This window comes from Nonomuraea glycinis (genome assembly GCF_014646515.1).
Classification (GTDB): Bacteria; Actinomycetota; Actinomycetes; order Streptosporangiales; family Streptosporangiaceae; genus Nonomuraea; species Nonomuraea glycinis.
The window spans coordinates 169,954-283,038 of the sequence record NZ_BMNK01000008.1 but is presented as its reverse complement, the minus strand read 5'-3'; the positions used below and the strand labels follow the sequence as shown (position 1 = coordinate 283,038).

Sequence of the window (113,085 nt, the reverse complement as noted above, 5' to 3'; positions counted from 1 at the left end):
TGGTGACCGGCCGACCCGGCGCTGACATAATCGGGGCAGTCCCCCCGAAGGAGATCAGATGAGCTGGGTGGAGATCGAATCCGAGTCCGAGCTGCGCGCATTACTGGGCGAGGTGATGCCCCGGGCGGCCACCAAGGACCGGGTGCGCCTGCACGAGCGTGACCGGCAGTGGCTGGCGGCCTCGCCGTTCTGCCTGATCGCGACCGCGGACGCCGACGGCACGTGCGACGTCTCGCCCAAGGGCGACCCCGCCGGTTTCACGTACGTCATCGACGACAGCACGATCGCCATCCCGGACCGCCCCGGCAACCGCAGGGCCGACGGCTTCCTCAACATCCTGGCCAACCCGCGGGTCGGCCTGATCTTCGTGGTCCCCGGCCGCAACGAGACCCTGCGGATCAACGGCCGTGCCCGGCTGGTCAGGGAGGCGCCGTTCTTCGACGAGATGATCGTCAAGGGCAACCGGCCGGCCCTGGCGCTCGTCGTGGAGATCGAGCAGATCTTCCTGCACTGTGGCAAGGCGTTCATGCGCAGCAAGCTCTGGAAGTCCGACACGTGGGCCCCCGACGCGCTGCCCTCGCACGCCACCCTCGTCAAGGACGTGCAGGCGACCGAGGAATCCCTGGCCGAGCTGGAGGCTTACTACGCCGACGCCTCCTACAGCATGAAGCTCTACGGCTGAGGCCGGGCGCCCGCAGCCTGGGGCGCCGACCGGCCTGGAACGTTCCTATGCGGCGGGCGTGGGACCGCCGGGAAAGCGGATGACGTTACGGCCGCTGTAGGCGCGCAGGTCGACGACCTTCGGATCGGTGGCGGTCCTGCGCCGGTCCGCCGAGCCGATGTCGCGGACCTTGTGCCTGACAACGCGCGGTGCGACCGCGACCAGCCTGTTCATGTGAGCCCCCCGTGATAATCCTGTTACCTATGTTATCTACAGATACCCCTGTATGTTCGGTGTAAGGATCAGATCAGTAGGGAAGTCGTCGGCCCGACGGAGATCGCAGGTCCACGTCCGTGTTCCGGTCCGGACGCCGCTTGCTCGTCGTCTTGACGGTTCTCACGCGTCTCATGGCCTGCCCCCTCTGGCGCTCGCCCTGGGGCCTACTTTGCGCCGCGCCGGTTGACAACGACTTGGCGACGGGTTGCCCTGGGCGACAACCTAACCGGCGGCACGCGGACGCTCAACGCATTTGTACGTCTTCGTACGGTGTCGGCGGGCGTGCGGGCGTGCGGGCGTGCGGGCGTGCGGGCGTGCGGGCGTGCGGGCGGCACCAGGGCCGCCCGCTGTCCGTCACACGGTGCCGGGAGGGGTCCTGGTCGTGACCGCGATCCGGTTCCACGCGTTGATCATCGCGATCGCGACCACCAGCGACGCGAGCTGCTGCTCGTTATAGTGCTCGGCCGCCTCCTGCCATACCGCGTCGGGCACGGCCGCGCGGTCGGCCATCCTGGTCGCCTCCTCGGTGAGCGCCAGCGCGGCCCGCTCCGCCGGGGTGTAGACGGTGGCCTCCCGCCAGGCGGCCACCGACCAGAGCCGCTCGTCGCTCTCGCCGGCCTTCTTCAGGTCACGGCTGTGCATGTCGACGCAGAACGCGCAGCCGTTGATCTGGCTGGCGCGCAGCTTCATCAGCTCCAGCGTGCCGAGCGGCACCCCGCAGTTGTGCAGGTACGCCTCCACGGCGCCGAACGATTTGTAGGCTTCCGGGGCGAGCGCCGCCACATTGAGCCGCTGAGTCATGGGAATCTCCTTGGTGTGGTGCTTACTCAAGGAGGACGGGACAGGGCTGCTCGTTGTGACGGCTTCGGCGGAAAATCTTTCAGCCCGCGCAGTTGCCCCACGAGGTGCGGCCGCCCCACGCCTCCACCTTGCCGCGCGGGTCCTTGGTCCAGCCGGCGTACTTCACGCACTTCCACGCCCCGGTGAGGTGACCGGTCTCGGCGTAGTAGCGGTACTCGTTCACGTCCACCGACTTGGCGCCGCGGCGGATGCTGAGCGCGGCGCCGGTGGTCGTACGGGCTCCCCGGAAGGCCGTCTTGATGGCGGCGACGCAGTTCTTGCCGCTGCGCTTGTTGTACATGAGGTACACGTGCCCGAACACCGCGCCGCGGCGGGTCTTCATCGGGCGGTGACCGTCGGCGACCCGCTTGAATCCGGGGCCGCAGATGCTCTCCGGGGACTCGACCGCGGAGGCGGCGTAGGCGGGTGCGGGGGCGGCGGCGATCCCGGCGGCGACCAGGGTGGCCGCGATGACCGTTCTCGTAAGCACGAGCTTCCCTTCATAAGGGGACGTTCAGGACAACAATGGACTTTACTGTGGCCTGACCGATTTATGGGGTGTTCGTGAAGATTCATGCCGTGCCCCTCATCGCCGTCTGCGCTGCTTGGGGCGTTTTCTGGGGGTCCTGGTCGGCGCTGCTGCCCGCCGTCAAGGAGCAGCTCGGGGCCTCCACGGCGGAGTTCGGGCTGGCGCTGATCGGCACGCCGGTGGGCGCGATCCCGGTGATGGCCCTGGCCGGGCGGCTGGCCTCCGGCCGGGAACGTCCCGCGCTGCTCACCGCCACGGTGGTCTTCGCGCTGAGCATCGCGGCCGTCGGGCAGGTCACCTCACCCGCGCAGCTCGCCGTGGCGCTGCTGGTCGTCGGCGCCACCAGCGGGGCGCTCGACGTCACGCTCAACATGGCCACCGGGCGGGCCGAGCGGGAGAGCGGGCGCCGGCTGTTCCAGCCGGTGCACGCCGCCTTCCCCGTCGCGGTCATCATCGCCGCGCCCGCCACCGGCCTGGCCCGCGAGCAGGGCGCCGGGACGCAGGCGGTGTTGCTGGCGATCGGCGTGCTCATCGTGGCCGCGGCAGTTTCGCTGACGCTCCTGCCCATGGGCCGCGGCCTGCCGCCCGCGCCGGGCGAGGGCGCCGGGCCGCGCCGGTGGACCGCCGCGCTGCTGCTCGGCGGGCTGCTGGCGGGCGTGCTCGCCATCGAGAACGCCGTCGAGCAGTGGTCGGTGCTGCTGCTCGAAGACCACCAGGGCGCTTCGGTCCTGCTGGCGAGCGCCGCGCCCGCCGCCTACATGACCGCGCTCACCGTCGGCCGCCTCATCGCCCAGGCCCTGCCCCTGCTCACGCCGCGCACCCTCTATCTGGTGGCGGGGGTGGGCGGCTGCGGCGGCATCGCCCTGGCGGGCCTCGCCGGCTCGCCGGTGCCCTCCCTGGCCGGATTCGCCCTCACCGGGCTCACCCTCGGCCCGCTGGTGCCCGCCCTGCTCAGCCGGGCCGCCGCCGACGACGCCACCGGAGCGCTCGTGTCCGGCGTGTCCGCCATCTCCTACACCGGCTTCGTGGTCTCCCCGCTGCTCGTCGCGGCGCTGGCGGCCTGGCTCGGCCTGCCCGCCGCCCTCGCCTGTCTGGGCCTGCTCGCCCTCCCGCTGCTGGCGATGGCCGCGTTCGTACGGCCTGAATATGGCCGTTCGTTGAGGAGATGAAGGCCCGCCACCGGGTAGCCCATCCGCGAGGCGACAAAAGAGGGGAACATCATGGCTGTCTGCGAGACCTGCGGCAACGACTACGACATGGCCTTCGAGGTGCACGCGCAGGGGTCCGTGCACACCTTCGACTCCTTCCAGTGCGCGATCCAGGCGATGGCGCCGATCTGCGAGCACTGCGGCACCAAGGTCATCGGGCACGGGGTCCAGTCGGGCGAGCACTGGTACTGCTGCGCGCACTGCGCCCGCCAGGAGGGAACCCGGGGTATCGTCGACCGGATCATGGCCGGCGCGTCCGCCCGAGGTTAAACCACCCTTTCCTACCAAAAATGTGGGAGACTAGGGTGGTGAGCCTGGACAGTATTCGACCGTCGAGCGTGCGCGCGGACTCGCCACTGACCGCTGCCATCCTGGCAGGGCGGTGGATCCGAGCCGCGGCCGTCGACGATGAGCGCGGCCGGCGCTGGCTGGCCAACCCTGATCCGCACGGCACCTCGGCCGTCACCCCGCAGGCCTGGTCGCTGCATTCCGGCGCGGCCGGGATCGTGCTGTTCTTCCTGGAGCTCGCGGCCGCCACCGGCCACGACGCCTACCTGGAGGACGCGCGCGCCGGAGCCCGGCGGCTGGCCGCCACCTGGCGGGAGCAGGGCGGCGATCTCACCCTCTATCACGGGCTGACCGGCACGATGGTCGCGCTCATGGAGGCCGGCTGGGTGCTCGGGGACGAGGTCTTCGAGCGCGAGTCCCGGGCCATCGCCGACCTGATCGTCCAGCGCGGGCGCACCTCCGGCGACGGCGTCGGCTGGTCGAGCGAGTCGGCCCAGCGGGGCGACGGCGGCATCGTGCTGGGCCTGCTGCGCGCGGCTACCCGCCTCGGCGAGCCCGCCTACGAGGAGGCCGCCGTCGAGGCGGGCCTGCGCATCGCCCGGCTGCCCGTCCCCGGGCATCGCTTCGGCAACCACGCCGACCTGCCGCTGGACGCGGTCACGCCCGGCTTCCTCGCCGGTACGGCGGGCACGGCGTTCCTGCTGGCCCGGCTCTACGGCGTGACGGGTGACCAGCGCTTCCTGCGGGCGGCGCGCAGCGGCGCCGACTTCGTCCGCGAGGTGAGCCACGTGGAGGGCCGGTGGGCGGTGGTGCCGCATCATGTGCCGCAGGCCCGCGAGCTGCACTATCTGGGGTTCTGCTCAGGCTCGGCGGGGGTGGCCCGGATGTTCTACGAGCTGCACCGGGTGGGCGGCGAGCCGGGCGACCTGGACTGGGTGGAGCGGCTGGCCCAGGGCATCGCGCGCAGCGGCGTCCCCAGCCGCAGGACCGAGGGCTACTGGAACGTGGCCTGCCAGTGCTGTGGCACGGCGGGGCTGGTGGAGCTGTTCGTCGGGCTGTGGGCGGCGACGGGGCGGGAGTCGCACCTGGAGTTCGCGCGCGGGCTCGCCACGGACCTGATCGGGCGCGCCACCGACCACGACGGCCGGGGCTATCGGTGGTATCAGGCTTACCGGAGGCTGCGGCCCGGCGAGGTGAGCGCCGACACCGGCTACATGGTGGGGGCGGCCGGCATCGGCGCGGCGCTGCTGCACCTGGACGCGGCGGGCCAGCCGGACCAGGCGCGCCGGGCCATCCTCCTGCCGGACAACCCGTTCCCCGCCATCCCGGTCCCTACCTCCGCCCTACGCCGCCAGGACTGACCGGCCCCCTGCATGGCCCGGCGCCAGGACTGACCGGCCCCAACCCCTCCTGCGCAGCCCGGCGCCGGGGCTGACCGGCCCCGATCACCTTCACGGCCCGCGAGACGACGTCTCGCGGGCCGTACTCATGCGGGAGCGCAGGTGGCGGATCTTGCCCAATCTGACGCTCGACGGCAGTTGGCGGGCCTGGCGCGTGGCCGCCTGGGTGGCGCAATCTCCCCGTTATCCCTATATTCCTACCTGATTGATAGGTTGAGCATCAGCGCAGGTGAGAGTGGAGGCAAGCATGGTACGGGTGGTCGCGCGGCGGCGCCGGGCCGATCGTGCCCGGCAGGTGGCGGATCTGCTGCGCAGGCAGATCGTGCTCGGGCAGTTCCCGCACGGCCAGTTGCCGCTGGAGGCGGCGCTGGCCCGCGAGTTCGCCACCTCGCGCAACACCGTGCGCGAGGCGCTGCACCTGCTGCGCGAGGAGGGACTCGTCGAGCGGTGCCCCGGGGTGGGCACCACGGTGGCGGCGGAGAAGTATCCGCACGGCCTGCACCGGCTGCTCGGCCTGGCCGAGACCCTGCACGAGCACGGCGAGGTCACCAACCAGGTCAGGACGATGACCCTGATCGAGCCGCCCGCCACGGTCGGCCACCGGCTCGGCCTGGCCCCCGGCGAACACGTCATCTACCTCGAACGGCTCCGGCTGCTCAACGGCCTGCCGCTCTCGCTGGACCTGACGTACCTGCTCCGTGAGGTCGGCGAGCCCCTGTTCGACGCGGATCTGGCGCACAACGACATCTTCGTGCTGCTCGAAGGGATCGCCGGCCAGCCGCTCGGCATGGCGGAGCTGACCCTCGAAGCGGTGAACGCCGATCCCCACACCGCAGCCGCGCTCGACGTGCCGCGCGGCGCCGCGCTGCTCATGGTCGAGCGGCTCACCCACCTGGCCGACGGCCGGCCGGTCGACCTGGAGTTCATCCGCTTCAGAGGCGACCGGCTGACCATGCGCGGCCACCTGAACCGCGAACCGGAGGAGTAGTCATGGCACTGATCTCGCAGCGGGTCGAGGTCCCCGTCACCATCGACGAGGCGCTCTGCATCGACGGCTGCACGCTCTGCGTCGAGGCCTGCCCGCTCGACTCGCTCGCGATCAGCGACGAGACGGGCAAGGCGTACATGCACGTCGACGAGTGCTGGTACTGCGGCCCGTGCGCCGCCAGGTGCCCCGTCGACGCCGTCACCATCAACATCCCCTTTCTGCTGCGATGAAGGAATCCCCCATGCGCAAGGCCCTGGCGGCTCTCGCCCTGCTGGCCGCGGCCGGCTGCTCCGTCTCAGGCACCACGGGCGGCGCCGGCAAGACGACGGTCGTCGTCGGCTACCAGTCCAAGACCATCAACACCGTGACCGCCGGCACCCTCCTGCGCTCGCTCGGCTACCTGGAGAAGCGGCTCGGCGACAAGTACGCCGTCGAGTGGCAGGACTTCGAGACCGGCGCCCCCATCACCGCCAAGATGGTCGCCGGCAAGATCGACATCGGCTCGATGGGCGACTACCCGCTGCTGATCAACGCCTCCCGCACCCAGGCCATCCCGGCGGCCCGTACGGAGCTGGTCTCCATCACGGGCTACAACCTGCGCGGCGGCCTCAACATGGTCGTCGTCCCGCCCGGCGCGAAGGCGAAGACCCTCAAGGACCTGAAGGGCGCCAAGATCTCCGCCAGCGTCGGCTCCGCCGGCCACGGCACGCTCGTCCAGGCGCTGGAGAAGGCGGGCCTCGACCCGGCCACCGACACCGAGATCGTCAACCACCAGCCGGCGGTCGGCTCCTCCCAGCTCGAATCCGGCGGCGTCCAAGGCTACGCGCAGTTCGTGGCCTGGCCGGGCCTGCTGGTCTTCCAGGACAAGGGCCGCCTGATCTACGACGGCTCCGCGCTGGACGTGCCCACCTTCCACGGCGTGGTGCAGCGCGAGGCGTACGCCAAGGAGCACCCCGAGGTGGTGGACGCCTTCCTCAAGGCGCAGATGGACGCCACCCGCTACCTGCACGAGCACCCCCTGGAGGCCGCCGAGTCGGTGGCGAAGTCCACCGGCCTGCCGGCCGAGGTCGTCTACCTCTACAACGGGCGGGGCGGCATCTCCACCTTCGACGTCACCCTCAAGCCGCAGCTCAAGGCCGCGCACGAGCACGACGTGCCGTTCCTCAAGCGGATCGGCACCGACTTCCCCGGGGTGGACGTCTCGGCCTTCGTCAACGACTCCTACCTGCGCAAGGCGTACGGCGCGGCCTACGACACGGACGTGGCCCGGCTGACGAACCCGGCCGCGATCACCGGCACCAACCCGGTGTGCGGCGAGCCGGTCGACGACCCGAAGACGGCCTCCGAGCTCTGGCTGACCGGCGCCACCGAGACCCAGCCCGCCGCCACGCCCACCTGCCTGCTGCGCCAGATCGCCAAGGCGGGCGACACCGTACGGGCCGCGTACATCCCGGACACGACCACCGGCACCAAGTGGTTCGCCGGCGACTCCGTCTGGCTGCGCGACCCCGAGGCCGCCGCGAACGCCCGGTTCCTGCCCTTCACCACGCAGGACGGCGCCGACGCCTACCGCGAGGAGCACCCGAAGGCCGAGCCCGTCACCTACGAGGCCGCGCTCAAGGCCGCCGAGCAGGGCGGGGACACCTGATGGGCGCCCGGCGGTGGAGCGGGGTGGTCAAGGTGGCCTCGCTGCTGGCGGCGGCGGGACTGTGGCAACTGCTCACGGTCACCGACGCGCGCCTGTGGCTGACCTTCGACCGGCTGCCGACGCTCGACGAGATCGCCGGTGAGGCCGCGCGCCGGCTCGCCACCTCGGTCTTCTACCTGGACCTGCTGCAGAGCCTGGTGCGCATCCTCACCGGGTTCGGCCTGGCCGCGGTGGCGGGCCTGGCCGTGGGCATCGCCGTCGCCCGCTCGCCGCACACCCGCGACGTGGTGCTGCCGCTGCTCGAAGCGCTGCGCCCGATCCCGGCGATCGCGCTGGTCCCGGTGGCGATCCTGCTCTTCCCCACCGACGAGCAGGGCATCGTGTTCATCACCTTCGTCGCCGCGTTCTTCCCGATCATGGTCAGCACCCGGCACGCCGTGCGGGCCCTGCCCACCCTGTGGGAGGACGCCGTCAAGACGCTCGGCGGCGGCCGTCGCCACGTGCTCTGGAACGTCGTGCTGCCCGGCATCCTGCCCGGCCTGTTCGGCGGGCTGTCCGTCGGCATGGGCGTGGCGTGGATCTGCGTCATCTCCGCGGAGATGATCTCCGGCGAGTTCGGCGTCGGCTACCGCACCTGGCAGTCCTACACCCTCGTCGACTACCCGGCGGTGATCGTCGGCATGATCACCATCGGCCTGCTCGGCTGGCTCACCTCGGCCGCCATCGAACTCATCGGGCGCAAGGCCACCCGCTGGCTGCCCCGCGCGGAAGGGAGCACCGCATGACGACGCTCGCGCAACGCACGACGACCGCCGAGGCGCAGGCCGGGCTGGGGTTCCACCTGGAGGCGCTGTCCCTGGGCTACAGCCGCGACCTGGTCCTGCGGGAGATCGAGCTGGAGGTGGTGCCCGGCGAGGTGCTGGTCATCGTCGGCTCCTCGGGGTCGGGCAAGTCCACGCTGCTCCGGTCACTGGCCGGGCTGCTCAGGCCGTACAGCGGGAGAGTGCTGGCGGGCGGCGCGGAGGTCGCGGCCACGTCGGGGGACCGCGCGATGGTCTTCCAGGACGACGGCCTGCTGCCGTGGCGGACCGTCCGGCGCAACGTCGAGCTGCCGCTGCGCATCCGCAGGATCCCGCGGCGCGAGCGCGCGGCGGCGGCGCACGCCTGGATCGGCCGGGTGGGGCTGGCCGGGTCGGAGGACAAGCTGCCCCGCGAGCTGTCCGGCGGCATGCGGCAGCGCGTCCAGCTCGCCCGGGCCCTCGTCGGCGCGCCCCGCGCCGTGCTGATGGACGAGCCGTTCGGCGCGCTCGACGCCCAGACCCGCGCCCAGATGCAGCGCCTGCTGCTCGACGTGCTGCGCGACACCCGGGCGACCGTGGTCTTCGTGACCCATGACGTGGACGAGGCCCTGCTGCTCGCCGACCGGGTGGTGGTGCTCGAACGGCAGGGCATCCGCTCGGTGATCGAGGTGCCGGGGCCGCGTGACCCCGACGCCGACAGGGGCGAACTGCGCGCCAGGATTCTGGAGGAGCTTTAGATGGACATCCCCTCGATCGAGGACCGCCTGCACCTGGAGTGCGAGGTGCTCGTCGTCGGCGGCGGCACCGCGGGCACGATGGCCGCGATCACCGCGGCCGAGCAGGGCGCCGACGTCCTGCTGCTGGAGAAGGCGCACGTACGGCACAGCGGCGCGCTGGCCATGGGCATGGACGGCGTCAACAACGCCGTCATCCCCGGCAAGGCCACGCCCGAGGACTACGTCGCCGAGATCACCCGGGCCAACGACGGGATCGTCAACCAGAAGACGATCTACCAGACGGCCACCCGGGGCCACGAGATGGTCAAGCGCCTCGAACGCTACGGCGTGAAGTTCGAGAAGGACGAGTACGGCGAGTACGCCGTGCGCAGGGTGCACCGCTCGGGCAGCTACGTCCTGCCGATGCCCGAGGGCAAGGACGTCAAGAAGGTCCTCTACCGGGTGCTGCGCCGCCGCGACATCAGGGAGAAGGTGCGCATCGAGAACCGGGTCATGCCGGTCCGGGTGCTCACCGTCGACGGCCGGGCGACCGGGATCGCCGGATTCGACACCCGTACCGGGCAGTTCGTCACCGTCTCGGCCGGTGCGGTCATCCTGGCCACCGGCGCGTGCGGCCGCCTCGGCCTGCCCGCCAGCGGCTACCTCTACGGCACCTACGAGAACCCCACCAACGCCGGCGACGGCTACGCCATGGCCTACCACGCGGGCGCGGAGCTCAGCGGCATCGAGTGCTTCCAGATCAACCCGCTGATCAAGGACTACAACGGCCCGGCCTGCGCGTACGTGGCCAACCCGTTCGGCGGCTACCAGGTCAACAGCAAGGGGGAGCGGTTCGTCGACTCCGACTACTGGTCGGGGCAGATGATGGCGGAGGTGGCCGCGGAGATCGACTCGGCCCGCGGGCCCATCTACCTCAAGCTCACCCACCTGCCCGAGGAGACCATCAGCGCGGTCGAGAACATCCTGCACTTCACCGAGCGGCCCACCCGCGGCACCTTCCACGCCGGGCGCGGCCACGACTACCGCACCCACGACGTGGAGATGCACATCTCCGAGATCGGCCTGTGCGGCGGCCACTCCGCCTCCGGGGTGTGGGTGGACGAGCACGGCGCGACCACCGTGCCCGGCCTGTACGCGGCCGGTGACCTGGCCTGCGTGCCGCACAACTACATGATCGGCGCCTTCGTGTTCGGCGACCTCGCCGGCACGCACGCCGCCGCGCACAACCGCGCCGCCGAGGCGCTGCCCGAGGACCAGATCGCCGCCGCGCACGAGCTGATCTACCGGCCGCTGCGCCACCCGGACGGGCCGCCGCAGCAGCAGGTGGAGTACAAACTGCGGCGCTTCGTCAACGACTACATCGCCCCGCCCAAGACCGGCGCCAAGCTGGAGATCGCGCTGGAGTCCTTCGAGCGGATGCGCGACGAGATCGCCTCGATGGGGGCGCGCACCCCGCACGAGCTCATGCGCTGCGCGGAGGTCGACTTCATCCGCGACTGCGCCGAGATGGCCGCCCGCGCCTCGCTCACCCGTACCGAGAGCCGGTGGGGTCTCTACCATGAGCGCGCCGACCTGCCCGCCCGGGACGACGCCGAGTGGCTCTACCACCTGAACCTGCGCAGGCGCGCCGACGGCGCGATGGAGTTCGTGAAGCGGCCGGTGGAGCCCTACCTCGTGCCCGTCCCGGAGTTCACGCCCACCGGAGGCGCGCCGGTGCACCTCGGCGCCCAGGTCGCCACGGTCGTCCGGCGCGTCACCACCGACCGCGCCGAGCGGACCGCGGTCGGGCGCTCGCCCCGGATCCTGGAGCTGAACGAGCTGGCCGACGGGCAGCCCACGGTGGACCGGCTCGCCCCCTATCTCGCCGACGCCGACCCCAAGGTCCGGCGCGCGGCCATCGCCACCCTCACCGAGACCGTCCCGGAGGGCGCGGGCGCGGCGCTGGTCGCCGCGCTCGCCGACGAGCACGGCACGGTACGCCGCGCCGCCGCCGCCGGGCTGCGGGAGCTGGTCGAGGTCCTGCCCGCCACCCCCGCCTTCGGCGCCGCCCTGGCCGAACGCCTGACCAGCGCCGACGCCCTGGTCCGGGCCACCGGCCTGGACGTCCTGCGCGCCCTGCGGCTCGGCGACCGGCACACCTTCGGTACGGGGATGGACGACCCCGACCGCCGGGTGCGCATCGAGGCGATCCGCGGGCTGGTCTCACTCGACGAGTCCGACCTGGTGGCGGCGGCCGCCGCCGACCCGTCCCGGGAGGTCCGGGTCTGGGCCGCGAAGGGCCTGGGCATCGTCGGCAAGCCGTCCCCCGTGCTGGCGCAGCTGGCCGACGACGCCGACCCGCTGGTCCGGGCCGCCGCCCTGGAGGCGTCGGGGGCCGTCGGCGCCCCGCTGGAGGAGCAGGCGCTGCGCGGGCTGCGGGCCTCCGACTGGGAGGTGCGCGTCGGCGCGGCCCGCTGCCTGGCGGCCGCCGACCGGGAGACCGCGGTGGAACCGCTCGCCGCCGCGCTCGCCGACGCCAACCTCGACGTACGCAAGGCGGTCGTGCTCGCGCTCACCCGCTGGGCGGCGACCCCGCACGCGGCCACCGCGCTGCGCACCGCCCTGGCGGACCCGGACGCCGACGTCCGCGCCTACGCCCGCAGAGCGCTCGACGACCGGACGGCGAACACCGGGGCTCAGGGCTTTTCGTGATCGTTCCCAGCCAGCACACTGGCGGTGTGGCCGATTTCGATGTGGTTGTCATAGGTACGGGTCCAGGCGGGCAGAAAGCGGCCATCGCCGCGGCGAAGCTCGGCAAACGGGTGGCGGTGGTCGAGAAACGCAACATGATCGGCGGGGTGTGCATCAACACCGGCACGATCCCGTCCAAGACGCTCCGGGAGGCGGTCCTCTATCTGACCGGCCTCAACCAGCGTGAGCTGTACGGCGCGAGCTACCGGGTCAAGGACGAGATCACGGTCGCCGACCTCGGGATGCGCACCCAGCACGTGATCGGCCGGGAGATCCAGGTCATCCGCAGCCAGCTGGGCCGCAACCACGTCACCCTCCTGCAGGGGACCGGCCGGTTCCTGGACCCGCACACCATCGGCGTCATCGACGACGAGGAGGAGAAGAAGGTCACGGCCGACAAGATCGTGATCGCCACCGGCACCTCGCCGGCCCGGCCGGACAGCGTGCAGTTCGACGACAAGACCGTCATCGACTCCGACGCGATCCTGCATCTGGAGAAGGTGCCCGAGACGCTCGTCGTGGTGGGCGCCGGGGTCATCGGCATCGAGTACGCCTCCATGTTCGCGGCGCTCGGCACCAAGGTCACCGTCGTGGAGCGGCGTGAGCGGATGCTCGACTTCTGCGACCTGGAGATCGTCGAGGCGCTGAAGTACCACCTGCGCGACCTCGCGGTGACCTTCCGGTTCGGCGAGACCGTGGCCGCGGTCGAGCGGCGCTCCCGGGGAGCGCTGACCGTGCTGGAGAGCGGCAAGCGCATCCCCGCCGACTGCGTGATGTACTCCGCCGGCCGCCAGGGCCGCACGACCGAGCTCTGCCTGGAGGCCGCCGGGCTGTCCGCCGACGACCGGGGCCGGATCGCGGTGGACGAGAACTTCGCCACCTCGGTCCCGCACATCTACGCGGTGGGCGACGTGATCGGCTTCCCGGCGCTCGCCGCCACCTCGATGGAGCAGGGCAGACTCGCCGCTCACCACGCGTGCGGCGAACCGGCCGGCGAGATGCACCAGGAGTCGCCGATCGGGATCTACACCATCCCGGAGATCAGCTTCGTCGGGAAGTCCGAGGACGAGCTCACCCGGGACAAGATCCCGTTCGAGGTCGGCATCTCACGCTACCGCGAGCTGGCCAGAGGACAGATCATCGGCGACTCGTACGGCATGCTCAAGCTGCTGGTCTCCACCGAGGACCGGCGGCTGCTCGGCGTGCACGTGTTCGGCACCGGGGCCACCGAGCTGGTGCACATCGGGCAGACGGTCATGGGTTGCGGCGCGACGGTCGACTACCTGGTCAACGCCGTGTTCAACTATCCGACCCTGGCGGAGTCGTACAAGGTGGCGGCGCTGGACGCGACGAACAAGATGCGGGTGATCGCCCGGCTGACCGCCGAACTGTGAGCTCAGTCGCCGCCGGTGGTGGTGCGCCGGCCGCGGGCCGGCGGCTTCTTGCGCCCCGCCACCAGCGTGTCGCCCGGCGCGGGCTCGTCGGAAGGAGCGGATTCGGTACGGCGCGGCCTGGCGTGCGGTGCGGTGTCCTCCAGCGAGACGTCGGACTCGGCCGCCTTGCCGGGCTCCTCCTTCTTGGCGGCGTCCTTCCTGGCGGCGGGCCCGGAGCCCTTCACGTCGGAGCTCTTCGCCACGGGGTCGGCAGGAGGTTTCGCCGGGTCGCGTAAGGACGCGATCACCGCGTCGGCCTCATGGTCGGCGGCGAACTCGTTGGCCGCCTCCGTCTCCCTGCGCCTGATCACCACCATGTGGTCCACGGAGATCCGCCCCGCGCCCACCACGGCCAGCAGCAGCGAGGCCGCGCCCAGCAGGATCAGCTCGTTGAGGGTGATGGGATTGAGCGGCGGCGCCACCCACAGGACCGCGACCGCCTCGGCGAAGAGGATCAGCCCGGTCACCGACACCATCAGCCCGGCGATCAGCAGCGCGCCGCCGATCAGCTCGGTCAGCATGGTGACCGTGGCCCAGGCACGGGGAGCGGGCGCGCCCTGCCCCTGGAATTGCACTCCGGTCTGCGCCAGGCCGATCTCGAGCTTGCGCCAGCCGTTGGCGAAGAAGATGCCGCCGACGCCTACACGGGCGACGATCGCGGCGATGTCACGGAGGGACTCTCTCACGGTTGTTGTCTGCCCTGATCGGGACATCACACACCTCTATCGCGACGGAGCAGCGTGGCCACGGCCAGGGCGGTCAGGCTGAGCAGGATGGCGCTCACGACCACGGTCGTGTGCAGGGCGTGGACGAAGGCCCAGCGGGCCGCGTCGAGTAGTGCGCTGCCGGGGCCGCCGCCCACCTGGTCCGCCACATGGGCGGCGCCGGCGAGCGACTGCCTGGCCAGGTCCATGCCCGGCTCCGGCACCCCCGGCACCGTGCGCAGGGCGGGGGCGTACACGATCGTGGTGATCGTGCCGAGCACGGCGACGCCGAGACCGGCGCCCAGTTCGTAGGCCGTCTCCTCGATGGCGGCGGCGCCACCGGCGTGGGACTCGGTGGCCGACGACATGATCGTGTCGGAGGCGGCGAGCAGGGAGACCTGGACGCCGAAGCCGATGCCCACGAAGCAGCACGCGAGCATCACGGGGTGGCCTTCGACGCCCCAGGTCAGCGTGGGCAGGAGGGCGAGCGCGACGAGGCCGAGGCCGCCGCTCATGGTGGCCCGCATGCCGATCCTGGGCAGCAGGTGCGCCGCGGCCAGTCCGCCGGCGATGGCCGACAGCACCAGCGGGAGCATCCGGAGCGCGGCGCGTACGGGACTGTCGCCGAGCACGAGCTGCAGATACTGCGCCAGCATCAGCTGCAGGCCGACCAGCGCGAACACGCCGAACAGCACGCCGGCCACGCCGGTGGAGAACTCGCGGCGCCGGAACAGGCCCACCTCCAGCAGCGGTGCGCTCAGCCGCGTCTGCCGTCTGACGAACCAGACCAGCAGCGCCACCCCGGCCGCGAAGACGGCGACGGAGGCGCCCAGGGGCATCAGGCTGCCCGAGCCCGCCTCCTTGAGCCCGAAGGCGAGGGCCAGGATGCCGAGCACGGACAGGACGGCGCTCAGCCCGTCCCACGGCCGATCGCTCCGCTCGCGCGAGTTCGGCAGCAGGCGCACGGCGGCGGGCAGCAGCACGAGCAGGATCGGCACGTTGATCAGGAAGACGGCGCCCCACCACCAGCCGACGAGCAGGCCGCCGACGAGCGGTCCGAGCGCGGCCCCCGCGGCGGCGACCCCGCTCCAGACGCCCAGGGCGATGGCCCGCTCGCGACGGTCGGTGAACACCTGCCGGATCATCGACAACGTGGCCGGCATGATCATCGCGCCGCCCACGCCGAGCAGCGCCCTGGACAGGATCAGGGCCAGGGGGGTGGTCGAGGCGGCGGCCGCCGCCGAGGCGACGCCGAACAGGACGAACCCCGCGAGGACCAGGCGTTTGCGCCCGTAGCGGTCGCCGAGCGTGCCGAACATGATCAGCAGCGGCGCCACGACCAGCGAGTAGACGTCCACGATCCACAGCAACTGGACCGCCGACGGCTCCAGGGCGGCGGTGAGCGCGGGGACCGCTATGTGCAGCACAGTGGCGTCGACCGTGATGAGCAGCAGGCTCAAGCTGAGCAGGGCCAGGATGGCCCAGCGGTTGTGCCGCGGCTCGGGATCGGGGCGCCGTGCGAAGGGAGCGGCCTGTGTGACGGTCATGGACCTCCTTGCAGGCCGATCAGTCCACAGCAGGCCCACATGAACTTGCGTGGCAGCTTAGGCCATGTCACACCATGGGTGTAGCGGTATCGAATCATCCGGGGCCGGTCGATACCTCTCTAGAGAGATACAGCCATATGTCGGGATCTATTCAGCATCCACCAGCCGACCGATCATGGCTCTCGTGGGGACCGACGGCGCGGATGAAATGAGCGACACGTCCGACCGGTCACCACGTGACTGGTGCGCCCGAGCCGTCACCATGTTATCCGCCGATCGCCCCGACAGCGCCCTGGCCGCCGCGGGCGCCGCCGCCCACCTCGATCCCGCGAGCGAATGGGCCTATCGCCTGGTCAGCCTCGCGCAGGAGCGGATCGGGCGGCTCCCGGAAGCCGTCGACGCCGCCGAACGGGCGGTGCTGCTCGCGCCCGGCTCGTGGGCGGCCCGCCTGCGCCTGGCCGCCGTGCTGCGCCACGTCCCCGGCCGCTGGGACGAGGCCGCCGAGCAGGCCGCGCTCGCCGCCAGGTTCGCCCCGGAAGAGCCGGACACGCACGTCCTGGTCGCCGACCTCGACCTGCTCCGCGCCGAGCACGCCGAGGCGGCCCGCGCCTACCGCGAGGCGCTGCGCCTGGACCCCCGGCACGCCCAGGCCCGCGTCAACCTCGGCCTGACCCTGCTGCGCTGGGAGCGGTCCAGGACCCACCACGATCCGGCCTGGCCGATCGACCCGCGCGGCACCGGCCAAGCCAGGAGGGCCCTGGAGGTGTGGTCGCGCCAGACCCGCCTGCTGGTCGCCGTGGCGACCGCCGCCGTCGCGGTGGCCGCCCTCGCCTTCGACCGGGGGCCGCAGGCCGTGCTGGGCGGCCTGGCCGTGCTCGTCCTCATGGCAGGGCTCACGGTACGGCAGGCCCGCCGGGTCCGGGCGTGGGCCTATGTGCCGGCCATGCTGGTGCGCGACCCGTGGTTCGGGGCGGCGGTCGCAGGCGGGATCGTCGCGGTCGCCGCCTTCGCCGGCTGGCTGGCGCTCGGTTCGGCGCCGGCCGGGATCGCCGTGGTGCCCGGCCTGCGCAGCGGCGGCCTGCCGTGGGTGGGCCTGCTCTGGGCCGGGCTGGGCGGTCTCGCGGTGCTCGGCTGGCCGGTGCTGGCCGCCGTCCGCTCCCTGGCGGAAACCTGGCGCGGCCACCCCCTGCGAGCCCTGACCCACTTCCGCCAGGCCACGCATGAGCACACGGCCCTGCGGAACGTGGGTGAGCGGGCGGCCTTCGAGGAGAGCGAGCGGGACCTGGCTGCGGGCGAGCGTGCGGCCCTGCGGAACGCGGGGGTGACCTTGTGGGTTCTGCTCGGGCGTACCTGGTCGGTGCTGGTGCCGTTGGCCTGTGCGGCTCTCGTGGTGGAGCCGCTGGCCGCCGTCGCGACGCTGGCGGTGCCGTACCCGATGCTGCGCGCCTGGCGGGCGAGCCGGTACGGCCACGATCGGTGGCTCGCGGTCGCGGCCGGGCTGGTGGGGGCGGCGGCGGTGGGGAGCGCGGCCGGGGGCGGGTTCGGGCTGGTCTGGGGCTGGCGGCTGGGGTTCGGCGCGCTCGGCGCGGTGGTGGTGGTGTTCGCGCTGCGGGCCGCGCGGTCCTGGTGGAAAGGGGTGCCAGGACCGTGGCGCGCCTCGCTGATCATGTGCGAGCTGCCCATGGGAGCCGAGCCGACCGTCGTGCTGACCGCCCAGGTGCGCCAGGCGTTCGGCTATGCCAGGACCGTCGTGCTGGCCTACGGCGACGCCCTGGGGCCGGGGGTGGCGGGCGCGGTGGCCACGATCACCGCCTCGGGCGAGCTCAAGGTGATCGCCGGGGCCCAGGCGTGGGAGGCGATCGAGGCCGACCCGAGGGTGGCGGTGTTCGCCGCCGACCCGCTGCAGCGCAGGTTCTGGGTGGAGGTGCGGGGCGTCGCGCTGGCCGGCTCGGACGTCCTGCGCGTCACCCCCAAGCAGGTGCTGGTCGGGGAGTTCCCTGGGCGGCACCAGCGCCGCTAGTTAGAATCTTGTTCTCTGCGAGTTCCGCGCCCCCTCGCCACGCCCGGCAACCGGGCCGCGCCGCCTGGCAGACCGAACCCGGGCGGCACGTAGCGGCTTTCGTGACCTCCGCCTAGCGTGTCAGGTCCGCCCGATCGACGGTGCGGTGCGGTATAACCAGGGGCGGACCGGGGAGGCGTGATGCAGGAGTCCAGCAGGACCCGAACCGCGGGACGGGCCGCGATGCGGGATCTGTTCGAACAGGTGCGGCAGCGTTACTTCCGGCTTCCACCGGCGGTCCGGCGGGTGCTGTTCGTGGTGGTCCTGGTCGCCGCGCTGGGCGTGACCGCAGCGCTCGGCGGACGGCTGGACACGACGTTCGTCCTGACGGTCATCGTGCTCTGCTTCGTCGCGCTGACCTTGCACTTCCCGCGTGCCGCCGCCACTTCCCTGGTCATCGCGGGCTGGCTGGCGTTGCACCCGGCCTTCACGGTGATCTTCCCGCTGCCCTCCATGACCCCGACCCTGCTGGCGTTGTTGACCGTGCCGGTCGTCGCCGCGGCCCATCTGATCCGCTGGGTGACACCGTGGGTGTCCGCGCTGCTCGCCCTCGTGGCCGCCGGGGCGCTCGCCGCCGCGCTCTCGTTCATCCCGGGCACCCTCGCGGTCTGGGTCGCCTATGGCGCCGCCGCCGCCGTCCTCGGCTACCGCTACCTGCTCGCCCGCAAGGCCAGATCCGAGATGAGCGCCGAGGAGCAGGTACGCGTACGAGCCCGCGAGGGCAGACCGGAGCCACAGTCCGACAAGCAGCCGGCGCTGCCCCAGATCTCGGTCGAGGAGGCGCTCGCCGAGCTCGACAGCATGATCGGCCTGGCTCCGGTCAAGGAGCAGGTCCGCTCGATCGCCGCCTCCATCGAGGCGTCCCGGCTGCGCGCCGAGGCCGGCTACACCGCGGGCCGGCCCACCAGGCACTTCGTCTTCCTCGGCCCGCCCGGCACCGGCAAGACCAGCGTGGCGCGCACCCTAGCGAAGATCTTCTACGCGTTCGGCCTGCTGGAGACCCCCTACGTGGTCGAGGGCCAGCGGGCCGACCTGGTCGGCGAGTTCCTCGGCGCGACCGCGATCAAGACCAACGAGCTGGTCGACAAGGCGCTGGGCGGCGTGCTGTTCATCGACGAGGCCTACGGTCTGGTCAACTCCGGGGACGGCCAGCCCGACCGGTTCGGCGCCGAGGCCGTGCAGACGCTGCTCAAGCGGGCCGAGGACGACCGCGACCGGCTGATCATCATCCTGGCCGGCTACGAGCAGGAGATGACCTCGTTCTTGTCCAGCAACCCCGGCCTGGCCAGCAGGTTCGCCACCAGGGTGCGCTTTCCCACCTACTCGGCGGACGAGCTGGCCGAGATCACCGCGCTGCTCCAGCGCCGCCGCGGTGACGCGATGGGCCCCGAGGCCAAGGTCAAGCTGCTCGCCCGGTTCGAGGACGTACACCGGCGGGAGCTCGTCGACGAGCTCGGCAACGCCCGGTTCGCGCGCAGCCTCGTCGAGGCGGCCGCCCAGGCCCGCGACGTGCGGGTGGTGGGCGCGGGCGGCACGCCGACCACCGAGGACCTGGTGACGACCACGACCGCCGACGTGACCAAGGCGTTCGACGAGCTGACCGCCCGCTTCCGCGGCTACGTGGCCACGCCCACGCTGGAGGAGGCGCTGGCCGACCTCGACAGGATGGCCGGGCTCGCGCCGGTCAAGCGGCAGGTGCACGCCATCGCCGCGCAGCTCCAGGTGGCCCGGATGCGGCAGGAGCGCGGGCTGCCCACGCCCGCGCAGACCCGCCACTTCGTGTTCGTCGGCCCGCCCGGCACCGGCAAGACCACCGTCGCCAGGGTCGTCGGCCGCGTCTTCGCCGCGCTCGGCCTGCTGGCCAGGCCCGACGTGGTGGAGGCGCACCGGGCCGACCTGGTCGGCCAGCACCTCGGCGCGACCGCGATCAAGACCAACGAGCTGGTGGACCGGGCGCTGGGCGGCGTGCTGTTCATCGACGAGGCGTACAGCCTGGTCAACCCCGGCTACTCCGGCGGCGACGCGTTCGGCGCGGAGGCCGTGCAGACGCTGCTCAAGCGGGCCGAGGACGACCGCGACCGGCTGGTCATCGTGCTGGCCGGCTACCAGCGCGAGATGGACGCCTTCCTCGCCACCAACCCCGGCCTGGCCAGCCGGTTCAGCCAGCGGGTGACGTTCCCCAGCTACTCGCCGGCCGAGCTGTCGGAGATCGCCGTGCTGCTGGCGGAGGAGGCCGGCGACCGTTTCGACGACGACGCGCTCAACGATCTCGACGAGGTCTTCGCCTGGGTGTGCGACGAGCGGCTGATCGACGGCCTCGGCAACGGCAGGTTCGCCAGGTCGCTGTTCGAGCGCGCGGCCATGCGCCGCGACGTGCGCCTGGCCGCGCTGGCCTCGACCGGCGAGTCCACCAGCTCCGCCGAGCTGACCACCATCACCAGCGACGACGTCCGCACCGCCGTGGACGAACTTTCCGGACGCTGAGCAGACCCCTCCTTGGCACATGCGTGCGCCCGCACGCTCACGTGGTGTAGCAATATGGCGACACAGAGTGCGCGCGTGAGGGGGGACGATGGCGGGGTTCCTGGCCCGCAGGCTGCTCGGCTCCGTGCTGCTGGTGGCCGTGGCCGCCAGCCTCGCCTATCTGCTGGCGGCCGGCGCGCTCGACCCGCGCGCCAACTACGCCGACCGCACCCCGAAGCCGCCGCCCGCCGTCGTCGACGCCCGGCTCACCGAGCTCAACCTCAACGACCGCACCCCTCTGCTGCGGCGCTACCTCACCTGGGCGGGCGGGGTGCTGCACGGCGACTTCGGCAGGAGCGTGACCGGCACGCCGGTCGGCGAGGACCTCGCCCGGCGGGCCGGCGTCACCTTCCGGCTGGTCCTGCTCGGGCTGGTCTGCGGGAGCGTGCTCGGCGTGCTCTGCGGCGCGTACGCCGCGGTCAGGCAGTACGGCTGGTTCGACCGGCTGTCGACGGCCGCGGCCTTCGTGCTGCTCGCGGTGCCCGTGGTGGTGCTGGCCAACGGGGCGATCCTGGCCGGGACCTGGGCCAACGACCAGGTCTTCGGCCACCGGGTGCTCCTGGTCGGCGGTGAGTACACCGCGGGGCTCGACGCCGGGTTCTGGGGCTCGCTGCTGGACCGGCTGCGGCATCTCGCGCTGCCGACGATCACCCTGTCGCTCGGGCTGATCGCGGTCTTCAGCCGCTACCAGCGCACCATGATGCTCGACGTGCTCGGCGCCGACTTCATCCGCACCGCCATGGCCAAGGGGCTGAGCAGGCGCCGGGCGCTCATCCGGCACGGGCTGCGCACGGCGCTGATCCCCGTGGTGACCTACTTCGCCTTCACCACCGGCGCGCTGCTCACCGGAGCCACCTTCACCGAGAAGATCTTCGGCTGGCACGGGCTGGGTGAGCGCCTGATCAGCTCGATCTTCACCAACGACGTCAACACCGTGGCGGCGATCGCCTGCCTCGCCGCGGTCGCGGTGCTCTGCGCCTCGTTCGCCGCCGACGCGTTGCACGCCCTGCTGGATCCCCGGGTGCTCGATGCCCGGGTGCGGGGCGCCGGATGACGCTGTCGGAGGAAGAGCTCGCCGAGGAGCGCACCGGACCCGGCCCGGCTCGGGCCGCCCCGCCGTCCAGGCTCAGGGTGGTGACCGGCCGGTTCTTCGCCTCCCGGCAGGGACGGCTCGGGTTCGCGGTGCTCGCCGTGCTGGTCGCGCTCGCGTGCGCCGGGCCGCTGTTCAGCCCGTGGGCCTACACCGACAAGGACTTCCTGGCGTTCCTGCGCCCGCCGTCGGCCGCCCACTGGTTCGGCACCTCGCAGACGGGCGCCGACGTCTACGCGATGACGCTGCGCGGCATGCGGCGCTCGCTGCTCGTCGGCCTGCTCGCGGCGCTGGTGTCCACCGCGCTGGCCGCCCTGGTGGGCGCCTTCGCCGGCTACTTCCTCGGCTGGACCGACCGGGTGCTGAGCCGGCTCACCGACCTGCTACTGGTGCTGCCCGCCTTCCTCATCCTGGCGATCATGTCGCCGCTGTTCGGCGCCGGGCAGTGGCCGCTGTTCGTGCTCATGCTGGCGCTGTTCCTGTGGATGGTCACCTCGAAGATCACCCGGGGGATGACGATCTCGCTGAAGCAGCGGGAGTTCGTCCAGGCGGCCCGCTATATGGGCGTGCCACCCATGAAGATCATCTTTTCCCATGTGCTGCCCAACCTGTCGTCGCTGCTGATCGTCGACGCCACCCTGAACGTCAGCGCCGCCATCCTCACCGAGACCTCCCTGTCCTACTTCGGCTTCGGCATCCAGCCGCCCGACGTCTCGCTCGGCACGCTCATCGCCGACGGCTCCAGGACCGCCGTCTACGCGCCGTGGACGTTCTGGTTCGCCGCCGGGCTGCTGGTGATCACCGTGCTCGCGGTCAACCTCGTCGGCGACGCGCTGCGCGACGCGTTCGACCCCACCGCCAGGAGGTCCCGATGAGCCCGGTCCTGGAGGTCGAGCGCCTGGAGGTCTCCTTCGGCGACGTGCACGCCGTACGCGGGCTGAGCTACACCGTGCGGCCCGGCGAAGTGCTCGGCATCGTCGGCGAGTCCGGCTCCGGCAAGTCCGTGGCCGCCGCCGCCGTCATGGGGCTGCTGCCGCCGGGGGCCAGGGCCTCCGGCTCGGTCCGGCTGCACGGCAGGCAGTTGCTCGGCGCCCCCGAGCGGGAGCTGCGGGCCGTTCGCGGCAGGACCGTCTCGATGGTGTTCCAGGACCCGCTGTCCGCGCTCACCCCCGTCTACCGGGTCGGCGACCAGATCGCCGAGGCCGTGCGCGTGCACCAGAAGGTCAGCAGGGAGCAGGCCCTGGCCAAGGCCGTCGACCTGCTCGACCTGGTCGGCATCCCGGACCCGCGCGGCAGGGCGCTGGCCTTCCCGCACGAGTTCTCCGGCGGCATGCGGCAGCGCGTGGTGATCGCGATGGCCATCGCCAACGACCCGGACGTCATCATCTGCGACGAGCCCACCACCGCGCTCGACGTCACCGTCCAGGCGCAGGTGCTGGAGGTCCTCAAGACGGCGCAGCGCGCGACGGGCGCGGCCATCGTCATGATCACGCACGACCTCGGGGTGGTGGCCGGCTTCGCCGACCGCGTGCTCGTGATGTACGCGGGCCGCCCGGTCGAGGTGGGGGACGTGGACGACGTCTACTACCGCACGCGCATGCCGTACACCGTGGGGTTGCTCGGCTCGGTGCCGCGCGTCGACGCCGGCGGGCGGCGGGCGCTGGTGCCGATCGACGGCCACCCGCCCGCGCCCGCCGCGCGCCCGCCCGGCTGCCCGTTCGCGCCGCGCTGCCCGATGCGGATCGAGGCGTGCGAGGACCGGGAACCACCGCTGTTCGAGGTCGGGGCGGGACACCAGGCGGCCTGCATCCGCTGGGACGAGGTGCGGCCGTGGGCGGCCGGGGACGGCGCGGTGCGGCCGTGGGCGGCCGGGGACGGCGCGGTGCGGCCGTGGGCGGCCGGGGACGGCGCGGTGCGGCCGTGGGCGCACGACGACGGCGCGGTGCGGCCTTCGGCGGGCGGCGGTGGCGGGGACGGGCCGGGGTGGCCGGTGGTGCGCGGGGCGCGGCGGGTGCTGGAGGTCGACGGGCTGGTCAAGCACTATCCGGTGCGGAAGGGCGCGATCTTCAAGCGCCGGGTCGGCACCGTGCACGCGGTGGCGGGCGTCAGCTTCGACATCCGCGAGGGCGAGACCCTGGGCCTGGTCGGCGAGTCCGGATCCGGCAAGACCACGGCGCTGACGCAGATCCTGGAGCTGGCCGAGCCGCAGGAGGGGCGGGTCGTGGTGCTCGGCAGGGACACCGCCCGGCTCACCCGCGAGCAGCGCGCCGCGATCCGGCGCGACATGCAGGTGGTCTTCCAGGACCCGCTGGCCGCCCTCGACCCCCGCATGACGATCTACGACATCCTGGCCGAGCCGCTGCGCACCCACCCGCGCGCCCCCCTGCGCGCCCACGGTGGGCGGGCGCCGGGAGCACGGGTGGCCGAGCTGCTCGACCTGGTCGGCCTGGACCCCTCGCACGCCGCCCGCTACCCGCAGGACTTCTCCGGCGGCCAGCGGCAGCGGATCGGCATCGCCCGCGCGCTGGCGCTGGAGCCCAGGCTGCTGGTGCTGGACGAGCCCGTCTCCGCGCTCGACGTGTCCATCCGGGCGGGCGTGATCAACCTGCTCGACTCGCTGCGGACGAGGCTGGGCCTGTCCTACCTGTTCGTCGCGCACGACCTGGCCGTGGTGCGCTACCTCGCCGACCGGGTCGCCGTGATGTACCTCGGCAGGATCGCCGAGATCGGCCGGGTCGAGGCCGTCTACGGGACGCCCGCCCACCCGTACACGCAGGCGCTGCTGTCGGCGATCCCGCTGCCCGACCCGGTCCGCGAGCGGGCCCGCGAGCGGACCCTGCTCGACGGCGACCTGCCCGACCCGGCCGACCCGCCGTCGGGCTGCCGCTTCCGCACCCGGTGCCCGAAGTTCGCCGGGGTGCTGACCGGCGCGGAGCGGAGCCTGTGCGTGGACACCGAGCCCGAGATCCGCACCCTTGGCGAGGACCAGGGCGCGGCCTGCCACTACGCCGAGAAGCTCGCAGTCGTCTAGTCCTTGAGGAGTCCGCCCATGAAAGCACCTCGTCTGGCCGTCGCCGTGAGCGTCGCGCTGTCCCTGACGGCATGCGGCGCGAGCGGCCCGGGAGGGGGCGGCGGCGGGCAGGGGAGCGGCGATGACACGATCAAGGCGTCCGACATCAACCCGCAGCCGCGCCCCCTGGTCAAGGACGGCGGGACGCTGCGCTGGGGCATCGGCGAATTCCCCGCCCAGTGGAACCGCAACCACATCGACGGCAACCTCGCGATGGCCGCGGTGATCAGCAACGCGCTGCTGCCGTCGCCGTTCGTCTCCGACGACAAGGCGCAGATCACCGTCAACCGCGACTACCTGCTCGACGCCAGAGTCACCCGGCAGGCCCCCAAGCAGGTCGTCACCCTCAGGCTCAACCCGCGCGCCAGGTGGTCCGACGGGCAGCCCATCACCTGGGCCGACTACCAGGCCCAGTGGCACGCGCTCAAAGGCGACGATCCGGACTTCCACCTCGTCTCCGCCACCGGCTACCAGGACATCGCGAAGGTGCGGCGGGGCAGGGACGACCATGAGGTCGTGGTGACGTTCGCCAGGCCCTTCGGCGACTGGAAGGCGCTGTTCAGCCCGCTGCTGCCCGCCTCGACCAACAGGACGCCCGAGGCGTTCGACACCGCCTGGCTGAACAAGATCCCCGTGACGGCCGGGCCGTTCAGGTTCGGCGGCTTCGACCAGACCGCCAAGACCATCACGATCCTGCGTGACGACAACTGGTGGGGCGAGCGGGCCAAGCTCGACCGGATCATCTACCGCGCCGCCGAGCAGGACTCGCTGATCGGCATGTTCGGCAACGGCGAGCTCGACATCATCGACGTCGGCACCTCGGCGCCCGACTACGCCCGCGCCCAGGCCACCCCCGGCGCGCGGGTACGGCAGGCCGCCGGCCCCGACTTCCGCCACCTCACCTTCAACGCCGCCGGCGACCCGCTGCGGGACGTACGCGTCCGGCAGGCCGTCCAGCTCGGCATCGACCGGCAGGCCATCGCCCGCTCCGACCTGCAGGGCCTCGACTGGCCGAGCACGCCGCTGAACAACCACTTCTTCATGAACACCCAGACGGGCTACCAGGACAACGCCGGCGACCTCGGCGCCTACGACCCCGAACGGGCCGGGCGCCTGCTCGACCAGGCGGGCTGGAAGCTGGACGGCGCCGTGCGGAAGAAGGACGGCCGCCCGCTCGACCTGCGCTTCGTCGTCCCGTCGGGGGTGCAGCTGAGCAAGGCCGAGGGCGAGCTGACGCAGAGCATGCTCACCCGGATCGGGGTGCGGCTCTCCCTCCAGGTGGTGCCGAGCGACGACTTCTTCACCAAGTACGTGATCCCCGGCAACTTCGACATCACCCCGTTCGCCTACATCGGCACCCCGTTCCCCGTCTCCAGCAGCCACGGCGTCTACGCGAACGCGCCCGACGGCACGACGTGGAACGCCAACTTCGGTCGCGTCGGGTCCGCGGCCATCGACGCGGCGATGGACCGCGCGAGCCAGAACCTCGACCCGGAAGGGGCACGGGCCGACGTCAACGCGGCCGACAAGCTCATCTGGAAGCAGGCGAGCGTCCTGCCGCTCTACCAGCGCCCGCAACTGGTGGCGGTACGGGAGACGCTGGCCAACGTGGGCGCCCGCGGCTTCCACGAACTCCGCTACCAGGACATCGGCTTCGTCCGGTAGCCCGTGGGACACTGGGCCGTATGTTGCGCTCGTTCCGACAGGTCGACGTGTTCGCTGAGACGCCCTACCACGGCAACCCCCTCGCCGTCGTGCTCGACGCCGACGGCCTGAGCACCGAGGAGATGGCGCGGTTCGCCAACTGGACCAACCTGTCCGAGACCACGTTCCTGCTCCCGCCCACCACGCCCGAGGCGGACTACCGGGTCCGCATCTTCACCCCCGCCGGGGAGCTGCCCTTCGCCGGGCATCCCACGCTCGGCACCTGCCACGTCTGGCGGGAGGCCGGCGGCGTCCCCCGCGACCCGGGGACGGTCGTCCAGGAGTGCGGCGCCGGGCTGATCCGCATCCGTGACGAGGGCGCCTGGTGGGCGTTCGCCGCGCCGCCGCTGCTGCGGTCGGGCCCGGTGGAGGAGACCTTCCTCAAGGAGGTCGCCCAGGCACTCGGCATCGGCCGCGACGAGATCGTCGACGCCGAGTGGGCCGACAACGGCCCCGGCTGGGTGGCGCTCCTGCTCAGGGACGCCGAGGCGGTGCTCGCCCTGAAGCCGCGGCTGGTCCCGGCGGACATCGGCGTCGTCGGGCTCCACCCGCCGGGATCGCCCCACGTCTACGAGGTGCGCGCGTTCTTCCCCCTCGGGGGCAGCACGGCGGAGGACCCGGTCACCGGCAGCCTGAACGCCTCCGTCGCTCAGTGGCTCCTGCGCACCGGCCGCGTCACCGCCCCCTACGCCGCCCGTCAGGGCACGGCGCTCGGCCGTACCGGACAGATCCGCATCACCGCGGAGGGTCCGGACGTCTGGGTGGGCGGCCACGTCATCACCTGCGTCAGCGGCCACGTGGAGATCTGACCCGTCACCGGGGAAGGAGAGCCTTGAACCTGACCTCGTCGCCCGGCCTGAGCTGGGCGGCGACGGCCAGGTCCGCCTCCGCCAGCACCGCGATCACCGGGTAGCCGCCCGTGGGCGGGTGATCGGTGAGGAAGACGATCGGCTGCCCGCTCGGCGGCACCTGCACGGCCCCGGTGACCATCCCCTCACTCGGCAGCTCGCCCTCCTTCGCCCGCGCCAGCTCGGGGCCGCGCAGCCGCACCCCCACGCGGTTGCTGTCCTGGCTCACCTCGTACGGCCCCCCGCACAAAGCCGCGAGCGCGCCGGGCACGAACCAGTCCGCCCGTGGCCCCGCCAGCACCCGCAGCACGGCCGGCCGGGGCGGCCGCGGCGGCGCCAGATCCACCTGGATGTCGCCCAGACCGTCCACCACCCCCACCGGCAGCACCGTGCCGGGCCGCAGCGGCGGCGGCCCGAGCCCGGACAGCGAGTCGGTGGAGCGGCTGCCCAGCACCGGCTCGACCGCGATCCCCCCGCGAACGGCCAGATAGGTGCGCAGCCCCAACGACGGCGACCCCAGCCGCACCTCACCACCCTCGGGCACCCAGAACGGCGCCCCCATCCCCGGATCGCGGGCCGTGCTCCCCACCGGGCACGGCGCGCCGGCCAGCGCCACCCACGCCCCGGCCGCGAACCGCAGCCGCGCCAGCCCGAACGTCAGCTCGATCCCCGCCAGCCCCTCGGGGTTGCCGACGAGCCGGTTGGCCAGCCGCAGACTCGCCGCGTCCGCGGCTCCGGAGCTCGGCACCCCCAGGTGGGCGTAACCCTGCCGCCCCAGATCCTGGACGGTCGCGTACGGCCCGGGCGCGAGCACCTCGATCATGCGGCCTCGAACCGCACCCGCGTGCCGGGCCTGAACGGCGTCGGCGGCTCGGCCGCGACGTCCCACACCTTCAGTCCGGTACGGCCCAGCAGCCGCCATCCACCGGGGGAGGCCGTCGGGTAGACGGCCGAGTAGGGGCCGGCGACCGCCACCGACCCGGCGGGCACCGACGTGCGCGGCGTCTCCAGCCGGGGCGCGTGCAGCACCGGGTCCAGCCCGATCAGATAGGCGAACCCGGGGGCGAACCCCAGCCACCCCACCACCAGTTCGCGGCCGGTGTGCCGGGCGATCACCTCCCCGGTGGAGATCCCGGCCATCCGGGCCACCGCCTGAAGATCCTCGCCGTCGTAGACCACCGGGATCGTCACCACGTCCTGCGGCTCGCCGGGTGCGGCGGGCTCGCCGCCCTCCGCACAGGAGGCCAGCAGCTCGGCCAGCCGGGGCAGCAACCGTCCCTGATCGGCCCCCGGAGCCACCACGAGGACCGTCTCGGGGCCGGGCACCACCTCCACGACCCCCTGCGGCCGATCGGCCCGCAGCGCGGCGTCCAGCCGGTGCGACACGTCCAGCGCCCCGGTCTCCACGAGCAGCCCGTGCTCGCCGGCCCGCCGGATCACCTCGGCACCGCCCGATCCCGGCCGGCGACCTGGGCGCGAGCCGGATCCCGCCTCCGGCCCTGGCGCTGCCGGGCGGTCATGCGAAGGCCTGCAGCACCACTCCGGCCCTGACGCGGTCGGGTGGTCATGCGAAGGCCTGCAGCACCACTCCGGCCTCCAGCAGCCCGTCGCGTACGGCCCTGGCCAGGCTCACCGCGTCCGGGGTGTCGCCGTGCACGCAGATCGAGCGGGCCGGCACCGGAACCTGCCGGCCGTCGGCGGAGGTCACCGTCCGCTCGACCGCCATCCGCACGGCGCGGGCGGAGACCTCCTCGACATCGTGGATCACCGCGCCGGGCTCGCGCCGCGGCACCAGCGCGCCGGCCGAGGTGTAGGCGCGGTCGGCGAACGCCTCGCTGACGGTGGGAATCCCCTCGGCCGCCGCCACCTCGTGCACGACCGACCCGGGCAGCGTCAGCACCGGCAGCGACGGGTCGTAGTCGGCGACCGCGTCGATCACCGCGGCGGCCTGCTCCCGGTCGCGGCAGATCCGGTTGTACAGGGCGCCGTGCGGTTTCACGTACGAGACCCGGCCGCCCATCGCCCGCGCGATGCCGTCGACGGCGGCGAGCTGGTAGAGCACCTCGGCGCAGAGCTCCTCCGGCTCCACCTCCATCTCCCTGCGCCCGAAGTGCGCCAGGTCGCGGTAGGACACCTGCGCGCCGATCGTCACGCCCCGGTCGACGGCGGCCGCGCAGGTGCGTCTGATCGTCACCGGATCGCCGGCGTGGAATCCGCACGCGACGTTGGCGCTCGTGACGATGTCGAGCAGGGCCATGTCGTCGCCGAGCCGCCAGATGCCGAAGCCCTCGCCGAGGTCCGCGTTGAGGTCGATCACCATGGACTCCATCATGGCGGTAGGACTACCTCGGTGTGACGAAGAGGGTAGGCACCGTTGCTTGATTCGGGTAGCCGAAGAGCTACTTAGCGTTATGATCTCTGTATGGCTCTGTTGCGATTGTCTCCGGCGGCGAAGCGTCCGGGGTTCGCCCGATGGCGTTGTGTTGGTGGGCGGTTGAGAGGCGTGTTCGGTTTCGGGTGGTGGGCGATCAGCGGCCGGAGCGCCGATTCGGGGTCGGCTGGATAAAGATGCTGCTCGCCGAGCGGGGTGTCACCGTGGAGGTTGTCCACGGCAAGGGCGGGGCCGGGGGTGTGGAGGAACTCCTCGCGGATTTCAGGTCGCTGGTGGCGACGTTCGCGGGAGGGATGTACGGGATCCGGTCGAGACAAGCGCGGCAGCGGCTGCTGGAGACGGTGTCCGCGAACACCATCGGGGACGGGGACACCTCCGGGAGTGCCGGCGGGGATGCCGGTGGGTAAACAGACCGCGACGGCGTCGTGTACCGCTTACCGGGCGATCGAGGAGAAGACTGGTGTGGTCGTGCCGGCCGGGGTGGTGGTGGCGCGGGTGGGCTGGCTGACCACGCTCACCCAGACACTGGCCTCAGCCGTGATCGCGGAACGCTGGACGGAGGAGGCGCTTGATGAGCTCGCGGGCGGGGTGGGCCCGGACGGGCGGGATCTGCCCGCCAAAGGCTACAAGGCGCTGCGCCGGTTGGGCTGGGGCAGCCGCAGCGAGCCGGGCGTGTACGTTTCGGATCGGGTGAGGTGCTGCGCGGATGAGGAGGCGGCCCGCGCGTTGCGGCTGGCCCTGCACCGCCGAACGATCATCGAAGCGATCCTGAAGACCTGGCCAGAGAACTCACGTAAACGCACCGACGCAGAATGGGCGGCACTACGTGAGGCGCTCCCGGCCGGTGTGCCGGTGGCGGAGATCCGCCACCGGACCCGGCAGGTTCAGGCGATCATCGACGGCGGGGGCGCGTTCCCATTAGGGATCATCGAGGCAGAAGACGCGCCGTTCAACGCGGCGCAGATCCTACTGGCCGCCGCGGACAAGCAGTTGGTCACAGTGACGCGGACAGGGGAGCGCACGGTTGAGTTGCGGGTTCAGCTTCCTTCGGTCGAGCGCCCGGCCTCGAGGAGGGATTGGGCGTGGCATGTCCTGCCGGTCAACCTGCCTCGCAACGTGCCCGGTGACGTGGTGAAGATCTGTGTCCCGTCGTTGCGGGTGAAGGACGGTCGGGTGCGGGTGGATCTGCCGTTCGAGGTCGAGGTCCCGTTCGCTCCGGCGTCCGGGCATGTCATCGCCGCCGGGTTCGACTGGGGTCTCAACACACTCCTCGCCGCGACGATCGGGCGGCTCACCCCGCACGGCCGGGTGGAGAGCGACGGGCGGCCGCTGTCCTATGACGCGAGCGTGGTCTCGGCGAAGCTGCATCGCCTGCGTGGTCACCGGGAGGACCTGGCCGCCAAACGACGCCACTACGACAACCTCCTCACCGGACTCGCCGGGCAGGCCGACGGTGATGTACGCGGGCCGGAACTCCTTGCCTCGCGTGAGCGTACCGATGTTGAGCATCGGCGGGTGTGCGCGCGGATCCGGCACCTGAACGACGCGCTGGCCTGGAACGCCGCCCGCTGGGCGGTGGATCAGGCCGGCGCGGCCGGCGCGACCGTCATCTACCTGGAAGACCTCGCCACGTTGGAGGCACGCGGCCGTCGCCAGGGGAACGCGAGGTTGTCGGGGCAGGTGCGCGGCAGGGTGGTGGACGCGATTCGGCATCTTGCCGCGAAGACGCGGATCGCGGTCGTGACAGTGCCCGCGCGCGGGACGTCGAGGTTCTGCCCCCGCTGCGGGGACGGCGCAAGCGAGCTTATGCACGTGCTCGCCCCCGACCGGCTCACCCAGCGCGGCTGGAAGTGGGCGTACTGCTCGGCCTGCGGGCTCTCATGTGATCGGGACCGGGCCGCCGCCGAACGTATCGTCTCCCGGGGCCTGCTCGGCCAGCAGACCACCTTCACCGACCGTACGACCGGCAAGCGGGCCATCCGGGCCGGTGTGGACGGCAACGTCACCCGTGTCCGCCGGCCCAAGAAGGCGACCCGGGCCATCCGCCGCGCCCGCAGATCGGGCACCGACCTGCACCCCAGACCCGAAAACCGCACCAGCAGGGCCGACAGGAGCAAGACCGGTCCCACCCGCAAACGTCAGACCCGCATGCGGAAGATGACCTCCAGCCGGATGCCCGATCGGCGTCCGGTGCCCGCCCTCACCTTCGCGGTGGGAAACCGTCCGGCGGGCCAAGCACCCCAGACGAACCGGCGAAAGCCGGGACGTACAGGTCTTGTACGGGATTTCCACCACCGGACCGGCTTCCACAAAGCGAGAGCCAGCCCCGTACTCCCACTCACCGAGTACGGAACCGGCTCCCGCCACGCTACGCCACCCGCAACACCCAATCCACACGGGCTTGGGTAAGCACAGGAAATCTCAGACGGTCTGAGTCGCGGTGTGTCAGGCCGCGGCCTGACGGGCCGGTGACCGTCTCGGCGTCCAGGCAGATCCACTCCCCGGCCGGTGACGACATGCGGTCGAATCTAGAGCTCGTCGGGAATGTCGGCGATGTCGTCGAGGGCCGCGGCCAGCTCGTCCGGATGGTCCCCGATCCGCTCGGCGATCTCCATGAGCACGTGCAGCACGTCGTGCCGGTCGTGGCCCAGGTCGAGCAGGCGCTGGGCGGCCTCCCAGAGCTGCGGCGGGTCGCCCTCCCACATCCGGGTGGCGATCTCCTCGTGCCAGGCCAGGTGTTCCTCGTCGAGCGAGCCCCCGTGGTCGATCTCCAGCAGCACCCGCCGGTCGGCCTCGTCGGCCGGGTTGAGCCGGTCCAGGTCGACGCCGTTGTGCGTGCCCTGCAGGAACGGGAACGCGAACGCCCGCCTGGCCAGCGCGGACAGGTCGCCGTCCGGCAGCAGCCGCTCCAGCAGCGGGCGGTCCAGGCCGAACGACGTCGGATCCCGGTAAGCCGCCGGGAACTTGCCGATGGCCTCCCACACCGCGTCCAGCGTGGCCTTCAGCCCGGTCTCGGGCAGCCCGGTGCGGTGGGCGGCGAAGCGCACCCAGGCCGCCAGCACGTGCGGCATGGCCTCCTGCTCGGCCACCGACAGCATCACCTTGCGGGGCAGCCAGTCCAGCAGGAACGTCTCGCACTTGGTCGGGCTGACCCGCAGCGGCCTGCTGAAGTCCTGTTCGCAGCCGTAGTCGATGATGTGGTCGGCGCACCGGGAGGCCGCCGACGGGTCCGACAGGTGCTCGGCCGCGTCGGAGGCGAGGAACTCGGCCGCTAGCATGGCCCGCCGCTCGCGGCTGTAAGGGGCCTCGATGTGCAGCGGCGCCGGGCGCTTGCGGCCCGGCGGCAGCGCCTTCAGCCGGGCGCGGGCGAAGGCGTGGTAGGCGCTGTAGCTGTCGCTGACGGGCGGCGGCGTCTTGGGCTCCTTGGTGGCCTTCATGGCCGACTCGAGCAGCGCCCTAGCCTGCTGGGGCTCGATCTCCTCGAACAGCAGCATCGGGTTGCCGACCGTCTCCGCCCTGGCCTGCTCCAACAGCTTGTCGACCTGCGAGGAGACCCAGGCGTCGCGCGCCATGCCGGACATGTTGTGGTCGACGACCATGACGAGCGCGTGGCGGTCCTGACCGTGCCTGGGGGTCTGGTCCTCGTTCCAGCGGTAGGCGAAGGTGCAGATCACCGTGTCCTGGTCGCCGTAGGCGTCGCGGGAGACGTAGCAGCCGGTGTGCTTGACCGCGCCGACCCGGTCCGCCCAGCCGGGCCTGGCCACGCCCGACTCCATCATCGCCAGCGCCGCGCCCTCCGCCTTGGCGCCCTGCCGGGACGTGCCCAGATAGGCCAGGCAGATCAGCAGCGTCAGCGACGCCGGGGTGCCGGCCTTGGCGGCGTAGTCGACGAGCCCCTCGCCGAGGACCTGTTCGACGTCACCGCCCCGCACCGGTCTGCGCCACCAGGCGCCGACCATGTCGGAGACCATCAGCTCCGCGTCGAGCGGGCTGCGGACGGCCAGCAGCTCGCGGGCCGCCTGCACCATCTCCTTGAACACATCGTCGGGCGGGGTGCTCTCCCGGGGGTCTCGTCGGTGTCGGCGCACGCCCTCACTCTCTCGCATTCCAGGCGTAAACGGCGCGTACAACGCGGCCTGGTGACTTCGATGTTATCGAGGGCTCCGCGGCGGTGGCGCGGAGTTGACGATCGCGAGCAGATGTTCGCGGGCGATCCGTTCGACGATCTCGGGCGTAGCCGTGATGCCGAGGTGCTGCGCGCAGGCGCACACATCGTCGACACACCTGTCGATCGTGTCCACGGGCACGGTCAGGAACTCCTCGGCCAGTCTGTGACTGACCGGTTCCTTGAGCAAGCGTGTGGCCAGAGCGAGCATAGATGTGAGATTCCTCCGTATGCCCGGGGGCAAACCCCCAGGAATGGACGCAGGCGACTTGCGCTCCCATTTCATCTTTTCTCGGGCCGGTGTCAAGCCTCCACAACGGCTTTGTTCGCTTCTCGGGAACCGCTTTCGTGCGAAGCTGTTCCCATGCGCATCCAGCTCGCCCAGCGTGCCGAGGCCGACGACCTGCTCGGCCGCAGCCCGCTCGCCCTGCTCGTCGGCATGCTGCTCGATCAGCAGGTGTCGATGGAGTGGGCGTTCACGGGGCCTTACACCATTTCTGAGCGGCTCGGGCACGAACTGACCGCTGAAGAGATAGCCTCCTATGACCCCGAGGCGTTCGTGGCGCTGCTGGCGGCCAAGCCGGCGGTCCACCGCTACCCCAAGTCGATGGCGGCGCGCGTGCAGCAACTCGCCGCTTACCTGGTCGAGCACTATGACGGCGAGGCCGAGCGGCTCTGGGAAGATGTGGCGGACGGCAAAGGGTTGCTGAAGCGACTGCAGGAGTTGCCGGGTTACGGCAAGCAGAAGGCCCAGATCTTTCTGGCATTGCTGGGCAAACAGCTGGGGGTCCAACCGCCAGGATGGCGGGAGGCCGCCGGTCTCTACGGCGAGGAGGGCGCTTTCCGGTCGGTCGCCGATGTGGTCGACGCCGACACGCTGGTCAGAGTCCGAGCCGCCAAACAGGAGGCCAAGCAGGCGGCGAAGGCCAAGTAGCCTGATCTTGCTGCGCAACGTGGAGCGATTTTGACAGGATGCGTTGACCGTATGGCGGCCGGGGCTTCCGTCCGCGCATGCCCATCGCCGATGATGTACTGCAGAATCCGGTCGCCCGGAGCTGCGCTACGCCGATACACGATTATGGAGATGTGCCGCGTGGGAGACCCTGGCACGCGACGGAGGTGCCGACCATGAGCGCCGAGACCTCCGTTCCCCGTCCCCGGGAGTCGGATGTGGACATCTCAGACTCCGCCCTCCTCAAGGGCCTGCTGTCCGAGGCAGAGTTCGCCTTTGCCTTCTTCGACGTCGACGGCCGCATCCAGCGGGTCAACGACGTGTTCACCGACGTCGTCGGTGTCCCGGCCGAGCGGCTGGTGGGCCGCGCCTCGGCCGAGGCGCTGACGGCCGATATCGGCCAGGTCGTCGCACAAGGCTTCCAGTCCGTCACCGACAGCGACGCGCCGGTCACCGAGAGACGCGTGCGGGTGCGTTCACCGGAGGGCGAGACGCGCTACTGGTCGATGTCGTTCTCGCCGGTGCACGACGAGTCCGGCGCCCTGCTGGCCGTCGCGATGCTCGGGCTCGACGTGACCGAGAGCCGCCAGGTCGAGGAGGACCTGCGCCGCAGCGAGGAGCGCTATCGCTCGCTGGTCGAGGCGCAGTCCCAGCTCGTCTGGATCACCTCGCCCACCGGCACGGTGGTCGAGGACGCGCCGCAGTGGCGTGCCATCACCGGCCAGGGCCTGGAGGAATACCTCGCCTACGGCTGGCTGGAGGCCGTGCACCAGGACGAGCGCCAGCAGACCGAAGAGGCCTGGAAGGAGGCGCTGCGCGGCCGGACCATGTTCGAGTGGAACTACCGCGTGCGCACCAGGGCCAGCGGCTTCCGCCACTTCGAGGTGCGCGCCGTGCCGATCATCCGGCACGGCCGGATCGTGGAGTGGGTGGGCGCCAACACCGACGTGACGCCGCAGCGTGAGGCCGAGGAGATGCGGGGCAGGCTGACCGACCAGCTCGGCGCCGCCGCCCTGCGCACGGCCCGGCTGCAGGGCGCCACCGCCCAGCTCGCCGAGGCGCTCACGGTCGAGCAGGTGGTGCAGGTCATCATCGACGTCGGCCGCACCGCGCTGGCCGCGGATCGGTCCGCGGTGGCGCTGCTGGACACCGACCGGGCGGCGCTCAAGCTGATCAACGGCGAGGGCGTCCCCGAGGCGTCCGGCTCGGCCGGCGAGGAGATCCCGCTGTCGCACACCAGCGTGATGACCATGGCCGTCAACAGCCGCAGGCCGTTCTTCGCCGAGTCGCCCGTCAGCCTGAAGCTCCAGCTTCTCGAGGCGGGCGGCGACAAGGAAGTGCTCAGCACCTATCTGGCCAACAGCGACGAGCGGGCCTGGGTGGGGCTGCCGCTGCTCGCCGCCGGCCGGGCGCTGGGAGCGCTGCGCTTCTCGTTCACCAGGCCGCAGAAGATCTCCCAGGAGGACGGCGTCTTCCTGGAGGCGCTGGCCGGGCAGTGCGCGCTGGCTGTGGAGCGCGCCACCTTGTTCGAGCGTGAGCACAAAACCGCCGAGACGCTGCAGCGCAGCCTGCTGCCTGACCGCCTGCCGGTCATCAAGGGCCTGGAGCTGGCCCAGCGCTTCCGCTCGGGCAGTCGCCACGTGCAGGTCGGCGGCGACTGGTACGACGCGTTCGTGCTGCAGGACGGCCGGGTAGCGGCCGTCGTCGGCGATGTCATGGGCAAGGGCGTCAAGGCGGCGGCCGGCATGGGCCGCATCCGCAACGCCATGCGAGCGCTGGCGCTGACCAACCCGCCGCCCGCGGCCGTGCTGACGGGGCTCGACCGGGTCTTCGACGCCACCGAAGAGGAGGAGCAGGTCACCACCCTCGCCTACATGGTGGTCGAGCCGGTCACCGGTGAGGGCACGCTCGCGCTCGCGGGCCATCCGCCACCCGTCCTGGTATCTCCGCAGGGCACGGCGATTCTCTGCGACGCCGAGCCGGGCACTCCGCTAGGCTGGCCGACCAGCCGAAGGCAGTTCCGCTTCGTAGTGCCGCCCGGCCATACGGCCGTGCTCTACTCCGACGGACTGGTGGAGAACCGCAAACGCGGGCTGGATGCCGGACTCGCAGAGATTTGCAGTGTTGTGACCGAAGCGCCGCCTGAGGTGGTGGGAAGTCCGCACATGCTGCTGGACTTCCTGGTTGACCGGATGTTGTCGGGATATGAACAGGATGATGACGTTACCGCCCTGGCCATTCACGTGCCGCCTGCCACGAAGAGTGACTGAATGAATCAGTCATAAGGGTTGCTTTCGGGTATCGGTGCCGCCCTTACGTACGCACTACTACTTTGGTCGGCCTAGGGTGGAGGTCAACCGCCGGGAGGTGGCCGTATGGATCGCAAGGTCGTGCCAGAATGCTGGGCAGGTCCGTAGCGGTCCGCACGGCCTCCGATCTCTGAGAGAGGCAACAGCCCCCCAGCGGGCATCTGGGTCCATTGTCGCCACGCGTTCGTTCGAGAGGTGTTCGTGTCGCCTGCAAGTTCGACTCGCTCGAAGCCACAAGAGCTGAACGAGCCCGTCATTCAGCGACTGCTCGAGCGTGGGCGCTCGCAGGGTTTCCTCGAGTCTGAGGATGTCCGCCAGGCCTTCGAGGAGGCCGACATCCCCATGTCGCACGCCGCCGCGTTCTTGCGGAACCTCAGCAAAGAGGGCGTGACCGTGGTGGTGACCGCCGCGGATTCGGCAGCGCCGAAGAAGTCGCGTCCAGCAAAGCGCCGCACAGCCGCCCCCGTCAAGACCAAAGCGGCAGCAGCCGCCAAGGAGCAGCAGCCCGAGACCGTCACCGCGGTCGTGGGCACCGCCGAAGCAGAGCCGGCGGCCAAGAAGCCGACTCCTGCCAAGAAGGCCGCGCCGGCCGCCAAGAAGGCCAAGGCAGACAGTGCCGGACAGGCCAAGAAGGCCAAGCCGGACAGCGCCGGGCCTGCCGAGATCAAGCCCAAGTCGTCCGACGGTGTCGACGACGAGGACATCGAGCTCGACGCTGACGTGGAGCTGGTCGACCTCGAGGACATCGACGTCGACGATGTGGAGATCGCGGCGAGCGACTCCGACACCGAGGGCGACTCCGATGAGGAGCCAGAAGAGCCCAAGGTCGCGGAGGTGGCCGCCGCGGCGGTCGTCGAGAAGAGCGAGGACGAGGTCCTCATCCTGACCGACGACGACGATGACGCCCCGATCGCGCAGGTCGCGGCCGCGGGTGCCACCGCCGACCCCGTCAAGGACTACCTCAAGCAGATCGGCAAGGTCCCCCTGCTCAACGCCGAGCAGGAGGTCGAGCTGGCCAAGCGGATCGAGGCCGGTCTGTTCGCCGAGGAGCAACTCGGCGGCGGCGAGATCGACAACCTGCCGGTCGACGTCAGGGCCGAGCTGGAGTGGATCGCCGAGGACGGCCGCCGGGCCAAGAACCACCTGCTGGAGGCCAACCTCCGGCTCGTGGTCTCGCTGGCCAAGCGCTACACCGGCCGCGGCATGCTGTTCCTGGACCTGATCCAGGAGGGCAACCTCGGTCTGATCCGCGCGGTGGAGAAGTTCGACTACACCAAGGGCTACAAGTTCTCCACCTACGCCACCTGGTGGATCCGGCAGGCGATCACCCGTGCCATGGCGGACCAGGCGCGGACCATCCGCATCCCGGTTCACATGGTCGAAGTGATCAACAAGCTGGCCCGCGTCCAGCGGCAGATGCTGCAGGACCTGGGCCGCGAGCCCACGCCGGAAGAGCTCGCCCGCGAGCTGGACATGACACCCGAAAAGGTGGTCGAGGTCCAGAAGTACGGTCGCGAGCCGATCTCCCTGCACACCCCGCTGGGTGAGGAGGGCGACAGCGAGTTCGGCGACCTCATCGAGGACTCCGAGGCCATCGTCCCGGCCGACGCCGTCAGCTTCACGCTGCTGCAGGAGCAGCTGCACTCCGTTCTCGACACGTTGTCGGAGCGCGAGGCGGGTGTCGTGTCGATGCGGTTCGGCCTCACCGACGGTCAGCCCAAGACGCTGGACGAGATCGGCAAGGTCTACGGGGTGACGCGCGAGCGCATCCGGCAGATCGAGTCGAAGACCATGTCCAAGCTCCGTCACCCGTCCCGCTCGCAGGTCCTGCGCGACTACCTGGACTAGGCATCGCGTCGAAAAAAGGGGGCAACCGCCGTTGTCCCCTTTTTTCTTGCCCGACGTTTTCTTGCCCAGGCGTCGGTTCTTCCTGCTCAGATGTCGATGTCGAGCCTGCCCGGCGCGGGACGTACCGCGTAGCCCAGGCCGTCGAGAGCTTTGGCCAACTCCTCCGGCGTCGTCGGGGTCAGGCCGCTCTCCAGCAGCGCCCTGGCGATCTCGCCGCGGGTGGCCTTGGCCATGTGGCTGACGACCTTGCCCTCCTTGAGGACCCGTACCGACACGCCGCGCTCGCCGGGGCGCCACGCGCCCGCGTACGTGGCCGATCGCAGGTCCACGACCAGGCCGGGCAGCCGGTCCAGCTCGGCGGTGATCGCCGGCCGCCAGAACGCCGCCAGCCCGCCCATCGGCGGTAGGCTCACGCCCATGGACAGCCGGTAGGGCGGGATCCGGTCCTTGAGCCGCAGCACCCCCCACAGGCCCGAGAAGATCAGCACACTCTCCTCCGCCCTGGCCCGCGCCTCGGGGCCGAGCTCGGCCGGCGCCAGGTTGTCGTACAGCACGCCGGTGTAGAGCTCGGCCGCGGGCAGCGTGGGGGCCTGCCTGATGGCCAGGTTCTTCGCCAGCTCGGGGGCCAGGCCGGGGGACAGGCCGAGCACCTGGAGGGCGTCGCGGCGGCGGGAGGCCTTGATCAGGGCGCTCATCACCCGCTTGCGATGACGGTCGAGCTTGGGGAAGGACAGCTCTTCGACGGCGGGACCGTCTCCCTCGGACGCCTTGCCCTCCGACGGCGGCAGCAGAATCAGCACAGTGATGCAGCCTATTGGGCAAAGCTCCTGGTCATGGCCTTGACCCCGGAAATGGCGCGGGTGCCGGTGCTTCGTGTGCGGGGGGCGGGGGGAATGGGCGTCCTGGGGCAGGGCGTACCTGATGTGGAATCTTTTTCTCGGCGGGCCGTCGTCACGCAGAGTGATCATATTGGGGTGGTGGAACCGTCCGGAGAAGGGGGCGGGACCGCCTTGGTCTTGTCGTATTGCCGGGGGCGCGGCGTGGACCGGAGCGGCAGCTCACGTCCTGGGGGTGCCCGAAACTCTGGGCCTCCTGGCCTGAGCGTTTCCTGCACACCAGGGGCCGCCCGGCACGATTGACGCTCTTGACCTCAAGTGAACTTGGGGTTCGTTCATCGGCATGAGCACCATGAGCATTGCCGGGCAGGTGCGCCAGGTCTATCGGAACTCCGACGGGACGGAGGACGTGGGCACGCCACTGTTCGTCATGGCGGAGGAGGACGGGCGGTGGCGGCTGACCGCCTGCCAGAACACCAGCGTGCTCAGCGGCGACTGACCGCACGCGACGCGGCACGCCTCCCCTCCAGCGACAAGCCGCCGGCCCAGCGATAGCGGCTGAGCTGCGATGGAGTGGCAAGAGTGCAAGCGGGGCTAGGCTTCCGGGGGTGGATTTCGACCTTCTTGTGCATGCGGCGTGGCCGGCCTATGAGCAGCGTACGCACGACGGCTGGGTTCTGCGGCACGCCGGAGGGGTGACCAAGCGGGCCAACTCCGTGCTGCCCCTGGGGAGTCCGGCGGACCTGGCCGGGGCGATCGCGGCGGCTGAGACGTTCTACGCCGAGCGCGGGCTGCCCTGCGTCTTCTCCGTCGGCCCCCGCGCCACGCCCGGTCTCGACGGTGAACTGGCGGCGCGGGGGTACCAGGTGGTCGATCCGACCGTGATCATGGCCGGGCCGGTCGCGCGCGAGCCCGTCGTCCACGAGACGCGGGTCGAGGAACGGCCGTGGCAGGGCTGGCTGGAGACGTGGTGGGCGGTCGACGGCCGCTACGGCACCGGGCTGGCCGAGGCGGAACGCATCTGTACGGGAGTGTCCGCCTGGTATGCCGCCGTGGAGGAGGACGGCGTCCCGGTCGCCGTGGGGCGGGGTGTGCCGCAGGGCGGCACGCTGGGCGTCTACTGCATGGCGACGCTGCCCCGGGCACGCCGGCGCGGGCTGGCCCGCAGCGTCCTGCGCGCCCTGGTCCGGCAGTGTGGCGGCACCTCGGCGTACCTGGTGGTCACAGCACGCAACCAGGGCGCGCGGGCGTTGTACGGCAGCGAGGGGCTCGCCGAGAAGGGTGAGTATCACTACCGCATGCGCTGACACAGGCCCACACGCGGGCACGAAAGCCTCACGGACCATGGAGACCGGTGCGTCTTGGGCGGGCCTCGGGCGCATCAGTACACATCAGGGGTCTTGGTGCGATTCACGCGTGTCAGTACAAACTCGCGGGTCCTGGTGCAGCTCAGGCACGTCAGCGCGAAACTCGCTGGGTCCAGGTCGGGCGTGTCAGTGCGCGCTCGCGGGTCCTGGTGCGGCTGGTGTGCGTCAGTGCAGGCCCGTGGAGCGGTATAGAACCCGCAGCGTCCTGGCCCGGGCTCCGCATGGTGGGGCGGCCTCTGGCCTAATATGGATCTTGTTTTACGCAGAACGGCGACCCCGGGTTGCCGGGATCGCCGTTCTGTAACGCTATATGTGGTTATGTCATCACGGCGGACGCGTTAGCGCTCGTCGTTGGGGCCGGTGAATGAAGGGGTTTCGCTGAGACGTGCCGACTCGTCCAAGATGTCGGCGCCCTTTTCGCGCAGCGCCGCAATGTGCTGACGCCCATGGTGGGCGCAGAACAGCAGCTCCCCGCCCACGGGCAGGGTCGCGCGAATGTAGGCCTGGGCGCCGCAACGGTCGCAGCGGTCGAGGGCCGTCAGCGGCTTAACGGGGGCAAGAGCTCCAGTCACGTATCGCCTTTCGGGTCACCCCCGCCGAAGCGAGGATCTGGCGTCAGTCACTTGGACAACATCTAACCGGACCTGGACGTTCCCAACCGCCCCCTCTCTACGCCCAGAGCAGAATGTGTCCGAAAGTATTGATGATCAGCCCGCTGGTAACGGCAAACGTGCCGTCATGGCAAGCTTGTACGCGTCCGTAGGGGAAGAACGGTAGGCTGCGCACACATGTTCGATGACTTGAGACCAGGGGAGCCGGAGTGACGCTAGTGGAGGCCGGTTACACGGCTCGTCACCTGTCGGTGCTTGAGGGCCTTGAGGCCGTACGCAAGCGACCTGGCATGTACATCGGATCCACCGACAGCCGCGGTCTCATGCACTGCCTCTGGGAGATCGTCGACAACGGCGTCGACGAGGCACTCGCGGGTCACTGCGACCGCATCGAGGTCGAGCTCTACCCCGACGGCTCCATCGAGGTGCGCGACAACGGCCGCGGCATCCCGGTGGACATCGAGCCCAAGAGCGGCCTGCCGGGCGTGGAGCTCGTCTACACCAAGCTCCACGCGGGCGGAAAGTTCGGCGGCGGCTCCTATGGCGCCTCCGGCGGCCTGCATGGCGTGGGCGCCTCGGTCGTCAACGCGCTGTCCGCGCGCCTCGACGTCCAGGTCGACCGTGACGGCCACATTCACGAGATCAGCTTCCGCCGCGGCGTGCCCGGCGTGTTCGACGGCGACGGGCCGACGGCCAAGTTCAAGAAGAAGTCCGGCCTGCGTGACGGCGGCAAGGTGGCCACCCGGATTACCGGCACGCGCGTGCGCTTCTGGGTCGACAAGCAGATCTTCCTGCCCGACGCCGAGGTGTCGGTCGACGAGATCCACGTCAGGCTCCGCCAGACCGCCTTCCTGGTGCCCGGCCTCACCCTCGTCCTGATCGACGGCAGGCAGGAGGAGCGCGTCGAGGAGGAGTTCCGCTTCGACGGCGGCATCTCCGAGTTCACCGAGTTCCTGGCCCGCGACGAGGCCGTCTGCGACGTGCTGCGACTGCAGGGCGTCGGCCACTTCCACGAGACCGTGCCGGTCCTCGACGACCAGGGCCACATGACCTCCACCGAGGTGGAGCGCGAGCTCACCGTGGACGTGGCGGTGCGCTGGGGCAAGGGCTACGAGTCGACCGTCCGCTCGTTCGTCAACGTGATCGCCACCCCCAAGGGCGGCACCCACGTCAGCGGCTTCGAGCGTGCCCTGGTGCGCACCCTCAACGAGCAGCTGCGCGAGACCCGCCTGCTCAAGAACGGCGACGACCCGGTCAACAAGGAGGACATCTCCGAAGGCCTGACCGCCGTCGTCACCGTGCGGGTGCCGGAGCCGCAGTTCGAGGGCCAGACCAAGGAGGTCCTCGGCACCTCCGCGGCCACCCGCATCGTCTCCCACGTGGTCAGCCGCGAGCTCAAGGAGCTGTTCACCAACCCGCCGCGCGGGCTCAAGCTGCAGCTGCGCGCCATGCTGGAGAAGATCGTCGCCGCCGCCAAGGCCCGCATCGCGGCCCGCGAGCACCGCGAGAACCAGCGCCGCAAGAGCGCCCTGGAGAACTCCGCCCTGCCGGCCAAGCTGGTCGACTGCCGCAGCGACGACATCGATCGCAGCGAGCTGTTCATCGTCGAGGGTGACTCCGCGCTCGGCACCGCCAAGCTGGCCCGTGACTCGGAGTTCCAGGCCTTGCTGCCGATCCGGGGCAAGATCCTCAACGTCCAGAAGGCGTCCGTGAGCGACATGCTCAAGAACGCCGAGTGCGCGGCCATCATCCAGGTGGTCGGCGCGGGGTCCGGTCGTTCCTTCGACCTCGACTCGGCCCGCTACGGCAAGATCATCCTGATGGCCGACGCCGACGTCGACGGCGCGCACATCCGCTGCCTGCTGCTCACCCTGTTCCACCGCTACATGCGTCCCATGGTGGAGGCCGGTCGTGTCTTCGCCGCCGTGCCTCCGCTGCACCGCATCGAGCTCACCAATCCGGGCCGGGGCAAGGACAAGTACATCTACTGCTACTCCGACGCCGAGCTCCAGAAGGTCCTGCGCGACCTGGAGCGGCGCAACAAGCGGTGGAAGGACCCGGTGCAGCGCTACAAGGGCCTCGGTGAGATGGACGCCGACCAGCTCGCCGAGACCACCATGGACCCGCGCCACCGCATCCTGCGCCGCGTCCGCATCGAGGACGTCCAGGAGGCGGAGAACATCTTCAGCCTGCTGATGGGCAGCGATGTGGCGCCGCGCCGCGAGTTCATCGTCAGGAGCGCCGCCGAGGTGGACCGCGACCACATCGACGCCTGACCGGCCCGGCTCCGGGAGGGGCCGGCCGTTCTGCGGGTGAGCGGGCCGCTCTGGCGCGTGACCCCGTACGTGGGGGCGGCGTCGCCTGAGAGCGTTGCCCGGCACTGTGCGCCGAAGAGGCGTTGCCGTGATGAGGCCGGGGCGAGGATGTGTCCGCCCCGGTCGTCGGTTGCCCGCTCTCGTGTGGCCGTAGGGCGCTGGTCAGGCTACGGGCACGAGTTCGCCGGTGTGGACGTCGTAGATGGCGCCGGTTACCGGCAGGTCTTCCGGTAGGAAGGGGGACGACTTGATGCGGGTCAGGTCGTGGCGGAGCGCGGCGCCCTGGTCCGGGACGGTGTGGAACTCCAGGCTGCGGGTGTCGACGCCCTTGCTCTGGGTGAGGGCATGCACCTCGGCGTCGCTGACCTTGGACATGCCGCAGTCGGTGTGGGGCATGATCAGGACTCGTTCGACGCCCAGGAGATAGACCGCCAGGACCAGGGTCCGCAGCACGTCGTCGGTGACACGGGCGCCGGCGTTACGCAGGATCTTGGCGTCACCCGGCTGCAAGCCGAGCAGGCCGAGTGGGTCAATGCGGGAATCCATGCAGGTCACAACGGCGAGACCGCGCGCTGCCGTACCGGTGAGGCCGGAGTTTTCGAAGCCTCCGGCGAACCTCGCGTTGGCGGCAAACAGATCGTCGAACGCATCCATGGCACTGATAATCCCTCATGCCTCCTATGTCGGTGTATGCGGGGTGCGACTGGCGGGGACTTGGCCAACGTCCCACCATCTCCACTGACTTTACGTGATGATGTCGTAGCCCAGAGTGTTGTGCATCCCTTGGAGAAGGTCGTCTTGAGCAGGTCCGAATCGCTCGCCGTGTATCTTCGCGGCCAGGCCAGGCGCCGCCTGGACCGAGTGGAGTCCAATGACGGCGGCCGTAACGCCAAAGGAGCCCTGGCCCTGCTCGACGCCGCCGTCTACGCCGCGAGCCTGCCCGACGACGACCCGGTCATCCTGATGCTCGACCAGGCCGGCTGCTACGGGCCTCTGGGCTGCGAGGACTTCAACCCCGGCGACGCGGGCGACCGCCTCATCCGCACCTGGCAGGGCGGCGAGCCGCACGAGCTCCTGCTGTCGCTGCCCGCCGCCATCACCGCCTCACCGACCGACCAGTTCGGCAGCAGGTCACCCCGCCCCTCCTGAGACACCCTCCGCGCCCCCTCACCGCCCCGCAGGACGCTCCACGTCCCTCGCGAGGCCCCCGAGGTGCCTGGGCCGCTTAGAGGTCTCTGTGGAAGCTTGTACGGATCCCGAACGGCCCCTGGTGTGGCGGCAGGATGCCGTACAAGCTCCTGGTGTGGGGCGGGACTTCGTGTGGGCGTTGGGTGTGGGCGGGATCAGGTGGGTTCGTTGCCGGGCTTCCACTTGATGCCGCAGCCCATGGACGGGACCTGGTCCTCGGGCACGGGAGCGCCGGCGAGGACGGCGTCGATGGCCGCTCGCAGGGAGGAGCCCGTCACCGGGACGGAGTTGCGCGGGCGGGACCCGTCGAACTCGCCACGGTAGACCAGCCGGAACTCCGCGTCGTACAGGAAGAAGTCCGGCGTGCAGGCGGCCCGGTAGGCCTTGGCGACCTCCTGGGTGTCGTCCAGCAGGTAGGGAAAGGTGAAACCGGCGCGCCCGGCCTGCTCGGCCAGGTGTGTCGGATCGTCGTCCGGGTAGTTCACGCTGTCGTTGCTGCTGATCGCCACGATCGACAGCCGGGAGCCGTAGTCGGCTGCCAGCTCGCCGAGGCCATCCTCGAGGTGGCGTACATAGGGGCAGTGATTGGACAGGAAGACCACGAGGACGGCTGGGGAGCCCTTCAGGTCGGCGAGCGAAACACTGCCGCCGCTGACGGCGGTGAGATCGAACGGAGGCGCGGGCGTGCCGAGCGGAACCATGAATGAGTTGGCGGCCATGTCTCCTATTGTCCCCCGTCCCCAACATTGCGGAGGTGTGTCATGAACGGCATCGCGGAGTTTCGATCGACCGTGATCGACTGCCCGGACCCACGTGCGCTGGCCGACTTCTACTCCCGGCTCCTGGGGTGGCCCGTCGCCTACGACGAGGACGACTGGGCCGTGGTGACCGAGGTCGGCTCGCCGATGCGGCTGGCGTTCCAGCGGGCGGAGGACTATCAGCCGCCCGTCTGGCCGAGCCGGGAGCGTCCTCAGCAGGTGCACATCGACACCATGGTCGACGACCTGGACAAGGCCGAGGAACAGGTGCTCATGATCGGCGCGACCAAGACCGAGGTCCAGCCGAGCGAGAACGACAGCTTCCGCGTCTTCCTCGACCCGGCCGGCCACCCGTTCTGCCTCACCGCCAAGGACTAGCTACGCCGACGACGCTTGGGTCAGTCCTGGCCGTCCTCCTGGGGGGCGGGCGGTGCTTCGGCCGGAGTGCCGGAACCACCGGCGAGGGCGCCGCCGATCGCGCCGATGGTGTGCGTGAGGCGCACGCCGGAGCCGTCCCGGCGGCCGACCTCGTCCGGCAGCGGCACCGGCTTGCCCACCGACGAGATCGCCTTGGCGGGCGCGGGCCCCGCCCAGGCGAGCAGCAGCACGTCCTCTCCCTTGAGGAACCGCTGGGTACGCACCCCGCCCGTGGCCCGGCCCTTGGCGGGGTATTCGGCGTAGTCGGAGACCTTGCCGCCGCCCACCTGGGTGCCGGGCAGGGCGGTGGACGAGCCGGCCACCGTGACCACCACGCCGGGACGGGCCGGATCGACCACGCCGAACCAGACCACCCGCGCCCCGCCGTCGAGGCGGATGCCCGCCATGCCGCCCGCCGGCCTGCCCTGCGGCCTGACCAGGGCGGCCTGGAAGCGCAGGAGCTGGGCGTCGGAGGTGATGAACACCAGGTCGTGGTCCTCGGAGTCGAGCTCGGCCGCGCCCACCACGGTGTCGCCGTCCTTGAGGGTGATCACTTCGAAGTCGTCGCGGTTGGCCGGGTAATCCGGCACCACGCGTTTGACGATGCCCTGGGCGGTGCCGATCGCCAGTCCCGGGCTGTCGGGATCGAGCGAGCCCAGGCCGATCACCGTCTCGTCAGGCTGAAGGGAGACGTACTCCGCCACCGGATGGCCGCCGGACAGCGACGGCGGGTTGGCCGAGGGCGGCAGGGTCGGCAGGTCGACCACCTGCACGCGGATCAGCCGGCCCAGGGACGTCACCACCCCGACCTCGCCTCTGACCGTCGTGCGGACCACGGAGACGAGCACGTCGTGCGCCGTGCGGTCGCCCTCGCCCGGCAGCGGTGAGGCGTCGGGCGTGCGGGCCAGCAGGCCGGTGGACGACAGCAGCGCCAGGCACGGGTCGTCGGCCACCTGCAGCGTCACCGTGGCGGTGCGGGTGGCGCCGGACGCCTCCAGCAGCACGGTACGGCGCGGCGTGCCGTACTTCTTCGACACCTCGGCCAGCTCGCCCGAGACGACCTGACGCAGCCGGGTCTCCGACGACAGGATGGCCGTCAGCGCGGCGATCTCCTCGGTCAGCGTCTCCTTCTCGCGGTCGAGCTCCAGCTTGTCGTAGCGGGTCAGGCGGCGCAGCGGCGTGTCGAGGATGTAGGCGGCCTGGATGTCGGTGAGGTTGAAGACCTCCATCAGGCGGGTGCGGGCCTGGCCGGAGTCGTCCGAGGAGCGGATGACCTGGATGACCTCGTCGATGTTGAGCAGCGCGACGATCAGGCCGTCGACCAGGTGCAGCCGCTCCTCGCGCTTGCGCCTGCGGTATTCGGAACGGCGGCGGACGACCTCGATCCGGTGGTCCACGTAGACCTGAAGCAACTCGCGCAGGCCCAGCGTGCGGGGCTCGCCGTCGACCAGGGCGACGTTGTTGATGCCGAAGGTCTCCTCCATCGGCGTCAGGCGGTAGAGCTCGTCGAGCACGGCCTCGGGGATGAAGCCGTTCTTGATCTCGATGACCAGGCGCAGGCCCTTGTGCCGGTCGGTGAGGTCCTTGAGGTCGGCGATGCCCTGCAGCTTCTTGCTGGTCACCAATTCCTTGATCTTGGTGACGACGCGCTCGGGGCCGACGTTGTAGGGCAGCTCGGTGACGATGATGCCCTTGCGGCGCGGCGTGATCTGCTCCACCGCGCACTTGGCCCGCATGCGGAAGGTGCCGCGGCCGCTCTCGTAGGCGTCGCGGACGCCCTGCAGGCCGGTGATGGTGCCGCCGGTCGGCAGGTCGGGGCCCGGAACGTACTTCATCAGCTCGTCGAGCGTCGCGTCCGGCTTCTTGATCAGGTGACGGGCGGCGGCGATGACCTCGACGAGGTTGTGCGGCGCCATGTTGGTGGCCATGCCGACCGCGATGCCGGTGGTGCCGTTGACCAGCAGGTTGGGGAACGCCGACGGCATGACCGTGGGCTCGGTCTCCTGGCCGTCGTAGTTGGGTTTGAAGCCGACGGTGTCCTCGTCGAGCGACTCCACCATGAGCATCGCCGCCGGGGCCAGCCTGGCCTCGGTGTAGCGCATGGCGGCCGGCAGGTCGTCGGGCGAGCCGAAGTTGCCGTGGCCGTCGACCAGGGGCAGCCGCATGGAGAACGGCTGCGCCAGGCGCACCAGAGCGTCGTAGATCGCGGTGTCGCCGTGCGGGTGGAGCTTGCCCATCACGTCGCCGACGACGCGCGAGGACTTGACGTGCCCCCGGTCGGGGCGCAGTCCCATCTCACTCATCGAGTAGAGGATGCGACGCTGCACCGGTTTGAGCCCGTCGCGAGCGTCGGGCAGCGCTCGCTGGTAGATCACCGAATAGGCGTACTCGAGAAAGCTCGTGCGCATCTCCGAGGAGACGTCGATATCGACGATCCGCTCCTCGAAGTCCTCGGGCGGGGGTGCAGTCGTGCGTCGGGCCATGTCGAACATTGTGCCGAAGAGAGTTGGGTGCCCGCGACTTCAACGCCGATCCAGACATCTTGACCAAGCAATTGCTTGGGCGTTACGTTGCCGGAGAGGCTCCCTTCTCGCTGCCCCCACGGAGGCGTCATGATCGAGTTCCATCCCGTGACGAAGCACATCGGCGCCGAGGTCACCGGGGTCGATCTGCGCAAACCGCTGGCTCAGGAAGAGGTCCACATCCTGCGCCAGGGCTGGCTGAAACACCTGGTGCTGTTCTTTCGCGACCAGCACATCGACGACGAGCAGCACCTGCAGTTCGCGCTCAACTTCGGCACCCTGAACCATCCGGCGTTCAAGAGGGACGCCGCCAGCCCCATCCACGTGCTCGACCAGACCTCGCCCAAGAACGAGGGCGCGGACGAGTGGCACAGCGACAACACCTTCGAGTCGCCCCCGCCGATGGGCTCACTGCTGCGCTGCGTCCAGCTCCCCAGCGTGGGCGGCGACACCTGCTGGGCCAACACCTACCTGGCCTACGAGGCGCTCTCGCCCTCCATCCAGCGCCTGTGCGACGAGCTGACCGCGGTGCACGACATCACGGCCTCGATGAAGAAGGCGATCGCCAAGGGGCACCCGTTCGACTTGGACGAAGTCCAGAAGCGGGTGCCGCCGCTCGAGCGCCCGGTGGTCCGCGTGCACGCCGAGACCGGGCGCAAGGCGCTGTTCGTGAACCGCGCCTCGACCACCCGCCTGGTCGGCCTGACGGACCGCGAGAACGAGGCGCTGCTGCCGCTGCTCATCGACCACATCCGCTCGCCGGAGTATCAGGTCAGGCTCCGCTGGCAGGTCGGCACCCTGGCCTTCTGGGACAACCGCCCCACCCAGCACTACGCGGTGGCCGACTACACAGAACGCCGCCGCATGCACCGGGTCACCGTCAACGCCTTCCCCGAGCACGCCGACAGCTGATCGGCCCGCGACTGGCGCGAAACGTCGGGGGAACCTGGTAACAAGGACGCATGATTGAAGCCCCGGACGCGGCGATGCTGCGCGAACAGGCCGAAGCCCGGCTGCGTGCGCTGGCCGGTGACCACGCCAAGCTCCGCGAGGATCAGTGGAAGGCCATCGAGGCCCTCGTCGTCGAGCGGAGCCGGGTGCTGGTCGTGCAGCGCACCGGCTGGGGCAAGTCCGCCGTCTACTTCGTGGCCACCGCCCTGCTGCGCGAGCTGGACGAGGGGCCCACCGTCATCATCTCGCCCCTGCTGGCCCTCATGCGCAACCAGATCGCCGCCGCCGAGCGCGCCGGCATCAAGGCCGTCACGATCAACTCCGCCAACCCCGAGGCGTGGGAGGACGTCTACGCCCAGGTGGCCGAGGGGGAGATCGACGTGCTGCTGGTCAGCCCCGAGCGGCTCAACAACCCCGACTTCCGCGACAACGTGCTGCCCGAGCTGGCCGAGAGCGCCGGGCTGGTCGTCGTCGACGAGGCCCACTGCATCTCCGACTGGGGCCACGACTTCCGGCCCGACTACCGCAGGCTCGCCACCCTGTTCGAGGAGCTGCCGCCCGGCATCCCGGTGCTGGCCACCACCGCAACGGCCAACGCCCGCGTCACCCGCGACGTGGCCGAGCAGATGGGCGAGGACACGCTGGTCCTGCGCGGCGCGCTGGAGCGCGAAAGCCTCCACCTGAGTGTCGTACGACTCCCGACGGCGGAGCAGCGCCTGGCCTGGCTGGCGCAGACGCTGCGCGAGCTGCCCGGATCCGGCATCGTCTACACCCTGACCGTGGCCGCCGCCCACGAGATCGCCGGCTACCTGCGCGAGCAGGGGCACGAGGTGGCCGCCTACTCCGGGCAGACCGACCCGGCCGAACGGCTGGAGGCCGAGGAGGCCCTGCTCAACAACAAGATCAAAGCGCTGGTGGCCACCAGCGCCCTCGGCATGGGCTTCGACAAGCCCGACCTCGGGTTCGTCGTGCACGTCGGCGCCCCGCAGTCGCCGGTCGCCTACTACCAGCAGGTCGGCCGGGCCGGGCGCGGCGTGGAGCGGGCCGAGGTGATCCTGCTGCCGGGCACCGAGGACCGCGAGATCTGGGCCTACTTCACCTCGCTCGCCTTCCCGCCGGAGCCGGTGGTCAGGGCCGTGCTGCAGGCGCTGGAGGAGCGGGGCCTGATGTCCACCCAGGCGCTGGAGACGGCCGTCGACCTGAGCCGCAACCGCCTGGAGATGATGCTCAAGGTCCTCGACGTCGACGGCGCGGTGCGCCGGGTCAAGGGCGGCTGGGAGGCGACCGGCCGGCCGTGGGACTACGACGCCGAGCGCTACTCCCGCATCGCCGGCGAGCGCAAGGCCGAGCAGGACGCCATGCTCGGCTATCTGACGACGACCGAGTGCCGTGAGGAATACCTCCGCAAGCGGCTCGACGACGAGGCCGCCAAGCCGTGCGGGCGCTGCGACAACTGCACCGGCAGGCACCGCTCGGCGCAGATCGCGGCCCCGGCCGTGGAGAGCGCCCGCGAGCGGCTGAGCAGGCCGGGCGTCGACGTCGAGGCGCGCAGGCAGTGGCCGACCGGGCTGTCCGACCTGTCCGGCCGGATCAAGCCAGACCTCGGCGCCGAGCAGGGCAGGGCGCTGGGCCGGCTGACCGACATCGGCTGGGGCAACCGGCTGCGGGAGCTGTTCAACGCTCCCGACGGGCCGATGCCCGACGACATGTTCAAGGCCGTGGTGCAGGTGCTGTCCGCCTGGGACTGGCGGGAGCGGCCGGTGGGCGTCGTCAGCGTGCCCTCCTCGACGCGGCCCCAGCTCGTCCGTGGCTTCGCCGAACGGCTGGCCCAGGTCGGCCGGCTCACCTACCTGGGGGAGCTCGGCTATCGGGCGGGACCGCCCGGACAGCAGTTCAACAGCGCCAAGCGGGTCCAGGCGGTCAGGGGGACCCTGGCCATGCCCAAGGACGTGGGCGCCGCGGTGGCCGCGTGCGGCGGGCCGGTGCTGCTCATAGACGACCGGATCGACACCGGCTGGACCATGACGCTCGCCGCCGCCCTGATCCGGCACGCGGGCGCCCCCGCGGTCCTGCCACTGGCCCTGGCCACCACGTCCTGATCAGTTGCTGCCCATCGCCACCAGGTCGTAGCCGCCGTAGACCGGGCTGACGTGCACGTTGGCGGCGGCCCGGCCACGCAGCGGTCCTTCGGCGTGACCTGGTGCTGCAGCGACGGCCCGTCGACGTACTCGCTGATGATGTACGGCTGGGTGTCGACCGCGCCGACCTCCAGCACCCGGGCCGTGCGGAACTCGGCCACCCGCCGGAACCGCCGTACGGCGGCGGCGTCGTCGTCGAGCCTGGAGTGCAGCAGCTTGATCGCCACCCGCTCGCCGGAAGAGGAAGTGCCCAGGTAGACGCTGCCTTGGCCACCCTCACCCAGGAAGGCGGTCAGTGTGTAGGAACCAACCGACCCAGGGTCGCCTGGTCGTAACGGACGCGAGCCCGCCATCCAGCTCCTTCAGTGGGTCAAACCCGGAGATCCCACCATCGAAAAGCCGGCACTAGAGGCGCGGACGCGCTCCCAGATGCACGATCGCCTTGGACGCCAGGCTGCACCCGGAGGCCAGGGCCTCGGCCGGCGGCTTGCCCGCCAGCCACGGCGGCAGGAAGCCGGCGCAGAACGCGTCGCCCGCGCCCGTGCCGTCCACGATCCGGTCCACCGGCTCGGCCGGCGCCCGGACCGGCTCCGGCCGGCCGTTGCCGAACCACAGCGCGCCCTCGGCGGTCATCTTGATGACGACCTGCGGGAACCACGCCGTCAGCACCTTGGCGGCCGCCTCGGGGTCGTCCCGGCCGGTCAGCACCTTGGCCTGGTCGATGTTGGCGAACAGCAGCTTGGCGCCACTGGTCCACTCCAGGAACGGCTCGGCCCCCGTACGCTCAAGAGGCGCGGAGGAGGCGCAGTCGACGGAGATCGACATGCCGGAGTGGTGCGCCATGTCGAGCGCGGCCAGGCCGGCGTCCCGGGAGCCTTCGTTGATCAGCGTGTAGCCGGACAGATGCAGGTGCCCGCCGCCATTGCTGAACAGGTCGCGCGGCAGATCCTCCGGCAGGAGCGCGGCGTTGGCGCCGGGATCGGACAGCATGGTCCGCTCACCCTTGTGCGTGACGAGCACCACGCAAGTGCCGGTCGGCCGCTCAGGATCCATGACGAGCCTGGCGTCCACGCCATAGCCCATCAGCTCCATGTCGCGGTTGCGCCCGGTGATGTCGGCGCCCCTGCGGCCGATGAAGGCCACTTCGGAGCCCTCGACCGCGAGCCACGAGGCGATGTTGGCCCCGGAGCCGCCACCATGCATGGTCACGATCGCCGGGGTGTCGCTCGCACGGGCAAGCGCATAACGGGCGCGAGCGACCGCGTCGGTCATGAGATCGCCCACCACGACGACCCGCGTCATGATGCCACCACCTTGCTGCCTTCGGATCGAGCCTGGCCACGGCAAAACTAACAGCTTCCGGGCTGCTCGTGGGGCGGACCCGGGACACCAGGCCTGAGTCGATGCACAAGCGTTGCCCAATACGCCCCGGAATTCTTGGCATGTGGGATGCGGGTTTACGCTCGTGACTGTGGAGGCACAATATCCGGCCCACTGGGAAGCCGACGTCGTCCTGGCCGACGGTGGCACCGCGCACGTGCGTCCGATCAGGCCCGCGGACGCCGACCGCCTGCGCGCCTTCTACTCCCGGCTGTCCGACGAGTCGATCTATTTCCGGTTCTTCGGGCCGCGGCCGCGGCTGTCGGACCGGGAGGTCGCGTGGTTCACCAACGTCGACTACCTCAGCCGGGTGGCGCTCATCGCCACCATCGGCACCGAGATGGTCGCGGTCATCCGCTACGACAGGACCGGGCCGGGCGAGGGGGAGGTGGCCTTCCTCGTGGAGGACGCCCACCAGGGCAGGGGAGTGGCCTCAGTGCTGCTCGAACACCTGGCCGCCACCGCCCGCGAGCGGGGCGTCGAACGGTTCGTCGCCGACGTGCTGCCCGCCAACATGAAGATGATGGGCGTGCTGCGCCAGGCCGGTTACACAGCCGAGACCCACTTCGCCGACGGCGTCGTACGCATGACTCTTGACCTGACCCCCACCGAGACCGCCACCGAGGTGACCACCGCGCGCGAGCACCGGGCCGAGGCCCGCTCGATCGCCAGGCTGCTCACCCCCGGCTCGGTCGCCGTCATCGGCGCCTCCCGCGAGCCGGGCGGCGTCGGCCACACCGCGCTGCGCAACCTGCTCGCCGCCGACTTCACCGGCCCCGTCTACCCGGTGCACCGCGAGGTGCGCGCCATGGCGGGCGTGCGCGCCTACCCGAGCGTGACGGCCATCGACGACGAGGTGGACCTGGCCGTCGTCGCCGTGCCCGCCGAGGGCGTGCTCGACGTGGTCAAGGAGTGCGCCGAGAAGGGCGTACACGGCCTGGTCGTGCTCTCCTCCGGGTTCGGCGAGACGGGCGAGGCGGGCCGGGACAGACAGGACGAGCTGGCCCGCATCGCCCGCTCCTACGGCCTGCGCGTGGTCGGCCCCAACTGTCTCGGCATCGCCAACACCGACCCCGCCGTCAAACTCAACGCCACCCTCGCCGCCACCGTGCCCGGCAGGGGCCGGGTGGGCTTCTTCAGCCAGTCGGGCGCGCTCGGCACCGCGCTGCTCCAGCGGGTCAAGGAGCGCGGGATGGGCATCTCGTCGTTCGTCTCCGCGGGCAACCGGGCCGACGTGTCGGGCAATGACCTGCTGCAGTACTGGGAGGAGGACGCCTCGACCGAGGTGATCCTGCTCTACCTCGAATCGCTCGGCAACCCGCGCAAGTTCACCCGGCTGGCCAGGCGCATCGCCCGGTCCAAGCCGATCGTGGTGGTCAAGAGCGGCGGCACCCCGGCCGGGCACTCCGCCGAGGAGCTCGGCCTGCCCGACTCGGCGATCAGCTCCCTGTTCGAGCAGGCCGGGCTGATCCGGGTCGACGACCTCATCCAGCTCTTCGACGTCGGTCAGCTCCTGGCCTACCAGCCGCTGCCCGCCGGCCCGCGCGTCGCCCTGATCACCAACTCCGACGCGCTCGGCCTGCTCGCCGCCGACGGGTGCCTCGCGGCGGGGCTGGAGCCCCGCCCTCCGGTCAACCTCGGCGCCACCGCGGAAGCCTCGGAATTCTGTACGGCACTCGCGGACGAGCTGGCCTCACCCGAGGTCGACGCGGCGGTCGTCATCTACATGCCGCCCATCCCCGGCGACACCACCGCCGTGGCCGCCGGGCTCCTGGAGATCTCGCGAGGCTCGGCCAAGCCCGTGCTCGCCACCTTCCAGGGCCATCTCGGCATGCATCCCTGCCTGCAGACCGGCGGCCCGGTCCCGGCCCGCGGCTCCATCCCGTCCTACGCCGCGCCGGAAGAGGCGGTCAGGGCGCTGGCCCTGGCGGTCCGCTACGCCACCTGGCGCGCCCGTCCCGTCGTCCCGCCGCCGGACCTCGACGACCTCGACACGGCCGGCGCCCGCGCCCTCGTCCACGAAGCGCTGACGGCAGGCGCCGCCGCCCTGCCTCCCACGCGACCCGAGACAGGCCCCGCCACCGACGGCCAGACCCCGGCGCCCGCCGACACTTCGGACGCCCCCGCTCAGGACGCCCCCGCTCAGGACGCCCCCGTTTCGGGCGCCCCTGCTCCGGGCGCCGCTCCAGCTCAGGGCCATGGAGGCGAGGCCGCCGCGGATTCCGTACGACCGCCGGCGGAGTATGCGGCGGTCCCCTCCACGGAGTCCGCGGGGGCGCCCCTGTTCGCCGAGGCGGGGCCGCCGGTGCGGATCGACGCCGCCGAGCTGCTCGCCCGCTACGGCGTCACCGTCTGGCCCGCCGAGGTGGTGCGCTCACCGGACGAGGCGGTCGTCGCCGCCGAGCGGCTCGGGTGGCCGGCGGTGCTCAAGGTGGCCGGCCCCGACGCCTCACGCCGCGCCGGCACCGTCCGGCTCGGCCTGCCGAACGCCGAGAGCGTCCGGCACGCCTACGCCGAGTTCGCCCAGCAGTTCGGCGACGATGTGGAGCTGGCCGTCCAGCGGATGGCCCCGCAGCCCGCCGTGCCCACGGTGGTGAGCGTCATCGAGGACCCCGCGTTCGGGCCGGTCGTGTCGTTCGGGCTGGGCGAGGTGACCGCCCGCCTGCTGCTCGACCAGGGCTTCCGCCTGGCTCCCCTCACCCGCGAGGACGCCGCCGCTCTGGTGCGGTCCGTACGCGCCGCGCCCCTGCTGTTCGGCGAGTACGGCTACCCACCCGTCGCGGTTGACGCCCTGGAAGACCTCCTGACCAGGGTGAGCCGCCTGGGCCACGACCTGCCCGAGCTGGGCCGGCTCGACCTGGACCAGGTGCTGGTGGGGGAGTCCGGAGTGATCGTCCTGGACGCGCGGGCCACCCTGCGCACCCCGCCCGGCCCCCGCCTCGACGGCGGTCCGCGCAGGCTGGGCGAGAGCCCCCGCCCCAACCGAGGCAGGTTTTCGTCAGGTTAAAAGACGTTATAGAGCGTTATGTCCGGCGGGTGGTTGCACTGTGTCGCCCTGGCAAACTGGGTCCATGAGGGAAACCCGAGTCTCAGCCGCGGGCCTGCGTGAAGCCATCGAGCGCAGCGGCTACTATCCCGACCTCGTCTCCGATGCGGTCGAATCCGCGCTGGGCAAGGAGGCCGTGACCGCGTTCGTGGTCCACCACGAGGCCACCTTCGATCCCGCCATGGAGGTGCGCAGGCACGTCACCGTCCTGGTTCTGTCCACCTCGAGGCTCCTGGTCTGTCACACCGACGAGCACCCGGCCGTGGAGGGCGTGTCCACCGCGCACGCCTCCACCACGTCGGAGGCGGTCCGGCTCAGCCGGATCCAGTCGGTGGCGGTCACCCGGGTGGTTCCCGAACCCGCCTCCTACGTGCCCGGCGTCCCTCCGACGGAGGTGACGCTCACGATCGGCTGGGGCGCCATCTCCCACGTGGATCTGGAGCCCGCGACCTGCGGCGACGAGAACTGCGAGGCCGACCACGGCTACACCGGCGCCATCACCGCCGACGACCTCTCCCTGCGCGTCAGCGAGGCCGCCGACGGCCCGGAGGCGGTCGCGCACGTCCTGTCGTTCGCCAAGGCCCTGTCCGAGGCCACCGCCGCCCACTGAGGCCCCGGATCGACGTGGACGACTCGCCGCCCACTGAGGCCCGGATCGGGGTGGACGACTCGCCGCCCACCCCGCCGGGCCGGGATCCCGGGGTCCGGACGTACGACCTGAGCGGGTTCGCGCGCATGGCCGGGGCGGGGGCGGGCGGATAGGATCGGGCCATGGAGACCGGACCGCTGGTGCCCGCGTACGGCGGGGCGGCGCTGTCCGATCTCGCCCGCTCCCTCCTGGCGGCGCTGGGCCTGGACGAGCCCAATGCGCTGGCCATCGCGCCCGCCGAGCGCACCTGCCTGTTCATCGTGGACGGACTCGGCGCGGAGTTGCTGCGCGCGCATGCCGACACGGCGCCGTTCCTGGCCGCCATCGCCGGCCGGACGCTGACCGCCGGCTTCCCCGCGACCACCGTCACGAGCCTGTGCTCGCTCGGCACCGGCCTGTCGCCGGGGGAGCACGGGATGATGGGCCTGATGCTCGCGGTGCCCGGCGCCGGACGGCTGTTCAACTGCCTGCGCTGGACCGGGATGGCGATGGATCCCAAGGAGTGGCAGCCGAGCGCGACGGTCTACGAACGGGCCGCGACGGCGGGGATCGAGCCCGTCTACGTCGCGCCCGCCGCCTACGAGGGCACCGGGCTGACCGAGGCCGTCTATCGCGGGGTCCGCTATGTGGGCGCCGAGACGGTGGACGAACGGGTGGCGCGGACCCTCGCCGAGCTGGCCCGCCCGCGAGCACACGTCACCGTCTATTACGGCGATCTCGACGCCACCGGACACCTGACGGGCTGGGGCAGCCCGGAGTGGCTGCGGCAGCTCGCGATCGTGGACGCCATGGCCGAGCGGCTGGCCGAGGGCCTGCCGCCGGGCACCGCACTGTTCGTGACGGCCGACCACGGCATGGTCAACGCCGTCGACAAGCTCGACGCCGAGGCGACGCCCGAGCTGATGCGCGGGGTCGCCATGCTGGGCGGCGAGGCCAGGGCCCGGCACGTCTACGCCGAGCCGGACGCCGCCGAGGAGGTGTTCGACGCCTGGAGCGAGGTGCTGCGCGGCCGCGCCTGGGTGGTCTCCCGGCAGGAGGCGGTCGAGTCCGGCTGGTTCGGACCCCGGGTGCGCGCCGACTGGCTGGGCCGCATCGGCGACGTCATCGCGGTGCCCTACACGGATCTGGCCATCATCGCCCCTGCCGCGCATCCGATCGAGGCCCTGTTCACCGGCTACCACGGCTCGATGACCATGGCCGAGCAGCACGTGCCACTTCTGGAGGTATCCACCCGATGAGCCCGCTGATCACCCCGGACGACCTGGCCGCCTCGCTCGACGGCGCGAGCGTGCTCGACGTGCGCTGGCGGCTCGGCGGGCCGCCCGGGATCGGCATGTACCGGGAGGGGCACCTGCCCGGCGCCGCCTTCTGCGACCTCGACGCCGACCTGACCGCCGCGCCCGGAGCGGCCGGTCGCCATCCGCTGCCGGACGCGGCCGCGTTCGAGGAGGCGATGCGGCGGCTGGGCGTGTCCGGCGGGCGGCCGGTGGTGGTCTACGACGACTCGGGCGCGATGGCCGCCGCCCGCGCCTGGTGGGTGCTGCGCTACTACGGGCATCAGGACGTACGCGTGCTCGACGGCGGTCTGGGGGCCTGGATCGCCGCCGGCCTGCCGGTCACCAAGGAGGAGCCCGAGCTCGCGCCCGGCGACTTCACCGCCGTCCCGGGCGGGATGCCGATGCTCGACGCGGACGAGGCGGCGGCGCTGGCCGCGTCCGGCGTGCTGCTCGACGCCCGGGCCGAGGAGCGCTACCGGGGCGAGGTGGAGCCGATCGACCCGGTGGCCGGCCACATCCCCGGTGCGGTCAGCGCGCCCACTACCGCCAACGTCGGCAGCGACGGCAGGTTCCTGCCGCCGGAGACGCTGCGGGCCCGCTTCACCGAGCTGGGGGTGGGCGAGGGCGTCCCGACCGGCGCCTACTGCGGATCCGGCGTGACGGCCGCCCACGAGGTGCTCGCCCTGGAGGTGGCGGGCCGGCCCGCCGCCCTCTACGTGGGCTCCTGGTCCAACTGGGTCGCCGACTCCGCAAGGCCGGTCGCCACCGGCTGATCGCCCGCCCCGAAGCAGACGAACCCCAGCACCCCGGTCTTGGCCGAGGCGTACGCCAGCGCCGTGGCCGGGGCGTGGCCCGCCGCGAGCAGCTCGTGGAAGCGGATCATCAGGGCCAGCGCGTCCTCGTCGCGCACCGGCACCAGCCCGGCGACCACGCATGCCGCGCCCCGGGTCAGGAACGTACCGGCCAGCCCGAGCGGCGCGCCGTCGGTGGGCGTGCGCGCCATCCCGGAGTCGCACGACGACAGCACGACGAGCCTGGCCGCCTGGGCCATGCCCAGCAGGTCGTAGGCCATCAGCGGGCCGTCGTCCAGCGTGATGCTGGACAGCAGCGGGCTGCGCGCGTGGAACACCCCGTGCGCCGCCAGGTGCAGCACGTCGGCGGACTGCAGCGCGGCCAGCACCGGGCCGGTCCGCGCCGGCACCTCACGCCCGCGCGGATGGCAGGCGAGCACCCGATCGACCTCCTCGCGGGCGTGCGCGAGGCCCGGCCCGACCGCCGCGATCACCGTGCTCGGTTCGGTGACGGGTGCCCGGCGGGTGGCGCCCAGCCAGGCGGCGGCGCTCGCGGCCACACTCACCGGCCGCTCGCGCAGGCTGGGCAGCGTGGCCCAGGGCAACGTGTGCAGCGCCCCGGTGGGCACCAGAACCAGCGGCCGGTCCCCGATCTCATCGCCGATGGGCCCCAGCAACAACCGCTCCAACGCAGCGGCCGGCTCAGCCGTATGACGCACGCTCAGCGGCTCGTCGACACCCCCGCCGCCCGGCTCGCCGGTACTCCCGCCAGCAGGCTCCCCGGCACCTCCGTCAGTCGGATCCCCGGTACTCCCGCCAGCAGGCTCCCCGGCACCTCCGTCAGTCGGGTCCCCGGTGATCCCGTCGGTGGGATGCCCGGCGACTCCGCCGGCGGGAGATTCGAGGGGTTCGGCGGGTGGGTCTTCGGTGAGGAGGCCGTCGCGGAGGGTGGCGCGGCGTAGTGAGTAGCGCAGGCGGATGAGCGCCTCGGTGACCGGCAGCAGCGCGCCGAGCCGCCGCAGCACCACCCGCTCATCGGTGATCACGACGGCGACCAGCGACTCACCGTCGGGGACGAACTCCACCAGCGCGGCCCGGCCCAGCGCGGCACGCACCTGGCCGAGGCCCGCGGGGGAGCAGGCGTGCGCGGGAGCGGCCACCGCCCGCCAGCGTTCGGCCCACTCGAACACCTCCTCCGCGCCCCCGTCGCGTACCGCGAGCCGCAGCCCGAAGGCCGCCAGCCGCTCGCCCGCCCTGACGGCGTGCGCGCGCAGCGCCGGGTCGTCGAAGGCGTCGGCCTGGTCGCCCACCTCGGCCAGCCCCTCGCGAACCGCCCGGAACGCCGCCGCGACGTCCTCCTGCAGCGCCGCCTCCAGCGCGAGCGCGTGCTGGCGTACGGGACCCGGCACCTGCGCGGCCTGGGCCAGGCGGCCGGCGTGCGAGTCGGCGAGCAGAGACGTCAGCCGGGTGCCGGCGGGAGCCCGGGGCTCGCACCGCCTGGCGTGCGCCGTGAGCCGGGCGAGCTGGGCCGAAGCGGCCGGATGGTCGTCGACGGCCAGCGCGGTCTCCGCCGCCACCAGCCGCAGCGCGGCCGCCTCCGCCGCGTTGGCGGTGTCCTCCAGCTCGCTCGCGCATTTGATCAACTCGGCCAGCAGGGCGGCGGTCGGCGGCTCCAGAGCGAGCCTGGCCCGCAGCACGACCTCCCTGGCCAGCGGTAGCCACGCCCGCCGATCCTGCGCCGACAGCTCCCGCATGGCCCGCTCGGCCACCGTCATCGCCTCGTGCGGGTCACCGGTGAGCAGCTCCACCTGGGCCAGCTTCAGCCGCGCCTCGGCCAGCGCCGTGTGCGCGCCGGTCCTGTCCAGGTCGGGTACGGCCAGGCTCAGCAGAGCCCTGGCCTCGCCCGGCAGGTGGGCGGCCAGCAGCGCGGCGGCGAAGTCGGCGCGCATCGTGGCCAGCCGCTCGGGATAGCCGAACAGGGTGTCCTCGGCCGCGCGGTAGTGGGTGAAGGCGCCGCTGACGTCGCCGCGCCGTACCGCGAGAAAGGGCAGATTGGCGGCGGCCAGGCGGGTCAGGTGGCGGAGCCCGGCGTGCCGGGAGATCTCCAGGCAGGCGCCGATGTCGCGCATGGCGTCGTCCCAGTCGCCTCGGTAGGCGTGCACCAGGCCGCGGTTGAGCAGGCCGCCGGCCAGGAACCTGCGGTCGTCGACGGTGCCGGGGGCGGCGGCGAGGGCCCGCAGCGCCCGGTCGCAGGAGGCGATGGCCTCCTGGTAGCGCCCGAGGTGGGCCAGGGCGACGGCCCGCTGGGTGTCGAGCTTGGCGCGGTCGAGCGGCGACAGGTAGGCCCAGGCGAGGGCGGCGACCCGGAGCGCCTGGAGGGGATGGCCGCGCTCGGTGCGGACCGTCACCAGCGAGAGCCTGGCCTGCGCCCGCCGCTCGGCGGGCGCGCCCACGGTGCGGATGGCCTGCCTGAGATGCTCCTCCGCGCCGGGCAGATCGCCGAGCTCACGCGCCGCCAGCGCCATGGCCCGCAGCGCCACCACCTCCGCCTCGGTGGCGCCGGCCGCCTCGGCCGCGTGCAGGATGGTACGGCCGGCGTCGAGGGCCTGCGCGGGATCCACCACCGACCGCAGGACGGCCATCTCCGCGGCCCGTACGAGCAGGGTGGCGTCCGGGGAACGGCCGGGCGGTCGGTGCTTGTCCGGTGTCGCCATGTGTGCCTCGGTTGGTGGTACGGCGGGCAGGCGCGGCCCGGCCGGGTCGTTCACGGGCGGACGCGCACCCACCTGGTCTGGACGGGCTCCTGACCGGGGCGGTGACAGACCACGCTGAGCCAGCCGGGTGGCAGGCCGGTGGCCGCGAACTGGCCGCTGTCGGCCAGGCTCCTGGTGAGCGTCAGGTGCGGGGTGCGGACGTCGACGTGACTGCCCTCGCAGGGGGTCGGGAACACCTGGCCGACCACGTCGATGAGCCCGTCGCCCACGGTCACCTCCAGGTCGAAGGTGAGCCCGGCGGCGACGAACCGGACCGTGCGCGGGCCGTCCGCTCCGCGCACGCCACGAGCGGTGGCGCCCTCGGCGGGCATCGCGGTCACCGCCCGAGGCACCCGCAGCTCGAAGACGTCCCGGGCCGCGGCGGACACGTGGCCCGGGATCGGATCGTTGCCGGAGGCGAGCCTGAGGGCCGCCAGGAAGTATTCGTCGTTGATCATTGCACCGTCTCCTGTAGTGAGATCAGGGTGCGCAGTTTTTCCAGGCACCGGGCCCTGGTCGGGCCGACGCTACCGACGGGGACGCCCAGCCGCAGGGCCATCTGACGGCTGCCGAGGTCGGTCGCGACGAGGTGGAGCAGGGTGCGGCACGGCTCCTGCAGGGCGGAGACCGTCTGCCAGAGCAGGCGGTTGCCGTCGGCCTCCAGCACGGCGGACGCCGGGTCGGGGGCGTCGCCGAGCTCGAAGCCGGCGGCCGGCGGCGTCTTGCGCACCAGCAGGATCGCTTCGCGCCGGGTGGTCGTCGCGAGCCAGGCGCCGACCAGCGCGGGCTCCCTGATGCTGTGGAGATGCTCCAGCAGGCGCAGCCAGGCGCCCTGAACCGCGTCCGCCGCGTCCGCCTCGTTCAGCCCGCACGCGCGGGCCACCGCCCACATCCGCGGGCCGAACCTGGACTCGAGCTCGTCCCAGGCGAGCTGGTCGCCGTCGGCCGCGGCTGAGAGCAGCTCCGCTGGATCGCGTGGGTCCTGCATACGGCCTCCTTTCCGACCCGCACGGCGAGGCGAATCTGCCTCCCCGTGATCGTCTGGGGACTGAGCGTAAACTCTACAGATTCGACGGGACGAGAACTCCCAGATCGGGAATTTGCCGGGTGACCTGGGGGTCGAGCACCCGCAGCGCCGCCTCCTTGGCCGGCAGGTCCCGCGCGGCGTCGGCGATGGCCCCCGCGACGATGGCCGTGGCGAACGACGTGCCGCTCCAGGAGGCGTACCCGGCGAACTCGCCGCGCTCCAGGAAGCTGCTCGTCAGCCACTCGCCGGGGGCACAGGCGTCCACCCACGAGCCGTGGGCCGAGAACGGGGCCCGGCGTTCGAGCGTGTGGTCCACGGCGCCCACCGCGATCGTGCCGGCCAGCGCGGCGGGGTAGAAGGGCCGGTCCGAGGCCGTGTTGCCGGCGCACGCGACGGCCACCGTGTCCGTCAGCTCGGCGAGCGCGTCGGCCAGCAGCGGCGGCGGCCTGCCGTCGAAGGTGTGGCCGCCGAAGGACAGGTTGAGCACCTGCGGCGGCCGGTCGCGCATCCGGTGCAGCGCCCGGACCACGCTCGCCTCGTCGCCCACCCCGTCGCCGTCGAGCACCCGGCTCACCCGCAGCGACACGCCGGGCGCCCCGCGGACGAGCAGGCCCGCCAGGAAGGTGCCGTGCCCGGCCTGCGAGCCCTCGGTCGCGTCGGCGTCCTCGGCGCTGGTCCGGGCGTACCAGTCGCTGTCGGACCACCACCGGTGCGCGGCCACGCCGGAGTCGACCAGCCCCACCACCACCTGGGACCTGGCCCTGCCCGGCCGGTGGGAGATGGGCGGGCAGGGGAAGGGCCTGGTCGCCGGGCCGCCGAAGAACAGGGGCTGCCCGGCGAAGACGTGGTTGGGCGAGGCCCGGAAACCGTGCTCGCGCAGCTCCCTGGTGATCTCGCACGGGTCCACCCCGGACGTCAGGTGGATCACGCAGACGCCGTCGGCCTCCGAGACCGCCTGGGTCCAGCGTGCGGCGGCCGACAGGGCGCTGCGGTCCGTCAGGATCTGGCCTGGGCGGATGAGCGCCTCGCCGGCTCGTTCGATGTCCATGAGCGGGTATCTTTCCCAGCCGGCTCGGCTGTCACATGCCACACGCGCACCAACTTGGTATGGCCGTGCACTGGTTTCCGATTACAACCGACGGTAGTCTCTCCCTAGTCACTTGTGATCATCCCAGGACGAGGCCGTTGGGGAAGGCGCACCTCGTACCGAATCGGGAGGTCCGGTGTCTGCTCGTGGCGTGCTCTACGTCCACTCGGCTCAGCCCGCGCTGTGCCCTCATATCGAATGGGCGGTCGCGGGTGTTCTAGGCGTGCCCGTGGACCTGACCTGGACCCCGCAACCCGCGGCGCCCAATGTGGTGCGGGCGCAGGCGGAGTGGGAAGGCCGGCCGGGCATCGCGGCGGCCATCACCTCCTCCCTCATGGGCTGGCAGCGCATCCGGTTCGAGATCACCGAGGACGCCTCGCCGGGCGTCGACGGCTCCCGGCATGCCTACACGCCGACGCTCGGCGCCTTCAGCGCGGTCATCGGTGCCGGGGGCGACATCCTGATCCCCGAGGATCGGCTGCGCGCCGTGATGCTGACGGCCGCCCAGGGGCGCTCCGTGCTGGAGGACGAGCTGGACAAACTGCTCGGCAAGCCGTGGGACGAGGAGCTGGAGCCGTTCCGCTACGCGGGCGACGGCGCTCCCGTCCGCTGGCTGCACGCCGCCGTCTGAGGTGCGCCCCTCGACCGCGACCACCCGAACCCGCGACCACCCGGGCCAGCGACCAGCCGGGCCAGCGACCAGCCGGGCCAGCGATACCCGGGCCCGCGACGACGACCCGAGCCCGCGACAGCCCGAGCCCGCCTATGCGAAAGGGCCCCGCACCTCACGGTGCGGGGCCCTTCGTGTCACTGGGTCACAGGGGGATGTTCCCGTGCGCGCCCCTGGCGGGGGTGGCCTGGGCGAGGACCTTGGCGATCGCGCCGCGGGTCTCCACCGGCTCGATGACCTCGTCGATCACGCCCAGATCCCGCGCACGGGCGAGCCCGCCCGCCGGCTTCTCGTGCTCCCTGGCGAGCCGCTGCTCCAGCCCGGGCCGCTCCTCCTCCGGAGCGGCGCTCCTGGCCGGCGCCCCGGCAGATAACCCGGAACGTCCACAAGGACAACCAACGGCACTCCGAGAGCGTCACACATACGGACGAAGCGAGCGGCTTTCTCGGCGGACGTGGCGTCGAGGCAGCCGCCGAGCCGCAGCGGGTCGTCGGCGGGCCGGTCCGGTCGCCGAGCGCGGACCTTATGCGCCCTTGAACACGACGGTCACGTTGTGGCCGCCGAAGCCGAAGGAGTTGTTGACCGCGGCGATGTCACCATCGGGCAGCGTGCGGTTCGCGCCGTGGACGAGATCCACTTCGATGCCGTCATCGATGGTGTCGAGGTTGATGGTGGCGGGGACGATGCGCTCCTGGAGCGACTTGACGGTGAAGACGGACTCGATGCCGCCCGCGCCGCCCAGCAGGTGGCCGGTCATGGACTTGGTCGAGGTCACCAGCGGGTGCGCGCCGATGGCCTTGGCCACGGCCTGCACCTCGATGACGTCCCCGGCGGGCGTCGAGGTGGCGTGCGCGTTGACGTGCTTGATGTCCCGGCCGGTGAGCTCGGCGTCGGTGAGCGCGTGCGTCATCGCCATGCTGATGCCGCGGCCCTCGGGCTCGGGCTTGGTGATGTGGAAGGAGTCGGCCGAGTAGCCGACACCGCTGGCGTAGGCGTAGATCCGCGCGCCGCGGGCCTTGGCGTACTCCTCGGACTCCAGCACCAGGATGCCGGCGCCCTCGCCGAGCACGAACCCGTCACGGTCGCGGTCCCAGGGCCGCGAAGCGCCCTGCGGGTCGTCGTTGCGGGTGGACATGGCGCGGGCGGCGGCGAAGGCCGCCACGTTGAGGCCGTGGATGGCGGCTTCGGTGCCGCCGGCGACCACCACGTCGGCCCGGCCGGCCCTGATCATGTCCATCGCGTAGCCGATGGCCTCGGCGCCGGAGGCGCAGGCGGACACGGTGGCGTGCACCCCCGCCTGGGCGCCCAGGTCGAGGCCGATCCAGGCGGCGGGGCCGTTGGGCATGAGCATCGGCACCGTGAAGGGCGACAGCCGGTTCCAGCCGCGCTCCTTGTAGGTGTCGTAGGCGGACAGGGTGGTGTTGATGCCGCCGATGCCGCTGGACACGACGACGCCCAGCCGCTCCGGCGCCACCTCGGGCGCACCCGCGTCCTGCCACGCCTCACGCGCGGCGACCATGGCGAACTGCTCACTGCGGTCGAGACGTCGTGACTCGGGCCGCGGCAGCACCTCGGCGGGGTCGACCGCGGCCGTCCCCGCGAACGTCACGGGGACGGTGTCGATCCAGTCCTCGGTGAGAGTCCTGACGCCCGACTGACCGGCGAGGAGCGCCGACCAGGACGAGTTGACGTCTCCACCGACGGGCGTCGTCGCGCCGAGCCCGGTGACGACGACACGTACCCGGTTTGCACTCACGTTTCGCACTCCTTGTCGATCAGTAGGCAGGGACTTAGTTCTGGATGAAGGTGAGGACGTCCTTGACCGTCTTCAGGTTCTTGAGCTGGTCGTCAGGGATCTCGACGCCGAACTCGTCCTGGGCGGCCACGGCGATCTCGACCATGGACAGGGAGTCGATGTCGAGGTCGTCCACGAAGCTCTTCTCGGGGGTGACCTCGGTGGCGGGAATGCCGGTGATCTCGTTGATGATCTTGCCGAGGCCCTCGAGGATGTCCTGCTCGGTGGCAGCCATGTCCTAGTTCTCCTTAGTTTTTTCTGGGTTCTGCACGGCTTCGCCGTACAAGCTGTGACATGCGTACGGCGCGTGTGCCGTACGCGATCCTATGGAATCTCGATGACCTGTCCCGCATAGGTCAGGCCGGCGCCGAAGCCGAGGATGAGCGCGAGCCCGCCCGAACGGATCTCGCCGCGCTCCAGCATGCGCGAGAGCGCGAGCGGGATGGACGCGGCGGAGGTGTTGCCGGCCGTGACGATGTCGCGGGCGACGACGGCGTTGTCGGCGCCCAGCTTGCGCGCGATGGACTCGATGATGCGCAGGTTGGCCTGGTGCGGGATGAAGGCGGCCAGCTCGGACGGATCCACGCCCGCGCGCTCGCAGGCCAGCTTGGCGACCGGGTGCAGCGCGGTGGTGGCCCACCGGAACACCGTCTGGCCCTCCTGGCCCAGTGAGCCGTGGCGGTCGGGGATCCGGATGGCCTCGTACTTGTCACCCGAGCTGCCCCAGACGACGGGGCCGATGCCCGGCGTGTCGGAGGGGCCCACCACCGCGGCGCCGGCGCCGTCGGCGAAGATCACGGCGGTCGACCGGTCGGTCCAGTCGAGCCACTGCGAGAGCTTTTCCGCGCCGATGACGAGCACGTGCTTGGCCGAGCCGCCGCGGACGGCGGAGTCGGCGGCGGCCAGCGCGTAGCAGAAGCCGGAGCAGGCCGCGTTCACGTCGAACGCGCCGGGGGAGTCGATGCCGAGGCGGTGCGCCACGACGGCGGAGGAGTTGGGGATCTGGCTCTCCAGCGTGCAGGTCGCCACGATCACCAGGTCGATGTCGGCCGCGGACAGGCCGCTGGCGGCCAGCGCCTTGCCGCCCGCCTGGGTGGCCATGTCGACAAGGCTCTCTCCGTCGGCGACCCGGCGCTCCTTGATGCCGACCCGTGACTGGATCCACTCGTCGTTGGTGTCCATGGTCTTGGCAAGGTCGTCGTTGGTGACGACCTTGGAGGGCTGGTAGTGGCCGAGTGCCAGCACCTTCGCACCGGGTGCGGTGTCGAGAATCCTCACGGGGTCAGCTCCCTGGCGGCATCGAGATCATCTGGGGTCTTGAGTGCCACGGTACGCACCCCGCGCAGGCCACGCTTGGCCAGCCCGGTCAGAGTGCCGCCGGGCAGCAACTCGATCATCGCGGTGACACCGAGATCGGCCATGGAGGTCATGCAGGCGTCCCACCTGACGGGACTGCTCACCTGGTTGACCAGGCGGCGCATGAGCTCAGCGCCGTCGGTCACGACCTGACCGTCGGCGTTGGAGAGCAGCTTGACCCGCGGGTCGGCGGGCTGGACCTGCTGGGCGGCCTCGCGCAGCTGGTCGACCGCCGGGGCCATGTGGACGGTGTGGAAGGCGCCCGCCACGGACAGCGGGATCAGGCGGGCACGGGCGGGCGCGTCGTCCTTGAACGCGGCCAGCTGCTCCAGCGTGCCGCCGGCGACGATCTGCCCGGCGCCGTTGACGTTGGCGGGCGTCAGCCCGTGCTTGTCGAGCGCGGCGAGCACGTCGGCCTCGACGCCGCCCAGCACCGCCGTCATGCCGGTCGGGGTGACCCCGGCGGCCTTGGCCATGGCCTGGCCGCGCTCGCGCACCAGGGTCAGCGCCTGCTCCGGGGTCAGCACCCCGGCCAGGGCCGCCGTGGCGAACTCGCCGACACTGTGACCGGCGAGCAGGCCGGGGGTCACGCCGAGCGCCTCGGCCGAGGCCAGCGCGGCGGCGACCAGCAGCGGCTGGGCGATCGCGGTGTCGCGGATCTCGTCGGCCCCGGCGGTCGTGCCGTAGGCGATCAGGTCCAGGCCGGCGACGTCGGACCAGGCGGACAGCCGGTCGGCGAGACCGGGCAGCTCAAGCCACGGTGTGAGAAAGCCGGGAGTTTGGGCGCCCTGGCCTGGCGCGACGAGTACAAGCACGTACTTAACCCTGCCCTGTAGATGTCCGACACGCTGATGAAGATCTGAACGAACTTTGTCCGGGGTGATTTGTAGGAAGCCCACAATGTGAGTTTCGGCGCTGTTACGTTAGCGTCCGCCAGGTCTCCGCGCTCTCGGCGAGCCTGCCCAGGATGAGCCCCACCTGGAGGGTGAAGGCCGAGCGGCCCTCCGTCGGCTGATAGCCGGTCAGCTCGGTGATCTTCTTGAGCCGATAGCGGACCGTGTTCGGGTGCACGAACAGCAGCCGCGCGGTGGCCTCCAGCGAGGTGCCCTGCTCCAGGTAGGTGGCCAGCGTATCGAGCAGCGGGGTGCCGGCCAGCGGCAGATGGACGTTCTCGATGAGCTGCTCGCGGGCGTCGGTGTCGCCGTTGAGCGCCCGCTCCGCCAGCAGGTCCTCGGCGTCCACCGGGCGCGGGGCGTCCGGCCAGCCGGAGGCGGCCTGCAGCCCGGCCAGCGCGGCCCTGGCCGAGCGGGCGGCGGCGTGCAGGTCGGGCACCTCAGGGCCGATGACGATCGGGCCCTCGCCGAAGCGGGCCACGACCTGCTTGGCCGCGTCGTCGACGCTGGTGGCGCCGCCCACGATCACGATCAGCCGGTCGGCCTGCACCCCGGCGAGCAGGTCCATGCCGATGCGGCGGCCGCGCTCACGCAGCCCGTCGATCACCGCGCGCGGGTCGCCCTCGGGGGCGTGACCGGCGATGACCACCACCGGGGAGGACGTCCAGCCGAGCGCCGCCGCCCAGGAGTGCAGGCCGTCGTCGACCTCGCCGCGGACCAGCGCGTCCACGATCAGCGCCTCCAGCCTGGCGTCCCAGGACCCTCGGGCCTCGGCCTCGCGGGCGTAGACGTGCGCGGCGGCGAAGGCCACGTCGCGGGTGTAGCGGAGCATGGCCTGCTGGAGCTGGTCCCCGCCGCCGGGCGCGGCCAGCTCGTCGGTCTGCGCCTCCACCACCTGGACGACGACCCTGACGATGTCGACGGTCTGCTGCAGCGAGATGGAGCGCTTCAGCTCGCGCGGCGCGGTGCCGAAGAACTCGATGCTGGGCGTGGGCCGGTCCTCGCCCGCGTGCTGGAACCACTCCACGAACGCGGCGATCCCGGCCTGCGCCACCAGGCCCACCCATGAGCGATCCTCGGCGCTGAGCGCGCGAAACCACGGCAACTGCTCGTCCATACGGGACATGGCCGCCGTGCCGAGCGAGCCCATGGCGCGCTCGAGCCTGCGAGTGGTGTCCTCCCGGGTCCGGTCTGTCACGCCTTCTAGAGTGCCAGGTCCGGCTAGATGACCGCGACGGCGGTTATCAGGCCGATCGCCACGTGGGTGACCGCCAGCAGGCGGGCGCCCGGCTGCAGCTCGGGCTCCTTGACCAGGTCACGCACCGAGATGCCCACCACCCGGTCGAACAGCAGCATCGCCAGGGTCTGCACCACGATGCCGACCAGGCCGAACACCGCCGTGCCCGCCAGGCCCTCGGCCAGCCGCCCGCCGGAGGACCAGATGGAGGCCGCCACGATCAGCCCGATCGCGGCCATCGCCGAGGCCGCCAGCAGCGTGGCGTTGGGATTGCGGTCGGTCCGGATGACCTCGCTCAGCCTGCCGGGCGTGGCGAGGTCGATCACGTAGAAGCCGACGATCAGCAGGATCACGCCGACGGCGGCGTAGGAGGCGATGGCGCCCGCGCCGCGGACGAGGATCTCCAGGAGGGCGTTCATGATTGCTCGATTCGGTGAGGTACGAAGGACGAGGTGTCGTCGGTGATCAAGCCGGTGGTCTCCCTGATGCCCAGCCCCGCGGCCTCGTCGGCGATCATCCAGGCGCCCAGCACGGGCCGCTGCCCGTCGAAGTCGGGCAGCGCCTCGAAGCCCTGGAAGACGTAGCCCTCCTGGCCGTAGGAGCCGGGCGTCTCCTGACCGCCGGACGGGGTGACGATCCGCATGGAGGCGCCCTCCCGGCCGAGCAGCGGCTTGGCGATGTAGGAGGTCAGGTCGCGGGGGCCGTCGAGATAGGCCGGCAGCAGGTTGGGATGGCCGGGGAACAGCTCCCACAGCACGGCCAGCAGCGCCTTGTTGGACAGCAGCGCCTTCCACAGCGGCTCGATCCAGGTGCCGTGGCGTACCGCGTGCCGCCCGAACGGCTCGGCCAGCATCCACTCCCACGGGTAGAGCTTGAACGCCGAGCGGATCATGCGCTCTTCGACGTCGACGAAACGGCGGTTGAGCGCGTCCCAGCCGATGTCCTCCATGGCGACCGCGACGGTCTGCCGGCCGGCCTGCTCGGCGGTCTCCTGGAGGTACGCGAGCGTCATCGCCTCCTCGCCGGACTCGTCCCGGTTGGTCCAGGCGAAGTGGGTGGGTCCTGGCGGCAACGGCAGCTCCCGCCAGCGGTCGATGAGCCGCTCGTGGATGGAGTTCCACTGGTCGTCGCCGGGGTGGGTGTCCTTCAGCCAGAACCACTGCACGACCGACGACTCCAGCAGCGAGGTCGGCGTGTCGGCGTTGTACTCCAGCAGCTTGGCCGGGCCGGTGCCGTCGTAGCGCAGGTCGAAGCGGGCGTACAGGTGCGGGTCACGGCGCTCCCAGGAGCGCGCCACGTCGGCGGCGGCCCACTCGGGGATGGCGAAGTCGGCCAAGCGGCCCGCGGCGACCACGTGCTCGGCGGCGCTCAGGCACATGCCGTGCAGCTCCTCGACCTGCTCCTCCAGCGACTCCACCTCCGCCATGGAGAAGGCGTAGTGCACGGACTCGTCCCAGTAGGGCCTGCTCAGGCCTTCGGGGTGGGCCGCGCGGTGGTAGGCGAGCCCCTGGCCCTCGATCGTCTTCTCCCAGTCGTCCCTGGGCGTGCCTCGCTCGCGCCGCACGGGTCAGCTGCCTCCGCTGCGGAAGCTGCCGAAGCCGCCTCGCTGGATCTCACGGCCGGCGCGGGACTTGATGCCGACGTCCGAGGGGCGGTAGCTGGTGCCCGCCCGCACCCGGCTGCCGATCCGGGTGCCGCCGTAGTACCAGAGGTAGGCGCCGCGCGAACCGCCGTAGTAGTGGCTGCTGCTACTGCTGCCGTTGTCGTCCTCGTCGCAGAGGTCCTCGTCGACCACCTGGTAGGAACCGTCGTCGAACTGGTTGTTCATGTCCACGCAGTCGGCGGTGACCTCGTCGTCGTTCTGGGTGACCGCGCAGTAGCCGACCACCATGACCGAGACGACGCCGACGACCGTCAGGGTGATCACGTTGGACGACTTCGACCGCTTCTTCGGGCGATGGGGTGGGTGGGGTGAGGGTGGCGTGTAGGCCATCTAGCTCCTGCTCTCTCCGGCCGGACAGACTATCGGTGAGGGCCTCCGGCATCAATCGACGGCCTGCTCCTTTGGTATTCATGAACGTATGGAACCGATCGAGGCGTTCCAGGAAATCGCCTTTCTCCTGGAACGGGCGGGCGAGCCCGCCTACCGCGTGCGCGCCTTCCGCCGCGCCGCCTCGGTCGTCGCCGACCTGCCCCATGAGGAGCTGGTACGGCTGGCGGACGCGGGTGGCCTGGCCGATCTGCCGGGCATCGGGAAGGTGACCGCGCTGGTGATCACCGAGGCGCTGGCCGGTCAGGTGCCGACCTATCTGCGCAGGATACGGGCCACCGAGGGGACCGACCTCGACGACGAGACGGCGGCGCTGCTGGCCGCGCTCAAAGGCGACCTGCACAGCCACTCCGACTGGTCCGACGGCGGCGCGCCGATCGAGGAGATGGCCGCCGCCGCCCGGTCGCTCGGCCACGAGTACCTGGCGCTGACCGACCACTCGCCCCGGCTGAAGATCGCGAGTGGCCTCCCCGCGGACCGCCTGCGCGAGCAGCTCGACCGGGTGGCCGAGCTCAACCGGCGACTCGCGCCCTTTCGGGTGCTGACCGGCATCGAGGTCGACATCGACCTCGACGGCGGCCTCGACCAGGAGCCCGAGCTGCTGGAGCGGCTGGACGTGGTGGTGGCCAGCGTGCACTCCAAGCTGCGGATGCCCGGCCCGGAGATGACCCGCAGGATGGTCATGGCGATCGCCGATCCGCGGGTGGACGTGCTGGGGCACTGCACCGGGCGGGTGGTGCGGGCCGGTGGCGCGCGCGGCGAGCGCCGGCCGGAGTCGGCGTTCGACGCCGAGATCGTCTTCGAGGCGTGCCGGAGCTTCGGCGTGGCCGTCGAGATCAACTCCAGGCCGGACCGGCTCGACCCGCCCAAACGGCTGCTGCGCCAGGCGTACGAGCAGGGCTGTGTCTTCGCCGTCAACTCCGACGCGCACGCGCCGGGCCAGCTCGACTGGCAGCGGCACGGGTGCGAGCGGGCGGCGCGGTGCGGGATCGAGCCGGCGCGGATCGTCAACACCTGGCCGCTGGAGGAGCTGCTGGCCTGGACGAGATGACGCTGTATCCCCTGCGGGCACGCGATTGTCGGTGGCCGAGCGTACCGTCACAGGTGTGAATCGCACCGACCGGCTCTACGCGCTCGTCGAGGACCTGCGCGCCATCGCGCCCCGCCGCCGTTCGGCCCGCGAGCTCGCCGCCCGGTTCGAGGTGAGCGTGCGCACGATCGAGCGCGACATCACCGCTCTGCAGGAGTCGGGGGTGCCGATCTACGCCGAGACCGGCCGCACCGGCGGCTACACCCTGGACAAGAAGATGTCCCTCCCGCCACTCAACTTCACCCCCGCCGAGGCGGTGGCCATCGCCGTGGCGCTCGGCAGGGCGGGCGACCAGCCGTTCGGCAGGCAGGCGCGCAGCGCGTTACGCAAGGTGGTCGCCGCCATGCCCGGCACCGAGGGCGAGCTCGCCAGGGAGCTGGCCCGCCGGGTGCTCGTCGCCGAGCCGCCCGAGCCCGCCGGCGGGATCCGGCCGCTCGGCGCGGCGGGCGTCTCGCGCGCGATCGAGGAGGCGCTGCTGCGCCGACGCGTGCTCCGGCTGGACTACGCCGACGCCAAGGGCGCGCTGACCTCCCGGGACGTCGAGCCGGGCGTGTTCCTGGGCGGCCGGGGCGGGTTCTGGTATCTCGTGGCCTGGTGCCGCCTGCGCGATGACGTGCGCGTCTTCCGGTTCGACCGGATCGCCGCGGCGACCGTCACCGCCGAGCGCTGCCCGGAGCGGCCGGTGGAGGGGTTCGCGGCCGAGGTGCCGGAGATGGTGATGCACGGCGCCGTTCTCGATTAGTCGTTCGAAAACACCGACATAGGGTTGTCGCGTCGGCGTTGGAGTATGGCCTGTGTCGAACGCGTCGCGGGCCGGGGAGATGCCTTCCCCGCGCCCCGGGCCCGCTTTCGCGAGTGACCGGTCTGCCCCTGGACCCGCCGCCGACCGCCGAGCGGCGGCGCGTCCAGGGCTCATACGGCTCACAGCCGGACTGCCGCCGGTCACCGCTCCAGCAGCGTGGTGGCTCACGGCCGGACTGCCGCCGGCCACCGCTCCAGCGGCGCGGTGGCTCACAGGCGGGCCGCCGCCAGCCATCGCTCCAGCAGCGCGCGCTCGCCGTGCACGGTCACCCCGTCGGCCGGGCGCCTCCCGTACACCAGGAGCAGCAGGTCGGCGGCGGGTGCGGGCACCGCGGCGTCGCCCTTGGCGTGCCCGCGCGCCCAGGAGATCCCGCCGCCGGGCTCCTGGACGAACGTCCACTCGCCCGGCGTGTCCGTGGCGTGCAGGTGGAAGGTGGTGCCCGCCACGCCCTCCAGCGCGGCCAGGCGCTTGGTGACCCAGCCGGCGGACGACACGTTGTCGAGGAACTCCTCGACGCCGTCGGCCGCGACCGCCGGCTCGACGACCGGCTCGCGACCGGCCGCGAGCTCGGCGTCGACCCGGTGCACGACCAGCTCGTACGCCATCCGGCGGGTCCACCAGCTCGCCCGGCCGGTGGGCCCCCAGGTCCACACGGGCGTGTCCGGGTCGGTCGCGCGCAGCGTCCGGACCATCTCCGTCATCCCGGAGGCGAGCCACTCCCGGTCGCCGTGCTCGCCTTCGGCCAGGCCGTTGGGCACCTGCCGCGACCAGACGGGATCCTGGCGGCGCGTCGTCACCAGGTGCGTCACCCAGCGGTGCAGGGTGCCGACGTGCGTGATGAGGTCCGCGAGGGTCCAGCCGGGGCAGGTGGGCAGCGGGGTCTGTGGCGCCGTGGCGAGCTCGGCCAGGCGCGTGGTCTCGTCCTCGATGAGCGCGAAGTAGTCCGTCACCCGGCCGAGCCTAGGCGGCGGCGCAGCTGACGCCTCGCTCGGGCAGCTTGCCCTTGATCAGATAGTCGTCCACGAGCCGGGCGATGCACTTGCTGCCCGACAGGTAGGCGCCGTGCCCCTCGCCCTCGTAGGTGACCAGCGTGGCCGTCTTGAGCTGCGCGGTCAGGCTGGGCGCCCACTGGTAGGGGGTGGCGGGGTCGTTCTTGCCCCCCACCACCAGGATCGGCGCCGAGCCGGTCGCGTCCACCTTCGTGGCCTCGTCGCTGCCCTTGGCCGGCCAGATCCGGCACAGCCCGCCGGAGCCCTCGCTGCCGAACAGCGGCGAGATCTTCATCGCGGCGGCCTGGGTGCGCGAGAGCGTGGCCTTGTCGGGGCGCTCGGTGGTGTCCACGCAGGTGATCGCCGGGAAGCTGGTCATCTGGGTGGAGTAGGTGCCGTCCGGGCGGCGGCCGGTGTAGGAGTCGGACAGGTAGAGCAATGCCGAGCCGTCGCCTTCGAGCGCCTGGCCGAGCGCGTTGCCCAGGAGCGGCCAGGTCAGCTCCGAGTAGAGGGCGGCGGCGATGCCGGTGACCGCCAGGCCCTGGGTCATCTCGCGCTTGCCGACCTTGAGCGGCTGCTTGGCCAGCTGGTTCATCAGCCGCTTCACGTTGGCGTTGGCGGCGGCGACGTTCTCGCCGACCTCGCACCGCTGCTTGACGCACGCCTTCAGGAAGCTCTCGTACGCCCGCTGGAAGCCGCGGGTCTGGGCCAGGGTGCGCTTCTCGAAGTCGACCGTCGGGTCCAGCGGCGCGTCGAGCACCATCCGGCCCACGTTGCCGGGGAACTGGGTGGCGTAGACGGCGCCGAGTTGTGTGCCGTACGACATGCCGACGTAGTTGAGCTTCTCCTCGCCGAGCGCGGCGCGGATGCGGTCCATGTCGCGGGAGGCGCTGGCGGTGCCGACGAACGGCAGGATCTTGCCCGAGTCGCGTTCGCACAGCTCGGCGAATCTCTTGTTGGCCGCGTTGGTCTTCGCGCGGGTTTCCGCGTTGGCGGGCAGGGTGTTCAGCGCGGTGTAGGCGTCCAGGTCGGCGGGGCCGCCGCAGCGTACGCCGGAGCTGCGCTCGACGCCGCGCGGGTCGAAGCTGACCAGGTCGTAGCGGGCGCGCAGCGTCGACAGCGACTTGGCCGCCTGGTCGAGGGTGTCCACGCCGGAGCCGCCCGGGCCGCCGAAGTTGAACAGCAGCGAGCCGATCCGGCGCTTCTTGTCGGTCGCCGCGATCTTGATCAGCGCGAGGTCGATCTTTTCGCCGTCCGGCGCGCCGTAGTCCAGGGGGACCGCGAGTTTCCCGCATCGCACGGCGGGGTCCTGCCGGGCGGGTGGCTCGCCGTCGGGACGGACGATGTCCGTGCACGGACCCCAGGCGATCTTCTCCGTCTCGGGCACCACATCGGCGGCGGGCTTGGCCGGGCTCGCACAGGCGGCGGCCGTCACGGCCAGGGCGGCGGCGGCAAGGACGCGGCGCATACGACTTTTCCCCTCATCGGCATGGGGGGAAGTAGTGCCCACCATACGTGAGCGTTCACTCAAGGGCGTGTGACGACGCGGACAACAGCGGCCCCTCGCGAATCTCTTCGCGAGGGGCCGCTGGGCCGGATGGGTCAGATGCCCATCGACTGCGTGTCGTTGCTCTCGGCGCCACCGGCCTCGGTCACGCCGTTCTTGAGGTGGTAGCGGGCGATCGCCTCGCGCAGCACGTCGCCTTCGAGCTCGCCGCGCTTGACCAGGCTGGTGAGTACGGCCAGCGTGATCGAGGCGGCGTCCACGTGGAAGTGGCGGCGCAGCGCCGAGCGGGTGTCGGACAGGCCGAACCCGTCGGTGCCCAGCGAGGACCAGTCACCCGGCACCCACTGCGCGATCTGGTCCTGCACGGCCTTCATGTAGTCGCTGACGCCCACGATCGGCCCCGACGCCTGGGACAGCGCCTGGGTGACATAAGGCACCCGCGGCTCGGCGTCCGGGTTGAGCAGGTTGTGCTCGTCGCAGGCCAGCGCGTCACGGCGCAGCTCCGACCAGGACGTCGCCGACCAGACGGTGGCCGACACGCCCCAGTCCTCGGCCAGCAGCCGCTGCGCCTCCATCGCCCACGGGCCGGCCACGCCCGAGGACAGGATGTTGGCCTTCGGCCCCTGCGTCTGCGGACCCTCGGCGAACCGGTAGAGGCCCTTGAGCAGCGCCTGCACGTCGAGGTCGGCGGGCTGGGCGGGCTGCAGGTAGGGCTCGTTGTAGACGGTCAGGTAGTAGAAGACGTCCTCCGGCTGCTCGCCGTACATCCGCCGCAGGCCGTCCTGGACGATGTAGGCCACCTCGAACGCCCAGGACGGGTCGTAGGCGAGCGCGGCTGGGTTCGTCGAGGCGATCAGCGGCGACTGGCCGTCCTCGTGCTGCAGGCCCTCCCCGTTGAGGGTGGTGCGGCCGGCGGTGGCGCCCAGCAGGAACCCGCGGGTCAGCTGGTCGGCCATCTGCCACATCTGGTCGCCGGTGCGCTGCCAGCCGAACATCGAGTAGAAGATGTAGATCGGGATCATGTGCTCGCCGTGCGTGGAGTACGCCGTGCCGGCCGCGATCGCCGAGGCCATCGACCCCGACTCGGTGATCCCCTCGTGCAGGATCTGCCCCTGCACCGCCTCCTTGTACGACAGCAGCAGCTCCCGGTCGACGGCCTCGTAGTTCTGGCCGTGCGGGGAGTAGATCTTCGCCGTCGGGAACATCGCGTCGAGGCCGAACGTGCGCGCCTCGTCCGGGATGATCGGCACGAACCGGTGGCCGATCTCCTTGTCGCGCATGAGGTCCTTCAGCACGCGGACGAAGGCCATCGTGGTGGCCACCTGCTGCTTGCCGGAGCCCTTGCGGAAGCCCTGGTAGATCTCGTCGCCGGGGAGCTTGACCGGCTTGGCGCGCACGACCCGCTTGGGCAGCACGCCGCCGAGCGCCGCGCGGCGCTCCTTCATGTAGGCGATCTCGGGGTCGTTCTCGCCCGGATGGAAGTAGGGGGGCAGCTCGCCTTCGAGCGCGGAGTCGGGGATCGGCAGGTAGAGCCGGTCGCGGAACTCCTTGAGCTCGGCCTTGGTGAGCTTTTTCATCTGGTGCGTGGCGTTGCGCGCCTCGAAGTCCTTGCCGAGCGTCCAGCCCTTGATGGTCTGGGCCAGGATCACCGTCGGCTGGCCGACGTGCTCACGGGCGGCCTTGAACGCGGCGTAGACCTTGCGGTAGTCGTGCCCGCCGCGCGACAGCTTGCGGATGTCGTCGTCGGTCAGGTGCTCGACCATCTTGCGCAGGCGCGGGTCGCCGGCGAAGAAGTGGTCGCGGATGTAGCCGCCCGACTCGACGGAGTAGGTCTGGAACTGGCCGTCGGGGGTGGTGTTCATCTGGTTGACCAGCACGCCGTCGACGTCCGCCGCGAGCAGCGGGTCCCAGTCGCGGCCCCAGACGACCTTGATGACGTTCCAGCCGGCGCCCCGGAAGTAGGACTCCAGCTCCTGGATGATCTTGCCGTTGCCGCGCACCGGGCCGTCGAGCCGCTGCAGGTTGCAGTTGATGACGAAGGTGAGGTTGTCGAGCTCCTCGCGCGAGGCCAGGCCGATCGCGCCGAGGGACTCGGGCTCGTCCATCTCGCCGTCGCCCAGGAACGCCCAGACATGGCTGCGGCTGGTGTCCTTGATCTGGCGGTTGAGCAGGTAGCGGTTGAACCGCGCCTGGTAGATCGCGCCGATCGGGCCGAGACCCATCGAGACGGTGGGGAACTCCCAGAAGTCCGGCATCAGCCGCGGGTGCGGGTAGGAGGGCAGGCCGTGGAAGCCGTGCGACAGCTCCTGGCGGAAGGCGTCGAGCTGCCCCTCGTTGAGCCGGCCCTCCAGGAAGGCGCGGGCGTAGATGCCCGGCGCCGCGTGGCCCTGGAAGAAGACCTGGTCGCCCGACTCGCCGTGGTCCTTGCCGCGGAAGAAGTGGTTGAAGCCCACCTCGTAGAGCGACGCGGCCGAGGCGTAGGTGGCGATGTGGCCGCCCACGTTGGTGCGGGCGTTGGCGCGCGTCACCATGATCGCGGCGTTCCAGCGGATGTAGGCCCGGATGCGCCGCTCGACGTGCTCGTCGCCGGGGAACCAGGGCTCACGCTCCGGCGGGATCGTGTTGATGTAGTCGGTGCTGCGCAGGCCCGGCACGCCGACCTGGTGCTCGCGGGCCCGCTCCAGCATGCGGAGCATCAGGTAGCGGGCTCTCGTGCGGCCCTCCGTCTTGACGACGTTGTCGAGGGACTCGAGCCACTCGTTGGTCTCACTGGGGTCGACATCAGGCAGCTGGCTGGGTAGGCCGTCGCTGATGATCGAGAAACGCTGGCGTCCGGAAGCCACTGGGTCTCGCCTTCCGAGGATGACTGATGTCTGGTCTGGGTCGCTTTCCATCCTGGTGGCTCGTCGTAGAAAGTGCATCTCTACTAGCGAGTAACCAGGGGGTCCTGCTGGGTCTCAGTGGACTAGTCCACCGATGGTAGGACGAATCACGGCCTAGGTTAGCGCCGCATCCCAATTTAACAAGAGCGGAAAAGCTCCGAAATTTTGCCTACACGTCTTCGAGTATCCCCCTGCGGGGTCCACGCGTCACATCCGGGCGGGCGGAGTCTGGCCGGATGCCCGCTGAGCAGGCATTCTAGGGGGCTTCCAGGGGGTGCGGCGGTCGCGGGGCCGGCTGCCCGCGGTCGTGTCCCGCCCCCGTGGCGGCCCGGCGCACCGGCCGGCTGGGGAACTTGCCAGCAGACTCACAGGAACGGCCTCCCGGTAACAGTTTGGTCATCATTCCTTGCCGCCTCCGGGACGGCCCGCCTCTTCTCGTACGGCGCTCGACGTACGAACCTGGAGGTATGAGAGCGACGGTAGGCGATCGGCTCCTGGTGCACGGGAATACCGTTGGTGAACCGGACCGGAGCGGAGTCATCATCGAGATCCAGGGCCTCGGCGGCGGGCCCCCGTACCTCGTGCGGTTCGACGACGGGCACACCACCCTGGTGGTTCCCGGCCCTGATGCCGTGGTCGTGCCCGCATAGGATCTCCGTGTGAGATCTGAACTCATCTCGGTGGCCACAGGGTCACACGAGACGGTGCACGACATCACCCGCGAATGCGCGGAATTCGTCCGTACGCAGGGGGAGGACGGGCTGCTGCACGTCTTCGTCCCGCATGCGACGGCCGGAGTCGCGCTGCTGGAGCTCGGCTCCGGCAGCGACGACGACCTGCTTTCAGCGCTGCGCGAACTTTTGCCCGCCGACGACCGGTGGCGGCACGCCCATGGCTCGGCCGGGCACGGCAGGTCGCACGTCATGCCCGCGTTGATCCCGCCCTATGCCACAATCCCCGTCCTGGGTGGGAGACTGGCCCTGGGCACGTGGCAATCAGTGGCCCTCGTGGACCTCAATGTCGACAACCGGCAACGCCAGGTTCGGCTGTCGTTTCTGTCGGATTGATTCTGGCCGAGTACGGCCGTACCCGTGGCGACCGTTGACGACCGAGGGTCACAGCGTGTGGACTGTCCCGAAGCGATAAACCGCATATGCGGGGCCACTCAAGCAGGAGGGATAAACGTGAGCGCGACCGCGGGTCAGGCGCAGGGCGAGCGCGGCCTGGCCGAACGACTTGGCCTCAAGGCGGGTCAGGTGGTGCAGGAGATCGGTTGGGACGAGGACGTCGACGACGAGCTTCGGGATTCCATCGAGAGCCTCACCGGTAACGATCTGCTGGACGAAGAGACCGACGACGTCGTCGACGTGGTGCTGCTGTGGTGGCGTGACGGCGATGGAGACCTCTTCGACGTTCTGACCTCCGCGATGCGAGCACTCGCCGAGGGCGGTCAGATCTGGCTGCTGACTCCAAAGGCCGGACGTGATGGCCACGTCGAGCCGAGCGACATCGGGGAGGACGCCACGACCGCGGGTCTTTCGCAGACGAGCAGCATCTCCGCCGCGCCCGACTGGTCAGGGACCAGGCTCGTCACGCCGAAGGGCCGACGGTAAGGAGCACGGACGTCGCACGTACGGCAGGATGAGACGCGTGAACGCGCATCCTGTCGAGGTCGGTGCCCAAGCTCCGGATTTCGAGCTGCGGGACCAGCACGGCACTCCGGTGAGACTTTCTCAGCTCCGGGGCAGGAAGGTCGTGCTGGTCTTCTACCCGCTTGCCTTCAGCGGGATCTGCCACGGTGAGCTCACAGCGCTGCGCGCGTTCGAAGCCGACGCGCAGCTGCTCACCGTCTCGGTGGACTCCCTTTTCTCCCATCGTGCCTGGGCGGATCAGGAGGGTTTTTCTTTCCCTCTACTCTCCGATTTCTGGCCACATGGACAGGTCGCGCGGGCGTACGGTGTGTTCGATGAGGCGAAGGGCTGTGCGCTTCGGGGGACCTTCATCCTTGACGGCGAAGGCGTGATCCGCTGGTCGGTGGTCAACCCGGCCGGCCAGGCGCGTGACGTCGCCGACTACATCAAGGCACTCGCCGACATTTCATAACGGAGGCAACGATGCCCTGCTACCGCTGCGGGGCCCGGCAGACCGATCCGGTCCGCGGCGCCAGTCCATGGAAACGTGGCGTCCGCCGCGAAACGCAGGTGCTGGTCTGCCCGGACTGCCAGCGACTGCACGGCCTGGACCTGGAGGCGTGCGAGACCTGCGGGTCCACGACGCTGATCTGCCGGCTCGGTGAGGTGGAATGCCGCTCGTGCGGCGCCGTACGGGCGGCTCGCTCGGACTCCCTCGTGGGGTCGGACATGGGCGCGTCCTCCGCGTCCCCGGCGTCCTCCTCCACGCCCGCTGGGCTTTCCGGGCTCTCGGCCGAGGTGGAGGCCGCGCTCGACAGGGTGCTCGGCCGCGCCTGACACCCGACACCTTTCCGGACATTTGCTGAGCTGCGATATTGTCTCGTTCCGTGTCCTCTACTTCGTTCGTCGTCGCGCTGGACGTCGGTGGCACGTCCATGAAGGGCGGCCTGGTCAGTGAGTCCGGCACGGTGCTGTTGAGCGAGCGGCGGCACACCCCCCGCTCCGAGGGCCCGGAAGCGGTCGTGAGCGCCATCCGGGACTTCATCGGCCACCTCGCCACCTCCGGCGACGGCGCCCCCGCAGGCGTCGGACTGGCCGTGCCCGGCCTGGTCTCCGAGGACACCGCCATCTACGCCGCCAACCTCGGCTGGCGCGACGTCCCCGCCAAGGACTTCACCGGCCTCGACGCCCCTATCATGCTCGGCCACGACGTCCGCACCGGCGGCCTCGCCGAGAACGTCCTCGGGGCCGGCCGAGGCGTCGCCGACTTCCTCTTCCTCCCCATCGGCACCGGCATCGCCGGAGCCATGATCGTGAACGGCGAGCCGTACGGCGGCACCTCCGGCTGGGGCGGCGAGATCGGGCACATCCCCGTCTTCCCCGACGGGGAGCAGTGCGCCTGCGGGCAGTTCGGCTGCCTGGAGACGTACGCCTCGGCCGCCTCCGTGGGCAGGCGCTACAGCCTGCGTGCGGGCCTTGAGGACGTACGGGCCGAGCAGGTGGTCACCTCCGACGACCCGGTGGCCATCGAGATCTGGGACGAGGCCGTGGAGGCCCTATCCCTGGCCCTGGCCACGTACACCCTCCTCCTGGACCCGTCCATGATCGTCCTCGGTGGGGGACTCGCCGAGGCGGGGCCCGCCCTCTTCGACCCGGTTCGCACGCGCCTCGTCAAGCGCCTCGCCTTCCGCGCCGCGCCCCCGCTGCTTCCCGCCGCCCTCGGGGTGGACGCCGGGATGCTCGGGGCGGCGCTGCTCGGGTGGCGGGCGGCGGGGCGGCCTGAACTGGGGGCGGGGTGGGAAGTGGAGGTGCGGTCGGCGCCGTTGGTGTCGTAAGGTGTAGTGCCGATCAGGGGCGGTTAGCTCAGGGGTAGAGCACTCGCCTTACAAGCGAGGGGTCACTGGTTCGAAACCAGTACCGCCCACCTGCAAGCACAGTCCTCATTTCGAGGTTCCGAGAATCGCCTTGGGGACAAAATAGGGACGATCTTGAGAAGTCCCATCGGTCAGCGCTTTCACTACTTCTCATGCCCGCGCTTGGATGCATCAGCGTCATACGCGAGGAACTGTACGACCTGGTGGATCAGTTGCCGGAATCTGAGCTTCGGTTTGCCGTGGAGTTGATTCGCGGGCGTCTCGGTGAGACGGACGACGAGCGAGACCTGCCGTTCTTCGCGTCGTTCGAGAGTGAGCCCGATCTGGCCGAGCGCCATCAGGAGATCTTGCGCACGGAATGCTGCCGCCTGTCCACGCGGATGGAACAAGCGAAAGCCGTACGAACTCGGCAGGCAGGCCGACGGACGGACCCCGGGGGGTGGGGTGGCGGCGTGGAGTGTCCGCCGAACCTGCCTGCCGAGAGCGGAGGCACGACGAAGCAGGGTGGATGAGCGCCCGCCCCCTCCGGCCGGGAGCCACCTGTCTCGCCGCGCCTGTCATCACCTGGCGATGTACTCGGCCAGGACGTTCGCCGCGCCCTCCGGGTCACTGGTCGGGTGGCGCTTTTCGGCGTTGTGCCAGGAGTAGTAGGCCCCGCCGTACCCGACGAACACCCACACCGGCAACCCGCGCTCACGCCGATGCACCATGAGGGCACTGTTGTTGTCCCGCAGTTCGGCGTTCACGCCGAGGGGCGTGAGCCGGTCACGCAGCACGATGAGCATGTTGCTCTCTTCTTCGTTGCGCGCGAAGAGAGCCGTTGCCGCAATCATGATCGAATTCATCTCCCGTTCCTTTCGGCCCGGCCGCTTCCGAGGCAGTCGAGACACTCCCGCTCTCTGCTTGAGATCTCATCTCCGTCGTGATCGCCGATGAGAAGCGCGCGGCGCGAATCGCACAGCTTGATCCCGCGCCCCCGGCACGCCGGGCAGGGCAATGTCTCGCTCTTCTCATCAGGCCGGATCACCGTCGCCATCTCCTCGTTCATCCGGCGTTCCCTGTGGCGGGAGGCCGCGTGACGTACCGTGGTTGATTGATGACAAGTCCACCGGCAACCGCGTTCGAGCAGGACCCCTGAACGGCCCCCTCATTTCCCCTTTCGAGCCCCCAGCCGGGAGGAAGACCCGCAGATGCCCGACTACATCCCGAACGTGCGGCTACGTGCCTGGCGCAACGAGAAGCACCTGTCCCGCTGGCAGATGGCCGAGCAGATCAACGCCACCCCGGTAGGTGTCGCCGAGCGACTGGCGTGCGATGAGGAACGGGTCCGGCGCTGGGAGGCCGGAGAAGTCCGATGGCCTCGCACGCCCTACCGGCTGGCGCTCACCCAACTGACCGGCCTGGAGCCGGAAGCGCTCGGGTTCTCACGGAACAGGCAGTCAGGCAGCCGCCTCATCGAGGCTCACGTGATGCCGGTGGACGCGTTGCGGGCCGAGGCTGACCTGTACGGGACCATGGAACTCGCCCAGCAGCTTCAGGCGTCCGACGTCGGGACCGGAACGTTGGAGGCTCTCGCCGAGGCCGTCGACCTGCTGTGCCGCGCCTATCCGGTCGTGCCCGCTGGCACGCTACGGGACCGTACGCAGAAGCGCCTTGCCCAGATCAACCATCTACTCGCCGGACGTCTCACCCTTGCCCAGCACCGCGAACTGCTGGTGATCACCGGATGGTTGACCGCCCTGCTGGGATGCGTGCACTACGACCTTGGGGAGAGGGAGGAGGCCGAGACCGCGCGACGGACCGCGTTCGAGATGGGCCGCCAGGTCGGGCACGGGGAGTTGGTGGGCTGGGCGCACGAGATGTCCGCGTGGTTCGCCCTCGTCGAAGGCCGTTACGAGGATGTCGTGACCGCCGCCCGGATGGGGCAGGCCGTGGCCGGCACCAGCAGCGCCATGGTGCAACTCACCTTGCAGGAGGCTCGCGGCCTGGCCCGCATCGGCGACCGCCGCGAAGCCGACCGAGCCCTCACCCGCGGAGCCGAAGTCCTCGGCAGCCTGCCCATGCCCGATCACCCAGACCACCACTTCGTCTTCGACCACGCCAAGTGGGTCTTCTACGCCGCCACCTGCTACACCTGGCTCGCCGACGACGACCGCGCCGAAGAACACGCGCGCGAAACTATCCAGATGCACACCCGCCCAGACGGCACCTCCAACGCCCCCATGCGAGTTGCCGACGCACATATAGATCTCGGCATCGTCCACGCCCGACGCGGCGACCTTGATGCAGCAGTTGGCGAGGGCATAGCCGCTTTTGATATCGATCGGCGCTCCCTTACGGACCTCGTCAATCGCGCAGGAGACTTGGACCGCGTCCTACGTCAGCGCTACCGGCGCGAAGCCCTTGCCAGAGAGTTTCACGAACGTTTTGTGACGGCACGGCAGGCCCTCGCGAACCGACGCCCAGGCCTACTCGATTGATTAGATTATTCCCTGTCCCACCAATCCTTCAAGTCGTCAACCACTAGATGATCTTTTAGTTCTCGTTTGAGCCATTGCAATGTCTTTGGGTAGACCCTCTTTGGGCTCCTGACCCTCACATGAAGTATCTCGTCTGGGTCTAGCCGCCAGGGCGAAGAGTCAGAATCCCTTCTTAGGGGATAGGCGTCCAGTTCTATATCTATAATCGTCCACTCGTTGGTTCTATCTCCCAGGCAGCATCTGAAGCGTGCAGTTGGATGGCTATTCGTCGAGGGACGATCATTGGCGTATGACTCGTAGAGCTCGCACCACTCTTTGATAGATGTGCCTGCTTGCCATTCAAATAGGGCAACCTGGCCAGGGAGTAGGAGGTAGGGCGCGCGACCAAGATTCAGTGCCATCGGTAGATCGATGTGTTCTGGGTGAAGTTGTGACTCGCCCTCGGCGAGTCTCACGCCCTCCGGTCGAACTTGTATGGACGAGGGGGAGTCATTTCTAATAACGCCTCGTACGAGGAATTCTATATTGTCAAGTCCTTGAACGCCTCGATCCTTGATATCCGTGGGCGGAGTGATGCTTTTAGATGCCATGTCGCCATCTTTAAGAAATGTTTGATAAGAAATCCAGTGGGGACCCTTAATGGCCTCTATTCCTATGATCAAATTAGGAGCATTGGCGTCTATTCGTGACCGGGCAGCATCAAGGACGGCAATTTCGTTCGCCAATCCAAAGCGATTAGATTCTCTGGCAGCCTCGTAAGCTTGCAGGACTTGCTTCTCGGCAGCTTGCACCTGCTCGCATGCAGCCTGGGCCTGAATGCGAGCTGCAGCGGCCTGCGTTCTTGCGTACCGCAGAGCCCATCCGGAGACCCCAAACGAAGCTAGCGATATTCCAATCGCAATCCAATCCTCCATGGGTACAAGGGTACGATGCAGCCAAGGAATCAGTAAGCCATAACTGGGAATGTGTTCCTATTGAACCCTCTATCGAACCCTCAGCGGTTGCCGAGTTGTTCTTGTATGGATCAAGCGGCGGCGCGGCGCACCGCCGTACCTCCGGCCCTCCACCCGCCCGCCGTCCGGGCGTGCGGCCTGGGGGCCGGTCCCGGACGCCGGCGGGACACCGGGCCGGGCACCGCGCGCCGGCCCCGCCGTACCAACCGAGCGCTCCGACCGGGGTTGCCGCGTCGCCGCACAGATGCAGCCCTACGATCGCCACTGCATGGCTGGACTCCGTAGGTGCTTGGGGGCGATCGACGATCCAGGGTTCGTTCCTCACCCTGGCTCACCGGAGAACGTGGCTCCAGCTCCGTCCGTGCCCATCGTCACTCAGGCCCATGTCGTCGAGGTGCTGGCCTGTCGGTGACGGCTGCCATCATGCATGTAACTGATCATGGGAGTTACGGTGATAGACGCACACGAAGAATTTGGCTGGCTCGCAAAGTATGGCCCGTTCTATGACGTCTCCTGTGTCACCTTCGCCCGATCCCTCAGCCCTCGTGAGGCGTTGACGCGTCTCGGTGCAGACTGCAACGGGATCGGAGAGGTGACCTTTGAAGAGCACCAAGAACGAACGATGAGGTACATCGACTCGGACAACATGCTCACCAGCTATGTGGGCGCGCTGGAGATGAACGGCTGGACCGTTCTGATCCAGCTCTGGACTGGATCGATCGGCCTCAACAGGCTCCTACTACGCAGCCTCTCTCGGGCGACTGAGGTCGTGTCGATCTCTCGCAACCTCCATGCTACGGACTATTTCGTCTACGCGGTCGACAGCGAAGAGGTCACAAGCTTCGATCAATTGGTTCCCGATAGACGCTGGGGCAGTGATCCCGACCGCCTGGTCAACGAGATGCGTGAAGTCGGTCTGGCCTGGGAGGGGCCCGGCATCGACGCCCCCTTCCCACGGTCGTTCGCGCTGGCGAAGAAGATCACGGGCCTCTCTTTCTCCGAGGACATGCTGAGCACACCATTCCTCGGTGCCGCAATCCGTGACTGATGACCGGGTCCAACGCCCATACAGTCGGTCGCGGTGGCAGGTCAAAGGTAAGAGTCGAATCCAGAGGTCAGGGGCCTGATGCAGTCAGGTACGTCAGCCCTCTGTACTGCCGCGGGGTTCTCGGTGGCGACCAGCCCTCGACGTGAGAACTTGTCCATCCGTCACAGCGTGCCATTCGCGTGCCATTCGGCGGGCACGGCGCGACGAGGAAGCCCCGATCAAGCGGCATGGATGCGGGCGAGATATGCATGATCGTCGTGCCATTAGCGTGCCATTAGCTCTGACCGGGCGGCTTCTGAGAAGTTGGTGGTGGCGTAGAACAGGACCAGGTCAGCGGCACGCGCAGCCGATCATGGCTCCTTACAAGCGAGGGGTCACTGGTTCGAAACCAGTACCGCCCACCTGCAAGCACAGTCCTCATTTCAAGGCTGCGAAAGTCGCTTTGGGAGCCAAATGGGTGACGATCTTGAAAAGTCCGTCTGGTCGGTCCCGCCGCTTCTCGTGTCTGATGTGTGCCGTGAGATCTTGCGCTCGGAGTGGGTCCGCTGATGTACGTGAGGTTCCAGAGCCCGACAGCGAATGAGCGGGGGACATACCCGGGCGCGTTCGGCCTCGTCAACCTGGCCGCGTAGGAGTGTCTGTCTGACGTGCAGGAGTGGGTCAGACGTGGAACGACGGCTGGTTCGAGGCGAACTTCAGCAACTCCGGGGCGGGCCGGGGGAGTCGCGGTTGGCACTGGTGGTCGGTTGGCCAGGTCTGAGGCGGTTATCCAAGGTTGCGCAGGAAGGCGTTCTCCAGGTGCAGGGAGAGGTCGGCCAGGGACCAGTCCTCCTGTGCGGCGCGGTGGGCCAGGTTCTCGTGGAGTTCGGCGCTCACAGGGATGATCTGGCGCCGTGAGTCGAGGATGGGCTGGTACTTGCGGCGGAGCTCGTGGTCGTGGCGGCGGATGAAGTCGAGCAGCCCTTCGTGGTCATGCGTCAGGTCGGTGACCGCGAGCACTGCGCGGTCCCTGAGCCAGGTGGGCATGGGGTAGTGCGCCCTGGCCTCCTCGACCAGCCGGGCGGGGTCGGTATGGTCACCGTCCCCTGGGGGCGTGGGGAAGCTTCCCGCCAGCACGACCATCAGCCGGTCGGTGGGGAAGCCGCCCGGCAGAGGGCGGCCCTCGATGAGGGGCCTGACGACGCTTGTCAGCGTGCGCCCTGAGTGCTGGGCGAGCAGGACGTCGATGGCGTCGACCAGGATGACGCCCCGGTGGATCGTCGCCGGTCTGCCAGAGGAGCGGGAGACCAGCTCCTCGACGATCTCCGTCACCCACCACGGCTGCCCGTGGGCATCCTTGACCGCCTCCGCGTCCTGCCCGGTCAGCGCAGCCGCGTCCAGCACCGCCCACGGCACGTCCCAGACCTCGGCCAGCGCCTTGACCAGGGCGGTGCGCTGGCCCGTACGCGGGTCGACCAGCACCACGCACTGGCGGTCCGCGCTGCCGCCGGGCGAGCCGTAGTGCCTGCTGCTGGCCACCGCCAGGGTCTCCCTGGCACGGACGGCTCCCGGCAGGAGGTTGGCGAGCTTCCGCGAGACCTGGTGCGGGGTCAGCACCCGGCCGCCGGTCGACGGGGAGACCAGGGCCGCGGAGTTCAGCCCTCTGCCGACCAGCTCGGCGTCGATGATCAACGCCGGCTCGCCGGGCTCCGCGCGCTCGTACATCGTGGTGGCCAGCGCGTTCTCCATGACGCCGCGCAGCCCGCGCGCACCGACGCCGCGCAGGAGCGCCTCGGCGGCGATCCGCTCGACGCCGTCCTGGGTGAAGACCGTGCCCTTCCTGCCCTGGAGAGCCAGCAGCTCCGCGTACTCGTGGGTAAGGCCGTTCTGCTCGTTCTGCAGGATCCGGACCAGCTCGGCGTGGTCGAGCGGGAGCGTCGCGGTGATCACCGGGAAACGGCCGACGAGCTCGGGCAGGAAACCGTACTCGATGACGTCTTCGGGCAGGATGTGGTCCATGAGGGCGGACCGGTCGCCGAGCGCGTCCTCGGGCAGGCTGAGCCTGCGCGCCACGTGCTCGGCGAGGCCGTTGAAGGCGCCGAGGCACACGAACAGCACGTTCTTGGTGTCGAACTGGTAGAAGTCGAGGTTGCCCGACAACTGTGCCTCGTTCTTCGGCACGTCCACCACCGAGCCCTCGACGAGCTTCAGCAGCTCCTGCTGGACGGCCCCGCTGGAGGCCCTGCTGCGCTCGCCATGGCCCAGGGCGAGCTTGTCGAACTCGTCGACGCAGATGATGCCGTACTCCGCCCGGCGCAGGTTGAAGGAGCCGGCGATGAGCAGCCGGTAGAGCATCTTCTCGACGGTGACGCCGCCGTAGCCGGTGCCGCTCAGCACGGTGGCGTTGGTGATGACGAACGGCACGTCGAGGTAGCGGGCGATCGTCTCCACGAGCATCGTCTTGCCGGTGCCGGTGGGGCCGAGCATCATCACGTTCGCCTTGCGGATGGCCACCGGCGGGGCCTCGAACCTGTTGGCCATCATCAGCCGCAGATAGTGGTTGCTGACCGCGACGGCCAGCCGTTCCTTGGCGATGCGCTGGCCCTCGATCCTGGAGTCCAGGTGCCGGACGAGGTCTGGCGGGTCCCGCAGGTCGACCCGTGGCAGGATCCGCGTCTTGGCCTCGATGAAGTCGTCGAGGGTCAGCGGCGCGGCCGTCGATCGCGTGGCGGCGGCCGCAGCCGCCCCCTGCACGAGTTGCTGGAGCTCGGCGCCGGTGAACCCGGCCACGCCCGCCGCGATGGCCCTGATGTCCACGCCGGCCGCGAGGCGGCTGTGCTCCTTCAGCAGCAGGCTCAGGATGTCGGCGCGCTGGGCCTCGTCAGGCAGTCCGAGGTCGATGCGCAGGCCGAAGCGCGTCGGCGCGAACAGCGCGGGATCGATCACCCGGGGGCGGCTGGTGGCCGCGATGACGTACACCCGATCGTTGACGACGAGGTCGTCCATCGCGGTCATCAGCTGGGCCATCGTGCGGTGGGCCTCGGCGTCCCCGTTGGCGCCGACGCTGGGACCGCTGCTCCGCTCGGTGGCGATCAGGTCGATCTGGTCGATGAAGATGACGACCGGTCTGTTGCGGGCGGCATTACCGCTCGCCTCGCTGAAGGCCTGCCGCATCCGGCTGGAACCCATGCCGATGAGGAGTTCGTGGAACTCGGCGCCCGAGTAGGTGTAAAGGGCAGTGGCCGCCTCACCGGCGATCGCGCGGGCCAGGGCGGTCTTGCCGCACCCGGAGGGTCCGGTGATCAGAACCGCTCTCGGTACGTCACTCCCGAGCGTGCCGTACGGTTTGCGCAGCCAGGAGACGACGGGTTCGAGCTTCTCCTTGGCCTGGTCGAGCCCGCCGAGCCGGTCGAATCGGTCCTCCGGCTTCTCCGACGGGCGGCCGAGGGTCTGCACCTGGCTGGGCTGGTTGGCGACCATCTGCCGGAAGCTCGCCGCCAGCATCCGGATCGCCAGCCCGACGAAGATCAGCGGGAGGCTCACCGCCAGGACCAGCGCCCACGGCACGCCGAGCAGCCAGGTGAACGCCGTCGTGGCCCACGTGCCCAGGTTGCGCCATTCGCCGCTGAATATCAGGTAGAACACGATCGCGAGAGAGGGCACCGCCAACGGCCTCAGGAATCTCACAGGTCTCCCCCCTGGCTCAGGGTCCGGTATGGGTGAACAGCGCCCAGAGGAGCGGGGCGTAGGGCTGACGTTCTCGCAGGGCGAGCACGGCTTCATGCAGCGCGTCGGCGGCGCTCGCCGGATCCATGCCGCCCTGGCCGTCGCCCAGCCGCGCGTAGACCTGGGCGGCCACGTCGGGCGCCGTACTGTCCTCCAGCTGCCACTGCGCGCCGATCACGTGCCGGTAACCCGCCAGGTGCACGGCTGACGACAGCGTGACGGCCTCGTCCGACAGGCGTTCGTCGCCGCGCGAGGTGTCGCAGCCGGACAGGAACGCCAACTGGGCGTGGTCGGACAGGTCGAGGCCGGCCAGGTCGCGCACGGTCAGCGGCCCGTCCTGCAGGGCCAGCCACGCGTGGACCGGGCTGGCCGTGTCCTGTGCGCCGTGGCAGGCGAAGTGCACCCACGGGCTGGCCCTCAGCACCGTGGTCACGGCCTCGCGGGTGGCGCTCGGCCCGCGCAGCAGCCGGGCGCTGGGGAAGTGCTCGCGGAAGATCGCCTCTTCGCGCGCCGCTCCCGGCAGGTCGGTCGCGTCCGGCGTGGCGGGCATCGACACGATCAGCGGCCGGCCGCCTGGCCGCGCGACGGGCGGCGGGAGCGCCCTGACGTGGGCGAGCGCCCGCAGGGTCGGCGTGTAGGAGGACACCACCCGGTCCATGACGGTGCGGGGTTCGGGCTCCCGTCTCGTACGGTGGTCTCCTGAGGCGTGCAGCGGCAGGAAGGCCGCCAGCCCTGTCGGGCACCACCAAACCCGGCGCGCGCCGGGAAGGGCGGCGAGCACCGGCTCCGTGACGGTGTCCCAGATCCAGCGGAGCGTCTCCTGGACGGTCTCCCTGGCCGTCAGCTGTCCTGCGAAGTCCTGGGCCCCTCCGCCGAGCGCGTCGATCGCCTTCGTGAAGGCCGTCACCCGGCCCTCGACCGCCTCCGCGGAAAGGTCCGACAGCGGCACGACGGTGACGTTGCCGTCGGCGACGATGAGGGCGTCGCAGCGATAGCGGCTGATGTTGAGGACGACCACGGGACCGTCCGACGCGGCCTCGGCCAGCCGCGCGAAGTCCATCGACCGGTGAAAGTCCTCGAACCCCGGCTGCCGGCGGATCTCCGCCACCAGCTCGGCGTGCCGCCTGGCCGCCGCGTGCCTGCGGTCCATGTCGGCGGGCTGGGCGTCGAGATCGGCGTAGACCTGCGTGAGGCGGTCGCTCAGCTCGGGCAACTCCTGGGTCAGCCGGTCCCGGGCGGCTCTGGCGTCGAGCGCCTGCGCCAGCAGGACTCCCCGGCCCTGCTCCAGCAGCTCGACCGCCAGGCGGGCGTCGCCGGTCTCGAGCGCGCAGGCGGCCGCGTCGCTCGCCGCCCCTTGGAAATCCGCGAGCAGCCGCTCCTGGTCACCGGGGCTCAAGCCGCGCCAGGCCATCGCTTCCAGCAACCCGACCATGACCCCGAATCCCTGTACGGCCAGCGCGAAGTCATCCTGGCCCGCGGCGAGGCGTCCCCAGAACCTGGCGGCGCCCGCGCGCGAGCCGGCCGGGGCCGCCTCGATGGCCGTGGTCTCGCGCAACGCCTCGATCGCCCGCGCCCGCAGGCGCTCCGCCTCGCCCGGCTCATCGTCGGCCCAGCGGTCGAGCATCAGAGCCAGCTCGTTGAGCACGCTGGCCCTGAGCGGCTGCCCGGGGGGCGTCAGCTCCAGGGTCTCCCGCAGGAGGCGCACCGCCCTGGCGTACGGGGCGGGCTCGCCGGTGGCCTTGGCGCGCAGCGACAGGCTGACGCCCAGCGTGGAGAGCCACAAGGGGTATTCAGCGTGCGTGACCGGCCCGGCCGCGACCGCGCCCTCCAGCATGTCGACGGCCTCGTCGAGATCGTCGATCACATGGGCGGGCCTGGGGCCGTCCCGTACCTCGTGGACGAGCCGCGCCAGCGCGTCGGCGTCGGCGGGCAGGGGGATCTCACCGCGTGCCAGGCGCTGGATCAAGTGGGTGATTCTCCGCTCCCGCTCGGTCACCAGCATGGCCTCGGCCTGCGCGATCAACGCCAGTCCGAGGCTGGCCATCATGCCCGCCCGGCTCACGTGCGTGTCGCCGAGCCTGGCCAGGCCGGCCCGGAGCAGCTCGACCGCGTCACCGGACGACGCCGCCGCCTGGTCGTGGACCATGAGCGCGTTGGCCAGGTTCCTCGTGGCCAGGCCACCGTCCGGAGTCTCCCGGGGCACGGCGGCGACGGACTCACGCAGGATCAGCCTCGCCTCCTCCAGCGAGGCCGTGTCGTCGTACTGGACGTACCGCTGGAACAGGGCGCTGCCGAGGTTGGACAGGTAGGTTCCGCGCAGGGAGTGCTCGGGCGGGGTCAGCCGCGCGCACGTACGCAGCGTCTCGATCGCGTCGTCCAGGTCCTTCTTGAGCCCGAGCTCCTCGAATCGCGCGATCAGGGAGCCGCCGAGGTTGGCCCGGTAGAGGCCGGCGTCGTAGTGGTGGTCGGAGGTGGCCCGCACCGCCTCGCTATGCGCCTCGATCGCGCCGTCGATGTCCTGCCTGCGGTGCCCCCGCTCGTAGGCGTAGTGCAAGGCGATGCCGAGGCCGGTGAGGGCCATGCCCCGGTTGGCGTGGTCGGGCGGTGTCAGCGCCACCCCCTCCCGGCACAGCCGCAGGGACTCGGCCAGGTGCTCCTCGCGCCCGGTGATCTGGTAGGCGATCGTGTAGGTGTTGGCGAGGTTGGCCAGGAACAGGCCGCGCTCCGGGTCGCCCTCGGGTAACCGCTCGACGCCCGCCTCCAGCAGGTCCTGGGTCGCCTTGAGGTCGGCGGTGGAGCCGGTCGCCTGCATCCTGCGCCCCATCGTGGTGCCCAGCGCGGACAGCAGTTCGGCGTACGCGGGATGCCCGGCGGGCAGATCGGCCAGGGTCGTGCGCATGGCCGCGATGACCTCGTCGAGGAGCGTGAGCCGGCCCGACATCATCGCGACGATCGAGGCGTAGTAAGCGATCTTGATCAGGTGGTCGGTCCGGAGCGCGTGCTCCTCCGGCAGCAGCGTCATCTGCTCGCGGAAGTGGGCGATGAGCCGATCCAGGGTGAAGACCCGCTCCGAGACCTCGATGCCGTGGTCGAGCACCCAGCCGAGCCCTGCCCTGATGCTGCGTCGTTCGATCTCGCTCGCCGTGGGGAAGCGCTGCCGTACGACCTCGAGCAGCTCGCGCAGGCGCCGGTCGCGGTCGGGCAGGTCCCATCGCTGCAGGAGCAGCATGGTCAACTTGACCACCCGCGACAGGTAGTAAGCGTGATCGGGGCCGGTCTCCCGCACCAGCCGGGTCAGGATCGCGTGCGTCTCGTCCTGATGCTCGCTGAGCCGCTCCGGATCCAGCTCGACCTGCTTCTCCAGAGCCAGGACCAGGTTGACCATCGCCGAGTCGCGCAGTTCGGGATCCAGCCCCGGGCTGTCGCTCACCTCGCGGAGCAGGGCGACGGCCTCGTTCAGCACGCCGCTGTTCTCCGCCGCCAGGTTGCGGTCGGGCCGGTGCAGCTCGTAGGTGTTCAGCAGCGCGGTGGCCCGGCTCAGCCTGGCCACCGCGCCGGTGTCGGTGCCCTCAGCCAGCCGTACGGCGGCGCGGTGGACGATGAGCGACTCCGCGATGTCCTCGATCCGCCCGACGTGGTCGAACCGCATCGACAGCCCGTCGCCGAGCGCCGACAGCCATTCCGCCCGCTCGGGATGACGCTCGGGCACCTGCTCCAGCGCGTCCCTGAGCATGTCCAGCGCCTCGTCCAGCTGCTGGAGATCATGTGTCGACGGGTACTCACGGATGATCCACGCCGCTCGCCGTGCGGCGCGGACGGCTCGGCCTCGTCGAAGCATCCGTATCCTTCCGCGCGGGCCGGTCGAAGGATTCTCCTTGATTAGAGCACCTCCTTGCGGTTCGTTCCTGGGGATGTGTGTGTTACCAACCGGCTGCCTTGCCGCCCCTCACGGGCGGTGGTAGACACCAAGCCATGGCAGACCCGCCGGACGACGGCCGCGCTCTGGCGGCACTGTGCGAAAACCTCCCCCGGCTGGTCCGTACGGCCGAGTGGGAGGGATGGTCGGCGGAGCTCCACGAGGCCCGGCGCGCGCTGCGCGAGGAGGAGCGGCGCCCCAAGGAGGTCGTCGACGACCTGAGCAGGATGCTCGGCCTGGACGTCCTGGTCCGCGGCAGACCGGCCATCCCCGACCTTCCGGCCGCAGGACACCTGCCGCCGCCGCCCGGCGGATACCGCTGCCCGAAGGGCCGCTGCCCGCGCGACGCCCGGTCCGAGCCTGGCGGCGCGATCCCGACCTGCGATGTCTATGAGCTTCCACTGAAATACTCGCCGGGATGACCGGGTTCCTGTCGGGCCTCGGGCAGAAGCTCGCCGAGCGGTGGCTGGCCGTGCTCGTCCTCCCCGGCGCACTGTTCGAGGGCGTGCTCTGGCTCGCCGCCGTCCTCGGCCACCGGCACCCCTGGGACGTCCCGTTCCTGGCCGACCGGGCCACCGCCCAGACCAGGGCCCTGGACGGCAGGCCCGTCGCGCAGGCCCTGCTGCTGGCCGCCCTCCTGCTCGGCGCGTTCGGGGCGGGGCTGGGCGCCAGTGCGCTCGCGGGGGCGGTCGTGCGCTGCTGGTTCATGCGGGGTCCGAGGTGGCCGGCCCGGTCCCTGGTCGAGCGGCGCAGGAAGCGCTGGGACGGCGCGCACCGCGACTTCGAGGCGGCGACGGCGGGCAAGAGCGAGAGCGCCGCCGACTTCCAGCGCCGCCGAGGCGAACTGGCCGCGCGGCGCAACGCCATCGCCCTGGCCCGCCCGTTCCGGCCGACCTGGATGGGCGACCAGCTGGATGCCGTCATCACGCGCGTCCACAACCGCTACGGCATCGACCTCGACGCCGCCTGGCCGCGTCTGTGGCTCGTCGTCCCCGACCACGTACGGACCACGATCGGCGACGCCCACGCCACCCTGTCCGGTGCCGCGACCACGGCGGCGTGGGGCGTGCTGTACCTGGGCATCGCGGTGATCACCCTGTGGTGGCCGGCGGCGCTGATCGGTGCGGTGACGATCGCGGTCGGCCACCGCAGGGGGAGGGCGGCGACAAGGACGCTGGCTCAGGTGTGCGAGGCCACCGTGGACCTCTACGGGGTGGAGTTGGCCAAGGCTCTCAACGTCCCGCTCGCCGACGGCCAGGTGACCCGGCCCACCGGCTTCACCATCACCGAACTCCTCCGCAAGGGCACATAGAGCCGGCCCACGATGAGAATTCGATGGTAGCGCGGGTGGCGGATGTGACACAGTCGGCGCCATGTCTGTGGAACTGATCCGCGCCGGCCGCCTTACCGATGCTGTCCCGTATGCCTACGCCTCGGTAGTCCCCGCCGGTGCTCGGCTTGTGCACACCGCCGGCGCGTGTCCGATCGACGAGCACGACCGGGTTGTAGCGCCCGGTGACGTAGCCGGGCAGGCCCGGCAGGTCATGGACAATCTTGAGGTCGCGCTGCAGGCGGCAGGGGCTGCGCTGACAGACGTCGTGCGCACGACCGTCTACGTCGCGAGCACGGACCAGGCCGACCTGGTCACAGCCTGGAACGTAGTGCGCGCCCGGTTCGGCGACCACGACGCGCCGAGCACCTTGCTCGGCGTCACGGTGCTCGGCTATCGGGGCCAACTCGTCGAGGTCGACGCCGTTGCCGTCGTCCCGTGAGGTCCGCACCAGTGCTCCACCTCGCTTCCATCACCGTCCGGCTTGGACGATAGGCCCGTGTCAATGAGGCTCCGTCGGCAAGTGGTAGTCACCTGGCGAGGGTGAGCGGCATGGAGGGTGCCGGGTATGGCGCCGATTGCGTCAGCTCGTGGCTGGCGGTGTGGCAGTGCAATCTGTCCTACGCGCAAGATCCTGGGCAGGGGGAGGCGCGGCGGATCTGGGCCAGGGTCGCCTTCGCGGCCATCGATGGTGCCGAGCGGGCCGGCTATCCCACCTGGCAGGCGGACGCGAGTCGTTTCAATCTTCGAGCGTTGTTGATCGCTGATCTCGGCCCTGACGATGATCCGCTGTGGGATCCGGATCGACTGGCTTCGGACGTCCTGGCGGTCCTGCCGTTGAGCCTGGAGCAGGCGGCTGAGTGGGCGGCGGATTGGCGGACGCGATCTCGCGACGAGATCTTGGCGCTACGGACCTGCAAGAACTCGCTGTCGCCTATGAAGGTGGTCGCCGATCAGATGGCGGAGGGGCCGGTGAGGGCGCGGATTGATCGCTGGCTGAAGCTTTGGCCGGAGCTTCCGTGACGCGCGACGCTCGCGCGATGATCACGCTGATCGCAGTGCCGTAAGCATGGTGCACTGCTCGTGCCGCCTCCGGCAGTGGTCCTGTGGGAGGCGGCACGGGCTGATTACGCGACGGCGGTTCCCTCAAGTTCGATCATCAGGTCGGGGATCGCCAGCCGTGTCACCCCGAGCATCGTGGTGGGCGGTGCCACCCCGGCGGCGCCCAATCGTGAGGCCAGCACGCCGTAGTGCTGGAACAGCAGGTCGACGTCGGTGGTGTAGACGTTGAGGCGGACGAGGTTCGCCAGGGACATGCCGGCCGCGGCGAGTACGGCCTCCAGGTTGTCGAGGCTCAGCGTCAACTGGGCTGCCATGTCATCGGCATGCTTGGGCTTGCCGTCGGCGCTCATCGCGGTCTGACCGGCGCAGTACAGGGTCCGGGTGGGCCCGGAGACGAGCTCACCCTGGTTGTAGCCCATCTCCACCGACCACGCCCACGGGTTGACCGCTGTTCGCTCCATGGCCACATCAGCTCCATTCAGTTCGTCGACATCGCGTACGTCGATCGGTTAGCCACCATCTCTTGGTCGCGTCGATGAGCCTCCCAACAAATCGTGACACCCTGTGTCGTGTATTCGAGTACGGTTTTCGGGTGCGTGCTGACCGGTTGGTCTCGCTGGTGTTGCTGCTGCGGCAGCACGGCCGGTTGTCCGCGACCGCGCTGGCCCGCGAGCTGGAGGTGTCCACCCGTACCGTGCTGCGCGACATCGAGGCGCTGTCCGCGGCCGGTGTCCCGGTCTACGCCGAACGCGGCCGGCATGGCGGGTTCGCGTTGTTGCCCGGGTTCCGGACCGAGCTGACCGGGCTGAACCCCGATGAGGCTCTTGCCCTGCTGGTCGCCGGCTCGCGGCGCGGCGCGCAAGCGTTCGGCCTCGGCTCGGCGCTCGCTTCGGCGATGCTCAAGGTGGTCGACGCGCTGCCCGAAAGCTATCGGGACACCGCGGCCGGCGCGGCCGAGCGGTTGCTCATCGATCCGGAGACCGACCTTCTCTCGCGTCGGCTGGTCGATGAGGAGGTGCCGGATGCCATGGTGGCCGAGGTCCTGCGCGCGGTGTTCGCCGGGCACAGGCTGCGCATCCACTACGCGGCCGTGGACCAGGCGCCGAAGTGGCGCACGGTGGATCCGATCGGCCTGGTCACCGTACGTGATCGGGGCTACTTGCTGGCCACGAGATCGGGCGCGGACCGTACCTACCGGTTGTCCCGGATCTTGGCCGCTGAGGAGCTCGCCGAGCCCGCACAGCGACCGGACCGGGTCGATCTGGACCGGGCCTGGCAGGAACGCAGCACGCGGTTCCGGGCCGGCGGCGACCAGGTCGCCGTGCTGGTACGGGTGAACCCGGTGCGGCGGGAGGACCTGGTGGGCACCGCGCTGGCCGTTCTCGCCGAAGAAGCCGACCCGGACGGCTGGCTGCGGATGGAGGTGACCTTTCAAGATCCGAGACACGCCGAATGGGCGCTGTGGCAGCTCAGCACGAACGCGGAGGCTCTGGCCCCGCAGTGGTTACGCGACTCCCTGCGCAACCGCGCCGCCGCGATCGTCACCCGCTACGAAGCGTCATCTTGAGAGTTGTCGCCTTCTGCGGAGAGGCGCGGCAGGTCGGGTACGCGCCGCCTCGGCCCGTGTTCGCACAGGGCCTTCGGTGAGTCCGCGACGGATGGCTTCCAGCGGTTAGCTTCTAACGGTGCGCACCCGGACCGCTCTGCAGGCTCTCACCTGGCATCCGCTGTCCTTCCTGCGGTCCCGGTGGCCGTGGCGATCACTGGCGTACCTGTCGTCGAGTGCCGTGCTCGGCGTCACCGTCGTCATCGTCGCGGTGTCGATCTCCTTCCTGGGATTCGTCCCGCTCATGGTCGCCGCCGGGTTGGCCGCCGCCGGTCTGCTCGTGGTGCCGGTGACGGGGTTCGAGCGGTGGCGGCTGCGGCTGGTCGACCTCGCCCCGCCCGCCCGCGCGCCTGAGGAGCTGTGGCGCAAGGTCGGCCTGACGCTGGTCTCGATCCTCGCGCTCTGGTGGATCGACCTGGTGGTGGTCTGTTTCACCATCGGGGGTCCCGTCGTACTGATCCTGTCGCCCGTCCTCCAGCCGATGGAGGAACCGTGGGCGCTCGCCGCCGCGCTGACGGCCTCCGCCGCCGGTCTCCTTCTGCTTCCGGTGGCCGCCTACGCCTGCACCGCCTGGGCGGGGGCGCGCGGAGCCATGACCAGGGCGCTGCTCGCTCCACGCGAGACCGAGCTGGCCGAGGTGGTGCGCTCACGCGCCCGGCTGGTGGACGCGTTCGAGATGGAACGCCGCCGGATCGAGCGCGACCTGCACGATGGCGCCCAGCAGCGGCTCGTCGCGCTGAGCATGAAGCTGGGTCTGGCCCGGCTCGACCTGCCGCCGGACTCGCCGGTCGCCGAGCAGGTCGCGCAGGCCCACGAGGAGGCAAGGCGGGCCCTGGCCGAACTGCGAGAGCTGATCCGCGGCGTGCACCCGCAGGTGCTCACCGACCGCGGCCTGGCCGCCGCCGCCCGTGATGCGGCCGGACGCTCTCCGGTGCCGGTGGACGTGAACGTCTCCCTCCCGCGGCGGCTGCCCGAGGCGGTGGAGGTGACCGCCTACTACGTCGTCTGCGAAGCTCTGGCGAACATCACCAAGCACAGCCGGGCAGGCAGGGCCCAGGTGCTCGGCCTGCTGGCCGACAATACGCTGATCATGGAGATCCGCGACGACGGGGTCGGCGGTGCCGATCCGGCCGGCGGCACCGGTCTGATCGGGCTGGCCGACAGGGTGGCCGTGGTCGACGGCAGGCTGTCCCTGTCGAGTCCGGCAGGCGGCCCGACAACGATGCGAGTGGAGATTCCGTGCGGGTAGTGATCGCCGAGGACGCCGTTCTTCTCCGTGAGGGCCTGGTCGCCCTGCTGGAGCGCTTCGGGCACACGGTCGCCGCCTCTGTCGGCGACGCCGTCTCCCTCGTCACCGCGGTGCAGGAACACCGGCCCGACCTCGTGGTGGTCGATGTGCGGATGCCGCCCGGCTTCACCGACGAAGGACTGCGCGCCGCGCTCGTCCTGCGTACGGCGCACCCGCACCTGGCCGTGCTGGTGCTCAGCCAGTACGTCGAGCAGACCTACGCCGCCGAACTGCTCGGGTCCGGTCATGGCACGGGCATCGGCTATCTGCTCAAGGAGCGGATCGGGGACGTCGGCGAGTTCGTCGACGCGCTCGTCCGGATCGCGGAGGGCGGCACGGTCATCGATCCCGAGGTGGTGCGGCAGTTGCTCAACGGGCGGCGCGACCCGCTGCGCCGCCTTACTCCACGGGAACTGGAGGTGCTCGCCCTGATCGCCGAGGGCCGGGCCAACGCCTCGATAGCCCGGGCTCTCTTCGTCACCGACGCGGCGGTCGCCAAGCACATCGCGAGCATCTTCGCCAAGCTCGACCTCCCGCCCACCGCCGACGGCCACCGCCGCGTCCTGGCCGTCCTGGCCTACTTGCAGGCCGAGCCGAGGTAGTGCCAGGTCTACCCCAGACCTAGTCCGCACGCCAATGTGCGGCGAGCGCCGCCCCGGTTGGATCGACGGCATGGCAACGACCTCCTCTGACTGCCCTGGCCGCTGGGTCGAGGGTGCCGGACTTGTTCTCGGTCCGGTTCTGATGCTCGCCGGAGTGCTGCTCCGCGTCGATGTCGACGACTTCTTCCCAGGGCAACTCGCGGCGTTCGCCGCGAACCCCGGCAGAATGACGGCTTCCTACAGCGCCTTCGCCGCAGGAAACGTCCTGCTGTGGCCCGCCGTCATCGCGCTGGTCCGGCGCGCGTGGGCGAGCCGGCCGCGGTGGGCGCTGTGGGGTGGGGTGATGGTCATGCTCGGGCTGTTCGCCCGCGCCTTCCACACCGGGATCAATCATCTGATCTTCCAGATTGCCGACGCCCAGGGGCTGGAGGCGGGGCGGGAGGCGGTCGACGGCTACTACGGTGCGTTCCACGTGCTTCAACCGTTGTCGGTCGCGATCTTCTTCGGCTGGGTGGTGCTGGCCATCGGCATGTGGCGGGCAGGAGTGCTGGGGATCGTCAGATCCGTCGCCCTGGCCTCGATGAGCGCGCTGCCGATCGGCGTGCTCAAGGGCACGGGTCCGATGTCGATCGTCGCCACTGTCGGCCTGTGCGTCGCGCTGGTGCCGCTGGGGATCCGCATTCTGCAGGACGGGCCCGCGCCCAGGTGGTGGGCTTATCCGCTCGCGCTGGGCGTGGCCACCGCAGCCGTGCTCCTCGGCATGGCCGGTTGACGGCCGAGATCGACGGAGCCGAGGAGGTCGACCTCGAGGCCGAGGCCGCGACGCTCGGCTTCCTGGTAGGCGAGCCAGGCCAGGGCGAGGTCCTGCCACGGCAGCCCGACGGGGGCGTAGACGGTGCGCCGGCCGGGGTCGGTGCGGCCGGGGTGCTCGCCGCGCAGGATCTCGCCGAGGGTGGCGTGAGCCGCCTCCGGTGGCAGCCCGGCCTCCGCGAGCACGCCCATCGCGGCGGCGAGCGGCCGGTCGTCTACGGCGAGCAGGGCGGCCTCCAGCACGTCGACGGCGAGCTCCCGCTTACCGGGCTCGTCGACGCCCAGGCTGGTGAAGTGCTGTCCGGGCCGGGTGTCGGCGAGGTGGAGCAGCGGGGCGCGCGACCAGGTGGCCAGTAGGACGATGTCGGCGTGCGCGGCGACCTCGGCGGCCGAGCCGACGCTGTGGCCCTGGTGGCGGGTGGCGAAAGAAGCCGCGTGGGCCGGGTCGAGGTCGTACACGACCAGCTCGTCCACGCGACGGAGCCGTCGCAGGCCGAGGACCATCAGCTCGGCCTGGGCGCCCGCCCCGATGACGCCGAGGACGGTCTTCTCTCCGGGGTCGGGGGCCAGGACGTGGGTGCCGAGCGCGGCGGCCAGGCCGGTGCGCCAGGCGGTGACGGTCGCCGAATCGAGCAGCGCGAGCAGCTCGCCGTCCTGGCCGCTGTGCAGGCAGATGACGCCGCGCAGAGCGGGCCGGGCTCCGGGGAACTTGGCGTTGACCTTCACCGTGTAGGCGTCGATGCCGGGCAGCAGTCCCGGGATCAGCGCGGTGGCGGTGCCCGGGAACGGCAGGTCGCTGCGGATGCGCTGCCCCGGGACGGCCACGGCGTCGCTCTGGATGAAACCGTCGCGCAAAGCCTCGATGCAGGCGTCCGGGTCGAGCAGGGCGATCATGTCGTGGTGGGTGAGGATCCGGGTCATGCGGATGATGCTCTCAGCCCCATGCGGGCCAGCCCCATGCGGGCCAGCCCCATGCGGGCCAGCCCCATGCGGGCCAGCGAAGAGAGGCGGGATCACGCTGAGCGCGTACGATTTCCGCAGCGGCAAGAGGGGGCCGGGATGGCATTGGAGATCGAGAGCCGGTTGTCCGATTCGCCGTACGTCGAGCGGGTGTGGCGGAGTCGCAGCTCTGACGTCGACCAGATGACGTCGATCGCGACGGCGCATTGGGACCTGGTCTTCTGGGAGCATCGCGGACAGGTCAGCGCGGCGGTGCAAGGGCTGGAGTCCAGGGCGAGTGTGGCCCAGGTGCCCGAGGACGCCACGTTCTTCGGGATCACCTTCTCCGCCGGCACGTCGATGCCGCATCTTCCGATCAGCCGGCTCGTCGACGGGGCGGCGCGGCTTCCTGACGCGACGCGCCGGTCCTTCTGGCTGAAGGGCTCCCATTGGCACCTTCCCGACTACGACAACGCCGAGGTGTTCGTCCGGCGACTGGTGCGTGAAGGGGTGCTGGACTGCGACCCGATCGTGGCGGAGGTGCTGCGCGGCGCGTCGCCGGACCTGTCGGAGCGTACGATCCAGCGGCGGTTCCTGGCGGCGACCGGGCTCACCCGTGGTGCCATCCGGCAGATCGATCGTGCCAGGCACGCGGCGGTGCTGATTCAGGAGGGTGTGCCGGCCCACGAGGTGATCCACCGGCTCGGATACTTCGACCAGCCGCACCTGGCGAGGTCGCTGACCCGTTTCATCGGGCGGACCGCCACCCAGTTAGGCGATCCGGTGCCGGTGGAGCCGCTGTCGCTTCTGTACAAGACCGGTGACCTCCTTCCCGTCTAACGTCGTGGACGACAAGGAGGAAGTAATGGGCAAGATCGTTTCGAGTTTCTTCATCTCTCTGGACGGCGTGGTCGAGTCGCCGGACCAGTGGCACTTCCCGTACTGGAGCGACGAGATGGGCGCGGTCGTCGAGGCGGGGATGCAGAGTGCGGCGGCGATGTTGATGGGCCGCACGTTGTACGACGAGTGGTCCGCCTACTGGACGTCGACCGACACCGATCAGGAGGTCGCCAAGGCCCTGAACGAGGCCCGCAAGTACGTCGTGTCCAGCACCTTGACGAAGGCGGACTGGGCCAACACCACCGTCATCTCCGGTGACGTCGCGGCGAAGGTGAACGAGCTCAAGGCGCAGATCGACGGTGACATCCAAATGTCCGGCTCCGCGACGACCGTGCGGTGGCTGCTCGCCAACGGGCTGCTCGACGAGCTGCACCTGCTCGTTCACCCGATCGCTGTCGGGCACGGCCGGCGGCTGTTCGAGGACACCCCGACCCACCCGCTGAAGCTGGTCGAGTCCACGACCTTCCAGACCGGGGTGCTCGATCTGACCTACGTCCCGGACGCCGGCTGACCGCTGTCCGCGGTGAGGACGGCGGCGATCCAGTCCTCGGTCTCCGCGACGTCCCCCGGGTCCGGCTGCGGTGTCCCGTCGATGGTGGCCATGAGAGACACGTACCTGTCGAACAGGCCGCTGAACTGGGTCACGAACTGCTCGGCGTGCTGGTGGGCCGCGCTGGTGCGGTCGGGGGTGGCCATCTGGCGGCGCAGCTCGTCGACGTCGCACTCGCCGGCGACGTGGGCGGTGAACTCCGCGGTCGAGGCCACGAGGCGGTCGACGAGTTCCCGCGCCTCGGGCGAGTCCACCGGCAGCCCTGACTGCTGGGCCGTCGCGACCTCTACCTCGACCAGCCGGTGCTGCTCGATGCGCGCCATCGTCTCCGGTGAGGTCATCTCGAGAGCCTTTGAGCCGGCGGAGAAGCTGTTGTGCAGGAACTGGCGGACCTCCTGGCGGAAATCGCCGTCCTGCACCAGGTCGGCCAGCTCGATCCAGGCTTCGAGCTGCTCGGTGGCGGGCTCCTCCGGCAGGTTCGGCCGCATCCGGTGGAGCTGCTCGGCGAAGGAGGGGTGGACGTTGAGGTCGGTGGTGACCTCGTCCCAGAACTCGTCGATGAGCCGGTTACGGTCATCGTCGGACATGGAGACCAGCTTGTGCATCAAACTCACCTGTTCTGTAGCAGTGTGCTGTTTCACGATGGTCCGCAGGACGGCCCGCCTGGCCTGCAGGCGACGCGTCTGGCGTTCGACGAGCGCCAGGTGCGCCGTGGCCAGGTCGTGCAGCGTCGTCTCGTCGGCCAGTAACCGGCGGATGTCGTCCAGGCTCGCGCCGAGTTCGCGCAGGGTGCGGACGAGCTCCAGCCGGGCGATGGCCTGGATGTCGTACAGGCGGTAACCGGCGTCGGTGTGCCCGGTGGGCACGATGACCTCGGCGTCGGCGTAGAACCTGATGGCACTGACGCTCAGGCCGGTACGGCGCGCCACATCCCCGATCGGGTAGAGCTCGTTGTCGTCCACGGCGTCCACTATGGGGTCTCAAGAAGGTTGAGACTCAACCCCTGTGGGGAAAGCCTCGTCCTTGCCGGAATGGCAACAAGATTCGCCGGGGCTCGCGTGCCTCCTGGAGGATGGTCGGTGACCGCCGTCAGCGAACCGCCTCGGAGGAATCATGTCTCAGCTCACCGATGTGACGCATCGTTCCGTCTCCGCGCCCGCCGGTCGGATTCACCTGGTGGAGCAGGGGACAGGGCCGTTGGTGCTGCTGGTGCACGGGTTCCCGGAGTCCTGGTATTCGTGGCGTCACCAGTTGCCGGCGCTGGCCGCGGCCGGTTATCGGGCGGTGGCCATGGACGTGCGCGGGTACGGGCGGTCGTCGAAGCCGGCGGACGTGGCCGCGTACCGGATGTCGGAGCTGGTGGAGGACAACGTCGCGGTGGTGCGTGAGCTCGGCGAGGAGACGGCGGTGATCGTCGGGCATGACTGGGGCTCGCCCATCGCCGCGAGATCGGCCCTCCTCAGGCCGGAGGTCTTCCGGGCGGTGGGGCTGCTCAGCGTGCCCTACTCGCCGCCTGGGGGGCCGCGACCCAGTGAGGCGTTCGCGCGGATGGGCGGGGGCGAGGAGTTCTACATCTCCTACTTCCAGGAGCCGGGGCGGGCCGAGGCCGAGATCGAGCCGGACGTGCGAGGCTGGCTCGCGGGCATCTACGCCGCGCTTTCCGCCGACACCATGCCCGCCCCGGACGCCCCGGCCCCGCACTTCGTGAGCCAGGGCGGGCGGATGCGCGACCGGTTCCCCGCCGGCCGGTTGCCCGCCTGGCTCAGCGAGGAGGACCTCGAGGTGTACGCGGCGGAGTTCGAGCGGACCGGCCTGACCGGAGGGCTCAACCGCTACCGCAACATGGACCGGGACTGGGAGGACCTCGCCGACTTCCAGGGCGCGCCCCTCAAGCAGCCGTCCCTCTTCGTGGGTGGCGCTCTGGACGCCTCGACCACCTGGCTGGCCGACGCGATCAGCGCCTATCCCACCACGCTGCCCGGCCTGGTCTCCTCGCATCTCCTGGCAGGCTGCGGCCACTGGATTCAGCAGGAGCGCCCCGAAGAGGTCAACGACATCTTGACCGGCTGGCTCGCCTCCTTGCTCACTTGAGCCATGACACCTGACGAGGTGGTGCGGCACAGCAAGCACGTGGTGATCGAACTGGGCGCCGCGTTCGGTCATGACCCCCGCTATCGCGCGCGTGGCCGCCGGCTCGGGCTTGCCAGGTGGCCGTTCTACTTCGGCGGTCGCGCCGGGGTGCTGGGTGAGGTGGACGCCGACGTCGTCACCGCCGCCTGCGGCTTCTTCGCGCCGTCCCTGGTGGCGCAGGCATGGAGTACGGCACGCGCCCGCAGGTCACTCGGCCGCATCGTCGAGGTGGACGTTGAGGAGTGCCTGCGCTGGGGGCGAAACGCCTACGGTGAGCTGCCCGGACTGGAGCGTTCGGCGGATCTCCTCGAACGGGTGGTGGCAGCGGCGGACTCGTCCGGCCGCCCTCTGTTCGCCGCGTGGCGCTCGCTCGTGGTCCAAGCCGATGACCCAGCGGCTCGGGTGGCGCTGGCACTGCTTCGACTGCGCGAGCACCGGGGCGGCTCGCATCTGATCGCGGTGCTGGCCCACGGGCACACCCCGTTGACCGCGATACTGACCGGCCCCGGCACCACGAAAGCCAGGGCCAACGGGTGGACCGAGCCATGGCCGGCCGTGCCACCCTCCGCCAGAGGCGCTCTGGAGCGGGCCGAGCAGCTCACGGACGACCTGTCCGCCAGGCCGTACGCCGTCCTGAACGCCGACGAGCGCGCCGAACTCGTCGAGCTCCTCGACCAGGTCAAGGACGCCTACCAGCGGTTTCGGCAGCCGAGGCCGCCGGTCGCATGTGCCGATATATGACATGCGGCCCACGGTCACGTCACTGTACGATCTTGCGCTGTACCTGGATATCCCCTGATGAACGGACTCGTGCCGTGGCGAAGCTGAACCAGATCCTCGCCGTAGAGAAGGGCGTCAAGTCCGACGCCCAGCGCAAGGTGACCGACGCCTACCACCGGATCCAGAAGACGCCGCTGCTGTCCGGTATCTCCCGCACCTACCAGCCGATCGACGATGAGGGCGAGCAGCTCCCGCCCGAGTCCACCCGCGTGCAGGTGCAGGCCGAGAGTGTGCTGAAGGACGTCGCCACCGCGCTGACCAAGCTGTTCGACGTGACCGCGACGAAGGACTGGGCGAACACGCAGGCCAAGGCCAGCGTGGTCGTGGACGGCGAGACCCTCGTCGAGGACGCCCCCGTCACCTACCTGCTCTTCCTGGAGAAGCAGCTCGTCGACCTGCACACGTTCGTGGCGAAGCTGCCGACGCTCGACCCGGCCGACACCTGGTCGTACGACGACAACGCCGAGACCTGGCGTACCGAGCCGGTCAGGACGACCCGTACCAAGAAGGTGCCGCGCAACCACGTCCTGGCGGAGGCGACGGACAAGCACCCGGCGCAGGTGCAGGTGTTCACCGAGGACGTCGTGGTCGGCTACTGGACGAAGGTCGCCTTCTCCGGCGCGCTGCCGAACCGGCGCGTCAACGAGTTGCTGGCCCGCATCCAGAAGGTGCAGGACGCGGTGAAGTACGCCCGCGAGGAGGCGAACACGTGGGCCGTGACCGATCAGGAGGTCGGCGAGCGCCTGTTCCGCTATCTGCTCGCCTAAGATGAAGACTCCCCGTTGAGCGCGGGGTGCGCGTAAGCGCGAAGCTGAAGCTCAGGCTGAAGCTGATACGCGGTGACATGGAGGTTCGAATCCTCCCCGGGGCACAACGGGCCCCGGTGGCCCAACTGGTAGAGGCAGCCGCTTAGATTCAGATTCTCGCTCTAAGCTCAGCATTTACCGTCGAGCGCCAGATCAACCGAGTGCGGGCTGTGATAGTCGAGATGCGGGTTCGATTCCCGCTGGACCCTCTCTCCTGGGTCCGTGGCTTAATGGTAGAGCGCGATATCGTAACGACTGACCGGCACTCTTAAACGCCGCTGGCGCCGTACATGGCGGTCCTTTTCAGGCCCCCCGGCTTGGGTAGTCCGGGGGGCCGTCGCCATTTTCGGCGGGAAACCCGGTCAACGTACCCAGGCAGATTAGGTACGCGTACTCAGGCGGCCGGACGACCAGTGTCAGATCCTTGCGAGCATGAGCAAACCAGTCCAGCCCACCATGACCGCCGCCTACTACGCACAGTGCGTCATCTCCTTCGGCGCGGCGCTCGGCAGTGTGGCGCTCGGCGTCATCTTCCTGCCGATCGACCCGTGGCTGCGCGCGTTCCTCGCGGTCTCCGTGCTGTACGTCGTGACGACGGCCTTCAGCCTGGCCAAGTGCGTGCGCGACCGGCAGGAGATCGTCAGCATGGCCAGCCGCGTCGACCAGGCGCGTCTCGACAAGTTGATCAGCGAGCACGACCCGTACAAGGTCGACACTCTGTGAGCCGGGCTACGCCTCGTCGAGGCCCCGCTCGATCGCGTAGCGGACGAGCTCGACCCGGTTGTGCAGTTGGAGCTTGTTCAAGGTGTTCTGGACGTGGTTCTGCACGGTCCGGTGGCTGAGCACCAGTCGTTCGGCGATCTGCTTGTAGGACAGGCCCTTGGCGACCAGGCGCAGCACCTCGGTCTCCCGGTCGGTGAGGCTCGGCCCGTCGGCGGCGGGGCGTTGCGTGGCCAGGCGGCGGTACTCGCCGAGCACCAGCCCGGCCAGCCCGGGGGTGAAGACAGGCTCCCCGTCGGCGGTGTGCCGGACGGCGTCGAGGAACTCCTCCCGGCTCGCCGACTTGACCAGGTAGCCCGACGCCCCGGCCTTGACCGCCTCGAGCACGTCCTCGTGCTCGCCGCTCGCCGACAGCACCAGGACGCGGGGCGGATGGTCGGAGGCGGCCAGGCCCCGGGCCACCTCCACGCCGGGCAGGTCGGGCAGGTGCAGATCGAGGATGACCACGTCGGGGCGGAGCGTGGCGGCGACGCGGAGCGCCTGGCGGCCCTCGCCGACGGTCGCCACCACCTCGTGGCCGGCGTCTCCCAGGTCACGGGCGACCGCGTCCCGCCACATGGGATGGTCGTCCACCACCATCATCCGCAGCGCGCTGGTCATGTCGTCACTGTAGACCGGCGGGAATGATCAGCTCGACCTCGGTTCCCTGGCCGGGCACCGACGTCACTTCGACGGTGCCGCCCACGCCGGCGATCCGGCCCCGGATGGACTGCGCGATGCCTAGCCGGCCTTCCGCCTCCGCCTCCGGGAGGCGTCCCGCCGGGATGCCGGGCCCCTCGTCGCGCACCGTGATGGTCATCGAGGTGTCGTCGTTCTCCGCGAAGACCCAGGCTCGCGCGTCCTCGCCGCAGTGCCGCCGTACGTTGTCCAGCGCCGCGCCCACGGCCGCGACGACCTCGTGCGCCTGATCGGCGGGGAGCGGCAGTGAGGTCGCGGGGGCCGACACGGTGACCGTCGCCGTGGCGTACCGGCGTAACCGGGCGCCCACGTCGACCAGGCCCGAGTCCGCCATCGCCGGGCCGGTGCGGATCATCTCGCGCAGGGCCGCCTCCTGCTCACCGGCGAGCCGGCCCAGCTGGGCGGCCTCCCCGCCGATCTCCAGCCCACGGCGTTGCACCAGGGCCAGGACCTGGAGAACGGAGTCATGGATGCCGCGGGCGAGCCGTTCGCGTTCCCGGCCCGCGGCCTCGATCTCGACGGCCCGCTGCAGGCGTTCCTCCGCCTGTTTGGTGAGCCGGGCCACGTGGCCGACGACGGTCCCGGCGAGGATGAGCAGCACGGCCCCGTTGACGGGGACGGACAGGTCGAACGTGTGCAGACCGCGTAGCCACAGGTCACCGATCGAGAGAATGACCGCCGCTACCGCGCCCGCCCGCCGCCCGCCGTACACGGCCCAGGCGAGCACCGGCCCGCCGACCCAGGTCGCCGTGACCGGCATCAGGCCCGGTCCGGCCGCACTGCCCTGGACGTACGGCGAGGCCAGCATGCAGCCGAGCGTGACGAGGACGTCCACCACCAGCAGGGGGCGGCTTCTGGCGGTGGAGTAGGCGACGGTGGTGACCGCGGTCCAGACCGCCATCACCCCGAAGACGAGCCAGCCGGCCACGGGACGCTGGTAGCCCCCAGCGCCGGCCAGCAACAGCGCGGCGTACCCGAGGGAGGCGATGCGATAGACCGCGATCGCCCGCCAGAACGACCCCTCGATCCCCATATGGCCCGACCATATAGGTCCTATCTGTCGAATGCCGTGGGGATCAGGAGGGCGGTGACGTTGTCCTGGCCGCCGGCGGTGAGGGCATGGCTGACCAGGGCCCGCGCGGCCGCTAGTTGCGCGTCTTCCGGGGCGGCCGAACGTGTGTGTCGCTTCAGTACGGCCCGGAGTGACTCGGCGTCGGGCAGGTAGCGCGACAGGCCGTCCGTGCACAGCAGTAAGCGCCCCGCGCCGGGTGGGCGGAAGCTGCGGACCCGCGGTGTCACCTCGTCGGCGTCGGCGCCCAGCCAGGCGCTCAGCATCTCGTGCTCGCCGGAGTCGTCCTCGGTCAGCGCCATTCCGGTCCCCGTGTCGGGCAGCCAGTACGCGCGGCTGTCGCCCACCCCGCCGGCCCACAGGCCCGCCGGCCCGACGACGCCCGCAACGTACGTGCACGCCGGGGCGTCGTGCACCGACGTGGCCAGGGCCGCCACCGCGCGGCCCGCGCGCACGGTGGCCTCGGCGAGCGCGACCTCGGGTAGCGCCCCCGCGCCGAGCCGCGTCACCAGGGTGGCCGCGCCGACCTCTGCCGCGACCTGGGCGGCCCGGTCCGCTCGCGGCGACATCGACACGCCGTCGCAGACGACCCCGATCGTCCACGAGCCGGTCGTGGCCGACGCCATCGCGTCCGCGTTGACGCCGCGCCGCAGGCCTCGGTCGCTGACCCCGGCCGCGCCGCTGCCGGTCGTGATCTCCAGGTGGGAGCGGAAAGCCGGTTGTGGTGCGCCGCAGTCCCAGCAGTGGCCATCAGGGGCGACGGTCCCGCCGCAGGCGACACAGGATGAAATGTCCGTCATCAGACTCAGATCTTCACCTGCGGGCGTGCAGCCAGTCCAGGGCCGAGGGGGCGGAGTTGAGGACCGAGAGGTGGCCGTCGCCCGGGGTCAGGCGGAGCTCCGCCGCTGGGCAGCGGCGGGCCAGCCACTGGCCGTGCGCGTAGGGGATGACGCGGTCCTGGTTGCCGTGCAGGAACAGGACGGGGGCGGTCACCTGGGCGGGGTCGAAGCCCCAGGGGGCGACATAAGCGAGGTCGTCGTCGATCTGGGCGTCCGGGCCCGCCGCCACGGCCGGTCCGACGACGGTGTCGAGCCAGGACCAGTCGCCGGAGAGCGCGGCGTGGTCGGCGGGGGTGAACATCTCCGGGTCGTACGCGGCGGTCGCCTGGTATGCCTCCTTCGCGGCGCGACCTTCGGCGGCCGCGCGCAGGGCGGCCGCGCTGGAGGGGGTCATGCCGGCGAACCAGTCGAGCCCCTCCGCGTCGTACGGCGCCATCCCGGACATGCTGACCACGCTCAGCACGCGGTGGGGGAGAAGGGCGGCGCAGGCGAGGGCGTGCGGGCCGCCGCCGGAGTGGCCGATGACCGCGAACCGGCCGATGCCCAGGGCGTCGGCGACGGCGGCGACATCGGTGGCCGCCGAGGCGACGTCGCGGCCGGGACGCGGGGTGGATCCGCCGTATCCGGGGCGGTCGTGGGAGATCCAGCGGATGCCGAGGCGGTCGGCGGCCGGGAACAGGGGCTCCGGTGGGCTGCCGATGTTGGGGGTGCCATGGTGCCAGAAGACGGCCAGGCGCCTGGTGTCACCCGGTGCCGTGTCGTAGACGTGCAGGGTGCGGCCGTCGGCCAGTCTCACATCGCTCTCTGTCAGCACGTCGGCGAGCGTAGCGTCCGGGTCCGTCAGTTCGCGTCCGACTCGAGGGCCGAGGGGTCCGTACGGAGCGTCCCGGTCTGACGGTTCGTGTCCGGTTCGACGGCCGTGGAGAGGTCGGTGCGGAGTGCGTACGGGATGAAGGTGGCCAGGATGGCGATGGCGAGGACGGTGGCGAGGGCGAAGACCGCCCGCACGCCCCACAGCTCCGCGCCGAGGCCGGCCAGCGCCGCGCTGACGGGGATCACGCCCCAGCTGAGCACCCGGGACGCGGAGTAGACGCGGCCCAGCAGGTCGGGCGGCGACAGGTTCTGGCGGATCGTGGCCACCAGGATGCGCCAGATGCTGGATCCGGCCCCGGCGATCACCGCGCCCGCGACGACGGTCCACACCGGTCCGCCGAGCGCCACCGGCGCGACCAGCAGGACGGTTCCGGCGGCGTCGGCGATCAGCAGCCTGGTCACGCCGAACCGGCGGCGCAACGGCTCGGCCACCGCCGAGGCGACCAGGCCGCCGACGGCCATCGCGGTCAGCACCAGGCCGTACTGGGCGGTGCTGAGGCCGAGCGGGCCGGGGGCGACGGCGTACACGACGAGCAGGGCGGTCGCGACCGCCCAGGGAATGTTCATGACGGCGGTGAAGAGGGTGAGCGTGCGTACCACCGGCTGCCGCCACAGGTGGCGGAAGCCCGCGACCACGCCCCCGGCGGCCCGGGGCGCCGCGGGTGGGCGGCGGCGCAGGGTCATCAGCGCGAACCCGATGATGGCCAGGACGTACAGGGCGGCGCTCGCGCCGGTGGCCAGGGCGAGCGTGATGCCTGCCAGCAGGCCCGCGAGCGGTGGGCCGGCGAGCTCGTTGGTGACGTTGACGGTCGCTTCGATGCGGGCGTTGGCGCTGCTGCGGCCGTTGGGCTCGACGACCAGCGGGACGGTGGCGGTCAGGGCGGTGTCCACCAGGGTTTCGGCCACGCCGAGGAGCACCGCGGCGGCGAGGATCAGCGGGAGGGACAGCGCGCCGGTGAGGTGAGCGGCGGTGAGCGCGGTCAGGACCGCGGCGCGGGCCAGGTTGACGCCGGTCAGGAGCAGCCGGCGGTCGACGCGGTCCACGATCCAGCCGGCGTGCAGGCCGAAGACCGGCCAGGCCAGGGTGAGCGCGGCCGTCACGGCGGCCACTCCGCCGGGCGACGCGTCCGCCGCGAGGGCGAGCAGGGGCAGGACGAACAGCGCCATGCCGTCACCGAGGTTCGTGGCGCCGGTGCCGAACCACAGTGCGTTGAACGGCCGGCCCAGCGAGCTTGCACGCATTTTCTTACCTTTCAAGCACAGTTGATCGGTAAAAGAGTGGCCCGGATCATCTGACCTGTCA

The 113,085-nt window shown here is 70.8% G+C and carries 107 protein-coding genes, 1 tRNA gene and 1 pseudogene (1 of these 109 only partly in view); 63 read left to right on the top strand and 46 right to left on the bottom strand.

Annotated elements, in window-relative coordinates; translation table 11 throughout:
* A protein-coding gene (locus IEY87_RS23910; protein ID WP_189140982.1) for a PrsW family intramembrane metalloprotease crosses the window boundary here: on the top strand, positions 1–6 show its 3' end. It extends 1,092 nt beyond the left edge of the window; only the last 6 of its 1,098 coding nucleotides appear in the window; the start codon falls outside the window, past its left edge; the stop codon is at positions 4–6.
* A gap of 52 nt (positions 7–58) precedes the next feature.
* Positions 59–682 (top strand): pyridoxamine 5'-phosphate oxidase family protein, encoded by a 624-nt coding sequence (locus IEY87_RS23905; protein ID WP_189140981.1) that lies wholly within the window; start codon positions 59–61, stop codon positions 680–682.
* A gap of 45 nt (positions 683–727) precedes the next feature.
* Here the strand turns inward: IEY87_RS23905 and IEY87_RS23900 are convergent, their stop codons facing one another.
* The 3 genes from IEY87_RS23900 to IEY87_RS23890 all read right to left on the bottom strand — a co-directional run bounded on the left by IEY87_RS23900 (position 728) and on the right by IEY87_RS23890 (position 2,267).
* The gene (locus tag IEY87_RS23900; RefSeq protein ID WP_189140980.1) at positions 728–895 is read right to left on the bottom strand and encodes a hypothetical protein; all 168 of its coding nucleotides are present in this window, start codon (positions 893–895) and stop codon (positions 728–730) included.
* Positions 896–1,291: 396 nt separating this feature from the next.
* Positions 1,292–1,738 carry a carboxymuconolactone decarboxylase family protein gene (locus tag IEY87_RS23895; protein ID WP_189140979.1) on the bottom strand — a complete coding sequence of 149 codons (447 nt, stop codon included), beginning with the start codon at positions 1,736–1,738 and terminating at the stop codon, positions 1,292–1,294.
* 79 nt (positions 1,739–1,817) lie between these two features.
* Positions 1,818–2,267, bottom strand: coding sequence for a hypothetical protein (locus IEY87_RS23890; RefSeq protein ID WP_189140978.1), 450 nt, complete (start codon positions 2,265–2,267; stop codon positions 1,818–1,820).
* 74 nt (positions 2,268–2,341) lie between these two features.
* Between IEY87_RS23890 and IEY87_RS23885 the strand changes: the two genes are divergently transcribed.
* The 10 genes from IEY87_RS23885 (at position 2,342) to sthA (ending at position 13,499) form a co-directional block, all read left to right on the top strand.
* Entirely contained in the window at positions 2,342–3,475 is a 1,134-nt protein-coding gene (locus IEY87_RS23885) for an MFS transporter (protein ID WP_189140977.1), read from the top strand.
* Between the two features lie 51 nt (positions 3,476–3,526).
* The gene (locus IEY87_RS23880) at positions 3,527–3,784 is read left to right on the top strand and encodes a metallothionein (RefSeq protein WP_189140976.1); all 258 of its coding nucleotides are present in this window, start codon (positions 3,527–3,529) and stop codon (positions 3,782–3,784) included.
* Between the two features lie 38 nt (positions 3,785–3,822).
* On the top strand, positions 3,823–5,163 hold the full coding sequence (locus IEY87_RS23875; RefSeq protein WP_225277533.1) for a lanthionine synthetase LanC family protein: 1,341 nt from the start codon (positions 3,823–3,825) through the stop codon (positions 5,161–5,163).
* A 286-nt stretch (positions 5,164–5,449) separates the two neighbouring features.
* On the top strand, positions 5,450–6,190 hold the full coding sequence (locus IEY87_RS23870) for a GntR family transcriptional regulator (RefSeq protein ID WP_189140974.1): 741 nt from the start codon (positions 5,450–5,452) through the stop codon (positions 6,188–6,190).
* Positions 6,191–6,192: 2 nt separating this feature from the next.
* On the top strand, positions 6,193–6,420 hold the full coding sequence (locus tag IEY87_RS23865) for a 4Fe-4S dicluster domain-containing protein (protein WP_189140973.1): 228 nt from the start codon (positions 6,193–6,195) through the stop codon (positions 6,418–6,420).
* Positions 6,421–6,431: 11 nt separating this feature from the next.
* The gene (locus IEY87_RS23860) at positions 6,432–7,838 is read left to right on the top strand and encodes an ABC transporter substrate-binding protein (RefSeq protein WP_189140972.1); all 1,407 of its coding nucleotides are present in this window, start codon (positions 6,432–6,434) and stop codon (positions 7,836–7,838) included.
* Positions 7,838–8,623 carry an ABC transporter permease gene (locus IEY87_RS23855; protein WP_189140971.1) on the top strand — a complete coding sequence of 262 codons (786 nt, stop codon included), beginning with the start codon at positions 7,838–7,840 and terminating at the stop codon, positions 8,621–8,623. The genes IEY87_RS23860 and IEY87_RS23855 overlap by 1 nt, the downstream gene beginning before the upstream one ends.
* Positions 8,620–9,375 (top strand): ABC transporter ATP-binding protein, encoded by a 756-nt coding sequence (locus tag IEY87_RS23850; protein WP_189140970.1) that lies wholly within the window; start codon positions 8,620–8,622, stop codon positions 9,373–9,375. Before IEY87_RS23855 ends, IEY87_RS23850 begins: the two co-directional genes overlap by 4 nt.
* The gene (locus IEY87_RS23845) at positions 9,376–12,066 is read left to right on the top strand and encodes a fumarate reductase/succinate dehydrogenase flavoprotein subunit (protein ID WP_189140969.1); all 2,691 of its coding nucleotides are present in this window, start codon (positions 9,376–9,378) and stop codon (positions 12,064–12,066) included.
* Positions 12,067–12,092: 26 nt separating this feature from the next.
* Positions 12,093–13,499, top strand: a complete 1,407-nt coding sequence (gene sthA, locus IEY87_RS23840; RefSeq protein ID WP_189140968.1) for a Si-specific NAD(P)(+) transhydrogenase — start codon at positions 12,093–12,095, stop codon at positions 13,497–13,499.
* A gap of 2 nt (positions 13,500–13,501) precedes the next feature.
* Here sthA and IEY87_RS23835 read toward each other — a convergent pair whose 3' ends face one another.
* Both IEY87_RS23835 and IEY87_RS23830 read right to left on the bottom strand, forming a co-directional pair.
* A complete protein-coding gene (locus IEY87_RS23835; RefSeq protein WP_189140967.1) occupies positions 13,502–14,224 on the bottom strand; it encodes a DoxX family protein in 723 nt (240 codons plus the stop codon).
* A 26-nt stretch (positions 14,225–14,250) separates the two neighbouring features.
* Complete coding sequence (locus IEY87_RS23830) at positions 14,251–15,789, bottom strand: MFS transporter (RefSeq protein ID WP_189140966.1); 1,539 nt, start codon at positions 15,787–15,789, stop codon at positions 14,251–14,253.
* Positions 15,790–15,964: 175 nt separating this feature from the next.
* On the opposite strand from IEY87_RS23830, the gene IEY87_RS23825 reads away from it, so the two are divergent.
* From IEY87_RS23825 to IEY87_RS23795, 7 genes are all read left to right on the top strand, one after another.
* Positions 15,965–17,809 (top strand): hypothetical protein, encoded by a 1,845-nt coding sequence (locus IEY87_RS23825; protein ID WP_225277534.1) that lies wholly within the window; start codon positions 15,965–15,967, stop codon positions 17,807–17,809.
* Between the two features lie 180 nt (positions 17,810–17,989).
* A complete protein-coding gene (locus tag IEY87_RS23820; RefSeq protein WP_189140965.1) occupies positions 17,990–20,332 on the top strand; it encodes an AAA family ATPase in 2,343 nt (780 codons plus the stop codon).
* A gap of 88 nt (positions 20,333–20,420) precedes the next feature.
* Positions 20,421–21,425 carry an ABC transporter permease gene (locus IEY87_RS23815; protein WP_189140964.1) on the top strand — a complete coding sequence of 335 codons (1,005 nt, stop codon included), beginning with the start codon at positions 20,421–20,423 and terminating at the stop codon, positions 21,423–21,425.
* Positions 21,422–22,336, top strand: coding sequence for an ABC transporter permease (locus IEY87_RS23810; protein ID WP_189140963.1), 915 nt, complete (start codon positions 21,422–21,424; stop codon positions 22,334–22,336). Before IEY87_RS23815 ends, IEY87_RS23810 begins: the two co-directional genes overlap by 4 nt.
* Positions 22,333–24,492 carry an ABC transporter ATP-binding protein gene (locus tag IEY87_RS23805; RefSeq protein ID WP_189140962.1) on the top strand — a complete coding sequence of 720 codons (2,160 nt, stop codon included), beginning with the start codon at positions 22,333–22,335 and terminating at the stop codon, positions 24,490–24,492. Before IEY87_RS23810 ends, IEY87_RS23805 begins: the two co-directional genes overlap by 4 nt.
* 18 nt (positions 24,493–24,510) lie before the next feature.
* Positions 24,511–26,196, top strand: a complete 1,686-nt coding sequence (locus IEY87_RS23800) for an ABC transporter family substrate-binding protein (protein ID WP_189140961.1) — start codon at positions 24,511–24,513, stop codon at positions 26,194–26,196.
* Positions 26,197–26,216: 20 nt separating this feature from the next.
* Positions 26,217–27,044 carry a PhzF family phenazine biosynthesis protein gene (locus tag IEY87_RS23795; protein ID WP_189140960.1) on the top strand — a complete coding sequence of 276 codons (828 nt, stop codon included), beginning with the start codon at positions 26,217–26,219 and terminating at the stop codon, positions 27,042–27,044.
* Positions 27,045–27,048: 4 nt separating this feature from the next.
* Here IEY87_RS23795 and IEY87_RS23790 read toward each other — a convergent pair whose 3' ends face one another.
* From IEY87_RS23790 to IEY87_RS23780, 3 genes are all read right to left on the bottom strand, one after another.
* On the bottom strand, positions 27,049–27,906 hold the full coding sequence (locus IEY87_RS23790; RefSeq protein ID WP_189140959.1) for a 5-oxoprolinase subunit C family protein: 858 nt from the start codon (positions 27,904–27,906) through the stop codon (positions 27,049–27,051).
* On the bottom strand, positions 27,903–28,523 hold the full coding sequence (locus IEY87_RS23785; RefSeq protein WP_189140958.1) for a 5-oxoprolinase subunit B family protein: 621 nt from the start codon (positions 28,521–28,523) through the stop codon (positions 27,903–27,905). The genes IEY87_RS23790 and IEY87_RS23785 overlap by 4 nt, the downstream gene beginning before the upstream one ends.
* Before the next feature lie 124 nt (positions 28,524–28,647).
* The gene (locus tag IEY87_RS23780; protein ID WP_189140957.1) at positions 28,648–29,403 is read right to left on the bottom strand and encodes a LamB/YcsF family protein; all 756 of its coding nucleotides are present in this window, start codon (positions 29,401–29,403) and stop codon (positions 28,648–28,650) included.
* Between the two features lie 200 nt (positions 29,404–29,603).
* Here IEY87_RS23780 and IEY87_RS23775 point away from each other — a divergent pair, with 200 nt between their 5' ends.
* Both IEY87_RS23775 and IEY87_RS23770 read left to right on the top strand, forming a co-directional pair.
* On the top strand, positions 29,604–29,882 hold the full coding sequence (locus tag IEY87_RS23775; protein WP_189140956.1) for a recombinase family protein: 279 nt from the start codon (positions 29,604–29,606) through the stop codon (positions 29,880–29,882).
* Positions 29,875–31,884: a zinc ribbon domain-containing protein gene (locus tag IEY87_RS23770; protein ID WP_189140955.1), complete on the top strand. Its 2,010-nt coding sequence runs from the start codon at positions 29,875–29,877 to the stop codon at positions 31,882–31,884. The genes IEY87_RS23775 and IEY87_RS23770 overlap by 8 nt, the downstream gene beginning before the upstream one ends.
* Before the next feature lie 119 nt (positions 31,885–32,003).
* Here the strand turns inward: IEY87_RS23770 and IEY87_RS23765 are convergent, their stop codons facing one another.
* Both IEY87_RS23765 and IEY87_RS23760 read right to left on the bottom strand, forming a co-directional pair.
* The gene (locus tag IEY87_RS23765) at positions 32,004–33,503 is read right to left on the bottom strand and encodes a hypothetical protein (RefSeq protein ID WP_189141101.1); all 1,500 of its coding nucleotides are present in this window, start codon (positions 33,501–33,503) and stop codon (positions 32,004–32,006) included.
* A gap of 123 nt (positions 33,504–33,626) precedes the next feature.
* The gene (locus tag IEY87_RS23760; RefSeq protein ID WP_189140954.1) at positions 33,627–33,851 is read right to left on the bottom strand and encodes a hypothetical protein; all 225 of its coding nucleotides are present in this window, start codon (positions 33,849–33,851) and stop codon (positions 33,627–33,629) included.
* A gap of 153 nt (positions 33,852–34,004) precedes the next feature.
* On the opposite strand from IEY87_RS23760, the gene IEY87_RS23755 reads away from it, so the two are divergent.
* From IEY87_RS23755 to IEY87_RS23745, 3 genes are all read left to right on the top strand, one after another.
* Positions 34,005–34,574 carry an HhH-GPD-type base excision DNA repair protein gene (locus tag IEY87_RS23755; protein WP_189140953.1) on the top strand — a complete coding sequence of 190 codons (570 nt, stop codon included), beginning with the start codon at positions 34,005–34,007 and terminating at the stop codon, positions 34,572–34,574.
* 194 nt (positions 34,575–34,768) lie between these two features.
* Positions 34,769–36,862 carry a SpoIIE family protein phosphatase gene (locus IEY87_RS23750; RefSeq protein ID WP_189140952.1) on the top strand — a complete coding sequence of 698 codons (2,094 nt, stop codon included), beginning with the start codon at positions 34,769–34,771 and terminating at the stop codon, positions 36,860–36,862.
* 240 nt (positions 36,863–37,102) lie between these two features.
* A complete protein-coding gene (locus IEY87_RS23745) occupies positions 37,103–38,749 on the top strand; it encodes an RNA polymerase sigma factor (RefSeq protein WP_189140951.1) in 1,647 nt (548 codons plus the stop codon).
* Between the two features lie 86 nt (positions 38,750–38,835).
* On the opposite strand, the gene IEY87_RS23740 is transcribed toward IEY87_RS23745, so the two are convergent.
* Positions 38,836–39,549 (bottom strand): YaaA family protein, encoded by a 714-nt coding sequence (locus tag IEY87_RS23740; protein ID WP_189140950.1) that lies wholly within the window; start codon positions 39,547–39,549, stop codon positions 38,836–38,838.
* A 379-nt stretch (positions 39,550–39,928) separates the two neighbouring features.
* Here IEY87_RS23740 and IEY87_RS23735 point away from each other — a divergent pair, with 379 nt between their 5' ends.
* Positions 39,929–40,084, top strand: coding sequence for a hypothetical protein (locus tag IEY87_RS23735; RefSeq protein WP_189140949.1), 156 nt, complete (start codon positions 39,929–39,931; stop codon positions 40,082–40,084).
* Between the two features lie 109 nt (positions 40,085–40,193).
* Positions 40,194–40,892, top strand: coding sequence for a GNAT family N-acetyltransferase (locus tag IEY87_RS23730; protein ID WP_189140948.1), 699 nt, complete (start codon positions 40,194–40,196; stop codon positions 40,890–40,892).
* 398 nt (positions 40,893–41,290) lie between these two features.
* On the opposite strand, the gene IEY87_RS45935 is transcribed toward IEY87_RS23730, so the two are convergent.
* Positions 41,291–41,524: a DUF7455 domain-containing protein gene (locus tag IEY87_RS45935; RefSeq protein ID WP_225277535.1), complete on the bottom strand. Its 234-nt coding sequence runs from the start codon at positions 41,522–41,524 to the stop codon at positions 41,291–41,293.
* 248 nt (positions 41,525–41,772) lie between these two features.
* On the opposite strand from IEY87_RS45935, the gene IEY87_RS23725 reads away from it, so the two are divergent.
* The gene (locus IEY87_RS23725; RefSeq protein WP_189140947.1) at positions 41,773–43,839 is read left to right on the top strand and encodes a DNA gyrase/topoisomerase IV subunit B; all 2,067 of its coding nucleotides are present in this window, start codon (positions 41,773–41,775) and stop codon (positions 43,837–43,839) included.
* Positions 43,840–44,040: 201 nt separating this feature from the next.
* Here IEY87_RS23725 and IEY87_RS23720 read toward each other — a convergent pair whose 3' ends face one another.
* Positions 44,041–44,532 (bottom strand): beta-class carbonic anhydrase, encoded by a 492-nt coding sequence (locus IEY87_RS23720; RefSeq protein ID WP_189140946.1) that lies wholly within the window; start codon positions 44,530–44,532, stop codon positions 44,041–44,043.
* Positions 44,533–44,676: 144 nt separating this feature from the next.
* Between IEY87_RS23720 and IEY87_RS23715 the strand changes: the two genes are divergently transcribed.
* Positions 44,677–45,027 (top strand): hypothetical protein, encoded by a 351-nt coding sequence (locus IEY87_RS23715; protein ID WP_189140945.1) that lies wholly within the window; start codon positions 44,677–44,679, stop codon positions 45,025–45,027.
* Between the two features lie 194 nt (positions 45,028–45,221).
* On the opposite strand, the gene IEY87_RS23710 is transcribed toward IEY87_RS23715, so the two are convergent.
* Positions 45,222–45,785, bottom strand: coding sequence for a thioredoxin family protein (locus IEY87_RS23710; RefSeq protein WP_189140944.1), 564 nt, complete (start codon positions 45,783–45,785; stop codon positions 45,222–45,224).
* Positions 45,786–45,827: 42 nt separating this feature from the next.
* On the opposite strand from IEY87_RS23710, the gene IEY87_RS23705 reads away from it, so the two are divergent.
* Positions 45,828–46,202, top strand: coding sequence for a VOC family protein (locus IEY87_RS23705; protein WP_189140943.1), 375 nt, complete (start codon positions 45,828–45,830; stop codon positions 46,200–46,202).
* Positions 46,203–46,222: 20 nt separating this feature from the next.
* Here the strand turns inward: IEY87_RS23705 and IEY87_RS23700 are convergent, their stop codons facing one another.
* On the bottom strand, positions 46,223–48,733 hold the full coding sequence (locus tag IEY87_RS23700) for a DNA gyrase/topoisomerase IV subunit A (RefSeq protein WP_225277536.1): 2,511 nt from the start codon (positions 48,731–48,733) through the stop codon (positions 46,223–46,225).
* A gap of 120 nt (positions 48,734–48,853) precedes the next feature.
* On the opposite strand from IEY87_RS23700, the gene IEY87_RS23695 reads away from it, so the two are divergent.
* The 3 genes from IEY87_RS23695 to IEY87_RS23685 are packed head-to-tail and all read left to right on the top strand — an operon-like array spanning position 48,854 to position 52,110.
* Positions 48,854–49,675, top strand: a complete 822-nt coding sequence (locus tag IEY87_RS23695) for a TauD/TfdA dioxygenase family protein (RefSeq protein WP_189140941.1) — start codon at positions 48,854–48,856, stop codon at positions 49,673–49,675.
* A gap of 50 nt (positions 49,676–49,725) precedes the next feature.
* On the top strand, positions 49,726–51,813 hold the full coding sequence (locus tag IEY87_RS23690; protein WP_225277537.1) for a RecQ family ATP-dependent DNA helicase: 2,088 nt from the start codon (positions 49,726–49,728) through the stop codon (positions 51,811–51,813).
* Between the two features lie 51 nt (positions 51,814–51,864).
* The gene (locus tag IEY87_RS23685; protein ID WP_189140940.1) at positions 51,865–52,110 is read left to right on the top strand and encodes a hypothetical protein; all 246 of its coding nucleotides are present in this window, start codon (positions 51,865–51,867) and stop codon (positions 52,108–52,110) included.
* Positions 52,111–52,257: 147 nt separating this feature from the next.
* Here IEY87_RS23685 and IEY87_RS23680 read toward each other — a convergent pair whose 3' ends face one another.
* Positions 52,258–53,154 carry a carbohydrate kinase family protein gene (locus IEY87_RS23680; protein WP_189140939.1) on the bottom strand — a complete coding sequence of 299 codons (897 nt, stop codon included), beginning with the start codon at positions 53,152–53,154 and terminating at the stop codon, positions 52,258–52,260.
* 169 nt (positions 53,155–53,323) lie between these two features.
* On the opposite strand from IEY87_RS23680, the gene IEY87_RS23675 reads away from it, so the two are divergent.
* The 5 genes from IEY87_RS23675 (at position 53,324) to IEY87_RS23655 (ending at position 58,977) form a co-directional block, all read left to right on the top strand.
* On the top strand, positions 53,324–56,239 hold the full coding sequence (locus IEY87_RS23675; RefSeq protein ID WP_189140938.1) for a GNAT family N-acetyltransferase: 2,916 nt from the start codon (positions 53,324–53,326) through the stop codon (positions 56,237–56,239).
* A gap of 64 nt (positions 56,240–56,303) precedes the next feature.
* On the top strand, positions 56,304–56,888 hold the full coding sequence (locus IEY87_RS23670) for a DUF5998 family protein (RefSeq protein WP_189140937.1): 585 nt from the start codon (positions 56,304–56,306) through the stop codon (positions 56,886–56,888).
* A 14-nt stretch (positions 56,889–56,902) separates the two neighbouring features.
* On the top strand, positions 56,903–57,040 hold the full coding sequence (locus IEY87_RS23665) for a hypothetical protein (RefSeq protein WP_189140936.1): 138 nt from the start codon (positions 56,903–56,905) through the stop codon (positions 57,038–57,040).
* Positions 57,041–57,049: 9 nt separating this feature from the next.
* A complete protein-coding gene (locus IEY87_RS23660) occupies positions 57,050–58,165 on the top strand; it encodes an alkaline phosphatase family protein (protein WP_189140935.1) in 1,116 nt (371 codons plus the stop codon).
* A complete protein-coding gene (locus IEY87_RS23655) occupies positions 58,162–58,977 on the top strand; it encodes a sulfurtransferase (protein ID WP_189140934.1) in 816 nt (271 codons plus the stop codon). The genes IEY87_RS23660 and IEY87_RS23655 overlap by 4 nt, the downstream gene beginning before the upstream one ends.
* Here IEY87_RS23655 and IEY87_RS23650 read toward each other — a convergent pair.
* The 4 genes from IEY87_RS23650 to IEY87_RS23635 all read right to left on the bottom strand — a co-directional run bounded on the left by IEY87_RS23650 (position 58,917) and on the right by IEY87_RS23635 (position 63,823).
* Positions 58,917–61,709 (bottom strand): CHAT domain-containing protein, encoded by a 2,793-nt coding sequence (locus tag IEY87_RS23650; protein WP_189140933.1) that lies wholly within the window; start codon positions 61,707–61,709, stop codon positions 58,917–58,919. The genes IEY87_RS23655 and IEY87_RS23650 overlap by 61 nt on opposite strands.
* Positions 61,710–61,759: 50 nt before the next feature.
* Positions 61,760–62,206, bottom strand: coding sequence for a hypothetical protein (locus tag IEY87_RS23645; RefSeq protein WP_189140932.1), 447 nt, complete (start codon positions 62,204–62,206; stop codon positions 61,760–61,762).
* The gene (locus IEY87_RS23640; protein WP_189140931.1) at positions 62,203–62,736 is read right to left on the bottom strand and encodes an RNA polymerase sigma factor; all 534 of its coding nucleotides are present in this window, start codon (positions 62,734–62,736) and stop codon (positions 62,203–62,205) included. Before IEY87_RS23640 ends, IEY87_RS23645 begins: the two co-directional genes overlap by 4 nt.
* Before the next feature lie 73 nt (positions 62,737–62,809).
* Positions 62,810–63,823 carry a S8 family peptidase gene (locus IEY87_RS23635; RefSeq protein ID WP_189140930.1) on the bottom strand — a complete coding sequence of 338 codons (1,014 nt, stop codon included), beginning with the start codon at positions 63,821–63,823 and terminating at the stop codon, positions 62,810–62,812.
* Between the two features lie 175 nt (positions 63,824–63,998).
* Between IEY87_RS23635 and IEY87_RS23630 the strand changes: the two genes are divergently transcribed.
* A complete protein-coding gene (locus tag IEY87_RS23630) occupies positions 63,999–64,493 on the top strand; it encodes a DUF3145 domain-containing protein (protein WP_189140929.1) in 495 nt (164 codons plus the stop codon).
* A gap of 184 nt (positions 64,494–64,677) precedes the next feature.
* Here the strand turns inward: IEY87_RS23630 and IEY87_RS23625 are convergent.
* The 9 genes and pseudogenes from IEY87_RS23625 to IEY87_RS23585 all read right to left on the bottom strand — a co-directional run.
* Positions 64,678–65,027 (bottom strand): annotated as a pseudogene (locus IEY87_RS23625) (carboxyl transferase domain-containing protein); the annotation flags it as partial.
* Positions 65,028–65,055: 28 nt separating this feature from the next.
* Positions 65,056–66,288 carry a beta-ketoacyl-ACP synthase II gene (fabF, locus tag IEY87_RS23620; protein ID WP_189140928.1) on the bottom strand — a complete coding sequence of 411 codons (1,233 nt, stop codon included), beginning with the start codon at positions 66,286–66,288 and terminating at the stop codon, positions 65,056–65,058.
* Positions 66,289–66,322: 34 nt separating this feature from the next.
* Positions 66,323–66,562 (bottom strand): acyl carrier protein, encoded by a 240-nt coding sequence (locus IEY87_RS23615; protein WP_189140927.1) that lies wholly within the window; start codon positions 66,560–66,562, stop codon positions 66,323–66,325.
* 89 nt (positions 66,563–66,651) lie between these two features.
* Positions 66,652–67,605, bottom strand: coding sequence for a beta-ketoacyl-ACP synthase III (locus IEY87_RS23610; protein ID WP_189140926.1), 954 nt, complete (start codon positions 67,603–67,605; stop codon positions 66,652–66,654).
* Positions 67,602–68,498, bottom strand: coding sequence for an ACP S-malonyltransferase (locus IEY87_RS23605; protein WP_189140925.1), 897 nt, complete (start codon positions 68,496–68,498; stop codon positions 67,602–67,604). The genes IEY87_RS23610 and IEY87_RS23605 overlap by 4 nt, the downstream gene beginning before the upstream one ends.
* Positions 68,499–68,601: 103 nt before the next feature.
* A complete protein-coding gene (locus IEY87_RS23600) occupies positions 68,602–69,726 on the bottom strand; it encodes a PucR family transcriptional regulator (RefSeq protein WP_189141099.1) in 1,125 nt (374 codons plus the stop codon).
* Between the two features lie 71 nt (positions 69,727–69,797).
* On the bottom strand, positions 69,798–70,232 hold the full coding sequence (locus tag IEY87_RS23595; protein ID WP_189140924.1) for a DUF350 domain-containing protein: 435 nt from the start codon (positions 70,230–70,232) through the stop codon (positions 69,798–69,800).
* A complete protein-coding gene (locus IEY87_RS23590; protein ID WP_189140923.1) occupies positions 70,229–71,377 on the bottom strand; it encodes a glutathionylspermidine synthase family protein in 1,149 nt (382 codons plus the stop codon). Before IEY87_RS23590 ends, IEY87_RS23595 begins: the two co-directional genes overlap by 4 nt.
* Positions 71,378–71,380: 3 nt before the next feature.
* Positions 71,381–71,806: a hypothetical protein gene (locus IEY87_RS23585; RefSeq protein WP_225277538.1), complete on the bottom strand. Its 426-nt coding sequence runs from the start codon at positions 71,804–71,806 to the stop codon at positions 71,381–71,383.
* An 88-nt stretch (positions 71,807–71,894) separates the two neighbouring features.
* On the opposite strand from IEY87_RS23585, the gene IEY87_RS23580 reads away from it, so the two are divergent.
* Complete coding sequence (locus IEY87_RS23580; protein ID WP_189140922.1) at positions 71,895–72,914, top strand: PHP domain-containing protein; 1,020 nt, start codon at positions 71,895–71,897, stop codon at positions 72,912–72,914.
* Positions 72,915–72,969: 55 nt separating this feature from the next.
* Entirely contained in the window at positions 72,970–73,695 is a 726-nt protein-coding gene (locus IEY87_RS23575; RefSeq protein ID WP_189140921.1) for a helix-turn-helix transcriptional regulator, read from the top strand.
* A 269-nt stretch (positions 73,696–73,964) separates the two neighbouring features.
* Here IEY87_RS23575 and IEY87_RS23570 read toward each other — a convergent pair whose 3' ends face one another.
* The 3 genes from IEY87_RS23570 to aceE all read right to left on the bottom strand — a co-directional run bounded on the left by IEY87_RS23570 (position 73,965) and on the right by aceE (position 79,094).
* Complete coding sequence (locus IEY87_RS23570) at positions 73,965–74,705, bottom strand: maleylpyruvate isomerase family mycothiol-dependent enzyme (protein ID WP_189140920.1); 741 nt, start codon at positions 74,703–74,705, stop codon at positions 73,965–73,967.
* A gap of 10 nt (positions 74,706–74,715) precedes the next feature.
* Positions 74,716–76,212: an alpha/beta hydrolase gene (locus IEY87_RS23565; protein WP_189140919.1), complete on the bottom strand. Its 1,497-nt coding sequence runs from the start codon at positions 76,210–76,212 to the stop codon at positions 74,716–74,718.
* A gap of 134 nt (positions 76,213–76,346) precedes the next feature.
* Positions 76,347–79,094 (bottom strand): pyruvate dehydrogenase (acetyl-transferring), homodimeric type, encoded by a 2,748-nt coding sequence (gene aceE / locus IEY87_RS23560; protein ID WP_189140918.1) that lies wholly within the window; start codon positions 79,092–79,094, stop codon positions 76,347–76,349.
* Positions 79,095–79,600: 506 nt separating this feature from the next.
* On the opposite strand from aceE, the gene IEY87_RS23555 reads away from it, so the two are divergent.
* From IEY87_RS23555 to IEY87_RS23525, 7 genes are all read left to right on the top strand, one after another.
* On the top strand, positions 79,601–79,783 hold the full coding sequence (locus IEY87_RS23555) for a DUF1918 domain-containing protein (RefSeq protein WP_189140917.1): 183 nt from the start codon (positions 79,601–79,603) through the stop codon (positions 79,781–79,783).
* Between the two features lie 9 nt (positions 79,784–79,792).
* On the top strand, positions 79,793–80,200 hold the full coding sequence (locus tag IEY87_RS23550) for a secondary thiamine-phosphate synthase enzyme YjbQ (RefSeq protein WP_189140916.1): 408 nt from the start codon (positions 79,793–79,795) through the stop codon (positions 80,198–80,200).
* A 117-nt stretch (positions 80,201–80,317) separates the two neighbouring features.
* Positions 80,318–80,746, top strand: coding sequence for a DUF3052 domain-containing protein (locus tag IEY87_RS23545; RefSeq protein WP_189140915.1), 429 nt, complete (start codon positions 80,318–80,320; stop codon positions 80,744–80,746).
* A gap of 37 nt (positions 80,747–80,783) precedes the next feature.
* A complete protein-coding gene (locus IEY87_RS23540; protein WP_225277539.1) occupies positions 80,784–81,236 on the top strand; it encodes a peroxiredoxin in 453 nt (150 codons plus the stop codon).
* An 11-nt stretch (positions 81,237–81,247) separates the two neighbouring features.
* Positions 81,248–81,601 carry a hypothetical protein gene (locus tag IEY87_RS23535; protein ID WP_189140913.1) on the top strand — a complete coding sequence of 118 codons (354 nt, stop codon included), beginning with the start codon at positions 81,248–81,250 and terminating at the stop codon, positions 81,599–81,601.
* Between the two features lie 50 nt (positions 81,602–81,651).
* Positions 81,652–82,599 (top strand): ROK family protein, encoded by a 948-nt coding sequence (locus IEY87_RS23530; protein ID WP_225277540.1) that lies wholly within the window; start codon positions 81,652–81,654, stop codon positions 82,597–82,599.
* Positions 82,600–82,616: 17 nt separating this feature from the next.
* Positions 82,617–82,688, top strand: a tRNA-Val gene (locus tag IEY87_RS23525).
* 93 nt (positions 82,689–82,781) lie between these two features.
* On the opposite strand, the gene IEY87_RS23520 is transcribed toward IEY87_RS23525, so the two are convergent.
* The 3 genes from IEY87_RS23520 to IEY87_RS23510 form a co-directional block, all read right to left on the bottom strand.
* On the bottom strand, positions 82,782–82,976 hold the full coding sequence (locus IEY87_RS23520; RefSeq protein ID WP_189140912.1) for a hypothetical protein: 195 nt from the start codon (positions 82,974–82,976) through the stop codon (positions 82,782–82,784).
* Between the two features lie 222 nt (positions 82,977–83,198).
* Entirely contained in the window at positions 83,199–83,471 is a 273-nt protein-coding gene (locus IEY87_RS23515; protein WP_189140911.1) for a hypothetical protein, read from the bottom strand.
* A gap of 8 nt (positions 83,472–83,479) precedes the next feature.
* Positions 83,480–83,686: a hypothetical protein gene (locus IEY87_RS23510; RefSeq protein ID WP_189140910.1), complete on the bottom strand. Its 207-nt coding sequence runs from the start codon at positions 83,684–83,686 to the stop codon at positions 83,480–83,482.
* A 142-nt stretch (positions 83,687–83,828) separates the two neighbouring features.
* Here IEY87_RS23510 and IEY87_RS23505 point away from each other — a divergent pair, with 142 nt between their 5' ends.
* Positions 83,829–85,118 carry an NsdA family TPR-like regulatory protein gene (locus tag IEY87_RS23505; protein WP_189140909.1) on the top strand — a complete coding sequence of 430 codons (1,290 nt, stop codon included), beginning with the start codon at positions 83,829–83,831 and terminating at the stop codon, positions 85,116–85,118.
* 5 nt (positions 85,119–85,123) lie between these two features.
* Here IEY87_RS23505 and IEY87_RS23500 read toward each other — a convergent pair whose 3' ends face one another.
* The gene (locus IEY87_RS23500; RefSeq protein WP_189140908.1) at positions 85,124–86,032 is read right to left on the bottom strand and encodes a hypothetical protein; all 909 of its coding nucleotides are present in this window, start codon (positions 86,030–86,032) and stop codon (positions 85,124–85,126) included.
* 478 nt (positions 86,033–86,510) lie between these two features.
* Between IEY87_RS23500 and IEY87_RS23495 the strand changes: the two genes are divergently transcribed.
* Positions 86,511–87,119, top strand: a complete 609-nt coding sequence (locus IEY87_RS23495; protein ID WP_189140907.1) for a DUF6461 domain-containing protein — start codon at positions 86,511–86,513, stop codon at positions 87,117–87,119.
* 765 nt (positions 87,120–87,884) lie between these two features.
* Here the strand turns inward: IEY87_RS23495 and IEY87_RS23490 are convergent.
* Together IEY87_RS23490 and IEY87_RS23485 are read right to left on the bottom strand one after the other, a co-directional pair.
* Positions 87,885–90,785: an AAA family ATPase gene (locus IEY87_RS23490; RefSeq protein ID WP_189140906.1), complete on the bottom strand. Its 2,901-nt coding sequence runs from the start codon at positions 90,783–90,785 to the stop codon at positions 87,885–87,887.
* A gap of 16 nt (positions 90,786–90,801) precedes the next feature.
* Positions 90,802–94,662, bottom strand: coding sequence for a CHAT domain-containing protein (locus IEY87_RS23485; RefSeq protein WP_189140905.1), 3,861 nt, complete (start codon positions 94,660–94,662; stop codon positions 90,802–90,804).
* Between the two features lie 134 nt (positions 94,663–94,796).
* Here IEY87_RS23485 and IEY87_RS23480 point away from each other — a divergent pair, with 134 nt between their 5' ends.
* The 4 genes from IEY87_RS23480 (at position 94,797) to IEY87_RS23465 (ending at position 97,093) form a co-directional block, all read left to right on the top strand.
* A complete protein-coding gene (locus tag IEY87_RS23480; RefSeq protein ID WP_189140904.1) occupies positions 94,797–95,162 on the top strand; it encodes a hypothetical protein in 366 nt (121 codons plus the stop codon).
* Positions 95,159–96,052: a hypothetical protein gene (locus IEY87_RS23475; protein ID WP_189140903.1), complete on the top strand. Its 894-nt coding sequence runs from the start codon at positions 95,159–95,161 to the stop codon at positions 96,050–96,052. The genes IEY87_RS23480 and IEY87_RS23475 overlap by 4 nt, the downstream gene beginning before the upstream one ends.
* 61 nt (positions 96,053–96,113) lie before the next feature.
* Positions 96,114–96,512, top strand: a complete 399-nt coding sequence (locus tag IEY87_RS23470) for a RidA family protein (RefSeq protein ID WP_189140902.1) — start codon at positions 96,114–96,116, stop codon at positions 96,510–96,512.
* Between the two features lie 101 nt (positions 96,513–96,613).
* Positions 96,614–97,093, top strand: coding sequence for a hypothetical protein (locus tag IEY87_RS23465; protein ID WP_189140901.1), 480 nt, complete (start codon positions 96,614–96,616; stop codon positions 97,091–97,093).
* Positions 97,094–97,197: 104 nt separating this feature from the next.
* Here the strand turns inward: IEY87_RS23465 and IEY87_RS23460 are convergent, their stop codons facing one another.
* Entirely contained in the window at positions 97,198–97,593 is a 396-nt protein-coding gene (locus IEY87_RS23460; RefSeq protein ID WP_189140900.1) for a RidA family protein, read from the bottom strand.
* Positions 97,594–97,724: 131 nt separating this feature from the next.
* Here IEY87_RS23460 and IEY87_RS23455 point away from each other — a divergent pair, with 131 nt between their 5' ends.
* The 4 genes from IEY87_RS23455 to IEY87_RS23440 all read left to right on the top strand — a co-directional run bounded on the left by IEY87_RS23455 (position 97,725) and on the right by IEY87_RS23440 (position 101,400).
* Positions 97,725–98,699: a helix-turn-helix transcriptional regulator gene (locus IEY87_RS23455; RefSeq protein ID WP_189140899.1), complete on the top strand. Its 975-nt coding sequence runs from the start codon at positions 97,725–97,727 to the stop codon at positions 98,697–98,699.
* Positions 98,700–98,817: 118 nt separating this feature from the next.
* Positions 98,818–99,987, top strand: a complete 1,170-nt coding sequence (locus IEY87_RS23450) for a sensor histidine kinase (RefSeq protein WP_189140898.1) — start codon at positions 98,818–98,820, stop codon at positions 99,985–99,987.
* Positions 99,978–100,628: a response regulator transcription factor gene (locus tag IEY87_RS23445; protein ID WP_189140897.1), complete on the top strand. Its 651-nt coding sequence runs from the start codon at positions 99,978–99,980 to the stop codon at positions 100,626–100,628. The genes IEY87_RS23450 and IEY87_RS23445 overlap by 10 nt, the downstream gene beginning before the upstream one ends.
* Before the next feature lie 70 nt (positions 100,629–100,698).
* A complete protein-coding gene (locus IEY87_RS23440; protein ID WP_189140896.1) occupies positions 100,699–101,400 on the top strand; it encodes a hypothetical protein in 702 nt (233 codons plus the stop codon).
* On the opposite strand, the gene IEY87_RS23435 is transcribed toward IEY87_RS23440, so the two are convergent.
* Positions 101,343–102,359, bottom strand: coding sequence for an ornithine cyclodeaminase family protein (locus tag IEY87_RS23435; RefSeq protein WP_189140895.1), 1,017 nt, complete (start codon positions 102,357–102,359; stop codon positions 101,343–101,345). The genes IEY87_RS23440 and IEY87_RS23435 overlap by 58 nt on opposite strands.
* A gap of 138 nt (positions 102,360–102,497) precedes the next feature.
* Here IEY87_RS23435 and IEY87_RS23430 point away from each other — a divergent pair, with 138 nt between their 5' ends.
* Positions 102,498–103,217 (top strand): helix-turn-helix domain-containing protein, encoded by a 720-nt coding sequence (locus IEY87_RS23430; protein ID WP_189140894.1) that lies wholly within the window; start codon positions 102,498–102,500, stop codon positions 103,215–103,217.
* 25 nt (positions 103,218–103,242) lie between these two features.
* Positions 103,243–103,788 (top strand): dihydrofolate reductase family protein, encoded by a 546-nt coding sequence (locus IEY87_RS23425; protein WP_189140893.1) that lies wholly within the window; start codon positions 103,243–103,245, stop codon positions 103,786–103,788.
* Here the strand turns inward: IEY87_RS23425 and IEY87_RS23420 are convergent.
* Positions 103,767–104,789: a MerR family transcriptional regulator gene (locus IEY87_RS23420; protein WP_225277541.1), complete on the bottom strand. Its 1,023-nt coding sequence runs from the start codon at positions 104,787–104,789 to the stop codon at positions 103,767–103,769. The two genes, IEY87_RS23425 and IEY87_RS23420, sit on opposite strands and share 22 nt — an antisense overlap.
* 151 nt (positions 104,790–104,940) lie before the next feature.
* Here IEY87_RS23420 and IEY87_RS23415 point away from each other — a divergent pair, with 151 nt between their 5' ends.
* From IEY87_RS23415 to IEY87_RS23400, 4 genes are all read left to right on the top strand, one after another.
* A complete protein-coding gene (locus IEY87_RS23415) occupies positions 104,941–105,918 on the top strand; it encodes an alpha/beta fold hydrolase (protein ID WP_189140891.1) in 978 nt (325 codons plus the stop codon).
* Between the two features lie 3 nt (positions 105,919–105,921).
* On the top strand, positions 105,922–106,698 hold the full coding sequence (locus IEY87_RS23410) for an SCO6745 family protein (RefSeq protein ID WP_189140890.1): 777 nt from the start codon (positions 105,922–105,924) through the stop codon (positions 106,696–106,698).
* A gap of 74 nt (positions 106,699–106,772) precedes the next feature.
* Positions 106,773–107,504 (top strand): DUF7873 family protein, encoded by a 732-nt coding sequence (locus IEY87_RS23405; protein WP_189140889.1) that lies wholly within the window; start codon positions 106,773–106,775, stop codon positions 107,502–107,504.
* Between the two features lie 471 nt (positions 107,505–107,975).
* Positions 107,976–108,266: a YiaA/YiaB family inner membrane protein gene (locus IEY87_RS23400; RefSeq protein ID WP_189140888.1), complete on the top strand. Its 291-nt coding sequence runs from the start codon at positions 107,976–107,978 to the stop codon at positions 108,264–108,266.
* A 6-nt stretch (positions 108,267–108,272) separates the two neighbouring features.
* Here IEY87_RS23400 and IEY87_RS23395 read toward each other — a convergent pair whose 3' ends face one another.
* From IEY87_RS23395 to IEY87_RS23375, 5 genes are read right to left on the bottom strand one after another with little or no spacing between them, the layout of a single operon-like run.
* A complete protein-coding gene (locus IEY87_RS23395) occupies positions 108,273–108,923 on the bottom strand; it encodes a response regulator (protein WP_189140887.1) in 651 nt (216 codons plus the stop codon).
* Between the two features lie 4 nt (positions 108,924–108,927).
* Positions 108,928–110,034, bottom strand: coding sequence for a MacS family sensor histidine kinase (gene macS, locus IEY87_RS23390; RefSeq protein WP_189140886.1), 1,107 nt, complete (start codon positions 110,032–110,034; stop codon positions 108,928–108,930).
* 20 nt (positions 110,035–110,054) lie between these two features.
* The gene (locus IEY87_RS23385; RefSeq protein WP_189140885.1) at positions 110,055–110,870 is read right to left on the bottom strand and encodes a PP2C family protein-serine/threonine phosphatase; all 816 of its coding nucleotides are present in this window, start codon (positions 110,868–110,870) and stop codon (positions 110,055–110,057) included.
* Between the two features lie 13 nt (positions 110,871–110,883).
* The gene (locus IEY87_RS23380) at positions 110,884–111,723 is read right to left on the bottom strand and encodes an alpha/beta fold hydrolase (protein ID WP_189140884.1); all 840 of its coding nucleotides are present in this window, start codon (positions 111,721–111,723) and stop codon (positions 110,884–110,886) included.
* A 26-nt stretch (positions 111,724–111,749) separates the two neighbouring features.
* On the bottom strand, positions 111,750–113,024 hold the full coding sequence (locus IEY87_RS23375; protein WP_189140883.1) for an MFS transporter: 1,275 nt from the start codon (positions 113,022–113,024) through the stop codon (positions 111,750–111,752).
* Positions 113,025–113,085 lie beyond the last annotated feature (61 nt).

Bases quoted from the DNA above. Each gene is read 5' to 3' on its own strand.
- IEY87_RS23870 (WP_189140974.1), top strand. From the start codon at position 5,450: ATGGTACGGGTGGTCGCGCGGCGGCGCCGGGCCGATCGTGCCCGGCAG.
- IEY87_RS23585 (WP_225277538.1), bottom strand. From the start codon at position 71,806: ATGGCCTACACGCCACCCTCACCCCACCCACCCCATCGCCCGAAGAAG.
- IEY87_RS23720 (WP_189140946.1), bottom strand. From the start codon at position 44,532: ATGGATGCGTTCGACGATCTGTTTGCCGCCAACGCGAGGTTCGCCGGA.
- IEY87_RS23410 (WP_189140890.1), top strand. From the start codon at position 105,922: ATGACACCTGACGAGGTGGTGCGGCACAGCAAGCACGTGGTGATCGAA.
- IEY87_RS23385 (WP_189140885.1), bottom strand. From the start codon at position 110,870: ATGACGGACATTTCATCCTGTGTCGCCTGCGGCGGGACCGTCGCCCCT.
- IEY87_RS23460 (WP_189140900.1), bottom strand. From the start codon at position 97,593: ATGGAGCGAACAGCGGTCAACCCGTGGGCGTGGTCGGTGGAGATGGGC.
- IEY87_RS23880 (WP_189140976.1), top strand. From the start codon at position 3,527: ATGGCTGTCTGCGAGACCTGCGGCAACGACTACGACATGGCCTTCGAG.
- IEY87_RS23645 (WP_189140932.1), bottom strand. From the start codon at position 62,206: ATGATCAACGACGAATACTTCCTGGCGGCCCTCAGGCTCGCCTCCGGC.
- IEY87_RS23865 (WP_189140973.1), top strand. From the start codon at position 6,193: ATGGCACTGATCTCGCAGCGGGTCGAGGTCCCCGTCACCATCGACGAG.
- IEY87_RS23660 (WP_189140935.1), top strand. From the start codon at position 57,050: ATGGAGACCGGACCGCTGGTGCCCGCGTACGGCGGGGCGGCGCTGTCC.
- macS (WP_189140886.1), bottom strand. From the start codon at position 110,034: ATGGGGATCGAGGGGTCGTTCTGGCGGGCGATCGCGGTCTATCGCATC.
- IEY87_RS23425 (WP_189140893.1), top strand. From the start codon at position 103,243: ATGGGCAAGATCGTTTCGAGTTTCTTCATCTCTCTGGACGGCGTGGTC.
- IEY87_RS23480 (WP_189140904.1), top strand. From the start codon at position 94,797: ATGGCAGACCCGCCGGACGACGGCCGCGCTCTGGCGGCACTGTGCGAA.
- IEY87_RS23500 (WP_189140908.1), bottom strand. From the start codon at position 86,032: ATGGAGGATTGGATTGCGATTGGAATATCGCTAGCTTCGTTTGGGGTC.
- IEY87_RS23470 (WP_189140902.1), top strand. From the start codon at position 96,114: ATGTCTGTGGAACTGATCCGCGCCGGCCGCCTTACCGATGCTGTCCCG.
- IEY87_RS23705 (WP_189140943.1), top strand. From the start codon at position 45,828: ATGAACGGCATCGCGGAGTTTCGATCGACCGTGATCGACTGCCCGGAC.
- IEY87_RS23830 (WP_189140966.1), bottom strand. From the start codon at position 15,789: ATGACCGTCACACAGGCCGCTCCCTTCGCACGGCGCCCCGATCCCGAG.
- IEY87_RS23780 (WP_189140957.1), bottom strand. From the start codon at position 29,403: ATGGTGATCGACCTCAACGCGGACCTCGGCGAGGGCTTCGGCATCTGG.
- IEY87_RS23505 (WP_189140909.1), top strand. From the start codon at position 83,829: ATGCCCGACTACATCCCGAACGTGCGGCTACGTGCCTGGCGCAACGAG.
- IEY87_RS23595 (WP_189140924.1), bottom strand. From the start codon at position 70,232: ATGAACGCCCTCCTGGAGATCCTCGTCCGCGGCGCGGGCGCCATCGCC.
- IEY87_RS23650 (WP_189140933.1), bottom strand. From the start codon at position 61,709: ATGGCGACACCGGACAAGCACCGACCGCCCGGCCGTTCCCCGGACGCC.
- IEY87_RS23855 (WP_189140971.1), top strand. From the start codon at position 7,838: ATGGGCGCCCGGCGGTGGAGCGGGGTGGTCAAGGTGGCCTCGCTGCTG.
- IEY87_RS23535 (WP_189140913.1), top strand. From the start codon at position 81,248: ATGCCCTGCTACCGCTGCGGGGCCCGGCAGACCGATCCGGTCCGCGGC.
- IEY87_RS23670 (WP_189140937.1), top strand. From the start codon at position 56,304: ATGAGGGAAACCCGAGTCTCAGCCGCGGGCCTGCGTGAAGCCATCGAG.
- IEY87_RS23750 (WP_189140952.1), top strand. From the start codon at position 34,769: ATGAGCGCCGAGACCTCCGTTCCCCGTCCCCGGGAGTCGGATGTGGAC.
- IEY87_RS23845 (WP_189140969.1), top strand. From the start codon at position 9,376: ATGGACATCCCCTCGATCGAGGACCGCCTGCACCTGGAGTGCGAGGTG.
- IEY87_RS23435 (WP_189140895.1), bottom strand. From the start codon at position 102,359: ATGACCCGGATCCTCACCCACCACGACATGATCGCCCTGCTCGACCCG.
- IEY87_RS23905 (WP_189140981.1), top strand. From the start codon at position 59: ATGAGCTGGGTGGAGATCGAATCCGAGTCCGAGCTGCGCGCATTACTG.
- IEY87_RS23690 (WP_225277537.1), top strand. From the start codon at position 49,726: ATGATTGAAGCCCCGGACGCGGCGATGCTGCGCGAACAGGCCGAAGCC.
- IEY87_RS23800 (WP_189140961.1), top strand. From the start codon at position 24,511: ATGAAAGCACCTCGTCTGGCCGTCGCCGTGAGCGTCGCGCTGTCCCTG.
- IEY87_RS23520 (WP_189140912.1), bottom strand. From the start codon at position 82,976: ATGGCGCTCGGCCAGATCGGGCTCACTCTCGAACGACGCGAAGAACGG.
- IEY87_RS23415 (WP_189140891.1), top strand. From the start codon at position 104,941: ATGTCTCAGCTCACCGATGTGACGCATCGTTCCGTCTCCGCGCCCGCC.
- IEY87_RS23495 (WP_189140907.1), top strand. From the start codon at position 86,511: ATGGGAGTTACGGTGATAGACGCACACGAAGAATTTGGCTGGCTCGCA.
- IEY87_RS23565 (WP_189140919.1), bottom strand. From the start codon at position 76,212: ATGCGCCGCGTCCTTGCCGCCGCCGCCCTGGCCGTGACGGCCGCCGCC.
- IEY87_RS23735 (WP_189140949.1), top strand. From the start codon at position 39,929: ATGAGCACCATGAGCATTGCCGGGCAGGTGCGCCAGGTCTATCGGAAC.
- IEY87_RS23555 (WP_189140917.1), top strand. From the start codon at position 79,601: ATGAGAGCGACGGTAGGCGATCGGCTCCTGGTGCACGGGAATACCGTT.
- IEY87_RS23795 (WP_189140960.1), top strand. From the start codon at position 26,217: ATGTTGCGCTCGTTCCGACAGGTCGACGTGTTCGCTGAGACGCCCTAC.
- IEY87_RS23580 (WP_189140922.1), top strand. From the start codon at position 71,895: ATGGAACCGATCGAGGCGTTCCAGGAAATCGCCTTTCTCCTGGAACGG.
- IEY87_RS23615 (WP_189140927.1), bottom strand. From the start codon at position 66,562: ATGGCTGCCACCGAGCAGGACATCCTCGAGGGCCTCGGCAAGATCATC.
- IEY87_RS23635 (WP_189140930.1), bottom strand. From the start codon at position 63,823: ATGGACATCGAACGAGCCGGCGAGGCGCTCATCCGCCCAGGCCAGATC.
- IEY87_RS23815 (WP_189140964.1), top strand. From the start codon at position 20,421: ATGGCGGGGTTCCTGGCCCGCAGGCTGCTCGGCTCCGTGCTGCTGGTG.
- IEY87_RS23440 (WP_189140896.1), top strand. From the start codon at position 100,699: ATGGCAACGACCTCCTCTGACTGCCCTGGCCGCTGGGTCGAGGGTGCC.
- IEY87_RS23395 (WP_189140887.1), bottom strand. From the start codon at position 108,923: ATGACCAGCGCGCTGCGGATGATGGTGGTGGACGACCATCCCATGTGG.
- IEY87_RS23825 (WP_225277534.1), top strand. From the start codon at position 15,965: ATGGCTCTCGTGGGGACCGACGGCGCGGATGAAATGAGCGACACGTCC.
- IEY87_RS23400 (WP_189140888.1), top strand. From the start codon at position 107,976: ATGAGCAAACCAGTCCAGCCCACCATGACCGCCGCCTACTACGCACAG.
- IEY87_RS23805 (WP_189140962.1), top strand. From the start codon at position 22,333: ATGAGCCCGGTCCTGGAGGTCGAGCGCCTGGAGGTCTCCTTCGGCGAC.
- IEY87_RS23510 (WP_189140910.1), bottom strand. From the start codon at position 83,686: ATGAACGAGGAGATGGCGACGGTGATCCGGCCTGATGAGAAGAGCGAG.
- IEY87_RS23430 (WP_189140894.1), top strand. From the start codon at position 102,498: ATGGCATTGGAGATCGAGAGCCGGTTGTCCGATTCGCCGTACGTCGAG.
- IEY87_RS23755 (WP_189140953.1), top strand. From the start codon at position 34,005: ATGCGCATCCAGCTCGCCCAGCGTGCCGAGGCCGACGACCTGCTCGGC.
- IEY87_RS23765 (WP_189141101.1), bottom strand. From the start codon at position 33,503: ATGGTGCAGGCGGCCCGCGAGCTGCTGGCCGTCCGCAGCCCGCTCGAC.
- IEY87_RS23485 (WP_189140905.1), bottom strand. From the start codon at position 94,662: ATGCTTCGACGAGGCCGAGCCGTCCGCGCCGCACGGCGAGCGGCGTGG.
- IEY87_RS23860 (WP_189140972.1), top strand. From the start codon at position 6,432: ATGCGCAAGGCCCTGGCGGCTCTCGCCCTGCTGGCCGCGGCCGGCTGC.
- IEY87_RS23680 (WP_189140939.1), bottom strand. From the start codon at position 53,154: ATGACGCGGGTCGTCGTGGTGGGCGATCTCATGACCGACGCGGTCGCT.
- IEY87_RS23640 (WP_189140931.1), bottom strand. From the start codon at position 62,736: ATGCAGGACCCACGCGATCCAGCGGAGCTGCTCTCAGCCGCGGCCGAC.
- IEY87_RS23895 (WP_189140979.1), bottom strand. From the start codon at position 1,738: ATGACTCAGCGGCTCAATGTGGCGGCGCTCGCCCCGGAAGCCTACAAA.
- IEY87_RS23375 (WP_189140883.1), bottom strand. From the start codon at position 113,024: ATGCGTGCAAGCTCGCTGGGCCGGCCGTTCAACGCACTGTGGTTCGGC.
- IEY87_RS23475 (WP_189140903.1), top strand. From the start codon at position 95,159: ATGACCGGGTTCCTGTCGGGCCTCGGGCAGAAGCTCGCCGAGCGGTGG.
- IEY87_RS23810 (WP_189140963.1), top strand. From the start codon at position 21,422: ATGACGCTGTCGGAGGAAGAGCTCGCCGAGGAGCGCACCGGACCCGGC.
- IEY87_RS23700 (WP_225277536.1), bottom strand. From the start codon at position 48,733: ATGTTCGACATGGCCCGACGCACGACTGCACCCCCGCCCGAGGACTTC.
- IEY87_RS23790 (WP_189140959.1), bottom strand. From the start codon at position 27,906: ATGATCGAGGTGCTCGCGCCCGGGCCGTACGCGACCGTCCAGGATCTG.
- IEY87_RS23515 (WP_189140911.1), bottom strand. From the start codon at position 83,471: ATGATTGCGGCAACGGCTCTCTTCGCGCGCAACGAAGAAGAGAGCAAC.
- IEY87_RS23850 (WP_189140970.1), top strand. From the start codon at position 8,620: ATGACGACGCTCGCGCAACGCACGACGACCGCCGAGGCGCAGGCCGGG.
- IEY87_RS23900 (WP_189140980.1), bottom strand. From the start codon at position 895: ATGAACAGGCTGGTCGCGGTCGCACCGCGCGTTGTCAGGCACAAGGTC.
- IEY87_RS23820 (WP_189140965.1), top strand. From the start codon at position 17,990: ATGCAGGAGTCCAGCAGGACCCGAACCGCGGGACGGGCCGCGATGCGG.
- IEY87_RS23710 (WP_189140944.1), bottom strand. From the start codon at position 45,785: ATGGCCGCCAACTCATTCATGGTTCCGCTCGGCACGCCCGCGCCTCCG.
- IEY87_RS23695 (WP_189140941.1), top strand. From the start codon at position 48,854: ATGATCGAGTTCCATCCCGTGACGAAGCACATCGGCGCCGAGGTCACC.
- IEY87_RS23760 (WP_189140954.1), bottom strand. From the start codon at position 33,851: ATGCTCGCTCTGGCCACACGCTTGCTCAAGGAACCGGTCAGTCACAGA.
- IEY87_RS23600 (WP_189141099.1), bottom strand. From the start codon at position 69,726: ATGGGCTCGCTCGGCACGGCGGCCATGTCCCGTATGGACGAGCAGTTG.
- IEY87_RS23655 (WP_189140934.1), top strand. From the start codon at position 58,162: ATGAGCCCGCTGATCACCCCGGACGACCTGGCCGCCTCGCTCGACGGC.